The following is a 115343-nucleotide window of genomic DNA, read 5'->3' on the forward strand; positions in this document are numbered from 1 at the left end:
GCAAAACAATCACCTGCAAACCTCTTTCACCGCTGGTAACGCCATGCGTCCCCGGCAGCGGATGCGTACTTTACGCAGGAATCGTTTTGATGGCAAGGGCTTTGACGCAGAAAACAGCCACTCGCCTGATCAATACTCAGACCGCCTTGCCGTCCGCGGGCCGAGATACCGGGCGCGCCTGCCAGCCACCACGCGAATGCGACTGTGTCTCAAGCGCCGCTTCCAGGCGCGCCTCCGGCAGCTGCATGACGCGAGCCAGCAGTGTCAGCAGGGCCACCTCTTCATCGGCCAGCGTCTGGTCGGCATGCACCACCTGGGCAAGCGCCGTGAACCAGCGCTGCTTGTCCATCGGACGCAGGTGAGCCAGCTGCGTGAGATGACGGCAGCGCAGCGCAGGGTTATCCCCATCCGGCTGCGACTGTGGGTACGCAAGCGCCAGGCCAAGTTCCGCACTGGCGTCCAGGAAGATGTCCTCGCGCAGCGTTTCATCGTCGATGAGTCCGACCATCAGCATGAGCCAATGCTGACAGGCCGGCTGGCATTGCTGCAGGGCCAGCGAGTCACTCTTGCGATCGATCCGCGGGTCCAGTGACTCCAGCAGCAACTGCCACAGACACCAGATGAACATGTCCTGCGGAGGTGTCTGCGCCTTGAGCATGCGATGCGCGCGCTCATCCGCTTCCCGCCAGCGCGGTATCAACCGGTTGAGCAAGGGGATCCACTCGACCCGCGGCAAGGTCTCGAGCTTGCGCCGCGCCTCGCGCACGCGCTTGCCATCCAGCCAGTCATGTTGACGCTCAAGCTCGGTGAGCCAGACCCCACGCCGGGTGAGCTCCGAGGGCGCGATCATCGCCACCACCAGCTGCGGGCAGAGAAAGCGTGACAGCGTCAGGTTCTCGAGTTCACCTCGGGAACGCGACAGCTCGCCCATGACGGCCGCGCCGGCGATACCCGCCATGACCCCGCCAAGCACTTCGGCCCCGATGGGCCCTTGCTGCTCGAAGGTATGCACCGGTTGCTGGCGCGCGCTCAGATATTGTCTGTCCCAACGGGGGGCCAGGCGCTTGATGCGTTCATCCAGCGGCGGATGCGAGTCGAACCAGCCCGTCAGCCATGGCGGACGCGCTTCAACGAAGAAGAGGTGGTTGTAGGTCATGGCGCGCGGATGCTGGATACGCCCCTGCCAGCCCATGCCACCGATACGCTTGAGGGCCGAGGCGATGCCATCCGGAAAGCGCGTCAGGCGCACCGCACTGGCATCGGCGAGATATTCGCGTGAGCGCGCGACCCCGCGTTGCAACAGCCTGCCGCCCAACCCGCCGAGACTGCCGAGCAACCACAGCGCCACACCGACCAGCATCAGCTGTGGCATGCCGCCTTTCCTGTCGGAACCGGAGGAGCGCGCCCGGCCCAACACGAAGCCGATGCGCCCCGCGCCCATCAGGAAGCGCCCCGCCTCGGAGAGAAACACCAGGCCGTGAACCGCACTCGCCAGACGCAGGTTGAGGCGAATATCGCCATTGGCGATATGGGCGAACTCGTGAGCGACCACGCCCTGCAGCTCGTTGCGATCCAGCTGCTCCAACGCCCCGCGACTCAGCGCGATCACCGCATCATGTGGCCGATAGCCCGCCGCGAAGGCATTGATCATCGCCTCATGCGGCAGCAGGAACAGCTGCGGCGTGGGCAGATTGGCGGCGATCGCCATCTCTTCCACGACATTCAGTGCCCGCCGCTCATTCGAGTCCTGGGTCTCGACATCCACCAGCTTGCCACCCAGGCGTGCGGCCACGACCGCACCGCCCTGCTGCAGACGCCGCAGCTCACGCGCCGCGACCAGTGCATTGCACAGGAAGATGATGCTCGCCACTGGCCAGACATATTCAAACGTCGTGGCGGCCGGACGCCCCAGGAAACTGCTGATCGCGACATGCACCACGGCGCCGGCGGCAAGAGACACCACCAGCGACATGGCCGTGAAGGCCAGCAGCAATAGCCGCGTACGACGCCGCGCACTGTCCTGCTCATGATAGAAATTCATTCGCGCTCGCCATCTACCCAGTCAGGATCACAGCGCCAGACCGCTGCGAGAGAAGCATCGGCCGGTCGACTCACGAGAAGCTGACATCAGGGGCCTGGCGAATCTTCACGCTGTCATCGAAGGCCAGCAGGCCTGCATCACTGCGATGACCGAAGGTCGGCGCGAACACCACCTGCGGGAAGCTCTGCCGATAGACGTTGTAGTCGGTGACGGCATCGTTGTAGGCCTGACGCGCGAAGGCGACGCGGTTCTCGGTGGCGGTCAGCTCTTCCATCAGGTCGCTCATGGTCTGGTCCGCCTTGAGCTCCGGATAGGCCTCGACCACCACATCCAGCTTGCCCAGACTCGCCGCCAGCCCCTGCTCGGCACCGGCCAGACTGGCCAGCTTGTCCATGCTGCCGGGATGCGCCGCGGCGGCATTCAAGGCGGCCATCGCCTTGTTGCGGGCATTGATCACTTCTTCCAGGGTGCCACGTTCATGGCTCAGATAGCCCTTGGCCGTCTCGACCAGATTGGGAATCAGGTCATAGCGCCGCTTGAGCTGTACCTCTATCTGCGCGAAGGCATTCTCGAAGCGCGCCTTGAGGCTGACCAGCTTGTTGTAGATCGAGATCACGTAGATGACGATCAGCGCGATGGCGCCCAGCAGCAGAAATGTTTTCATGATGAGTCCCTTGTGATGATGCCTTTGCAATGAAGGCCCGGCAGGCGTTGTCCCGCTCTCCGGCGAGTCTTTGCAAGCGTCCCTGTCGATCTTCCTGTGCAATCCGCTTCCAGTTTACCCATACCGGATGACGGCACCAGTCAATTGGATGACTGATTGCCAACGGGGCATCATGCGGCCGGCAACCTCACGGCACCCAATGCGCCATGAACTCGTGCACCGGCAGTGCTTCGAGTCGCTCGCGATCACCCAGCAACGCCATCAAGGTGTCGCACCGCGAAGGCGGGAAGCAGGTGGCCAGATTGGCCCGACACTTGTCCTCGAGCGGAACGAGCGACTCTTCACGCCGCCGACGATGTCCCAGCGGGTATTCCACCGTCACCTGCTCAGTGGCACTGCCATCGCAAAAGACCACCCGCAGGGCATTGGCGATCGAGCGCTTGTCGGCTTCCAGATACTCGCGGGTGAAGCGCGCCTCTTCCGTGACGACCATTCTGTCACGCAGCCGGTCGATCTCCGGGTGAGCGGCATGGAAGCCATCTTCATAGTGGTCCGCGTTCAACTCGCCGAAGATCAGCGGCACCGCGACCATGTATTGCAGGCAGTGATCGCGGTCCGCCGCATTGGCGAGCGCACCCTGCTTGGAGATGATGCGGATCGCCGATTCGTGGGTGGTGATCTCGATGCGCTCGATCTCCTCGAGCCGGTCGCGCACCTCGGGATGGAGCTGGACGGCGGCCTCGGCGGCGGTCTGGGCATGGAATTCGGCCGGGAAGGAGACCTTGAAGAGCACGTTCTCCATCACATAGCTGCCCAGGGGGCGCGCCAGTGTAAGACGTCGCTCGTCTTCGGGCTTGAGCGCGAGATCGCTATTGCCGTGACTGAAGGACACATCATTGAAGCCCCACTGCGGCGCGCTGAGAGCACCGGGGACGCCCATCTCGCCACGCAGGGCGATGTCCGCCAGCCGCACGCCGCGTGAAGTAGCGTCCCCCGCCGCCCAGCTCTTGCGCGAGCCCGCATTGGGCGCATGACGATAGGTGCGCAGGCTCTGGCCATCGACGAAGGCGTGCGACAGCGCCGACAGCAACTGCTCGCGATTCGCCCCCATCAAGCGCGCCGTCACGGCGGTGGTCGCGACCTTGACCAGCATGACATGATCGAGCCCGACGCGATTGAAGCTGTTGTCCAGCGCCAGCACACCCTGGATCTCGTGGGCCATCACCATGCTCTCCAGCACATCGCGCATCACCAGGGGCGGCTTGCCCTGTGCGACACGCTGGCGCGAGAGGTGATCCGCCACCGCCAGAATGCCGCCGAGATTGTCCGAGGGATGCCCCCACTCCGCCGCCAGCCAGGTGTCGTTGTAATCCAGCCAGCGGATGGTGCAGCCGATATCCCACGCCGCCTTGACGGGATCGAGACTGAAGGCGGTGCCGGGCACCCGCGCACCATGCGGAACCACGGTCTCGGCCACCAGCGGGCCGAGATGCTTGGTGCATTCCGGGAAGCGCAGCGCCAGGATGCCGCAGCCGAGGGTATCCATCAGACACAGGCGAGCGGTGTCCATCGCCTCCGCCGAGGGGCCTGAGCGCTCGCTCTTGCCGGCCAGGCCATCCGCATCCGTATCCGCATTCGCGATAGGGCTATCGTCGCAATAACTCAGCACATAGTCGGCGATCTGCTGCAGCTCCGGGTCATAGTCCGGGCGCTGGTTGGCGCTGGCCTGATTGGTGCTGGCCTGGTTGGTACCGACCTGAGTGGCGCTGAGACGGCTGTCGCCCGTCTGATCAGAGGATGGCGTGCTCATGTGTGACCTCCTGTCGTGGATCGTCTTTGCTCGCATGCATCTCCCGCTATACCGGCACATCCCCCGAAATACCTGAGTCCGCACCACAGACACGCGAAAGCCGGCCCTCTGCACATGCATGCCAGGCCGGCTTTCATCGGGATGCCGCAGGAGGGATATCAAGAGGGATATATTGACAGTAGACCATCGCCTGCCAATACCGGCGCTAGCGCATCATGGTCTCCGCCGGCACCCGCACCCAGCCTTCCATCAGGATACGCGCGCTGCGACTCATCACGGCTTCACTGACGGTCCACTCGCCCTCGCCTTGCTGGCCGTCACCGTCCTGGCCCGAGGGTGACTGACGATAGGCACTCGCGCCGACCCTGAGCGTGCCGGAGGGATGTCCGAAGCACACCGAGTCACGCGCGGTGCCAGTCTGCCCGGCCCCAGACTGAGCATCGGCCCCGCCAGCGGCGGCAAGATTGACCAGCGTGCCGGGCACCGCAGCCGCCGCGGCGATGGCGACGGCCGCAGTCCCCATCATGGCGTGGTGCAGCTTGCCCATCGATACGGCGCGAATCAGCACGTCGATCTCGTCGGCCTTGATCTCGCGACCACTGGAGACGACGTGATCCACCGGCGGCGCCACGAAGGCGACCTTGGGGGTGTGCTGACGTCTGGCGGCCTCGCCCAGCTCCTGGATCAGCCCCATGCGCAGTGCGCCGTGGGCGCGCAATGTCTCGAGGCGCGCGAGGGCCTCGCCGTCCGCGTTGATCGCTTCCTGCAGCTCGGTGCCCTGATAGCCGAGATCACGGGCAGCGACGAAGATGGTCGGGATGCCAGCATTGATCAGGGTCGCCTGGATCCGCCCGCCCGCGACCACCGATTCCGGCACTTCCAGCGTATCGACCACATTGCCGGTGGGGAACATGCTGCCCTCACCGGCGGCGGGGTCGCGGAAGGCGACCGCCACTTCGGCGGCCGGGAAGGTCACGCCATCGAGGGCGAAGTCGCCGGTTTCCTGGACACGACCATCGCACATCGGCACCCGCGCAATGATGGTCTTGGCGATGTTGGCCTGCCAGATACGCACCTCGGCGATGCCATCACGCGGCAGGCGCTCGGCCGGCACCAGGCCCTTCTCGATGGCGAAGGGCCCGACCGCCGCCGAGAGATTGCCGCAGTTGCCGCTCCAATCGACGAAGGGCGAGTCGATGGAGACCTGACCGAACAGATAGTCGACGTCGTGGTCTGGCTGTTCGCTGCGACTGATGATCACCGTCTTGCTGGTGCTGGAGGTCGCGCCCCCCATGCCGTCGATCTGCTTGGCGTAGGGGTCGGGGCTGCCGATCACGCGCAGCAGCAGGGCATCACGCGCCGGGCCCGACACCTGCGCCGCTTCCGGCAGCTCATCACGCAGGAAGAACACGCCCTTGCTGGTGCCGCCACGCAGATAGGTGGCGGGAATCCTGAGCTGTGCCTGCTGACTCATGCCAATACCTCCGCCGCCGTCTCGCCCGGCGCCTGCGAGCTCAAGAAGTCTTCGGCGAAGCGCTGCAGCACGCCGCCCGCCGAGTAGATGGAGACTTCCTCACGGGTATCGAGACGGCAGGTGACCGGCACGCGCTCGAGCTGGCCTGCCTTGTCGCCGGCGGTGCGCTCGATCACCAGCGTGAGCTCTGCCCCCGGCGCCGGCTCGCCCTCGACGGCGTAGATCTCGCTGCCATCCAGCGCCAGCGTCTTGCGCGTGGTACCGGCGGCGAACTGCAGCGGCATCACGCCCATGCCGACCAGATTGGTGCGGTGGATACGCTCGAAACCTTCCGCGACGATGGCCTCGACGCCCGCCAGCCGCACGCCCTTGGCCGCCCAGTCACGCGACGAGCCCTGGCCGTAATCCGCGCCCGCGATGATGATCAACGGCTGCTTGCGCTGCATGTAGGCCTCGATGGCCTCCCACATGCGCACCACCTTGCCTTCCGGCTCCAGGCGCGTGAGCGAGCCCTGCTTGACCTCGCGCTTGCCGTCCGCCCCTCCCACCACGGCCATCTCGTTGATCAGCTTGGGGTTGGCGAAGGTGGCCCGCTGCGCGGTGAGGTGATCGCCGCGGTGAGTGGCGTAGGAATTGAAGTCCTCCTCCGGCAGGCCCATCGCGGCCAGATACTCGCCCGCCGCACTGCTGGCCATGATGGCATTGGAGGGCGACAGGTGATCGGTGGTGATGTTGTCCCCCAGCACCGCCAGTGCCCGCATGCCCTTGAGCGTCGGTGCGCTGGCCAGACCGCCTTCCCAGTACGGCGGACGACGGATGTAGGTGCTCATCTCGCGCCAGTCGTAGAGCGGGCTGGTCGTGTCGTCGCGATCCTGACGGGCCTCGAACATCGGGATGTAGACCAGACGGAAGTGGTCCGGCTTGACGCTGGAGCCGACGATGGCGTCGATCTCCTCGTCACTCGGCCACAGGTCCTTGAGCATGATCGGCGAGCCATCCGGCGCATGCCCGAGAACATCCTTCTCGATGTCGAAGCGGATGGTGCCGGCGATGGCGTAGGCGACCACCAGCGGCGGCGAGGCCAGGAAGGCCTGCTTGGCGTAGGGGTGGATACGGCCATCGAAGTTGCGGTTGCCGGACAGCACCGCGGTGGAATAGAGATCACGCTCGACGATCTCCTGCTGGATCGCCGGGTCCAGCGCACCGCTCATGCCATTGCAGGTGGTGCAGGCGAAGCCGACGATACCGAAGCCGAGCTGCTCGAGTTCCGGCAGCAGTTCCGCCTCTTCCAGATATAGCTGCACGGCCTTGGAGCCCGGCGCCAGCGAGGTCTTGACCCACGGCTTGCGCGTCAGCCCCAGCGCATTGGCGCGTCTGGCCAGCAGGCCGGCGGCGATGACGTTGCGCGGATTCGAGGTGTTGGTGCAGCTGGTGATGGCGGCGATGATCACCGCGCCATCCGGCATCAGGTCGCGTCCGTCCTCGTCCTGCTCATGCTCGATCACCCCGGAGATGCCGCGTGCGGCCAGTTCACTGGTCGGCACGCGACTGTGAGGGTTGGAGGGGCCCGCCAGGGTGCGCACCACCGAGGACAGGTCGAAGGTCAGCTCGCGCTCATATTCCACCGCGCCTTCGATATGGCCGCTCTCGTCGGCCCACAGGCCGGTCTCACGCGCGTAGCGCTCGACCAGCGCGATGTTCTCCGGCTCACGGCCGGTCAGCGTCAGGTAGTCCAGCGTCTGCTGGTCGATGTAGAACATCGCCGCCGTGGCGCCGTACTCCGGCGTCATGTTGGAGATGGTGGCGCGATCGCCCAGGGTCAGGCTGGCCGCGCCTTCGCCGAAGAATTCCAGATAGGAGGAGACGACCTTCTCGGCGCGCAGGAATTCGGTCAGCGCCAGCACGATGTCGGTGGCGGTGATGCCCGGCTGCGGACGCCCGGTGAGGCGCACGCCGATGATGTCCGGCAGACGCATGTAGGAGGCACGCCCCAGCATCACGCTCTCGGCCTCCAGCCCGCCGACGCCGACGGCGATCACGCCCAGCGCATCGACATGCGGCGTGTGACTGTCGGTGCCCACCAGGGTATCCGGGAAGGCGACCTGATGGCCCTTCTCATCGGCGCGCGACTCGATCACCGGCGACATCCGCTCCAGATTGATCTGGTGCATGATGCCGTTGCCCGGCGGAATCACGTCGATGTTCTCGAAGGCCTGACGCGTCCAGTCGATGAAGTGGAAGCGGTCCTCGTTGCGACGCTCCTCGATGGCGCGGTTCTTGGCGAAGGCGTCCTTGTCGAAGCCGGCGTGCTCCACCGCCAGTGAGTGATCGACGATCAACTGGGTCGGCACCACCGGATTGACCTTGGCCGGGTCTCCGCCGCGCTCGGCGATGGCATCGCGCAGGCCGGCCAGGTCGACCAGCGCGGTCTGACCGAGGATGTCATGGCACACGACGCGCGCGGGATACCAGGGGAAATCGAGATCACGCCGACGCTCGATCAATTGCACGAGGCTGTCACGCAGTTGATCCGGCGGGCAGCGACGCACCAGGTTCTCGGCCAGTACGCGTGAGGTATAGGGCAGACCGGCGTAGGCGCCGGGGGTGATGTCTTCCACGGCGGCACGCGCATCGAAGTAGTCGACCGGGGTACCCGGTGACGCCGTGCCAGGCAGGGGTTTGCGATACTCGGTATTCATGGGCATCCGGACTCATCAGGCGGTCAAGAAAACGATCGGCCAGCACGCTGACTGGCCGAGGCAAGGGTCAGTCGCGCTGCTCGATGGGCAGCCAGTCGCAGTGCTCCGGGCCGGTGTAATCGGCGCTCGGGCGGATGATGCGATTGTTGGCGCGTTGCTCGAAGACATGCGCCGCCCAGCCGGTCAGGCGTGAACAGACGAAGATCGGCGTGAACAACTTGGTGGGAATGCCCATGAAGTGATAGGCACTGGCGTGGAAGAAGTCGGCATTGCAGAACAGCTTCTTCTCGCGCCACATCACGGCTTCGACACGCTCGGAGACGGCGTAGAGCTGAGTATCGCCCACATCCTCGGACAGCTTGCGTGACCACTCCTTGATGATGGCGTTGCGCGGGTCACGTTCACGGTAGATGGCGTGGCCGAAGCCCATGATCTTCTCGCGGCGCTCCAGCATGCCGAGAATCTCGCGCTCGGCTTCCTCCGGTGAGCGCCAGTGCTCGATCATCGCCATCGCCGCCTCGTTGGCACCGCCATGCAGCGGTCCGCGCAGCGAGCCGATGGCCCCGGTCACGCAGGAGTGCAGATCGGAGAGCGTCGAGGCGCAGACACGCGCGGTGAAGGTCGAGGCATTGAACTCATGCTCGGCATAGAGGATCAGCGAGGTATTCATCACCGCGGCATGCAGCTCGCTGGGGGCCTCGCCGTGCAACAGGTGCAGGAAGTGCGCGCCGATGGAGTCGTCATCGGTCTCGGTGTCGATGCGCACGCCATCATGGCTGAAGCGATACCAGTAATTGATGATCGACGGGAACACGGCCAGCATGCGGTCGGCCTGGTCGGACTGCTCATCGAAGCTCTCTTCGGTTTCCAGATTGCCGAGCATCGAGCAGCCGGTGCGCATCACGTCCATCGGATGGGCGCTGGCCGGAATCTGCTCCAGCACCACCTTCAGGGCATCCGGCAGACCACGCAGGCCCTTGAGGCGCGCGATGTAGGTATCCAGCTCCGAACGATTGGGCAGCTTGCCCTTGAGCAGCAGATAGGCGACTTCTTCAAAGCTTGCGTGGGCGGCGAGATCCTCCAGATCGTAGCCGCGATAGCGCAGGCCGGAGCCGGTCTGGCCGACGGTGCACAGGGCGGTCTCGCCGGCACTCTGGCCGCGCAGGCCGCTGGAGGCACTAGGGCTCGGGGTAGCGGTGGTATCTGACATGGCGCGATCTCCTTGGCAGTGACGTCATTGAGTTGTTCTTTTTCTTGTAGGGCATAAAGCGTCAAGCCCCTCGCCGGCCAGGCGTCTGCCAGCGAGGGAGAAACGGTCGGGCCGGAAGTGCCGGCCCGTGAAGCCAGTGGCCTCCTGATGCGAGACATGGCGTCCGTCTCGAGCGTCTGGCATCAATCCTTGCGGCTTTCGGCCTCGAACAGGGTGTCCAGCTTCTGCTCGAAGGTGTGGTAATCGAGGAAGTCGTAGAGCTCCATGCGGGTCTGCATGTCGTCGACCACGTCCTTCTGGTCACCCTTGTCGTGGATGTTCTGGTAGACCTTGAGGGCGGCGGCGTTCATGGCGCGGAAGGCGGACAGCGGATAGAGCACCATCCGGCAGCCGACATCGCCCAGCTCGCGCTGATTGAACAGCGGCGTGGCGCCGAATTCGGTGATGTTGGCCAGAATCGGCGCGTCGACGCCCTCGCAGAAGGCGCGGTAGTCCTCGAGGGTATGCACCGCCTCGGCGAAGATGGCGTCCGCTCCGGCCTCGACACAGGCATTGGCACGCGCCACGGCGGCCTCGAGCCCTTCCTTCTGGAAGGCATCGGTACGCGCGATCAGATAGAAGTCGTCATCACGGCGGGCATCGGCGGCCGCCTTGATGCGGTCGACCATCTCCTGACTGGAGACGATGGCCTTGTTGGGGCGATGTCCGCAGCGTTTCTGGGCGACCTGGTCTTCCAGATGCACGGCCGCCACACCGGCGCGCTCCATCTCCTGGATGGTGCGCGCGATGTTGAAGGCGCCGCCCCAGCCGGTGTCGATGTCCACCAGCAGCGGAAGCTCGCTGGCGGCGGTGATGCGACGCGCATCTTCCAGCACGTCATTCATGCTGGTCATGCCCAGGTCAGGCAGGCCGTAGGAGGCGTTGGCCACGCCGCCACCGGACAGGTAGATCGCCTGATGCCCGACGCGCTCGGCCATGATGGCGGTATAGGCATTGATGGTGCCGACGATGGGCAGCGGACGATTGGCTTCCAGCGCCGCGCGGAAGCGGGCGCCGGGGCTTGGCAAGGCGGTGGAACTCAGATGGCGTGACATGACATCTCCCGGGCTGGGCCCATGACGGGGTTGGAATTGTTGGTGGCGATCCGGTCGCAAGCGGTGTGGCAGTTCACTCCTCGCCCTGCTCTTCCTTGAGCGTGGCGGCATAGCGGCGGGCGACGTTCTCCCGCGAGGCGCTGACGTGGCGCCGCATCAGCAGCTCCGCCAGCTCCTCGTCGCCGGCCTCGATGGCATCGACGATACGGTGGTGCTCGACGAAGGCCTTCTGCGGACGCGAGCCACTGGCGCTGAACTGGGTGCGATACATGCGCACCAGGTAGTAGAGGTCGTCGCAGAGAATCGTCATCAGCATGTGGTTATGGCTGCCGAGGACGATCTGATAGTGGAAGTCGAGATCGCCTTCCTTCTGGAAGTAGGCGGTGCCGGTCTTGAGGTCCGACTGCTGCTCGTGGGTCTTGAGCACGCTGCGCAGCCGCGTGACCTCCTCCTGCGTCATGTGCCGCGCCGCCAGACGCGCGGCCATGCTCTCCAGCGCCTCACGTACGTCGAACAGCTCCAGCAGCTCGGTCATCGAGAGCTTGACCACCCGCGCGCCGACGTGGGGCACGCGCTCGATCAAGCGATGGACCTCGAGACGACGCATCGCCTCACGCAGCGGGCCGCGCGAGATGCCATAGGCCTGCGCCAGCCCCGGCTCGGTGATCTTGCTGCCCGGTGCCAGCTCGCCGCGCACGATGGCGTCCTGCAGCTGGTGGAAGACGCGCTCGGCCAGGGTGCGCACCTCAGGCGCCGGAGCACTGGCGGAGGCGGTGTGGCCTGCCTGCTCGGCAGTGGCGCCGCGCGCGAGGCTTCGAGCGGTGGTGGCATTGTGAAAGGCATCGGTGGTCATGGCGGTCAGGCAATCCGGCTGGACAAGGGGCTGAGACAGGACAATGGCGATGAGGGACTTTCAGCACCATTGTCGACAATCATTCAATGACTGCCAGACTAGCCAGCGAGCCTGAGTGGGTCAAGATGCAATCCGCCAAATCCTCTACACCTTTGGCGTAAGAGAGCTGGCATGCGCTGGATAAACGGCTGCCAGAACAAGGACGAATCGCCTGAGACGCCGCCATGCCGCCCTTCCCGCGTCGCCAGGCCAGAGGCACTCCAGCCGGTAACGGCCGAGACGAAAGACGCCCCGCCAGCACAGGCTGACGGGGCGTCTTGAGTCTCAATGCCAGACCGCTCATCGGCCAGCTTGTCGACAATCACGTGTTTTATACGAAGCTGAGCTCCGCGCCGATGCGGCGGGGTTTCTGGAAAGGCAGCGAGTGATCGGTGCCGGGAATTTCCAGCGACTGCCAGCCCGCATGACGCTCGGCCAGCAGGCTGTGATAGTCGCGCAGGGTCTGCGGGCTCTTGCCGCCGACCAGGCTGCGCACCTCGCTGCCTGAGGCCAGCACGTCGGCCAGCAGTGCCTCACGGTCGATCTCGCGCACGGCATGCGTGACACAGTCCAGCGCATTGGCGAAGCCCAGATGGCGATGCGCCAGTCGCGCCACCATCATGCGCTCGGCGCGCGGGTTGCGCGTACGATGCGGCGAGATGAGGTCGAGGAAGGCGGTGATGCCCGCCTCGGGGCTCGAGGCTTCGCGCATGGCGCGCGCCGCCTCGGCGTAGCCGTCACGCACCTTGAGCATGGTGGCGTGGCATTCGCGCTCCAGCAGCGCCGGCTCCAGCAGACTGATGTCGCCGACCTTCACCTCCGGGCGCTCGGCGCGCAGACGCTGGACGAGACGCATGGCGACCAGCCCGCCGAAGCTGTAGCCGATCAGGTCGAAATGCGTGATGCGCTGCGTCTCGATCAACGCCATCACATCCTCGACCACCTGCTCGAGAGTGAAAGGAGGCTCGCCACCCTGCGGCGCCAGCGTCTGCCCCATGCCACGCAGGTCCGGGATGATCAGCTCATCATGGGCCGTGAGATGCCCGACCAGCGGTGCCCAGGTCAGCGTGCCGGCCACACCCGCGCCGTGCAGCATCAGCAGTCGACGCCCGCCCTGGGCGTCATGCCGCTTGAGACGCTGCCAGAAGATGTTCTGATCGGGACGTGACAGCAGATGTTGGCCATGTTCGAACTCGGGATGCATGCAGGGCTCCGGTGGGGTGCCAGGGGCTGGGCAAGAGACTGGGCAAGAAGGCTGGGCGAACGTCAGCACGTGCGTCAGGGCAGTCATCGATGACGGCGCAGGGCGTTCAGAGGCAGGCACCTTAATCAGCGCACGGGAGAACGGCAAGCCGACAAGGCCAGTCCCTCACCGGAATCCGCACGCATGGGCGGACAAAACGCCGTTGGATGCCTAGAATGCCCTGTCCGCCAACGGAAGCTGTCATGACCATCTCGCTCGAAATCAACGCCCTGCCCTACGCCCTCGCCGCCGAGGATGAAGCCTCCACGCTGTCGCGCTTCGCACGCCTGCGTTCACGTCCCGATGCCGTGCTGCTCGACAGCGGCCAGCCGTCGCTGGCCGGCGGTCGCTTCGACATCATCAGCAGCGACCCGCTGGCCGTACTGGAGCAAGGCCCGCACGGCGGCACGCTCACTGGCCCGCTGCCGGAGACGATGCGTGACCTGAGCCAGTTCAGTGAAGCGCTGGAGCGCCTCGCCCGCCTGCCGGTGATCGAGGCCCAGCGCCAGCTGCTGACCCTGCTGCCGCAGACGCTGGCAGGCGAAGAGCTCGCCCGGCACGACCTGAGCGCCGAGGACCTGCCGTTCATCGCCGGCCTGCTGGGCTACTGGAGCTACGACTTCGGGCGCGCGCTGGAAGACCTGCCCGCCACGACCGAGGACGATATCGCGCTGCCCTGGGCGCGTCTGGGTCTCTATGACTGGGCATTGATCAGTGACCATCAGCGCCAGCAGAGCTGGCTGATCGCCTCGCCCCAACGGCGCAGGCAGGTGCTTGAGTGGCTGGAGCAACCGGCGCCGCGCAGCGCCGACTTCGCCCTCGACACCCCCTTCGCGCCACTGCTGGACCGCGCGGGCTACGGCGAACGCTTCCGTCAGGTGATGGAGTATCTGCATGCCGGTGACTGCTATCAGATCAACCTGACCCAGCGCTTCTCCGCCGACTGCAGTGGCGACAGCTGGGATGCCTACCTGCGCCTGCGTCAGGCCACGCCGACACCCTACGCCGGCTATCTGAGCTGGCAGGACGCCCAGGGCGAGGAGATGGCGATCGTCTCCGTCTCGCCGGAGCGCTTCGTCGAGGTCAATCATCGCGCGGTCGAGACCAAGCCGATCAAGGGCACCCGCGCACGTGGCGCGACGCCGGAAGAGGACGCCCAGCTGGCCGCCGAGCTGCTGGAAAGCCCCAAGGACCGCGCCGAGAACGTGATGATCGTCGACCTGCTGCGCAATGACCTGGGCCGCGTCTCCGCGCCCGGCAGCGTCAAGGTGCCCTCACTGTGCGCCTTGGAGAGCTACGCCAACGTGCACCATTCCGTCAGCACCATCACCAGCACCCTGGATGAAGGACGCGATGCGCTGGACCTGCTCGGCGCCGCCTTCCCCGGCGGCTCCATCACCGGCGCGCCCAAGATCCGTGCCATGCAGATCATCGAGGAGCTGGAGCCGGTGCGCCGCAGCGCCTATTGCGGCAGCCTCGGCTATCTGGATATCCGCGGCCACATGGATACCTCCATCGCGATCCGCACGGCGGTGATCGCCGAGGGCCAGGTGCATCTGTGGGGTGGCGGCGGTCTGGTCGCCGACTCCGAGGAAGAGGCCGAATACCGCGAGAGCCTGGCCAAGATCCAGCGCCTGATGGAAGCGCTTGGCTGACAGGCGGTGTTATAAGGCGTCATGAGCGCCATAACTCGATGGCATATAACGTTCGAACGAATTCGTATTGGGGAAGCAGTGCCTGCCTTTGATAGGGTAGGCGCATTCCTGCACGTCTCCTTGAGCGCTACCCGCCTCTGCTGATGGTCTTTCCTGGCCATTGATCAGCCCTGCGCCCCGCTCCATCGGACGTGCCCTCGTTCTGGAGACTCCTCATGTCCGATACCTTCGATCTCGCCCGCATCAATGCCGAATTCGGCAACGACCCGAAAGCCCTGACCCGCTGGGCTCTGTCGCTGGACAAGCACGCCATCTGCACCACGAATTTCCGTCCCTTCGAGGCGGTGATCCTGCATATGGTGACGCGCTTCCGCCCTGACATCCCGATCGTGTGGATGGACAACGGCTACAACACCGATGCCACCTATCGCTTCGCCGATGAGGTGACGCGCAAGCTGAACCTGAACCGCATCATCTATCTGCCGCAGCGCACGCGTGCCCACCGTGAAGCCGTCGATGGCCTCACGCCGCATATCGATGACCCGCGCCACGAAGCCTTCACCCGTGAAGTGAAGCTCGAACCCTTCGAGCGTGCGCTGCGCGAACTGAACCCCGAGATGTGGTTCACCGCCGTGCGCGCCAGTGACACCGCCTTCCGTGCCGGCATGCAGCCGGTCTCGCTGAACGGCGATGGCCTGATCAAGGTCGCCCCGGTGCTCAACTGGTCATCCAAGCAGATGCACGAGTATCTGGTCGCCCACGACCTGCCCAACGAGTTCGACTACGTCGACCCGACCAAGGCGGAAGACAACCGCGAGTGTGGCCTGCACCTGGCACACTGAGCCTTGTGGTTGATGCTGTGTGCTCGCACCGCCCAGCCAGCAAAAAGCCCGCCTCTCAGGAGGCGGGCTTTTTCATCTGCGCTGTGGCAGATCAGGCGAGCGGCACTCAGTTCACCGGGACTGTCCACCGACACTCAGTCCACTGGGACTCAGCGCACCGGCAGCTCGATGTCGTGGAAGATCTCGTGCTCGTGGCGCGGGCCGGCGGCCAGTGCCGCTTCGACACGCTCGCGCGTCAGGTGCGGCGCGAAGCGCTCGACGAATTCGAACATGTAGCTGCGCATGAAGGTGCCGCGACGGATGCCGATCTTGGTCGTGGAGCTCTCGAACAGATGCGTGGCGTCCAGCGCGACCAGGTCCTCGTCGGCCACCTCGTCCACCGCCATGTGCGCGACGATGCCGATGCCCATGCCGAGACGCACATAGGTCTTGATGACATCGGCGTCCGAGGCGGTCAGCACCACGTTGGGCGCCAGGCCGTGGGACTTGAAGGCATCGTCCAGCTGGCTGCGCCCGGTGAAGCCGTAGGTATAGGTGACCAGCGCATAACTGGCCAGCGACTCGAGGGTCAGTTCCTCGCCATTGGCCAGCGGATGATCCTTGGGCACCAGCACGCAGCGATTCCAGCGATAGCACGGCAGCAGGATGAGGTCGTTGAACAGCTCCAGCGACTCGGTGCAGATGGCGAAGTCGGCCTGACCTTCACTGACCATGTTGGCGATCTGCTTCGGCGTGCCCTGCTGCATGTGCAGCGCGACATCCGGGTACTTGCGCGTGAAATCGGCGATCACCGGCGGCAAGGCATAACGCGCCTGGGTGTGCGTGGTGGCGATCGACAGGCTGCCGCGACGGTCGTCACTGTGCTCCTGGGCGACGTGCTTGATGTTCTCCACCGTGCGCAGCACCTGGCTTGCCAGCTCGACGATGGACTCGCCGGCCGGGGTCACCCGCGTCAGGTGTTTGCCACTGCGCGCGAAGATTTCGACGCCAAGCTCATCTTCCAACAGGCGAATCTGCTTGGAAATGCCCGGCTGGGAGGTATACAGACTTTGCGCGGTGGCGGACACGTTCAGGTTGTGGCGGGTGACTTCCCAGATATAACGCAACTGCTGGAGTTTCATGCGGCTTCACTCTCCTGAGAAGCACCATCGACGCGACGCGGCGTGACAGTGGCCCGGACATGGCCGGTCACCTTGCTAAGATGATCGGGCGATAAAATCATGAATAATGATTCCTTTCGGGAATATACGCTCAAGAGTAGATTGGCGACAGTAACCTGACAAGGGGGTAGGTAGGGATGGAAGTCACACAACTGCTGCTATACGTGCTGGCAGGCGCCGGAGTGGGTTTCGCGGTCGGTGTCACTGGCGTGGGCGGCGGCTCGCTGATGACGCCCCTATTGTTGATGTTCGGCTTCCCGCCGCACATCGCCGTGGGCACCGACCTGCTCTATGCCTCCATTACCAAGGCAGGCGGCGCCTTCGCGCACCATCGCCAGGGCCATGTGGACTGGACCATCGCCCGACGCCTGGCCATCGGCTCGCTGCCGGCGGCGCTGTTGACGATTGCGGTCCTGCATACCTTCTTCACTGACCCCACCGCCTACGCGGGCCTGATCAAGGGCATGCTGGGCGTGATGTTGATCCTCACCGCCGGCGTGTTGCTGTTCAAGAAGCGCCTGCTGGGGCTGATCAGCCCGGAAAGCTTCATCGTACGCCACGCGGCACCGCTGACCGTGCTGTCAGGCATCGTGCTCGGCGTGTGCGTCACCCTGTCCTCCGTGGGTGCCGGCGCCTTCGGTGCTGCCGTGCTGATCATGCTGTTCCCGCTGTTGAGCACCGCGCGCATCGTCGGCACCGATATCGCTCACGCGGTCCCGCTGACCCTGGTCGCGGGGCTGGGCCACCTGTGGTTGGGCAACGTCGACTTCCTGTTGCTCGGCGCATTGCTGGTCGGCTCACTGCCCGCCATCAGCCTGGGCGCACGCCTGACACGCCACATGCCCAGCGGCCTGCTGCAGGGCCTGCTGACGACACTGCTGCTGGGGCTGGGCATCCGTTACGCCTTCTTCTGAGCTCTCCTTGCTGCGGGATCCTTCGCACAGGCAATACCAAAGTCGGGGCGGGCAATCCACATTGCCTGCCCCGTTGCTATTCCCTCAAACCAATAAAACAGCTATAAAAACACTAGCGATCATAACCCCGTGCTATTGAGCCGATGGACAATGCCCATTTGTCAGTGATGCAAAGTGGCGCTACCATCGGACGCAGCCTGCATGTCCGGCAATGCCGCAGACAGCGAAACGAATCCCCTGGAGAAACAAGATGTCCAATCACGTCGATGTCACCGGCGCCAACTTCGAACAGGAAGTTCTCAACGCTGAAGCCCCGGTCCTGCTGAAGTTCTGGGCCCCGTGGTGTGGTCCGTGCAAGATGATGGCGCCGGTCGTCGAAGAAGTCGCCAACGAGAAAGGCGAAGGCCTGAAGATCGTCAACGTCAATGTCGATGACGCGCCGGAAATCGCTGCCGAGCAAGGCGTGCGTGGCGTGCCGACCGTGATCCTGTTCAAGTCCGGCGCCAAGGTCGCCTCTCTGGTCGGTGCCCAGTCCAAGGGTCAGCTGAGCCAGTTCATCGAGCAGAACCTCTGAGTCGACTTGCTGACAGGTGACTGCCCCGCCAGCCACCGCGCACTGATTCGATAACCAAAGGCCCCGTCACGCACAGCGTGACGGGGCCTTTGGCATTCAGGCAGCAGGTCATCCACGCAGAGCTGGCTCGCGGGTCATTCCTCCGCCATGCGTCGACGACGGCGAATCCGGCGCACGGAGGGGCCCAGCAGACGCGCCGCCCAGCGCGTGCCCGGGTGCGAGTCGAAGGCGATCTTGAGCGTCATGGTGATCGGCACCGACAACAGCATGCCCACCGGCCCGAACACCCAGCCCCACACCACCAGCGACAGGAAGGCGGCCAGCGTCGACAGCCCCAGGGTGCGCCCCATCACGCGCGGCTCGATCAAGTTGCCGAGAATGAAGTTGATCGCCAGATAACAGCCGCCCAGCATCAGCGCCTTGACCGCGCCACCCTCCGGCATCACCAGCGTCAGCAACACCGCAGGCACCGCGGCCAGCGCCGAGCCGATGTTGGGAATGTAGTTGAGGCAGAAGGCCAGCGTGGCCCACAGGAAGGCGAACTCCACATCGAGCACCAGACAGCTGATCGCGACCAGCCCCCCGGTCACGAGGCTGATCAAGGTCTTGACCGCCAGATAGCGGCGCAGCGTCAGCGAGAACAGCGTGAAGCGGCGCAGACTGACATGCGGGCTGTGCAGCGTGCTGACCAGCTTGTCGCGCAGTGACAATGCCTCATAGAGCAGGAAGGTGGCCGTCAGCACGATGATGACGCTTGAGGACAGAAGCCCCCCAAGTCCGGTCAGCAGGTTCGGCACCCACTGGGTCAATGAGGCCGGATCGACCAGCTCGCTGAAACGGGCCGGCGCGATGGATACGCCGCTGTCCGCCAGCCATTCCAGCATGCTCTGATACTGTTCGCGCAGGCTCTCCTCAAGCTTGGGCATCTCATCGCTGAACAGGGTGAAGCGCGAGACCAGCAGCGCCGTCAGCGACGAGAACAGCACACAGACCGTCAGGATGACGATCGGCACCCCGAAGCGTTGCCCGATGCCGTGACGGGCCAGCCAGCGCACCGGCGCATCGCAGACCGCAGCGACGAACACCGCCAGCAGCAGCGGCACCACCAGGTCCGCCGCCAGCTTGAGGCCGCCGATGATGATGACCACTGCGGCCATGCCGACCAGCAAGGGGTGAATCTCCAGCGCGCGGCGCACGTTGGGCGCGTGACGAGAACGTCCGGAGCGTTCGAGCGCCTCCTGCTGACGCTCGTCGCGTGGTACCTGCATGCGTGTCACGGCCTCCTCGATGGAAGTGCCCTCACTGACACTGCGTGGCTCGCCAACGCTATCGTCAGGCGCTTGCGCATCGGCCATCTGCGCCTCGGGCGGCACTTCCTCGTGTCGCGATCTTTCCTCAGGCGTATCGTTCGGGTGCATCCTGCGCCACCTATCCTGTCAGTGCTTGCCATCAGTACTTGCCATCAGTACTTGCGCGTCGCTGCCCCGCGGCTTCCTCGGGACAGCCTTCGATGCGCCTATCTTGGGCGCATGCCTGTCACAAGCCAAGACTGAAACGGGATTGATTGCTCGTGTCGGGGAGAATCCGCGCCTCCCTCAAGACGCACAAAAAAATGGGGAGACCGAAGTCTCCCCAAGGGTACCGAGTCAGAGCGCACTGACTGGAGGCATAAGACACGACTGTTGCCGATACATCGAACTGCTGAGTCTTGAAACTGCTGTCATGCTTGAAACTGCTGTCAGGCTTGAAACCGTCATCAGATCTCGAAGCCGCTGCCGAAGCCTTCCACCGTCGGCGCCATCAGCGTCTCGCCACCGGCGCGAATCATCGCGGCATGGCCTTGCGTACGCGGCAGGATGCGCTGGAAGTAGAAGCGCGCGGTATCCAGCTTGGCCTGATAGAAGGCAGCGTCCCCTTCGCCGGCCGCCAGCGCGGCCCTGGCCGTCTCACCTGCCCGCGCCCACAGGTAGCCCAGCGTGACGTAGCCGGCATACATCAGGTAGTCGACACTGGCCGCGCCGACCGCTTCGCGGTCCTGCATCGCGCCCATGCCCACCGCCATGGTCAGCTCGCCCCATTCGCGGTTGAGCTCGGCGAGCGGATTGGCAAACTCGCTGCCTTCGCTGGCCTGACAGAACTTGTGGATCTCCTTGGTGAAGACCTTGAGCGATTCGCCTTGGCTCATCAGGATCTTGCGGCCCAGCAGGTCCAGCGCCTGGATACCGGTGGTGCCTTCATAGAGCAGGGTGATGCGTGCATCGCGCACGAACTGCTCCATGCCCCATTCCTGAATGAAGCCGTGGCCGCCATAGACCTGCACGCCGTGATTGGTCGCCTCGAAGCCGGTCTCGGTCAGGAAGGCCTTGACGATGGGCGTCAGCAGGCCGAGCAAGGTATCGGCACGTGCCTTGTCTTCGCTGTCCGGAGCGTTCTCGACGATGTCATTGAACTGGGCGGCGTACATCACCAGCATGCGCCCGCCCTCGGCGATGGCCTTCTGGGTCAGCAGCATGCGGCGCACATCCGGATGCACGATGATCGGGTCGGCTGCCTTCTCCGGCGCCTTGGCACCGGACAGGGCACGCATCTGCAGACGGTCACGCGAATAGCTCAGCGCATTCTGGAAGCTGGCCTCGGCCAGCGCCACGCCCTGGATCCCCACGCCGAGACGCGCGGCATTCATCATGGTGAACATGCAGGCCAGCCCCTTGTGCGGCGGACCGACCAGATAGCCTGTAGCGGAATCGAAGTTCATCACGCAGGTCGCGTTGCCGTGAATGCCCATCTTGTGCTCGATGGAGCCACAGCTGACGCCGTTGCGCTCACCGGCCTCGCCATTGGCGTCGGGCAGGAACTTGGGCACCACGAACAGCGAGATGCCACGCGAGCCTTCCGGAGCATCCGGCAGCTTGGCCAGCACCAGGTGCACGATGTTCTCGGACAGATCGTGCTCACCGGCCGAGATGAAGATCTTGGTGCCGCTGATGCGGTAGCCCTTGCTGCCATCGCTGTCATCCAGCGGCACGGCGCGGGTCTTGATCAGCCCCAGGTCCGTGCCGCAATGCGGTTCGGTCAGGCACATGGTGCCGGTCCAGCTACCTTCGACCAGCTTGGTCAGATAGGTCTGCTTGAGCACCTCGCTGCCGTGATGCTCGAGTGCATTCATCGCGCCATGCGACAGACCCGGATACATGCCCCACGACAGGTTGGCGGAGGCGACCATTTCCGAGAGCACCATCGCCAGTGACGGCGGCAGGCCCTGACCGCCATGTTCCGGTGAGGCAGCCAGACTCGGCCAGCCGCCCTCGACATACTGCTGGTAGGCAGCCTTGAAACCGCTCGGCGCCTTGACCTCGCCGCCCTCGAAGGTACAGCCCTCGCGGTCGCCCGACTGGTTCAGCGGCGTCAGCACCTCGTGCGCGAAGCGTGCGCCCTCCTCAAGGATGGCGGTCACGATATCGTCGCTGGCCTCATCGCCACCCGGCAGGCTGGCATAGTGCGCGGGATAGTCGAGCAGCTCATTCATCACGAAGCGGATGTCGCGCAACGGCGCCTGATAATCCGGCATGCTTTACTCCTTGAGCCGTCGCGACGCGGCGGCGCTGACCTGAACAACGACAGGTGGCGACAGGACGCTTGTCAGGCGGCGCAGCACTCACTCGGGCAATGAAGAAGCGAGTCGCTGGCGGCGAACAGGTCTGACGCAACACTATCAAACATGTGTTTGAAATTAACGCCTCCTTCGCCATACCGTCAAGCGGTCGTTTGATTTCTGGCCTGCGACATTGGTGGCAAGCCCTGTCTCATCAGTGGCAAGCCCTGCCTCCAGGCCGCGCCGCGCGCACGGCAGGCACAAAAAGACACACACTAAAAACAGACACAAAAAAGCCCGACCGCAGCCGCGGTCGAGCAATATCTCCCCCAGAGATAACCTGTCCTGCAAGATTCCTTGTGTACCGTGCTCTCTCCCCAGAGCCGATCCAGAGCGCCGATCCAGAGAGCCCGATCCAGACGATAAAGGTCTTACCCGCCAGCCTCAGGCCATGCGAATGCTGCCATCGAGGCGGATCACTTCCCCGTTGAGCATGCTGTTGGTGATGATGTGCTCGGCCAGACGCGCGAACTCATCGGGCTTGCCCAGACGCTTGGGAAACGGCACCGCCTCGCACAGCGCTTCGCGAGCCGGCTCCGGAATGCCGGCCATCATCGGTGTCTCGAACACGCCGGGCGCGATCGCCATCACGCGAATGCCATGGCGTGCCAGCTCACGCGCCATCGGCAGCGTCATGCCGGCGACCCCGGCCTTGGAGGCGCTATAGGCACACTGCCCTACCTGGCCGTCGAAGGCCGCGACCGAGGCAGTGTTGAGAATGATGCCCCGCTCGCCGTCCTCGCCCTCGGCAGCATTGCGCGCCATGCGTGCCGCCGTCAGGCGCGCCACGTTGAAGGTGCCGCTCAGGTTGATCGCCAGCGTCTTCTCGAAGCCCTCGAGCGGAGCAGGCTCGCCGTCACGATCCACCAGCTTGGCGACGCTCACCACGCCGGCGCAGTGGATCACCCCGTGGATGGCACCGAAGGTCTGCTCCGCGACATCCAGCGCAGCCTCGACACTGGCGCTGTCGGTGATGTCGCAATGACAGAAGCGTGCCGCCTCCCCAAGCGAATCGGCCTGTTCACGTGCGGCCTCGGCAAGGTCCGCCAGCACCACCTGGCCGCCGGCCGCGACGATACGTGAGGCCGTGGCGGCCCCGAGGCCGGATGCTGCGCCGGTGATCAGAAAGCAGTGGTCGGCGATCTTCATGAAACGAGTCTCCCGAAAGGTGATGGCAGGAAAGGTGATGACAGACCTGTGGTGACAGGCGCGTGGTAACAGGCGCGTGGTAACAGACAAGCCCCGTCGGATAGCCGGCCATGCCAAAGCCACGTGTATGGCTCGGTGTTCAGCTCTCGCGCGCCTGTGCTCGCAGCAGGAAACGCTGGATCTTGCCCGACGGCGTCTTGGGCAGGCTGTCGACGAAGTCGATCTCGCGGGGATAGCTGTGCGCCGAGAGTCGCTGACGCACGCTGGCGCGAATTTCCTCCGCCAGCTCGTCACTGCCGACATGGCCATCGCGCAGCACCACATAGGCCTTGATGATCTCGCCACGCAGCGCATCCGGCTTGCCGACCGCCGCCGATTCCGCCACCGCCGGATGCACCAGCACAGCGTTCTCGACATCCGCCGGGCCGACGCGATAGCCCGCGGTGGTGATGATGTCGTCATCACGCCCGGCAAAGGTGAAGCGGCCATCGGGCTCTGCCACCACCACGTCTCCAGTCAGGTAATAGCCCTCGACGCAGGGCTGTTTCTCCTGCCAGGTGTAGCCGGCGAAGAAGTGTGCGGGCGAGCGGGCGATATCCACCGCCAGCACACCCGGCTCGCCCGGCGGCAGCTCACGATACTCGGCGTCGAGCACGGTCAGTCGATAGCCGGGCAGCGGGAAGCCGACACTGCCGACCACGACCTCATGGGCCAGCGCGTGATGATTGCAGCAGGTCATGCCGGTCTCGGTCTGGCCGTAATGGTCCATCACCGCACAGCCCAGCTCCCGCGCGACCCAGCCCACCACCTCGGTGTTGAGGGGCTCGCCGGCCGAGCTTGCGACCCGCAGGTTCAAGCGCTCGAAGGCGCCTTCACCGAGCCCGGAGGCCTTGAGCATGCGATAGGCCGTGGGCGCGGCCGCGAAGTTGTCGATGCGATGACGTTCCATGAACGCCAGCCCGCCTTCTGCACTGAACGGCGCCTGCATGAAGTAGGTGGTGGCACCCAGCAACAGCGGGCCGGTGATGGCGTAGTAGAGGCCGTAGGCCCAGCCGGGGTCGGCCATGTTCCAGAAGCGCTCGCCGGGGCGCAGGTCCACCGCCAGGCGTTGATAGAGCCAGAAGGCAGGCAGCGCATTCAGCGCCACCGCCACGCCCTTGGGCTTGCCGACCGTGCCGGAGGTGAACATCTGCAGGAAGGGCGCCTCCGCCGGAAGCCACACCGGCGGCTCGGTCAGTGGCTCGCTCTGCATCAATGTCTGCCAGTCGAGATCGCCCGCCTCCAGCGCATCTCCCTCACCGCGCACGCAGATGATCACGGGATGGCGGGCAAGCTCAGTGAACTTGCTGCGCTGGCTCGTCTCGGTGATCACGATCTGCGTCTCGGCGCGCGACAGGCGATAGTCGAGCGCATCGGTGCCGAAGGCGGTGAACAGCGGCTGATAGACGGCGCCCAGCCGCCAGGTCGCGGCCAGCGCGATCATCAGCTCCGGCGTGCGCGACAGCATGCAGGCGACCCGCTGCCCCGCCATCACGCCCTGTGCCTTCAGAGCAGCCGCCATCCGCGCGCTCTGCTCATCGAGCTGTGCGTAACTCAGCTCACGCACCCGGCCTTGTTCGTCTTCGTGGACCAGCGCGATACGTTCGCCCTGCCCGGCACGCAGATGACGCCCGACACACGCCTCATAGGCATTGCCGAGCTCGCCTTCGCCGTCGGTGTCGAGCGGCGTGGTGAACAGTTCATCGCGCAGTGCCTGGATATCGAAGGCGGCCAGATAATCGCTCAGCGTCTGGCTGGCGGCGGGTTGCATGGCGTGTGAATTCGCAGATGCAGCAGAGGCGGCGCGTGACGTGCGGTTTGTTGTTGTATCGCTTGGCGTCATGGCGTGACTGGCTCCTGAGTGGTGCTCCGGGGCGATGTGAGATGACTGGGCGTCAGCCATCTACAGTTAACGTAAACGTCAAGTTAGCGACAAGCCTGTCGGGCGGCAAGCATTGTGACGCTCGACTGGCCAAAAGTTGCAGACGGCGTGTAACGCACGCTGCGTAGCAGAGGCCGTGTAACGGACGCCGTGCAGCAGACACTCGCTCAGGGCAGACGACACAGGCTGTCGACCAGCGCCTCGGCCAGCTCATCGGGGGAGCGCTCTCCCTCAGGGCGATACCAGCGTACCGTCCAGTTGAGCGCACCGAGCATGAACTGGCGCAGCAGCGCGGCATCGCCCTTGAGCAGCCCTGCGGCCACGGCGGAGGCGATGGCGTCACGCCAGAGGTCCTCGTAGTCATCGCGCAGCTGGACGAGATGCTCGCGCGCCGGACCTTCCAGCCGCCGCCACTCATAGAGCGCGACCACATGGGCATTGCGATCAGTGAGCAGCGTGTCCAGATGTGCACGCGCCAGGGCCAGCAGTCGCTCACGCGCCTGTTGCTGCGATGCCGCCGAGGCGGTCACTTCGCTTGCCTGGTACGGCTCGCAGCGCGCCAGATGCTCACGGGCGATGGCCAGCGCACTGAACATGCCCTCTTCGATCACGGCGCACAGAATTTCCTGCTTGTCGGCGAAGTGGTGGAAGAGACTGCCGGACTTGATGCCCATTTCCTGGGCCAGCATGCGGACGGTGGTGCGATCGAAACCCTCCTCGACGAACAGGCGGGCAGCGATACGGACCAGCTCCTTGCGACGGGGTGAGGCGGTGGCTACATTCATCGTATAACTAGCGCTTGCTTGGTTTATGGGATTGAATGGATCAAAGCATAGCCACGCAGTGATCACAACGCCGACTGCACGACTCGATCTTCCAATAACAAGACACAGGAGACCGTCATGACGACCGCTTCCCGCTCTACGCCAAGCCCCGCCGCCAGCGCCGATGACATCGTGATTCTCGCCGGTGCCCGCACGCCGATGGGGGGCCTCAAGGGCTCACTCTCGACGCTGAGCGCACCACAGCTCGCCGCCGTGGCCATCAAGGCGGCCATCGAACGCGCAGGCCTCACGCCTGCCGATGTCGACGAAGGCATCTTCGGCTGCGTGCTGCCCGCCGGCGTCAAGCAGGGCCCGGCGCGGCAGGCCATGCGTCAAGCCGGCGTGCCGGACAGCATCGGCGCCACCACCATCAACAAGCTGTGCGGTTCCGGCATGAAGGCCACCATGCTGGCGCATGACCTGATTCGCGCAGGCACCAACCGCATCATGCTGGCCGGCGGGATGGAATCGATGTCCAACGCCCCGCACCTGCTCACCCAGGCGCGTGGCGGCTATCGCCTCGGCCATGGCGAGCTGAAGGACCACATGTTCTTCGATGGGCTGGAAGATGCCGAGACCGGCAAGCTGATGGGCGTGTTCGCCCAGGAAGTGGCCGATGCCCGCGGCTATGATCGCCAGCGCATGGACGACTTCGCCATCGAATCGCTCAGGCGCGCCATGACGGCGACTGAGTCGGGGGATATCGCACCGGAAATCGCCGCCGTCACGGTCAAGAGCCGCAAGGGCGAGAGCGTGGTCGAGCAGGACGAGCAGCCCTTCCAGGCCAATCTCGACAAGATTCCCACCCTGCGCCCGGCCTTCGCCAAGGACGGCACCATCACCGCCGCCAACGCCAGCTCCATCTCCGACGGCGCCTCGGCGCTGGTGCTGACGCGCCGTGATGAAGCCGAACGACGCGGGCTGGCCGTCAAGGCGCGTATCCTCGGTCACAGCACCCACTCCCAGCACCCCAGCGAATTCACGCTGGCGCCCATCGGGGCCATCGACACGCTGATGAAGCGCCTGGAGTGGACCACAGAAGACGTCGACCTGTTCGAGATCAACGAGGCCTTCGCGGTGGTCACCCTGCTGGCGATGGACGCCCACGACATCCCGCATGACAAGGTCAATGTCTTCGGCGGCGCCTGCGCCCAGGGGCACCCGGTGGGCTCCACCGGCTCGCGCATCATCGTCACCCTGATCAACGCGCTGGAACGCCGCGGCAAGAAGCGCGGCATCGCGGCGCTGTGCATCGGTGGCGGTGAAGCCACCGCGATCGCCGTCGAACTGGAAGACTGATCCGCCAGCAGACACTGAGCCAACCTGATGCTTGAAACGACACGAGGCCCGGATCATTGATCCGGGCCTCGTGTCGTCGTGCGGCCTGCGATGCTCTCAGGCAGCGATCAGGGGCTCAGCCTTTCGAGCCCTGACGCTGGCGCCGCTTAGCCATAGCGACCGGTGATGTAGTCCTCGGCCTTCTTGGTATTCGGGTTGGAGAACATGGTCTTGGTGTCGTTGTACTCCACCAGCTCACCCATGTGGAAGAAGGCGGTGTAATCGGCGACACGTGCCGCCTGCTGCATGTTGTGCGTCACGGTGACGATGGAGAACTGGGTCTTCAGCTTGTCCATCAGGTCTTCGATTGTCGCGGTGGAGATCGGGTCGAGTGCCGAGGTCGGCTCATCCATCAGGATGACGTCCGGCTTGACCGCGATGGCACGCGCGATGCACAGACGCTGCTGCTGACCACCGGACAGCGAGGTGCCCGGCTGGTCGAGAATATCCTTCACTTCTTCCCACAGACCCGCATCACGCAGCGCGCTCTCGACCAGATCATCCTTGTCGGCGCGACGGCTGACCAGGTCGTGCATGGTCGGCGCGTAGGCGATGTTGTCGTAGATGGACTTGGGGAACGGGTTCGGCTTCTGGAACACCATGCCGACGCGACGACGCAATGCCACTTCATCCATGTTGCGCGCGTTGACGTCACGGCCATCCATCTCGACCAGACCTTCGATGCGCACGCTGCGGATCAGGTCATTCATGCGGTTCAGGCAGCGCAGGAAGGTCGACTTGCCACAGCCGGACGGGCCGATCAGGGCGGTGACGTTCTTCTGGAAGACATCGATGTTGATGTTCTTCAACGCCTTCTTCTCGCCGTACCACAGGTTGAGGTCTTCCACGCGAATGGCCAGCTCGTGGTTGGCATCTTCGTTGATGACGACCGGGCTACCGGGACGAGTGGCGGCGGCAGGCTTGGCGGGAGTGGCGACGGTGCTGTTCATGTCTCGTATTCCTTGATGAGTCGTGGGCCAGGGCTAAGGGTGGAAGGCGACCGGCCAATCGGCGGGCCGCCTCGCAGCTGCCTACCAGCGACGCTCGAATTTCTTGCGCAGCATCACGGCTGCGGCATTGAGTAGGATCAGCACTGACAGCAGCACCAGGATGCCCGCCGCAGTACGTTCAACATAGGCCTGCTCCGGCTCGCCCGCCCAAGTGAATATCTGGGCCGGCAGCACGGTGGCAGCCTGGGTGATGGCGGTCGGCGCATCCGGAATGAAGGCCACCATGCCGACGATGATCAACGGCGCGGTCTCGCCCATCGCCTGTGCCAGGCCGATGATGGAACCGGTCAGGATTCCCGGCAGTGACAGCGGCAGCACGTGATCACGCACCACCTGCCAGCGGGAGCAGCCGACGCCGAAGGCGGCCTGACGAATGGTGTCCGGTACGCTGCGCAGCGCCGAGCGCGTGGTGATGATGATCACCGGCAAGGTCATCAGACCCAGCGTCAGACCACCGACCAGCGGGGAGGAACGCGGCATGCCGAAGAAGTTGATGAAGATCGCCAGACCCAGCAGACCGAACAGGATCGACGGCACCGCCGCCAGGTTGTTGATGTTGATCTCGATGGCCTGGGTGAAGCGGTTGTCCGGAGCGAACTCCTCCAGATAGACCGCCGTCAGCACGCCGACCGGGAAGGCGAAGGCCAGCGTGACCAGCAGCGTCAGGATCGTGCCCATCGCGGCCGACCAGATACCGGCGTATTCCGGCAACTTCGAATCACCGGTGGTGAAGAAGTTGATGTTGAACTTGAGCTCGGCCGTACCGTTCTCGAGCATGCGGTCCAGCACGGCGGTCTGCTTGGGCTTCAGGTGTGACTTGTGGCCCTTGAGGTACTGATCGACCTGGTCATCGGCGATCACCCAGCGGTCGATCGTCTGTCCCATCAGGCTGGCGTCAGCGGCCATGTCACGCGGCAGCTGGCGCAGCCAGCCGCGGCTGACCAGATCACGCACGTCTTCTTCCACCGCTGCCAGCGGGATTTCCTGCGACTGCTCGCTGTAGGTGACCGGCACGTGCAGTTCTGCCTGCTGGAAGGCCGGGTAGCCGCGCATGACCATGTCGCCGATGAAGACCACCAGGAAGGTGGCGGCCAGGGCGAGTGCGCCCATGGACATGAATTTCAGGCGCTTGGTGCGGCGATGACGGCCCTTCAGCTGGGCCGAGATATCGTCGAATGAATGGCTCATGTCTAGTCTCGGCCTCAGAGGTTGTTGGCGCTGTACTTCTCACGGAAGCGGCGGATCAGGACCACCGAGACCATGTTCAGCAGCAGAGTGACAACGAACAGCACCAGACCCAGCGCGAAGGCCGACAGTGTCTCGGCACTCGCGAATTCCTGGTCGCCGGTCAACGCGGCAACGATGCGCACCGTGACGGTGGTCATGTCTTCCAGCGGGTTGGCGGTCAGGTTCGGACGCATGCCCGCCGCCATCACCACGATCATCGTCTCGCCGAGGGCGCGTGACATGGCCAGCAGAGACGCGGAGATGATGCCCGGCAGAGCCGCCGGCAGGATGACGTTGCGGATGGTCTCGCCGTGGGTCATGCCCAGCGCCAGAGAGCCCTGACGCATGGTGTCCGGCACGGAGGTGATGACGTCATCGGACAGTGAGGAGATGAACGGAATGATCATGATGCCCATGACCAGCCCCGGCGCCAGCGCGTTGTTGTAGGACGCCTCGATGCCCAGCGGCGAGAAGATGTCGACGATCAGCGGCGCGACGGTGATGGCGGCGAAGAAGCCGTAGACCACGGTCGGGATACCGGCGAGCACTTCCAGCACCGGCTTGGCGACGGTACGCACGCTCTCGGGGGCGAACTCCGCCATGTAGACCGCGGCGAGCAGACCGATGGGAATGGCCACCAGCATCGCGATCAGGGTGATCATGAAGGTACCGGCGAACAGCGGTACGGCACCGAAGTTGGCGGTGCTCTCGACACCTTCACCACGGCCAGCGGCCATCTGGAAGCTGTTGCCCGGATCCCAGGTGGTGCCGGTGATGAAGGTCCAGAAGCTTTCCATCTGGAAGAAGCGGATGGCCTCGAAGATGATCGAGACCAGAATGCCGAACGTCGTGACGATGGAGATCATCGCCGCGCCGATCAACACATAACGAATGAGGGTCTCGATGGCATTGCGCGCATGGAAATCAGGCTTCACCAGGGCGAGGCCGATGACCAGGCCGACGGCTGCGACGACCAGACTGGCGATCAGCAGCTGCATGCCTTCGATATCGATATCTGCGGTGGCAATCGCAACGACGGCTGCCAGACCGACCAGCAGAGCAGGCCCTGCGCTGGAGATTGCCGTGAACCAGCCGTACTGATCCGGCTGGGCGTACATTTCAGCACCGCTGGCACGCACACGCTGTGCCTTGCTGCGGCCGCTGAAGAAGGCCACCAGGCCAGCCAGCGCCACGATGCCTATGAAGAAGAGAAAGATCTGCTGAGTCTGCATCTTTCGGGTCCCGGAGTCGCGTTGTTCACAGGGGGAAGGCTTCATGCCTTGCGAAACCCTGCGACCAGTCAAGCAAACGGGCCGGCTGCCAAGGGCAACCGGCCGCGTCAGAGGGTCAGCTGCATTGCTTACTTCTGGAGATCGGCCAGAGTCAGCTTGGTGCGCTCAGCGACCTGCTCGCGAAGCATGGCGCGCTCTTCCTTCGGCAGCGGGATCAGACCGATGCCCTTCAGGTAGCCCAGCTCACCGATCATCTTCTCGCTCATGAACAGGTCGTTGTAGGCCTGCTGAGCCGGCACGTCATCCTTGTGCTGGTTCTTCACGTAGTAGAACAGGGAGCGGGAGACCGGGTACTCGCCAGAGGAGATGGCATCGGCTTCCGGCTGCACGCCATCGATGGAAGCACCGACGACCTTGTCAGCATTCTCTTCGAGGAAGGAGTAGCCGAAGATACCGAAGGCTTCGGTGTTCTCGACCAGCTTCTGGATGATCAGGTTGTCATTCTCGCCGGCAGCGATGTAGTGACCGTCCTGACGGATGTTGGTGTAACCCTCACCGCCGTAGCCTTCCATCTCTTCGGTGGAGACTTCCATCACCAGCTCTTCGAAGGCGTCACGAGTACCGGAAGTGGAAGGCGGCCCGTAGACGGTGATCTTGCGGTCCGGCAGGGAGGAGTCGATCTCGGACCACTTGGTGTAGGGGTTGTCGACCAGCTTGCCGTCGACCGGCACCTGAGCGGCGACCGCCAGGGTGATCTGCTCACGGGTCAAGTCGATGCTGCCATCGCGGACAGACTGGGCGAAGGCGATACCGTCGAAGCCGATCATGGCTTCGGTGATATCGGTCACGCCGTTCTCTTCACAGCGCTCGAATTCAGACGTCTTCATGCGACGAGAGGCGTTGGTGATGTCCGGAGTGCTGTCACCGACACCTTCACAGAACAGCTTCATGCCGCCGCCGGAACCGGTGGATTCGATGACCGGAGTCGGGAAATCGCTGGTGGCACCCAGCTCTTCAGCGACGTAGCTGGAGAACGGATAGACCGTGGAAGAACCCACGATGCGCAGCTGTTCACGGGCTTCTGCAGCACCAACTGATGCAGCGATGACAGCCACTGCGAGACCGGACTTGAGGAACGCCTTCATGCCTGAAACTCCTTGCGATAGGAATGAGCCAGTGAGGTGGCTTCTTGTCTACAGGGAGTACCTTGCCAAGCATTCATGACAACTGTGTGACAGTCGCCGGCTCAAGCCTTTCTCAGTCGGGCGGCGTCTCATGGCGCGCCAGGGCGCGGCGCCCTGCCAGCACCCGCAGCAGAATATTGCTGACCAGCGCCGTGCCCAGCATGCCGAGAATCATCGGCCACAGGCTGTCCATCGCCAGACCTGCGATCAGCATGCCGATCACGGCGCCACTGGCAAACTGCATGCTGCCGATCAGCGCATTGGCCGTGGCACTGATGCGCGGGAAATACTCCAACGCCGAGGAGATCGCGTTGGGCGCCACCATGCCGTTGGCCCCGACGAACACCATCAGCAGCGGCGCGATGACGTAGAGCAGGTCCAGCCCCAGTGCCAGCGCCGATACCAGCAGGATGGCGGCAGACAGCTGGATACCGATGCCGATGCGCAACAGACGCGGCGGCGACAGGCGTGACAGCAGGCGCACGTTGAGACGGTTGGCGGTGAACATGAACAGGATGTTGGCGCCGAACAGCACCGGGTACCAGGCCGCCGTCACTCCGAAATGCTGCATATAGACGTAGGGCGACGCGGTGATGAAGGCGAACATGCCACCGAAGCCCATCGCCTGCGTCAGCGCATAGCCCATCGCCGGCCCGTGGCGCAGCACGCTGGCATAGTCACGCGCGACCTGCAGGAGACTGGCCGGCGGCTCGTCCGCCTCGCGCTTGCGTCGGGTCTCGGGCAAGCGCAGCGGCAGCACTATCAACAGGAAGGCGGCATAGGCGGCCAGGAAGGCGAAGATCAGCCACCAGCCCGCCATGCCCAGCAGCAGACTGCCGATGGCAGGCGCGATCAAGGGCGCCAGCATCATGATCACCGCGACGGTGGACAGCACCTTGGCCGCCTCGCGGCCACTGAAGCAATCGCGCACGATCGCCGAGGAATTGACCACCGAGGCACCGCCGCCCAGCGCCTGCAGGAAGCGCAGCGCATAGAGCCCCTCGAGACTCTCGACCTGGGTGATGGCCAGACTCGCCAGCAGGAAGACGAAGATGCCTGACAGCAGGACCGGCTTGCGCCCGATACGGTCTGACAGCGGGCCGAAGATCAACTGCCCCAGCGAGAAGCCGAGCAGGAAGACCGACAGCGACAGCTCCGTATGGTGCACCGTGGTCGCCAGGTCTTCTGCCATGGCCGGCAGTGCCGGCAGATAGGCATCGATGGCCAATGGAGCCAGGGCCGTATTGGCCGCGACCAGCAAGGCCAACTGACGGGTTTGACGCTTGTCCACATCCCCTCCTGCAATCGTTTGTCGATGGTATGTCCACGTGCCGAAAACGCCACGTCCTTGCCGTCAGATGACGACAGTGGGCGCGCCGCCGCACAATTGATACAGTTGACCTACACAGGTGACGAATGTCACATCACGCTGATGAAATCCCCGCGGATCATCCACTTGGGGCGACCGGCCCGAGATGTCTTCACAGCCGGCAGTCGTGGGTGCACACTCGGTGGCAGCGCTCGCTCCGGCGGCCCCCTGCCCTTCACCTCTTGCCTTATTCATGAGGGCCACTCACCCCTTCGGGTGGCTCACGCTCAGTACAGGAAACTCTTGCATGGCACAGGACAAGCTCTCCCAACTCAAGGAAATGACCACCGTCGTCGCCGACACCGGTGACCTCGAGGCCATTCGTCGCTTCGCGCCCACTGATGCTACCACCAACCCGTCACTGATCCTGCAGGCCGCTCAGGACCCGTCACGTCGCGAGCGCCTGACCGAAGTCGCGCGCAAGGCCACCGACATCGATGATGCCGTCGATGCCGTGGCCGTGGATATCGGTACCGAGATCGCCGGCCTGGTGCCGGGTTATGTCTCCACCGAGGTCAGCGCCCGTCTGTCCTTCGATGCCGACGAGACCATCCGTCGCGCGCATCGCATCATCGAGCGCTACGCCGCCAATGGCGTCGGTCAGGAACGCATCCTGATCAAGACCGCCTCCACCTGGGAAGGCATTCGCGCCGCCGAGAAGCTCGAGCGCGAAGGCATCCGCACCAACCTGACGCTGCTGTTCAGCTTCGCCCAGGCCCAGGCCTGTGCCGATGCCGGCGTGACGCTGATCTCGCCCTTCGTCGGTCGTATCCTCGACTGGCACAAGGCCAATCAGCCGGACGCCGACTTCAGCGGCGACAACGACCCGGGCGTGAAGTCCGTCAAGGCCATCTACGAGCACTACAAGGGTCACGGCTACAAGACCATCGTGATGGGCGCCAGCTTCCGCAACACCGGCGAGATCGAAGCGCTGGCCGGCTGTGACCGCCTGACCATCTCACCGGCACTGCTGGGTGAGCTGGCCGAGAGCACCGGCCCGCTGGAACGTCGCCTGCTGGCCGCCGATGCCGAGCAGAACGTGCCGGAAGTGCTGACCGAGTCCAACTTCCGCTGGGACATGAACGAAGATGCCATGGCCACCGAGAAGATGGGCGAAGGTATCCGCAAGTTCATGGCCGATCAGCGCAAGCTCGAGACTCTGCTGGCCGAACTGCGCAGCCACTGAGCCAACGGAGCATAGCGCCGATGATGAGCTCTTGTTAAGCAAGAGCTCATTGAATGGCCAAGGCAACAAAAAGCGCCTGCCGTGTTTCACGGCAGGCGCTTTTTTTGTGCTTTCAGAAACGTGCTGTCTGGATCGTGCTTTCAGCAGCGTGCTGTCAGGCTCAACGTCCCAGCGCGCGCCTTCAGTGCGGCTGGCGATGCTCCTCACTTTCCAGCAGCTCGATCAGCGGCTGGAACTCCAGGCGGTTGTGGCCGTTCAGGCACATCAACAGCCGGTGAGCCTCGAGAATACGTCCGCGCAGCTCCTGTTCCTGCTGGGGCGAGGCATCGGCGTCATCCTGAGACTCGTTCAGCGCTGGCGCGTTGCAGCAGGAAGCCCCGTCCAGATCGGCCTGGTCCGCCTCCGGCAGGCTGCCGGCGTCCACGACACTGGCCACCTCGTCGAACCCCATCACCTTGAGCATGGTCAGCACGTCGGGATGGGCAGCCACCACCTGCGCCGGCATCACCAGCCGGTCGCGGACCGCCAGCGCCAGCTTGGCCAGAAAGCCCAGTGCGGTGGAATCGACATTGGTCGCTTCGCGCAGATCGATGATCACGCTTTCCAGTCCCTCAACCGCAGCCACGCGCTGTACCTGCTGATCCAGCGTGGCACACAGCGTCAGGCGTACATCACCGGATAGCTTGAGCACGAACAGGCCGTCTTCGAACACGGCCTGGATACGTCCTTCATCCATCATGGAATCCTGTCAGCGTCATCAAGGTAAGGTCATCCGGCAGCTCGCCATCCAGCGCCAGTCCACGACGCAATCCTTGCACATCTTCACTGCTCAGAATCCGTTGATGCAGTGCTCGAGTCCTGTCCTCCAGCGCCTCGCCCGGCAGGCATTCCAGTACACCATCACTGGCCAGCCACAGACGGAAGCGCTCAGGAAGCGCCACACGATACGCTGGATAGCGGGTGTCTGGGAAGAGCCCCACCGGCCGACCGCTGCCTTCCAGCTCACGCAGTTCGCCGTCAGGCGTGACCAGTACCGGCATCGGCAGCTGGGCGCCCAGGGTGTAATGCAGCGTGCGCGTGTCACGGTCCATCACACCACACATCACCGTGGCATGCTTGCCGATACCACTGTCGATCAGTTCACGGTTGAGCAGTGCCAGCCACTCGGGGCCGAAGGTTTCCGGCGTATGTTCCTCCCAGTGGCGGATAGCGCGTGCGAACAACAGCTTCAGCAACACGGTCACGAAGGCCGACGAGGCGCCATGCCCGGAGACATCCGCAAAGTAGAACAGGCTGAAGCGTTCGTCGATCGCCTGATACTCGAGGAAGTCACCCGACAGATACAGCGACGGCGACAGGCAGTACTCATAACTGACGCCATTGATGTGCTGCCCGCTCTGGGGCAGCAGACGCTGTTGGATCTGGCCACCGGCCTGCTGGTCCTGACGCAGCAGCGCCAGATGCGTCTCCAGGTGCTCGTTGAGCTCCTCGAGGCGCGCACGTGCCTTGGCGTGCTCATGGGCCAGCTGGTGATGCTCCGCCGCCCGCTTGAGCAGACTGCGCAATACCGAGCCATGCTCGCGCGGCGAGATGAGGTAATCGACCAGCCCGGCCTCCACCGCCGGCAGCAGGCATTCATCGCCACGGCTCTCGGCCACCACCACCGTCGGCAGGCGCTCGGCCAGACGCGCCCACTCATGACTGGAAACGGCCTCGACATGCGCGACCACCACCGCCACTCCACTGGGCAGTGTCGCGATGCCATCACAGGCCGCCACCGCGCAGCGTTCATCCGTCAACAGGTTCGCCAGCGCATCACGCCGCGAGCCGGGAAGATCAATCAGACCGATCAACAGACGCTTGCCTTGCTCATCCGCCATGCCAACCCCTCATTCCCGTCCTTACTGCCATCCACTCGCAGTCTTGATGCTGCTTGCCCTCGCGACCGGCACCACTGACCATTCACGGTACCGGTCGCCTGCTGCGGGTGACGCGTTACTGGCTGTCGTCTTGCGGTGCGAAGGCACCGTCGAGATCGGCATCATCGAAGCTGTCGCTGGCGAAGGGATCATCGCCCAGCTTGCCATCGTTGATCTCGAAGTTGCGGCGCTGCAGGTAGGCATCACGAATGAAGCTGTAGCGATCGCCCTGGATCAGCTTCTCCTGCTCGAGCAGACCGGCACGGGTATCGACCAGATCCAGCGCCTTCAGGCCGTAACGCACCTTGTCGTCTTCGACGTAGTTGATGGGATCAGCGAAGTAATCCACCGGCATGCCCGCGGTATCACGCACGGTACTCGGACCGAACAGCGGCAGCACGAGATACGGCCCCTGCCCTGCACCCCAGACGGCAAGCGTCTGACCGAAGTCTTCCTCGTCCACTGTCCAGCCAAGCTCGCTGGCCGGGTCGAACAGGCCGCCGATACCGACGGTGGAGTTGAGCAGCAGGCGGCCGGTGGAGACACCGGCATTGGCCCACTTCCACTGCAGCACCGAGTTGAACATGGTGCTGACCTCTCCCAGATTGGAGAAGAAGTTGCCCACGCCATCCTGTACCAGCTCCGGCGTCACATAGTCATAGCCCTGCGCGACCGGCTTGAGGGCATAGCGATCCAGGGTGTCATTGAAGGTATAGACGTTACGGTTGAAGCCCTCCCAGGGGTCCTGAGGGTTCGGCTCGCTGTCTCCGGTACTGGCGCAACCCGCCAGCAGGGACATGGCCAGCAGTGCCGGCAGGGAAGTCTTGATCGTGTGCATCTCGTCACCTGTAAGTCTATTGGATTCCTGCAGCGGTCCTTGCCACATCCCTGGCTGTCAGGTCCGGTCTTCTTTATACGTTCCGCGCCCGCCAAGAGCCAGCACAGGCCACGTGGATTCGCGCAATGTCCTGCTTCAACCGCAGCGTTTCAGCAGCACGCTGCCGGCACTGTAGCCTGCCCCGAAAGAACACAATACCCCCAGGCTCCCCGGCGCCAGATCAGCGTGATGGAGGTGGAAGGCGATCACCGAGCCCGCGGAGCTGGTATTGGCGTAGCGATCGAGAATGATCGGCGCTTCCTCGCTCGACGGGTCACGCCCGAGCACGCGCCGCGCGATCATGTCGTTCATGTGGCGGTTGGCCTGGTGCAGCCACATGCGATCAAGATCACCGCCATCTGCCTCGATCTCGCCCAGATGGGTGGTGATCAGCTCGGCCACCATCGGGCAGACCTCGCGGAAGACGCGCCGCCCTTCCTGGATGAACAGCTTGTCATCGGCCTTTACACGATGGCTTGCGCTGTCGAGTGTCATCGCGGATGCCACGTCGTCCTCAAGCACTGCCGTGCGATTGAGGAAGCCGAAATTGTTGCGTATCGCATTGGAGAAGCGCGTCACCAGGCGCGTGCCGAGCACCTCGAAGCCATCGGTGCGCGTGGCGACATCCGCCGCTTCCAGCACCACGGCCGTGCAAGCATCCCCGAAGATGAAGTGGCTGTCACGGTCGCGGAAGTTGAGATGCGCACTGCAGATCTCCGGATTGACCATCAGCACGCGCCTGGCACTGCCGCTGCGAATCGCGTTGGCGGCGGTCTCGATGCCGAAGGTGGCGGAGCTGCACGCCACGTTCATGTCGAAGGCATAGCCACCGGCCTCGAGCGCGGCCTGCAGTTCCACCGCCACCGCCGGATAGGGGCGCTCGAGGTTGGAACAGGCCACGATGACCAGATCCAGGTCCGCGGCGTTGACGCCCGCCGCCGCCAGCGCTTCACGCGCGGCCGCCACGCCCATCTCGCACTGCACCGAGGGCTGGTCATTGGCGCGCGCAGGCAGACGTGGGCGCATGCGCTCCGGGTCGAGAATGCCCTCGGCATCCAGCACGTAGCGGCTGTGGATACCCGAGGCCTTGACGATGAATTCGGCGCTGGACTCGGTGCGCGCCTCTCGCTCACCACGTGCGATGCCGTCGGCATTGGCGGCATTGTCCGCCGCCACCCAGGCATTGAAGGACGCCACCAATGCCTCGTTGCTGATGGCATTGGGCGGCGTATAGAGCCCGCTGCCGGTGATCAGTACGCGATGATTGCCGCTGGCGCTCATGGACTGGCCGGCGTTGGCGTGTTGCGTATCGGCAGCGTGATCATTGTCATTGTTTGGCATGCATCCACTCCTGACAGTGCTATCCCGCGGGATATCACCAGAATTGAGCGGGGCACGACCCGGCGCCGCGTCGTCATGCCCCATGTTCAGTGTACGCTGTCTCGGCGATTCCAGACGCACGAGTCAGCACTTGTCGGGCGATCACAGTGAATGCTTAAACAGCAATTCCTGTCTGCAGCTTGGGCCATCCCGCCGCGGCACGCCTCCACGTACCGGTCACGCAAGCCCCTGATGCCACGCGCAGCGCCCTGGAATGGCCCCCGACAAGGCAGAGCTTCAGCCCAGGCAGAGATTCAAGAGCTCAGCCTCAGGACATCAGCGGCGCGCCATCAGCTCCTGCCAGCGTTTCTCGAGGCGCTTGGCGGAGACGGTCTCCAGGGTGCCGAGCTGCTGGGCAAACAGCGAGACGCGCAGTTCCTGCAGCCACCAGCCGAACTCTTCCAGCTCCGCATCCGGCAGCCCCTGCTCGCGCGCCTTGCTCAGGCGGGCATCAAGGCGGGATTCGAAGCCCTTGACCTCCTCCATGTCACGCTGGTCGCGCATGCGCTCACGCGGCGCCTTGTCGAGACGGATCAGCATCGCCTCCACATAGCGCGGCAGCTGATGCAGCCATTCACCGGAGGCCTGGATGAAGCCCGGCGTGATCAGGCGCGCCTGCTGGGCCTTGAGATCAGCCACCACCAGCGCCATCGAGAAGTCGATCTTGCCCTTGAGCCGCTTGGAAAGCTCCAGATGCTGCTTGAGCGCGGCCTCCAGCGGCTTGAGCAGCGCCTCGGCGTGCGGCACCAGCTCGGCCCGCTTGTCATCGAGACGCGCCTGCAGCTCGCTGCGCGAACGCGGCAGCGGCTCGACGGCCATCACCTGCTCGAAGACGCTGTAGATAAAGTCATCCGCCAGCTGGCGACGCGTGCCGACCTTGGCGAACAGCAGCGCACAGCGCTCCAGCGCCTTGAGGTCACGGTCCAGATAGCGCACCTGGTCCGGCAGGCGTGCCATCGCCAGGCGCGTGATGCCATCACGGTGCGCGGCGGCGGCCTTGGCCGGATGATCGAACAGCTCCACGCTAAGATTCTGCTCGACCTGAGCCGTCGCGCTGGCAGGCGTATGGCTGGACGGCGCGCTGTTCTTGCCGGTCTTGCGCGCCAGCTTGCGCTGCTTGGCACTCACGCCGTTGTCGGCAGGCGCCGCCGCCTTCACCACCAGCGCCGGGTAGGCCTCGACGCGAATGCCCGCCTGGGTGGTGCTGTGCGAGGTAGCGATCGGCGTCTCCGGCAGATCTTCCAGCACTTCGCTATCGGTTTCACGACTGCGGTTGGCCATCGCCCGCGCGGCGGCCGCGGCCGAGTCCTTGAAGCGCGTTTCCAGCGCCTCGAGGTCCCGCCCTTCGCCCAGCACCTTGCCGTCCTGATCGACGATACGCAGGTTCATCTTCAGGTGCGGTTCCAGCGTTTCGGGCGCCCAGGCATCCTGCGGCAGACGCAGGCCAGTCTTGACGCGCATGAACTCGGCCAGCGCATCGGTCAGCGGCACGTCGTCCGGGGTCAGCGCCTCAAGTGCGGCATCGACCCAGTTGGGAATCGGCACCACCTGCTTGCGGTACTGCTTGGGCAGCGACTTCATCAGCGCGATGGCCTTGTCACGCAACAGCCCCGGCACCAGCCATTCGATGCGATAGCGCGGCAGCTGCGAGAGCATCGCCGCCGGTACGATCATCGTCACGCCGTCATCCACCGCACCGGGCGCGAAGTGATAGCTCAGCGGGTAGGCGACGCTGTTGTGATGCAGCTGTTCGGGGTAGCGCGCGACGGTGACTTCCTCGGCGTCGCGCGCCATCAGGTCGTCGAGATTCAGATGCAGGACATCGGGGTTGTCGCGCTCGGCCTCCTTGCGCCACTTGTCGAAGCTGCGCCCGTTGTAGATGCCTTCCGGAATCCGCTCGGCATAGAAGGCGAACAGCGTCTCTTCGTCGACGAGGATGTCCCGCTTGCGCGCGCGGTCCTCAAGCTCACCGACCTCATCCATCAGGCCGCGATTGTGGGCGAAGAACGGCGCACGGGTCTGGAATTCGCCCTCGACCAGCGCACGGCGAATGAACAGCTCGCGGGATTCTTCCGGCGCCAGCGGGCCGTAATGCACCTTGCGCGCGGTGACGATGGGCAGCCCGAACAGGGTCACCTGCTCACTGGCGACCACCTGGGCACGCTTCATCTCCCAGTGCGGTTCGCTGTAGCTGCGCTTGACCAGATGCTCGGCCAGCGGCTCGACCCACTCGGGCTTGATCGCCGCGACCTGACGCGCGTAGAGCTTGGTGGTCTCGACCATCTCGGCCGCCATCACCCACTTGGGCGACTTCTTGGCCACACCGGAGCCCGGGTGGACGAAGAAGCGTCGGTTGCGCGCGCCGAGATACTCGCGGTTTTCCTGCTTGAGGCCAAGATTGGAGAGCAGCCCGGTCAACAGCGCGCGATGCAGTGATTCGTGATCGATGGCCACCGACGGGCGGCGGCCCTGTCCCGGTGAGGCCAGTACCCGCGCGGTGACCTCGGCCTGCGCCTCGGCGTCGCGCTCGTGCTGGGCGCTGGTCATCTCCAGCCCCAGGTCGCGCGTCAGCTGCTTGAGCTGACGGAAGGTGTCATGCCACTCGCGCAGGCGCAGATAGTTGAGGAAACGCGCCTTGCACCAGCGGCGCAGCGGGTTGGCACCCAGCGCATCCCGCGCCAGTTCAAAGCCTTCCCACAGATTCAGCCAGCTGACGAAGTCGGAGTTGTCATCATCCCACTCGTGGTGGATCTGATCAGCCTGCTGACGCTTGTCGGCAGGACGCTCGCGCGGGTCCTGGATCGACAGCGCGCTGACGATGATCAGCACTTCACGCAGGCAGCCGCGCGAGGCGCCCTCAAGCACCATGCGCGCCAGACGCGGGTCGATGGGCAGACGCGCCAGGGTGCGGCCATCACGGCTCAGGCGGTTGTGTTCATCCACCGCGCCCAGTTCGCGCAGCAGGCGGAAGCCATCGGTGACGAAGCGCGAATCCGGCGCATCGACGAAGGGAAACTTCTCGATGTCGCCCAGCTTGAGCGACAGCATCGACAGGATCACCGAGGCCAGGTTGGTGCGCTGGATTTCCGGCTCGGTGTATTCCGGGCGCGCGAGGAAGTCCTCCTCGCTGTAGAGGCGGATGCACAGGCCTTCGGCGATACGCCCGCAGCGGCCCTTGCGCTGGTTGGCACTGGCCTGGCTGATCGGCTCCACCGGCAGACGCTGGATCTTGGAGCGATAGCTGTAGCGGCTGATGCGCACCAGGCCCGGGTCGATCACGTAGCGGATGCCCGGCACGGTCAGCGAGGTCTCGGCGACATTGGTGGCCAGCACGATGCGGCGACCACGATGCGGCTGGAAGACGCGGTTCTGCTCTTCGTTGGAGAGGCGCGCGTACAGCGGCAGCACCTCGGTATCACGCAGCTGGGCGCGACGCAGGGTGTCCGCGGTGGCGCGGATCTCGCGCTCGCCGGGCAGGAAGATCAGCACGTCACGCGGGCCCCGCAACCAGCCCTTCTCGCGCTCGATCACCGACAGCTCTTCCACCGCGCGCAGGATGCCTTCCTGCAGGCTGAGGTCTTCCTCATCCTCGGCATCGCGCACCAGCGGCAGGTACTGGGTCTCGACCGGGAAGTTGCGCCCGCTGACCGAGACGATGGGCGCCGGCGTGCCATCCTGGGCCGCGAAGTGCTGACTGAAGCGCTCCACGTCGATGGTCGCCGAGGTGATGATGATCTTGAGGTCCGGGCGGCGCGCGGTGAGACGCTTGAGATAACCCAGCAGGAAGTCGATGTTCAGACTGCGCTCGTGGGCCTCATCGATGATGATCGCCTCGTAGCGGCTCAGGTCCGGATCATGCTGGGTTTCCGCCAGGAGGATACCGTCGGTCATCAGCTTGATCAGCGTCGACGGGCCGGTGGTGTCGTTGAAGCGCACCTGATACCCGACCGTCTCGCCGAGTGTCGTCTCGAGCTCCTCGGCCAGACGCGCCGCCACCGAGCGCGCCGCCAGACGGCGTGGCTGGGTGTGGCCGATCAGGCCATTGCGCCCCAGCCCCATCTCCAGGCACAGCTTGGGCAGCTGGGTGGTCTTGCCCGAGCCGGTCTCGCCGGCGACCACCACGATCTGATGCTCGGCAAGCGCGGCGAGGATGTCTTCGCGACGCTCCACCACCGGCAGTTCCGGCGGATAGTTGAGCGCGGCGGGTGTCTGCCAGCGTGCCAGTGCCGTCTCGCGCGCATCGCGCTGGGCGATGCTCGCCTCCAGGCGGCTCTCGATGTCGTTGATGGCACGATCGACCGGCTTGCCTTCCTTGAGACGCCGCCGCAGGCCAGCCAGGCGCTTGCCCAGCTCGCGCTGATCACGGCTCAGGGCGCGTTCAAGGCGAGCCGCGAGGGCTTCAAGACGCGCATGTTCGGACGGTGCGGTAGCGGTGTCGCTCAAGGACTGCCTCTTCTCAACCAGCGACCACACGCCACGCGCGCAGCCGGAAACTCTCGGGAATTCAGCCTCACGCTCGCCTGCACGGGGCAGCAAGCCATGACACCTGAATGACAAAACGGCCCGTCAACATGTGACGGGCCGTCCATTGTAGCCCTGCGCGTAGCCGCGCCCAACCTTGGCTGCGCTTGTCCCCTGCCACGCCGCCGGCTCAGCGCTGCCCTCAGTGCTCGCGTAGCGGCGTATTGCCACCGCTCTCTTCGCTGTCGCGCAGCTCACGACGCAGCACCTTGCCGACGTTGGTCTTGGGCAGTTCATCGCGGAATTCGACGAAGCGCGGCACCTTGTAGCCGGTCAGCTGCTCCTTGCACCAGCTGCGCAGGCTGTCGCGATCCAGATCCGGGTTGCTTGAGACCACGAACAGCTTGATCGCCTCGCCGCTCTGCTCGTCCGGCACGCCCACTGCCGCCGCCTCGACGATATCCGGATGGCCGCTGACCACGTCCTCGATCTCGTTGGGGAACACATTGAAGCCGGAGACGATGATCATGTCCTTCTTGCGATCGACGATGCGCACGAAGTCATCTTGCTGGATGACCGCGATATCGCCGGTGCGGATGAAGCCCTCGTCATCCATCGCCTCACGCGTGGCGTCGTCACGCTGCCAGTAGCCCTTCATCACCTGGGGGCCGCGCACGCACAGCTCGCCCGGCGCATCTCGCCCCAGCGTCACGCCATCGGCGTCCACCACCTTGAGCTCGGTGCCCGGCACCGGCTTGCCGATGGTGCCCAGCTGCAGCTCGCGCGGCGGATTGAAGCTGACGATGGGCGAGGTCTCGGTCATGCCGTAGCCCTCGGCGATCGGGCAGCCGGTGACGGTTTCCCAGCGCTCGGCCGCGCTGCGCGTCAGCGCCATGCCGCCAGAGATGGTCAGTTTGAGACTCGAGAAGTCCAGCGCCTTGAAGTCATCACGCTGACATAGCGCCGAGAACAGCGTGTTGAGGCCGACGAAGGCGGTGAACGGTGTCCTGGCCAGCGTCTTGATGAAGCCATCGATATCGCGCGGATTGGTGATCAGCACGCTGTGGTTGCCGCTCTCCATGCTGTAGAGGCAATTCACCGTGAAGGTATAGATGTGATAGACCGGCAGCGGCGCGATCAGCACCTCCTGACCTTCATTGAGCACATCACTGATCACGCCGCGCGCCTGCAGCATGTTGGCGACCAGATTGCGGTGGGTCAGCATGGTGCCCTTGGCGACCCCGGTGGTGCCGCCGGTGTACTGCAGCGCGGCGATGTCCTCGGGCTGGCGCGTAACACGCGTGTGTGAGAGCCCCGCCCCGCGCTTGAGCACGTCACGCAGGCCGTGAGCCTCGGGCAGGTGGTACTTCGGCACCATCTTCTTGACGTAGCGCACCGCCAGATTGATCAGTGGACGCTTGGGGAAGTCATGCAGGTCACCGATCTCGGTGATGATGACCTCCTCGATGTCGGTGCGCTTGAGCACCTTCTCGAGCTTGTCCGCCATGTTGGCCAGAATCACGATGGCGCGGGCGCCGGAGTCATGGAACTGGTGCTGCATCTCGCGCTCGGTGTAGAGCGGGTTGGTGTTGACCACCACCAGACCGGCGCGCAGCGCGCCGAATACCGCCACCGGGAACTGCAGCAGATTCGGCAGCTGGATGGCGATGCGGTCACCGGGTTCAAGGCCGGTCTCGTGTTCCAGCCAGGCGGCGAAATTGCGCGACAGGCGGTCCACATCGGCGTAGCTGAGCGTCTTGTCCATGCAGCTGAAGGCCGGACGCTCGGCATAGTTGGCGCAGCTGGCCTCGAAGACCTCGAGAATCGAGGGGTAATCCTCGAGACCGGACAACGGCTCACCGCTGACGATCAGGTTGGCGTCCCCGGTCACGGGGCCAGCGTGATCAGACGCCTTGTCGGCTTCCGGGTCTGCCGAGGCGTTGGCAGGATTGGCATCATGCATGGCTTGGGCTCCATGACTGCATTCGTCTGCTGGATCGTGGCCGGGCGCGGAGTCTTTCACTGGCAGCCACAGGCGAGAATTCAGCACTTGTTGTTATCAGGGCGTCACGCCCACATGTGAACAATGACATGAATGACGGCGTGATGGGGAAAAGGACGGCGCGACAACGCGCGCGCAGGTGCCGGCAATACACCGGCGACAGCCCGGCAAGAACCTCCAGGGCCGCCGCGCTTCACCTTAACCAGTCACGCCAATGATGTAAAACGACCGATTGAAACCATCGTTCACATCCGAAAAAGTCTCGTTAAATCAGACCACTACTCTTGTACGACCTTGGTCAGAGACTAGCCGCGACTGCCAACCTTGCCATGTCGTTATGCGCTTCAGGCCTTTGAGTCGCGCTCGGCTAGCCCTTAACCTTATGCTCATACAGTCGCGACAGCCGCTGCTGAGCGTCATCACTTCACTCAAGCAGCGGGCATGCTCGCTGTCTAGCCGCCAGATACCCAGAGGACCTCGCATGGCCAAGATCTATCAGGACAACTCACAAGCCATCGGCAATACGCCGCTGGTCAAGATCAACCGCCTCAGCAGCCATCCACGCCTGTACGCCAAGGTGGAAGCCCGCAACCCGGCGTTCTCGGTCAAGTGCCGTATCGGTGCCAGCATGGTGTGGGACGCCGAGGAACGCGGCGTGCTCAAGCCGGGCATGGAAATCATCGAGCCGACCTCCGGCAATACCGGTATCGCGCTGGCCTTCGTCGGCGCGGCGCGTGGCTACCCCGTCACCCTGACCATGCCCTCCTCCATGAGCATGGAGCGCCGCAAGGTGCTGAAATCCCTCGGCGCCAACCTGGTGCTGACCGACCCGGCCAAGGGCATGCAGGGCGCCATCGACAAGGCCTGCGAGCTGCAGAAGGCCGAGCCGGAACGCTACTTCCTGCCGCAGCAGTTCTCCAACCCGGCCAACCCGCGCATCCACGAAGAGACCACCGGTCCGGAGCTGTGGGACGCGCTGGATGGCGAGATGGACGTGCTGGTGGCGGGCGTCGGTACCGGCGGCACCATCAGCGGCATCGCCCGCTACTTCAAGACGGTGCGCGGCCAGTCACTCGAAGCCGTGGCGGTGGAGCCGGCGGAATCCGCCATCATCACCCAGCGCATGCAGGGCGAGTCGATCACGCCGGCCCCGCACAAGATCCAGGGCATCGGTGCCAACTTCATTCCCGACAACCTGGACCTGGCGCTGATCGACCGCGTCGAGCCCGTCGCTAGTGAAGACGCCATGGCCATGGCGCGTCGCATCATGCAGGAAGAAGGCATCATGTGCGGCATCTCCTGCGGTGCGGCGATGACCGCGGCGCTGCGTCTGGCGGAAGACCCCGCCTACGCCGACAAGTCCATCGTCGTCATCCTGCCGGACAGCGGCGAGCGCTACCTGTCCTCGCCGATGTTCGCCGGCATGTTCGACGACGTCGAAGGCTGAGCCTCATGCGTTGACCAGGCAAAAGCCGCAAACACGAAGGGCCGCAATCGCGGCCCTTCGTGTATCTGGCATTCAAGCTCTTTCTGCGTCGCTCAGCGTCAGCGACTCAGCCAAACGTCAGCGACTCAGCCAAACGTCAGCAGCTCAAGTCAGAAGCCAGCCAATCCGGCTTGCGGCGCGCGGTGGCGGTACGATCGACCGCCCCGTTCTCGGCCTGCTCCTGCTCTGACTCTTCCTGGCTCAGCGGCAGCTCACCGCCAAGACTGGCGACCAGCTCGCCTTCGCGGAACACCACCAGCTGACCCGGCAGCAGGCGCTGCCATTGCTCGTTGTCAGTGAGCGGATCGGTGGCGATCACCGAGACCACATCGGCATCGGTGGTGTGCTGCTGGAAGTCGACGCTCATCTCGAAGTCGGTGAGGCTCGCCTGCCCGAAGGGCGCACGGCGCGTGATGTGCGCCAGCTTGGTGGAGCAGTAGGCGTAGAGATGCACGCCGTCGGAGAGCAGCAGATTGAAGACGCCAAGCCCGCGCAGACGCTCGCACTGGGCGTGCAGATGCCGCCACAGGTCTTCGCACCGCGCCGGCGGATTCGGGAAGGCGCGCCGGATCTCGCCGAGCAGGAAGCAGGCGGCGTGCTCGCTGTCCGTACTGCCCACCGGGCGATAGTACGGCAGGGGCAGTGCCTGCCAGTCCGCCAGCTGACCATTGTGGGCATAGCACCACTGCCGGCCCCACAGCTCGCGCGTGAACGGGTGGGTATTGGCCAGCGTCACCTGGCCGACATTGGCCTGACGGATATGGCTGATGACCATCTGCGACTTGATCGGATAGTCGAGAATCATGCGCGCGATGGGTGAATCCACCGACGGATGCGGGTCACGGAATTCGCGATAACCGCCCTCTTCGTAGAAGGCGATTCCCCAACCATCGCGGTGCGGACCAGTACCCCCGCCTCGCTGCAGAAAACCGGCGAAGCTGAAGCAGATATCGGTCGGCACATTGGCACTCATGCCGAGCAGTTCACACATGGGGTTCCTCCCGCTGAGTCGGCTTGCGCGTCATGCGACGCACCAACATGATCACTACCAGCAGGCCGATCACACCGGCCACGGCGTAAGCGATCATGCGGCTTTGCGGTGATTCTGCCTCACGCTGGGCAAAGTCCGAAGCTCCTTCGAACCACTGACTGATCAACGCAGGCACCTTGTCGATGGGCAGGCGGCCCTTCATCAGCAGATCATTGAGGTCTTCCTTCTCCTCTACCGCCTGATCCAGGCCCTGAATCTCACCGAAGGACTCGCCCTCGATGGGCGAGCGGTCCAGATTGGCGGCACGCCGCGCCGCATTCTCGTTGAGGGTATAGGGCGCGAGATCGATCACCCGTGAGCTCCCGCCCAGTGCAATGCGCGCACTGATCTGCACATCGGCACTGACATCACGCTCCAGCAGCGGCAGTTCGATACGCCAGCGACTCTCGCCCGCCTCCGTCACGCTCAACGGCTCGCCCTGCAGCGTCGCGTCCAGCTGGGTGTTGGCGGTGTTGAGCAGCGGATGGCGCGCGCTGACCTCCAGCGCGCTCGGCGGCGTCGCATTCTGCGCATTGCCACCGATCGGCTCGACCAGCAGCGGGTCGACCACGCTGGTGCGCTGGCTCAACTGACGTGCAAAGGGCGCGCCATCGCGCTGGCCCTCGATGGTCAGCGTCAGGCGAGCGCCACCCGGTTGCTGCGGCGGCGGCATGTTGACGCTGAACTGCGCGCCGTCACGCTCGAGGCCGCGCTGCTGGGCGCTGGTCACGGCTGCCGTTTCAGCTGACATGCCACCCTCCTCTTCCGGCACCAGACGCGCATTGCCGTCCAGCGTCGCCAGGAAATCCTGCTCAGCGACATCACGTGCGCCGTCGACCAGCGAGGCCGCGAGGGAATAGCCAAAGCCGCGATACAGCGTGGCCGGTAGCGGGCGCGACACCAGCGCCAGGTCTGACACCACGGTGATGCGGCTGTCGACGCCCACCTGCCCTTCGATACGCCACTGTCCGGCCTCGGGGTCGGTCACGGTGATCAGGTCATAGCGCGGCTGATGTTCCCAGCGCACGCCCTCGGGCAACGACGCCTTGTCGGCCAGCGAGTAGCGCTGACCATCCGGCGCAATCAATACCGGCGCGCTGTCATCGGGACCATGGAAGACCAGCGCCGTGAATTCCTCGACGCTGCCATCGATGGTGAAGTGCTTGTCCTCGAGCGGCACCAGCTCGCCGGGCACGATACGGTCGAGCGCCCCGAGGAAGGCACGCAGCAGGTCTTCCGGGGTCTCGGCGACCGTCGCCAGCCCGCCGGTGCCATCGGCAACCTGCTGCAGCAGGTCGATATCGGCATTGCGCGACAGCGCGACGGTATGCACCGTGATGTTGTGCGCCGCCAGCTGTGGCGTCAGCTCATCGGTGATGCGCTGACGCGAGGCGCTGTCCGAGGCGGCCTTCTCGCTGCTCGGCTCGCGCAGGTCGACCATGCCATCGGAGAGCAGAATGACCTGACGCGGCCCCTGGCCATCGATGCTCGCATCGGCGCCTTCGGCGGCGGCACGCAGGCCCGCCTCGAGGTCGGTGTACTGCTCGTAATCGTCCAGCCGCCCTTCCAGCCCGCGGGCCGCCTGTTTCCAGCCCGCATCGACCGCGCCCAGTGCCAGCAAGGGCTGGACCTGCTCACCGAAGCCCCACAGCCCCGCACGCGAGCGCTCCGGCAGCAAGGTGACCAACAGGTCCAGCGCACTGGCGCGCAGATTGGTCGGGTCGTTGTGCTTCATGCTGCCGGAGACATCGATCGCCATGCGCAGGTCAGGCGCAATGTCGCGTGCCGAGCCACTGCTTGCATTCACGTCACTCGCGACATCCCGGGCCACGAACGGCATCTGCTCAGCCTGTTCGCTTGACGACTCATCTACCGGCTCACTCACCGACTCACTCATCGGCTCACTTGCCGAAGCGTTGTCCGCTGACGATGCCTGCTCGGCGAAGGCCGAGGGCGACGCGAGGCTGATGCCCGCCAGCATCAGGGCAGCCAGCCAGCGCGCCCCTGCACCCTTCGCTAGAGGGCCGGATGAAGAGCCGGACGCAAGCCCTGGTGAACGGACTGGCTGAAGAGACGAAGTGACAGCTACATCACGGGGCATGACAGATCCTTAGTCCACGCTCGGACAATGCTCGGCTGGCGCTGATCGAACGACGCTCGATCAGAGCGACGGTTCCTGACGGTCACGGCCTGCGCGGGTACGCGCCGACGCACGAGCCGGGGTGCCACGTTTCTCGCTACGCAAGCTGGCGCCAGCGGCGTGGCCCTCGCGCACTTCCTCATCTTCCTGCTCGTGGGCATGAGGCTCGCGGCGCTGCTGGGCGGCGCGACGACGCTGTTCACGCCCGCGACCCAGCCACCAGATCAACAGGCCCAGCACCACGCCGGCCCCGATGCCCAGTACCAGCATGCCGAAGGCCGAGGCCATGCCACCACCATCCTTCTGCACCACGCTGACGGCAAAGGCCACGATGGCCGGTGCAAGGCCGGTGTAGGCATCTTCCGCGACGCTGGCCGTGACGTGAAAACTGGTCGGCACGGCGATCATGCCGGCGATACCGCCGACCAGGATCCAGCGCAGAAAACGCGGCAGTATTCGCACCGCCATATAGCCGGTAAACAGCACTACCGCTGCCAGGCCAAAATAGATCAGCCACATCTGCGGCAGCGAATCGGAAATCATCATGCCCTTCACTCCTGTCATAACATCCTGTCGAGACTGACATTCTGAGAGGCGCCTCTCCTGTGCAGAAGCAGCCAGCCCCTCAGTTCAGCCATCGAGTCATCCCATCATCGGGGCCACACGTTGCGTGGCACCAGAGGCTGCGCATTCATCTCTCACGGCGGCGATGCCTCCCATGAGGCAAGGGCTTGCGCACGCTGTGGGACAGGCTCAATGTTACACTCCATGCCCGCCCGACACACTCGAGCACCCCACTTTCAAGAGGTAGCCATGCCCGATAGCCCCGTCCAGCGCCATTATCGTGCCGATGACCCCGAATGGCACTGGCTTGAAGAACGCGACACGCCAGAGGTCACCACCTTTCTCACGGCGGCCAACGCCGAGAGTGATCGCTGGTTCGCCCCGCTCGCGCCGCTGAGCGACGCCCTCTATCACGGCCATCTTGCGCGCCGCGAACTGGCCGTCTCAAGCCTGGCCGAGGCACTGGATCACTACGTCTATTGGAGCGAGACCGCCGCTGATGCCGACTATCCGGTCTGGTGGCGCCATGCGATCAGCGCCGACCCCGCCGATACCCGCCAGCACGAATGCCTGCTGGACCTGCAGAGCCTGTCGCGCCATCACGATTTCGTCGAGCTGGGCGATATGGCCATCTCCCCGGATGAACAGCAACTGGCATGGACTCTGGACACCAGCGGCGACGAGGTGTTCAGCCTGCGTCTTGCAACACTGAACGCGACGAATGGCGACTCACGCAACGCCGGCCACGATGACGAGTGTCTGCTGGAGGATATCGGGCCGGATCTGGTGTGGGCCGAGGACGGCCAGCACCTGCTGTTCACGCGCTATGACAGCACCCAGCGCCCCTTCGAGATCTGGTGTCTGAATGTGGCGAGCCGCGCCGAGACGCTGCTCTATCGCGAGGAAGACAGCGAATTCTGGGTCGGCATGGGCAAGACCCGCTCACGCGCCTGGCTGATTCTGGAAACCGCCTCCAAGGACACCAGCGAGACCTGGTTGCTCAAGGCCGACACCCCGCTGGGTGAGATGCGCCTGGTGCGCGCCCGCGAGACCGGGGTCGAGTACGGCGTCGATCACCGCCCCGGCCACTTCTATGTGCTGCACAACAGGCAAGCGCCGCACTTCCAGCTCGATATCGCCTCCGAGCATGCGCCCGGTGACTGGCAGCCGCTGATCGCCACCCGCGATGAGGTGACGCTGGAAGGCGTCGAGGCCTTCAGCTGGGGGCTGATGGTCGATGAACGCGATCACCGTCAGGCCCAGGCCTGGCTGCGCGTGATCGAATTCGAGGGCACGGCACCGACACAATCGATCTGCCGCGACGAGCGCCTGGCGATGCCGGAGCAACCGCTGAGCCAGGGGCTAGGCGACTGTCCGCATTTCGACGCTCGCCGCCTGCGCATCCGCGAGGAAAGCTTCACCACGCCGCCGAGCTGGATCGAGCTGGACCTCGACACGGGGGAGCGCCGCCTGCTCAAGCGTCAGACCGTGCATGGCGATCTCGCGCCCGAGCAGCTGATCAGCCGCCGCCTGTGGGCAACCTCCGACGATGGTGAGCAGGTACCGGTCTCGGTGGTCATGCGGCGCGATCTGTGTGATGACGCAGGCCATCCCCACGCCCAGCTGCCGGTATTGCTCTACGGCTATGGCGCCTACGGCGAGACGCTGGACCCCTGGTTCTCGATCGCCCGTCTGGAACTGCTTACGCGCGGCGTCGCCTTCGCGGTCGCCCACGTGCGTGGCGGCGGAGACCGTGGCGAGCCCTGGTATCTGGCCGGCAAGCTGGAGCACAAGGAAAACAGCTTCAACGACTTCCTCGCCGCGCGGGATGCGTTGGTCGAGCAAGGCGTCGGGGCCGCGGATCGCATTGCCGCCTACGGTGCCAGCGCCGGTGGTCTGCTGGTCGGCGCCAGCCTCAACAAGCGTCCCGAGGCCTTCTGCGCCGCGGTGCTCGATGTGCCCTTCGTCGATGTGCTGCGCACCATGGAAAATCCGGAGCTGCCGCTGACCACGGCGGAATACACCGAGTGGGGCAACCCGCACGAGAACGAGGCTCGACGTCGCATCCGCGCCTATTCGCCGCTGGACAACCTGAGTGCCGCGCCCTATCCGCCGCTGTTCCTGCAGGGCAGCTGGCATGACACCCGCGTGCCCTACTGGGAGCCGGCCAAGCTGTATGCGCGTCTGCGCCAGATGGACTGCACGCCGCATCCTGTCCTGCTGCGCACCGACATGAGCTCCGGCCACGGCGGTGCCTCGGGTCGCTTCAAGGCGTGGCGGGACAATGCGCGTCAGGACGCCTTCCTGCTGTGGGCGCTGGGCGTGTGCGAGAAAGCCGACGGCAATGAGGCCACGCGCGACGACTGAGGTGCCTGTGCTTGCGTGTCTTTCGCACAGCGCTGTGACTGTCGGATAGCACCCTGACAGCCGCATACGACAAGGCCCCCGCCGGTTACCCGGCGGGGGCCTTGATGTTTTCGTCAGTTCAAGGGAGCACTACTGACCTGACGAAGGGTGCAGCATGACTGACTCAGCGCGGATCGAGCTTGGCCAGCTTGGTGGCGATACGATCACCATAATCGGCATCCGCCTGACGGAAGTGCGCGATCATCTTGTCCTGGACCACGTGGCTGACGCCTACCATGGTGCCGGCGATGACGTCGGTGATGCGCGTCTTCTGGCCTTCATCGAACAGACGGTAGAGGTTGCCGGCCTGGCTGTAGTTATCCTCATCGCTGTTGTCGTGATAGCCCATCCAGGCGTTCTGCTCCAGCGGCATCGCCGGCTCGGCGACGGTGGCGTCCGGCACCGGGGCGCCCTGCTCGGCACGCTCGTTGGGGTAGAAGTTGGTGCGTGAGTACTGGCCACCTTCCTTCGTTTCTCCCGGTACGCCCTGACCGACCTGGCCGCCCAGCGGGCCGCCACCGTGACCGGTGACCGGGCACATGCCCGCCATCACGCCATCACGCTGGTAGTGGTTGACCGGGCAGACCGGACGGTTGACCGGCAGCTGCTCGGCGTTGGCACCGACACGGTAGCGGTGTGCATCGGCGTAGGCCCACAGACGAGCCTGCAGCACGCGGTCCGGCGAGGCGCCGATACCCGGCACGAAGTTGGACGGCGAGAAGACGGACTGCTCGACTTCCGCGAAGTAGTTCTCCGGGTTGCGGTTGAGCTCCATCTTGCCGACTTCCATCAGCGGGAAGTCACCGTGCGGCCATACCTTGGTCAGATCGAACGGGTTGATGTGGTAGTCACGTGCCTGGGCTTCGGTCATCACCTGCAGGTTGACGGTCCAGCTCGGACGCTCGCCACGCTCGAGGCGGGTGAACATGTCGTGCTGGTGGAAGTCCGGAGCGACTTGCGCCGCTTGATCGTCGGTCAGCGTCTCGTGGCCCTGGTCGGTCTTGAAGTGCCACTTGACCCAGACGCGCTCACCCTTGTCGTTCCACAGGCTCAGCGTGTGCGAGCTGTAGCCGTTCATGGTGGTCAGCGACTTCGGGATACCGCGGTCGGACATCAGGATGGTGACCTGATGCAGCGCCTGCGGATGGTTGGCCCAGAATTCCCAACGATTCTGCCAGTCGACCATGTTGGTGCGCGGGTCTTTCTTCTGGGTGTGGATGAAGTCAGGGAACTTGGACGGCTCGCGGATGAAGAACACCGGCGTGTTGTTGCCGACCATGTCCCAGTTGCCATCCTCGGTGTAGAACTTCAAGGAGAAGCCGCGCACGTCGCGAGTGTTGTCGCCGCTGTCCTGGCCACCGGCCACGGTGGAGAAACGCGCCAGCAACGGGGTCTGCTTGCCGACACCCTGCAGGAAGCGGGCGATGGTCAGGTCAGACAGGTCACGGGTCAGGGTGAAGGTGCCGTAGGCGGCGACGCCACGGGCGTGGACGACACGCTCCGGAATGCGCTCACGGTTGAAGTGCGCCAGCTTCTCGAACAGACGCCAGTTGTCGAAGGTCAGTGAACCATTCGGGCCCGCTGTCTGGCTGATGTCATCGTGAGGCACCGGGGCGCCGTTACCTGTGGTATAGCGTGGAGTCTGGGACATGTAGACGTTCTCCTGTCAGGTAGAAAAAAGCGCTATCAAACTCGACTGGCAAGGCCAGATGTTGCTGATGTCACATTTTCATGCGCTGCTTGATGTGAAAGCCTGCAGCCCATTGTCGAATCGGGTCGGGGCCGATGCCTGCCCGGCATGTGCTGGCTTGTGGCCCCTTGATGCCTGCTTACCTTACGCACCTGGTGCTTCTAGCGATAATCAATTACCAGCATGCCTTCGATAATCAGCCCCTATCACTGAGCCTATCAGCCACCCTCAGCGGCGTGAACCGCAGGACGGCCCTCGACCCGGCGGCATCACCAACCCTGTTTTCACCTTTCTTCGCCACCCCATCTTCACGTCCGGAAATGACCGCATCATGACCATGAAAAAGCCCCCTGACCTTGGCAGGTCAGGGGGCTTGGTGAGTTACATCATACCTTGCGGGGCGTCAGCGCCTCATGCCGGCATCTGGTTGGCACGCGCATCACGCGACCATACTCGGTGAGCCATCAGGGCATCACGCAGCGGCAGGCTGGCGGCGAGCACATCATCCACCAGGATGACGCCCTCCTCGACCGGCACGCGGGCGGCGGCCAGCAGCTCCTTGCCTTCGCAGATCGCCACGATGGGCTTCAGGTGCTTGTAGGCTTCCTGGACATAATAGAGTCCCAGGCCCGAGCCGCTCAGCGCCTCGACGCTGCCCACGCCGCCAGCGACGACGACGGCATCCACCGTCACGGACGGCAAGCCATTGAGCATCGCATCCGGCGACAGCATGGTGCCGTCTCCGGCCTTGATCGGCGCCATGCTCGGGGCGATCAACAGCCCTTCGGCACCCTCGGCGGCCAGCTGCTCCTTGATCGAGCGAACATCTTCCATGGCGACGCCATCGGCAGCCAGGATCGCGACCTTGCGGGTGGCGATGGAGTCCGGCAGGCGCGCCATCAGGCTCAGCGCCGGGTCGCTGTCGACCTGGCTGGTGCCCAGTTCACCGTCCGGCGCGGGCTTGCTGGTCGGTGTCTCGATGCCGTGATTCTCACCGACGCGACGTGCCAGCTCCAGATCGATGTTGGGCAGGATCTCGGTGATCACCCGCTCACGGATCCACGGACGCTCGACCTTGGAAAGCTCGAAGGTGTAGGCCGCGATGATGTGCTCCTTCTCCACGTCAGTCTGGCTGTTCCAGAACAGGGTGGCCTGGGAATAGTGATCCCCGAAGGAGGCGCTGCGCGCACGTACCTTGTGCGCCTCGATGCGCTCATGATACGGCTCGAAACCGCCATGGGCGTCCTGGGACGGCGGTGTCTCGGCCGGCCAGCCACCATCGATGGAGTTCGGCTCGTAGGACGCCTGCCCCGTGTTGATGGTCTGACGATGCTGAGCATCGCGCTGGTTGTTGTGGAACGGGCACACCGGCTGGTTGATGGGAATCTCGTGGAAGTTCGGCCCACCAAGACGCAGCATCTGGGTATCCAGGTAGGAGAACAGACGCCCCTGCAGCAGCGGGTCATTGGAGAAGTCGATCCCCGGCACGATATTGGCCGGATTGAAGGCGACCTGCTCGGTCTCGGCGAAGTAGTTGTCCGGGTTACGGTCCAGCACCATCTTGCCGATCGGCACCACCGGTACCAGCGATTCCGGGATCAGCTTGGTCGGGTCGAGAATGTCGAAGTCGAAGCTGTGCTCGTCCTTCTCCTCGACCACCTGGATGCCCAGTTCCCACTCCAGCGGCGCGCCGCTCTTGATGTCATCCCACATCATGCGGCGGTTGAAGTCCGGGTCACGCCCCCACAGCTTCTGGGCTTCATCCCAGATCAGCGAGCAGGTACCGGCCACCGGCTTCCAGTGGAACTTGACGAAGCGCGACACGCCTTCACGGTCGATCAGACGGAAGGTATGCACACCGAAGCCTTCCATGTTGCGGTAATGGCGCGGGAAGGCGCGGTCCGACATGGTCCACAGCACGGTGTGAGTGGTTTCCGGCATCAGTGACACGAAGTCCCAGAAGGTATCGTGGGCTGACTGGCCCTGGGGGATCTCGTTGTGCGGCTCCGGCTTCACGGCGTGCACGAAGTCAGGAAACTTCATCGCGTCCTGGATGAAGAACACCGGGATGTCATTGCCGACCAGGTCCCAGTTGCCGTCATCGGTGTAGAACTTGGTCGCGAAGCCACGCACGTCACGTACCGTGTCGTTGGAGCCACGCGAGCCCTGCACGGTCGAGAAGCGCACGAACACCGGCGTCTTCTTGGACGGGTCGCTGAACACGCCGGCCTTGGAATACCTGGCGGCATTGTCGTAGGCCTGAAAATACCCGTGCGCGGCCGCGCCACGCGCGTGAACGATACGCTCAGGGATACGTTCATTGTCGAAGTGGTTCATCTTCTCGCGGAAGATGAAGTCTTCCATCAGGGTCGGACCGCGTTCCCCCGCCTTCAGCGAGTTGTGGTTGTCCGCGATGCGCAGCCCCTGATTGGTGCGCAGGTCATGCCCTTCGGCGTCGGCGCGATAGGTCTCCAGCGCCTCGTCCTTGGCATGGCCGTCACCGGCATTGGGCTTGGTGTCATGCGGCCCATTGCGGTTGGGATGGGTATAGGGGTTCTCTCCCTCTGCCGAGCGATTCTGGCCCTCGTGATAGGGGCACTTCGCGCTGTCGGCATTCGACTGGGAAGAAGGTGCTGAATCGTGCTCATTGCTCGCCATGCTCAAACGCTCCTGTTTTCGCTAGATCCGCAACGCGCCACTAGTGTGGCGCTGAAGGATGATTCGGCCTTGCCGCCTCTTGCCGGCGTACTACTTTTCCAGGTACTGCTTGTCAAAGCACTTGTGATCAAAGCACTTCTCGAACAAGGCACCTCTCGGCGCCGTGACAGTTCACCGGGCAGTCAGGTGCCCCGGGTGACAAGAGGCGTTGCTGCGGCGGGTGTCTCCATCGAATCCATCCAGACACCCGCAAGGGACTTCACTTGCTGTTGACGACTGCACTTGCTGCTTGCTACTTGCGCTTGCTGCTTACACTTGCTGCTTGCGCTTGCTGACAACCGCCTGACGGGGCTCGACACCGCGCCGTCAGGCCTTGGACTTGACCTTCGAGACGATCCACAGCAACACCACCGCCCCCACGACCGAGACGACCAGCGAGCCGATGATGCCGGTGGAGGCCAGCCCCAGCAGCTTGAAGATGACGCTGCCCAGCAAGCCGCCGACGACACCGACGACGATGTTGCCAAGAATGCCGAAGCTGCCGCCGCGCATGATGTTGCCTGCGATCCAGCCGGCCAGACCACCGATGATCAACCCAAGAATGATACCCATCTGCTGTCTCCTTCCTTGCTGATGTACAGGCGCTTGGCGCCGCTGGACAAGTCTTGGAGACGACGTCACACAATTAAAAGGGGGCGATCTTTCATTTGTCAGAATGAGGAGCCGGGCTGGCCCAGGAAGGCGATCTCTTCCGGCGTGGACTCGCGACCGAGAATCGCATTGCGATGCGGGTAGCGGCCGAATCTACGCACGATGTCCGCATGCAGATGCTCGTAACGCAAGGTGTGCTCGAGACCGGGGCGTGCGAACAATTGTTCGGCGTGTTCATGGATGCGCAACGATTCGCTGTGCATCCACGGCATGATCGCGAAGGGCTGCCAGGCCAGCGGAAGGCGGTCCAGGTCGCCCAGCGCGACGGCCTGCTGGGAGAGCGCGAGTGCCAGATTGTCACCACTGAAGGCGCGCGGGGTATCACGATGGATATTGCGCGCGAACTGGTCCAGCAGCAGGATTTCCGCCAGCCGCCCACCGATACTCGCCCGCCACTCCCACAGCTCACAGGCAAGTGCCTGCTCGAGCCGCGCGGCGAATCGCTCACGCAGCTGGCCATCGAGGGCATCGCTCTTGCGAAACCAGTCCTTGGGCGTCAGCTGAGTGAACCAGTAATCGAGCACCTGCCGTGCCTGGGGATGGCTGTCCGCAATCAGCCTGGCGGCATCAGATTGCGGGGATTCCGAGGGGCTTGAGGGGGGCATCGAAGGTGTCCTTGGGTGGAGTCGGAAAGAAAGCCGCGCGACAGGCCTGGCTGAGTGCGACATCTTTCAATGCGAGTGCCGGGCCTGAGCGGCGCGGCGCGGGGCGATCATGGTTCTGACACCGGATCTTCATCTTGAGCGTGGAAAGTAGCCTCTCCCATCAGCGCTGTCAGCCTTTGCGGCATGCCCCGCGCTGGCTGGTGCCCTGATGTCACTTGTGTTGCCACTCTCTGTCCCAACCTGACGCCAGACCGTTACAAGGAAGCCCGTCATGTCCCGCCGTCTGTCTGATCTGCTGTCTTTGCGCTCCTCTCGCAAGTCCCACGCCGCTCAAACCGCCCCCACATCCCCCGCTTCACCAAGTGCTGCGCCAGTCACCCCCGCCGGCGCCCCGTCACGGATGGACCGCCGCCAGCTGCTGGGGCGTGGCCTGCAAGGTGCCGGGCTGCTGGCAACCACAGGCCTGCTCGGCGCTCCCGCGATCGTGATGGCCGAAGGACGGCGCCCACGCATGCCCTCTGGCGTGATGAGCGGCGACGTGACCGCCAGCCGCGCCATGCTGTGGAGCCAGAGCGACAAGCCGGCACGCATGCTGATCGAACTGGCCGACAATCCCGAGATGCGCGGCGCCTTCCAGATGCGTGGCCCGGTGGCCCTGCCGGCGGACGGCCTGACCAGCAAGCTCGACCTGACCCGCATCGGCACTCGCGCCAACGCCAGCGGCGAGGTCTTCTACCGGGTGCGCTACGCGGCGCTGGATGACCACCGCGCCATCAGCGAGGCCACCGCCGGTCGCCTGGTGTTGCCGCCGAGCGCCCAGACACCGCGTGCGCTGCGTTTCGTGTGGTCGGGTGACACCGTCGGTCAGGGTTGGGGCATCAACCCGGACTTCGGTGGCCTGCGCCTCTACGAGACCATGCGTCAGGTCAAGCCGGACTTCTTCCTGCACTCCGGCGATACCATCTACGCCGATGGCCCGCTCGAGGAGAGCGTCACCCAGCACGACGGCAGCCTGTGGCGCAATATCGTCACGCCCGCCAAGTCCAAGGTGGCAGAAACGCTGGGCGAGTATCGTGGCCAGTACGCCTACAACCTGATGGACGAGAACCTGCGTCGCTTCAATGCCGAAGTGCCGATGTTCGCCCAGTGGGACGACCACGAGACCACCAACAACTGGTACCCGGGCGAGATTCTCGAGGATGATCGCTACACCGAGAAGAATCTCGACGTGCTGTCCGCCAATGCGCGTCGCGCCTTCCTCGAGAACATGCCGCTGCGCACCGGCCCAGCCGCGCCGGAGCGCATCCACCGCAACTTCAGCTTCGGGCCGGGGCTCGAGATGTTCATGCTCGACATGCGCAGCTTCCGCGGCGCCAATTCCGCCAACCGCCAGACGGGACGAGGGCCACAGACCGACTTCCTGGGTCGCGATCAGCTGGCATGGCTCAAGCAGTCGCTCAAGGCCAGCACGGCTACCTGGAAGGTCATCGCCTCCGACATGCCGATCGGGCTGCTGGTGCGTGACGGCGACAATTTCGAGAACGGCGCCAACGGCGATGGCGAGGCACTGGGACGCGAGCAGGAGATTGCCGAACTGCTCAAGTTCGTGCGCGATCACGACATCCAGAATCTGGTCTGGCTGACCGCCGACGTGCACTACACCGCCGCGCACCACTACTCGCCCGAGCGCGCCGTCTTCAAGGACTTCACGCCGTTCTGGGAATTCGTCAGCGGCCCGATCCACGCCGGCACCTTCGGTCCCGGTGAGCTGGACAACACCTTCGGGCCGAAACTCGAATTCGTGAAGGCACCGCCTGAGGGGCGGGCCAACATGTCGCCCAGCGAGGGTTTCCAGTTCTTCGGCCAGGTGGATCTCGACCCCGAGAGCGAAGCGCTGACCGTGACGCTGAAGGACATCCACGGCGCCTCGCTCTACCAGCAGGTACTGACCCCCGCCGCCACCAGCGTCTGACAGCGGTGTCTGTTTCTGCCACTCGCTGCTGGAACTCGCTTCTGATGTCGGCATGTGGCACTCGCTGCTGACTATCGGCTTCTGATACCGACTTCTGGCAACGACAACGCCCCGCCTCCTGCTGTCGATCGACACGCAAGAGGCGGGGCGTTCTGCTCATGGCGACAGCTCGACAGCCGCTGGCGGGCTATGTCTGCACGAATCAGACAATTGCAGAAAAATGTCAGACAAATTGTCAATGGTGAGGGTCCGGCATTTCTTTGACACTGATCGGCACGCTAGATGTCGGTCGCTGACAGCGTGTCTCGTGGTACCGCGCGCCAACGGTGAGGCATGTTCTGCAGACGATGGGCAGCTGAGCAAGCAGGCCTCCGAGCCCTGTTGTTCAACAAGGATAATGCCATGAACGCCCTCACCCTGAGCTCCTTCGTGTTCTTCACGGGGCTGGTCGCCGTGATCACCTGGTGGCTGACCCGTCGTGACGACCATCAACATTCCACCGGCTATTTCCTCGCCGGGCGCAGTCTGACCTTCCCGATCATCGCAGGCTCCCTGCTGATGACCAATCTGTCCACCGAGCAGATGGTGGGCCTCAACGGCGCCGCCTTCACCGACGGCCTTTCCGTGATGGCCTGGGAAGTGGTGGCCGTGGTCTCGCTGGTCGCGATGGCCATGTTCTTCCTGCCACGCTTCCTCAAGAGCGGTATCACCACCCTGCCGGAACTGCTGGCACTGCGCTTCGATCGCACCACCCAGCTGCTGGCCAACCTGATCTTCATGCTGGCCTACGCCATCATCCTGCTGCCCAGCATTCTCTACTCCGGCGCCCTCGGCCTGATGGGCGTGCTCGACCTGCGCGCCCTGACCGGCATCGACTCGCAGATGGTGCTGCTGACCGGCACCGTGATCGCCGTCGGTATCGCCGGTGCCATCTATGCCCTCTTCGGTGGCCTGCGCTCCATCGCCATCTCCGACACCTTGAACGGCATCGGCCTGCTGATCGGCGGCATGATCATCGTCTACTACGGGCTGGACCGTGTCGGTGACGGCAATGGCATTCTCGCCGGCTGGGAGACGCTCAAGGAGACCCACCCAGAGAAGCTCAATTCGCTGGGCGGCGATGACCAGTCAGTGCCGGTCTCGACCCTGTTCACCGGGGTGCTGCTGCTCAACATGTTCTACTGGTGTACCAACCAGCAGATCATCCAGCGCACCTTCGCCGCCAAGACCCTCGCCGAAGGCCAGAAAGGCGTGCTGCTGACCGGTGCCCTCAAGCTGCTGGGGCCGCTGTATCTGGTGCTGCCGGGCATCATCGCCTTCCAGCTCTACGCCGGTGACGGCATCAAGGCCGACGCCGCCTATGGCCGGCTGGTCTTCGATGTGCTGCCCGCGCCGCTGACCGGCTTCTTCGCCGCGGCGATGGTCGGCGCGATCCTGTCGTCCTTCAACTCGGCGCTCAACTCCACCGCCACCCTGTTCAGCCTCGATGTCTACAAGGCACGCCTCAAGCCGCAAGCCAGCGATGAAGAGGTGGTCAAGGCCTCCAAGTGGGCCGGCTGGATCATGGCCGCCGCCGCGATGGCCATCGCGCCGCTGCTGGCGACCCAGGAAAGCCTGTTCGTCTACGTGCAGAAGGTGAACTCCATCTACTACATCCCGCTGCTGGCGGTGATCGTGGTGGGACTGATGTCCAAGCGCGTGCCGGCCATCGCCGCCAACCTGGCGCTGGTGCTCGGCTGCGCGGTCATCGGCCTGTTCTACTTCGTGCCGACGCTTTCCGAGCTGGTCGATCGGGTGCACAACTTCCACTTCATCGCCATCGTGCTGGTGCTGTTGATCGCCATGATGCTGGTGATCGGCAAGCTGTCACCGCGCGCCGAACCCTGGATCCAGCAGGACGTCGGTGCCATCGACATGACCCCCTGGGCCGGCACGCGTATCGCCAGCATCATTCTGCTGGTACTGGTGATGGCCATCTATCTGGCCTTCGCCGGCTGATCGCCCCATTCGCCCAGCGCGATCGCATACCACATGTCATCGACATGAGCGTATGACATGAGCACGCCAGCGCCCCGTCATCTTCACCGATGGCGGGGCGCTGGCGTCTCTGATCGAGCATGAAGGATGACCCGCAATGCACGGTGAAAGCCATGACATGTGTCTTTTTACGACACTGCGATCAATGCCTGATACCAGAGACTGAGAAGCAATGACCGCCTGTTCATCCTCAACGCTCAATCGACGCCAGCTGCGCCTCAAAACCAACGTATGTTCTACAAATGGCGGATAGCGAGAAATCGGGAGATACCTACACTATCGCCAGTCTTGCCGTGAATGTTACCGGTGAGTCTCTTCACGGACGATGACACAGCTTGCTGTGTGCATTGCATCGCCACGGCTGGATCGGCGTCGAATCGCCACCCGGGTCACCTGCCCACTGCCTCATGATTCGCCGCCGCACGCCTAAAGGAATCCTCCCCCATGCATGCCCTGACACTTGTTTCTTTCGTGTTCTTTACCGGCCTGGTCGCTGTCTTGACCTGGTGGTGGACACACCGCGATGACACCTCGCATTCCACCGGCTATTTCCTCGCCGGACGCAGCCTGACCTTCCCGCTGATCGCGGGTTCCCTGTTGATGACCAACCTCTCCACCGAACAGATGGTCGGCCTGAATGGCGCCGCCTTCACCGATGGTCTGTCGGTGATGGCCTGGGAAGTCATGGCGGTACTGGCCATGGTGGTGATGGCGATGTTCTTCCTGCCACGCTTCCTCAAGAGTGGCATCACCACCCTGCCCGAGCTGCTGGCCCTGCGCTATGGCCGCAGCACCGAGCTGATCACCAACCTGATCTTCCTGTTCGCCTACGCGGTGATCCTGCTGCCGATCATCCTCTACTCCGGTGCCATCGGCCTGCAGGGCATGCTGGATCTGCCCTCGCTGACCGGCATCAGCTCGCCCAATGCGCTGCTATGGATGACCATCTGGGTGGTCGGCATCATCGGTGCCATCTATGCCCTGTTCGGCGGCATGCGCTCCATCGCCATCTCCGACACCTTGAACGGCGTGGGCCTGTTGATCGGCGGCATGCTGATCGTCTATTTCGGCCTCGATGCCGTCAGTGATGGCCAGGGCGTGATGGCCGGCTGGGACACGCTGACCGCCGCCAATCCGGAGAAATTCAACTCCATGGGCGGTGAAGACCAGTCGGTGCCCTTCTCGACCCTGTTCACCGGCGTGATGATCATCAACTTCTTCTACTGGTGTACCAACCAGCAGATCATCCAGCGCACCTTCGCCGCCAAGACCCTCGCCGAGGGCCAGAAAGGCGTGCTGCTGACCGGTGCCCTCAAGCTGCTGGGACCGCTGTATCTGGTGATTCCCGGCATCATCGCCTATCACCTCTACGCCTCTTCCGGCGTCAAGGCCGACAGCGCCTACGGCCAGTTGGTCTTCGATGTGCTGCCCGCACCGCTGACCGGCTTCTTCGCCGCGGCGATGGTCGGTGCGATCCTGTCGTCCTTCAACTCGGCGCTGAACGCCACCACCACGCTGTTCTCCACCGGCATCTACAAGGCGCATCTGCGTCGTGATGCCAGCGACGAGGAAGTGGTCAAGGTCTCCAAGGGCTTCGGCTGGGTGCTGGCGATCGCCTCCATGACCCTCGCGCCACTGCTGGCCGGTCAGGAGAGCCTGTTCGGTTACCTGCAGAAGATGAATGCCATTTACTTCATCCCGATTTTCGCCGTGGTGCTGATGGGGCTGCTGACGCGTCGCGTGCCGACCATCGCCGCCAACCTGGCACTGCTGATCGGTTGCAGCGTGATCGGGGTGGTCTACTTCGTGCCGGCCTTCTCCGGCGTGCTCGACGTGATCCACGAGTTCCACTTCGTCGGCCTGGTGTTCGTGCTGCTGATCGCGATGATGCTGATCATCGGCAAGCTGGCGCCGCGTGACGAGCCGTGGATCCAGCAGGATGTCGGCGCCATCGACATGACGCCCTGGAAAGGCGCCAAGGTCTGCGCGCTGCTGCTGGTCGTGCTGGTGATCGCCATCTATCTGGCCTTCATCTGACGCCTGAAAGTCGCCCCTTGGGAACGACAAATCGTCATCAATTGAGCATCACGCCCCGCGTTGCCCTCTCGGACACGCGGGGCGTGTGCATTTCAGGCATGCTGGTCTGCATGTTCCCTGAAGAGGTCGCCCATGCCCTGCTTACCCCATCACCAGCTCAAAGGGCTTTTCTTTTCCACGCTGAGGGCTCCTTTCTCCTCTTCGCTGAGGGCTCCGTTCTCTTCCCCGCTGAGGGCTTCTTTCTTTTCCTCGCTCAGGGCGCCTTGGGCGCTCAAGGCGCTGGGCATCGCTCTGCTGCTGTCCAGTTTGGCCACCGCCAGCCCGAGCCAGGCCACCGAGCGCTGGCAGCGGGCCGATGTGCTGACGGACAGCTTCATGGAAGTGGCGCTCAAGCGTGAATACCAACCCGGCAGCAGCGCCTCACTGGTGCGCTGGCAGGCACCTATCAAGGTGCGGGTCGACTCGCAGCTGGGCAATTCGCGCATGCAGCGCCAGATGAGCGAGGTCCAGTTTCGTCATCTGGCCGCCATCACCGGCCAGCCGCTGAGTTTCGTGTCCTCCGCCAAAGAGGCCAACCTGCGCATCGCCTTCATCGCCCGGGACCACATGACGCGCGAGGCCACCGCCTACGTCGGCAAGCAGCAGGCCGCCACCCCGGGCATGCGCAAGGCATTGCGTGAAGGTGTGTGCCTGACGCTGTTCAAGACCGGGCCGGATCACGCCATCGCCAGCGGCCTGATCCTGATTCCCGCGGACTATGCCCGCCAGAAGGCGCGCCTGGTGGACTGCGTCGTCGAGGAGAGCGCCCAGCTGATGGGGCTGCCCAATGATTCAGACAGGGTCTTCCCCTCCGTCTTCAGTGACGTCACGGTGGATACCTGGCTGAGCCCGCTGGATTACGTGCTGCTCAAGATGCTGTATGCCCCGAAACTTTCCCCCGGCATGTCAGCCGCACAAGTCCGCGCTGCGCTGCCTGCGGTCATCCAGCGTCTTGCCGAGCAGGGCGAGCTGTCACATGCCATCCGCCGTGTGCGTCAGGGCAGCCTGCGGGAATGGGCGGGAGACTAGGCTTGCCGTGAGCGCAATCCCGGGCACGGAGTTGGAACGCCTGAGCGGAGCACAGGCATAATCAGGTCAGGCGCGCCGGGCGCCGACATCCGACGGAGCTGCGCCTTCATGCCACTCTCTTCTCCCGCTGCCGACCGGGCACGCCTGCCGCTGGCCGTCACGCTGCTGTCGCTGTGTCAGGCCTTGCTGGTCAGCGGCAACATCCTGCTGATCGCAGTCTCGCCTCTGATCGGTGCCCAGCTGGCCTCGAGCAGCTGGTCGACCGCGCCGGTCGCCACCCAGTGGCTGGGCCTGATGTGCGCCACCATTCCCGCCTCGCTGATCACCGCCCGTCTCGGGCGGCGGCGCGGCTTCGTGCTCGGCAATCTGTGCGGGCTGGCTGGCGCGGGGCTGGCCGTGCTGGCGCTGCATCTGCAGCATTTCGGGCTGTTCCTGCTTGCCACCTGGCTGGTGGGCATCGGCATCGGCTTCGGCCAGCTGTATCGCTTCGCCGCGATGGAGGCTGCCCCGGAGGAGCAGCGTGAGCGCGCCATCGGGCTGGTGATGGGCGGTGGCGTGCTGGCGGCCTTCTTCGGGCCCTGGCTTGCACGCACCAGTCATGCATTGGCCGACACGCCCTTCCTGGGCAGCTTCATCGGGCTGGGGGCGCTCTATCTGCTGGCGCTGTTGCTGCTGGCCTTCATCCGCCTGCCCCGTGACGGCAACGCCCAGTCAGCCGACGATGATGCAGTGGCACCTGCACGCCCATTGGGCGTGATACTGCGTCAACCGACCTTCCTGCTGGCCGTGCTCAGCGCGATGGTCGGCTATGGGGTGATGAATCTGGCGATGACGGCCACATCGCTGGCCATGGCCCATGCCGGACACGGCTTCGATCACGTCGCCACCACCATTCAATGGCACGTGGTCGCCATGTTCCTGCCGTCCTTCTTCACCGGGCGGCTGGTCGCCCGCTTCGGGGCGGGCACCATGATCGTGACCGGCTGCGGCTTTCTGCTGGCAAGCCTTGCCACCGCACAGCTGCTGGCCGCCGACTACCTGACGGGAACCCAGGGGTTCTTCCTCGGTCTCATCCTGCTCGGCATCGGCTGGAACTTCACCTTCCTGCCCGCCACCACGCTGCTGACCCACTGCCATCGCCCCAACGAGAAGGCCCGCACCCAGGCCGCCAACGAGTTCCTCGTCTTCACCACCGGGGCGGTGACGGCGCTGCTGGCCGGCCCTCTGGTCAGTACGCTGGGCTGGGCGCTGCTCAACCTGCTGCTGATCCCCGCCTGCCTGCTGCCCATCGCCCTGCTGGCGTGGCGTCAGCTTGCCTTGCGCGCCGATCGCCCGCAGATAGAGGGATGATGGCGAGCCGTGCGGCGCACGCTGACAAGTCCCGGCCATCACCGACACTCAGCTCATCGACATTGAGCCACCGCCCCCTCGGCTCATCATCAGCTGCCAGGACGCCATCACGTCGCGCCGCCGCCTCGCCCCCACTGACAGGGAATGCCTGATGTTCAACACCATGACCCGCAACGCCCGCCAGCTTGCCCGCGATGTGGGCCGCGAAGCACATGACCTGCTGGAGCGCGGTCTCGACCGCCAGCTGCGGCTCGCCGTCACGGGCCTGTCCGGCGCCGGCAAGACCGCCTTTCTCGTCTCGCTGATCGAGCAGCTGCGTCATGCCGGACTCGGCGCGCGCCTGGAACTGCTGCCTGCTGCACGCGACGGCCGCCTGCTCGGCGCGGAACGCGTCAGCCAGCCGGACCTCTCCATCCCGCGCTTTCCACTGGAAGCCGGCTTGCGCTCGCTGTCCGGCCAGCATTCGCCGCATGGCCCCGAATGGCCGACGCCGACCCGCAGCATCAGCGAGCTGCGTCTCAAGATCGGCTTTCGCCCCACCTCGCGCGCCGCGCGCATGCTCGACAGCCAGCGCGCCACCCTGACGCTGGACCTGATCGACTACCCCGGCGAATGGCTGCTGGACCTGCCGATGCTGGAGCAGGACTTCAGCGGCTGGAGCAGCGAGTGCGAGACCCAACTGGCCGACGGGCGTGGCGACTGGGCGCATGACTGGATGAAAGCCATCGAGGGCCTGACACCGGACAGTGAGGTGGATGAAGACCGCCTCGCCGAGATCGCGAGCCTCTATACCGACTATCTGCACGCCGCGCGCCGCAAGGGTGGCTTCGTCGACCTGACACCGGGCCGTTTCCTGCTGCCCGGCGAGCTGGACGAGGCGCCGGTGCTGCAGTTCTTCCCGCTGCCAGGGCTCGGTGACTGGACACCCGACGCGCTGGCCGCCCTGCCGGAAGCCAGCCTGTATCGCACCCTCGCACGCCGCTTCGATCACTATCGCCGCCGCGTGGTACGCCCCTTCTATCACGACCACTTCCGGCGCTTTGACCGCCAGATCGTACTGATCGACGTGCTGGGCGCGCTGAATGCCGGCCCGGCACCCTTCCGCGACCTGAGCCGTGCGCTGGACAAGCTGTTCGACAGCTTCGCCTACGGCCGTCGTCATCTGCTGGCGCGCCTGATGGACCGCCGCATCGACCGCCTGGCCATCGCCGCCACCAAGGCCGACCACGTCACGCCGGAGCAGCATGGCGCGATGCGCGACCTGCTCGAACAGCTGCTGGCGGACCCGCTCAAGCGCCTGCGCTATCGCGATGTGCCGCTCAAGGCCTTCACCATCGCCGCCATCCGCGCCAGCGAGGCGCGCGAGGTGGTCGAGAATGGGCAGCGTCATCCGGCGCTGGCGGGACAACTGCTCGCTGAGCACGAGGGAGCGAGCGACTCTGACACGCAAGGCGCCGGCCGCGAGTCCGTGCTGCTGTTTCCGGGCGAGGTGCCCTCACGGCTGCCCGACCCGAATTTCTGGGCCGAAAGCCGCTTCGACTTCCCCCACTTCGCGCCGCCGAAGATCGATGGCAATGCGCCACCTCACATTCGCATGGACGCCGTGCTCGACTGGCTGCTGGGAGACCACCTGAAATGACCACCGAATCCCGCCATCCGCGCCCGGGCAAACGCTTCACGAGCCCCGATTCTGCCGATTCGGCGCAGGCCGATGCCGCCTCGACCACCTATGCCGAGCGCACCACCGAGAGCGCGTCAGAGAGCGCGGCAGAGACCCTGCGCGGCGCGCGTCACTTCTCGCAGGAGATGGAAAGCCAGCCCCTGGCGGCGGCCGAGCCGGAACCCACCACGCCGGGACTGGATGCGACGCTGAGCGCCCGGCCACGTCACCGCGGCCTCAAATGGCTGCTGCTCGGCACCCTGACCCTCGGGGGTGTCGAAGCCGGTCATGCGCTCTATCAGGCGGCCATGGGCGGCGACCTGATCGCCGGCGCCTGGGGCCTGCTGGGCCTTGGCGCCATCGGACTCGGCGCCCGCGCGCTGGGCAAGGAGCTCTTCAGGCTGCGTCACCTGCGCAAGCACGTCGCGCTGCGCGCCGAGCTGGAAGAACATCAGCAGGATGACTTTGGTCAGGAGAGCTTTGGTCAAAGGGGTTTTGGCCAGAAAAGCTTTGGCCAGCGCGGTGATGCACCGTCCACGCCTGACGAGGACTCGGGCAAGGCAGGCGGCAAAGCCGACAGCCAGCAGGAAGACCTGCTCGAACAGCTGCGCCGTCAGATGAAGCTCGGCGATGATGATGCCGGCGTGCGCGCATGGCGCGCCGCCTGTGAAGCGCATCACTCCCCGTCGGAGCGCCGCGAGCTGTTCGCCTTCCACGTGCTGGGGCCGCGGGACCGTGAGGCGCGGCGTCTGATCTCGCGCATGAGTGGCGAGACGGCGGTGATGGTGGCGGTCTCGCCGCTGACCTGGGTCGACATGAGTCTGGTGGCCTGGCGCGGGCTGCGCATGATGGAGCGCCTGTCGCGCCTCTACGGGCTGGAGCTGGGCTATGCCAGCCGCCTGCGACTGTTCAAGGAGGTGCTGGCCTCGATGGCCTTCGCCGGTGCCAGCGAACTGGCCGCCGAGGCCAGCATGGACCTGCTGTCGATGAATCTGGCCGGCCGCCTCTCCACCAAGGCCGGTCAGGGGCTGGGCAGTGGCCTGATGAACGCACGTCTCGGCCTGCGAGCCATGCGCCTGCTGCGCCCCATCCCCTTCCATGCCGAGGAGGTGCCGCGCATCGGTGAGCTGCGCGCGGAGCTGTTTTCGCGCATGCGCAAGGCCGACAAGGGCGAGGACGACGCAGCCTGAGCAGGCCGCGACCTCCCCTGCCACTGCCTTGAAAACAAGACGCGCGCCTCTGATAGCTGGCCATTCGGGCCTTCAGGGCGCGCGTCTTTCGTGAGTCATCTCACTTTCGATGGCCTCAGCCTTCGCTGGCGATGCCGGCCTCCAGCCACTTCATCACGCGCAGTGCCTCATGAGGCGAGGTCGGATTGCCGCCCTGGCCGCGAATGCAGTCGCGCAGCCCCGCATACCAGGCCGGATAGTCGCCATCGCGGCCCTGATGGGTGCCGCCCACCAGCACCTGCTCGCCTTCGGCGCCGTCCGGGTCGGCCTCCAGCACAGTCAGCATTCCGGGACGCGCATCCCGCCCCCACTGGCGCGCCTGGCGCTCCTGCGGGTCACGCGAGGGCCAGTCACCAGCCTTGAGGCAATCCTCCTGAGGGTCGAGCCCGAACACCACATAGCTGCCACGGGTACCGTGCGCGGCGAAGCGTGCCGTCGGCGCCGCCGTCAGTGCACTGGCGTGCAGCTCCACCACCAGACCGGGGTGCCTTGGATGGTGGGCGTAATCGAGCACGGCGTGGAAGAAATCATCGGTCACCGCGCCTTCGCGCTGGGCGCGACGCGTGAGCTGGATGGCACGTGGTTCGCCGAACAGGCACAGCGCCTGATCCAGCAGGTGCGGGCCGAGGTCATACCACAAGCCGCTGCCGGGCAGTGCCTGCTCACGCCAGCGGTTCGGCACCGTCGGGCGGAAGCGGTCGAAGTGAGATTCCAGATGCGCGATGCGCCCCAGCGTGCCGTCGTTGATCAATTCCGCCAGCGTCAGGAAGTCGGCATCGAAGCGCCGATTGTGAAATACCGCCAGCACCCGGCCGGCCTGCTCGGCCTGGCGGGCCAGGGCCTCGCCTTCTTCAAGCGTCACCGTGAAGGGCTTGTCGACGACCACATGCTTGCCTGCCGCCAGCGCCGCAGAGGCCAGCGGGGCGTGAGTCTCGTTGGGCGTCGCGATGATGATCAGGTCGATGTCGTCGCGCGCAAGCAAGGCCTCCGGGGTGGCCTCCACCTCCAGTTGCGGACGCTCGGCCCTGACGACCTCGGGCCGCGAGGTGGACAGCGCCACCAGCGCCAGCCCGTCCGTGGCCTCGATCAAGGGCGCATGGAAGGTGCGCACCGCCATGCCATAACCGATCAGCCCGACCCGGATCGCGCTCTCGGAGGGGAAGGCGGCGCCGTGCCATGCGGCGGTGTCGCTGTGATCATCAGTGGCGGGGTGGGCTATGCGGCTCATCGGGCATCCTTGTCGTTGGCGCAATCTTGAGGGAGTCGTGCCTGGCAGCGCCATCCTAGCAAGGCTCCCGTGCCACAGACAGAGATGACAGCCACCTTTAATGCTTGTCCATCGCAGACTTCATCCCGCGAGCGAGTCGCCGCGTAATGCTCGCCATCGAACAGCAGTCCCCTTGAAGTCTCAAGGCTCAGCCCGCAGACCTTGCTGTACCAGGAGAGGCGTGGCAGTGAGTGGCAATATCACTCGCCAGCCGCCTCGCCATTTGATTCGCGAAGGAGCAGACAGCATGCGCAAGACGCTCATCATCGGTGCCAACGGCAAGATCGGTCGTCAACTCTGCGAGAAGGCTCAGGCCGCCGGCGAACCCGTCGTGGCGATGATCCGCTCGACCGAGCAGCAGAGCTGGTTCCATGAACGCAGCATCCCGACGGTTCTGGGCGACCTGGAAGGCGAGATGCGCCAGGCCTTCTATGGCTGCGATCAGGCGGTGTTCGTCGCGGGCTCCGGCCCGAATACCGGCCCGGACAAGACATTGACCATCGACCTGCATGGTGCGATGCGCACCGCTGAGCTGGCTGCCGAATTCGGGCTGTCGCGCGTGATCCAGGTCAGCTCGATCCGCTCCGAGACGCCGCTGGCCGGCCCAGCGGCGATGCGCCCCTACTTCGCGGCCAAGAAGGCCGCTGACCTGTGCCTCGCCGAGAGCGGCCTGCGTCATGTCATCGTCAAGCCCGGCCGTCTCACCAACGAGAGCGGCAGCGGCAAGCTGACCCAGAACGCCGATGACTCCGACGAGATGCAGGTCTCGCGCGCCAATGTCGCCGAGTTCCTGCTTGGCTTGATCAAGGCCCGCGAGATCGGCGGCCGTCATCGCAAGGCGCCCATCTTCACCCTGTTCGACGGTGATACGCCGGTTTCGGGTCTGCTGAACGCCACGACGACCGCCGACTGAGTGCGCGCCCGAGCCTGTGGCAAAGTGCACCGGCAGGCCGCTTTCGCCAGGCTCGCCCACGCTTGACCTGCCACTCATCCACGCCTGCGCGCAACCCGCGCGGGCGTTGGGCCATCTGGTAGCTTTCCCCCCATGCTCCATGTCCGTATAGTGAGCCACTGACCCCGCCAACAGAACTTCCGAAATGCTGCAGAACAATTCGCTGCTGGCGCAGCTGAAAGATCAAATCCGCCAGGAAATTCCCCGTGTCACGGGGGTGATCAAAGGCACCGACAAGGGCTTCGGCTTCCTCGAATGCGAGGACGGCGAGTCTTACTTCGTGCCGCCACCCGCCATGAAGCAGGTACTGCACGGCGATACCGTCGAAGCGACCGTCAAGGTGGAAGGTGAGAAGAAGTCCGTACAGCCGGAAGTGCTGATTGAGACGGGTGTCGATCGCTTCGTCGCTCGTGTCGGCAAGCGTGATGGCCGCCTGAACGTGATGCCTGACCACCCCTCCATCAACACGCGCATGAAAGCGCGCGTGAAGCGTGGCATCAATGAGGAAGCCCTCAATGATGGCGACTGGGTCGTGGCACGTCTGCTGCGTCACCCGATGCGCAAGGACGACCGCAGCTTCTTCGCCCAGATCGAGGAAGTCATCGCCACCGTGGACAACCCGCGTGTGCCGTGGCGCGTCACCCTGGCGCGTCACGCGCTGGAACAGGCCTCTCCGGAGGGCGGCACTGACTGGCCGCTGCTCGAGGAAGGCCTGACTCGCGAAGACATGACCCACGTGCCCTTCTTCACCATCGATGGTGAGAAGACCCGTGACATGGATGACGCCCTGCACATCGTCGAGCGCCCGGAAGGCGGCTGGACCCTGAGCATCGCCATCGCGGACCCGACCGCCTACGTGCCGGAAGGCAGCCGTGTCGACGAAGAGGCGCGCACGCGCTCCTTCACCGTCTACCTGCCGAGCCAGAACGTCACCATGCTGCCGGAAATCCTGGCCGACGACCTGTGCTCGCTGAAGGAAGGTGAAGACCGTCCGACGCTGATGTGCATCGTCGACATCGATACCGATGGCGTGATCGGCGAGCCGAAGTTCTTCGCGGCCACCATGCGCTCCCACCACCGCCTGACCTACGACAACGTCTCCGACTGGATCGAAGGCCAGGAAGGCAGCTGGAAGCCGGAAACCGAAGAGCTGGCCGAAGGTCTGCGTCAGCTGGAAGCCTTCACCCAGGCGCGTATCGCCTGGCGTGCACGCAATTCCCAGATCTTCCGCGAGCGTCCGGACTTCGAGTTCGAGCTGGATGAGGAAGGCAACGTGCTCAACGTACGTGCCGACCACCGCCGCATCAGCAATCGCATGATCGAAGAATCCATGATCACCGCGAACCTGAGCTGCGCACGTCTGCTCTCCAAGCACATCGGTCACGGTATCTTCAACGTGCACCAGGGCTTCGCACCGGAGAAGTACGACGACACCATCGAGTTCCTGGCTGGTCAGAACATCACCGCCACGCCGGAACAGCTGGGCAGCCTGGAAGGCTACCGCCTGATCCGTCAGGAGCTGGACAGCCGCGAAGACACCTGGCTGGACGTGCGCATGCGTCGCTTCCAGGGTTACACCGTGATGTCCGCTCAGCCGGGACCGCACTTCGGCCTGGGGCTGGAAGCCTACGCGACCTGGACCTCGCCGATCCGCAAGTACGGCGACATGGTCAACCACCGCTTGATCAAGCGCGTGATTCTCGGCCAGGACGTGCCGGCGGAAGCCACCGAGCAGCTGACCGAGCACCTCAGCGAACGTCGTCGTCTCAACCGCATGGCCGAGCGCGATGTGAAGGACTGGCTCTACGTGCGCTACCTGACCAAGGCCGCCGAAGAACAGCAGGTCTTCACTGGCGAGATCATCGACATCCGTCGTGGCGGCATGCGTGTGCGTCTGGAAGAGAATGGCGCCAGCGTCTTCATTCCGGCACCGCTGATCCACAGCGATCGCAAGAAGGTCGCGATCGATGACAAGGAAGGCCGCGTGCGCATCGAAGACGAGCTGCGTTACTCACTGGGCGACATCATCAAGGTCTCCTTGACCGAAGCCCGTGAAGAGCGTCGTTCACTGGTAGGTCGTCCGGCCGAATAAGCCGCGACCCACCACTGCCGTATGTAACTGCCTTGTCATCACGGGCAATTGCCACGGCCATCTACGCCCCGGAGTGCTCTGCGCCCGGGGCGTTTTTCGTTCTTGTGCATTGCGTATACGGTGCGTGTACCAAGCGTGAGAAATTGTAATTTTGTGAAACAGAAGCTCACGCTATACTCCTCACATCGACACACGACATCTGCTTTCACTGCTGCAGCGTTACTGGATTGACCAAGCGCGAATGACTGAAGCCTGTCCCTGATGAAGTTCGTCCATGCGAGGACCCGGAAATGAAAACTCATCGCTCCACTGCAGCGACTTCACTGCGTCACCTGGCCGAGCATGCCGCCATCGTTCGTCACCCGGCCATGAGCTATGCCCGTGTCGACGCCGGAGCAGACAGCAGCTCAGGCAGAAGCTCGGATGGCAGCTCCACCTCTCCGGAGCGCCAGCGTGAGATTCAACGTGAAGCGATGGAACATGTCGCGATGCTGCTGGAACGTGATCGTCGCCGCACCCGCAACCGTCTGCTGCTGGCCGCCGGCCTGCTGCTGAGCCTTGTACTGCTCGCCAGCCAGCGCCCAGCCGAGCCGGAAGCCGCCTTCTCGCAGGAGCTTGGCCAGGCAATGCCCAGCGCCCTGCACCTGTCCCAGCATGGACTGGCGTGATGACGCCCGATCTCCCTCCATCAGGACAGATAACGATGCCAGGACCCCATGCAACACCAGGCACGGATGCCAGACATGACTGAGTCGATCCACTGCTAGACCCTGCAATGCCCGCTCCGGCGACCCTCCCCCCTGTCGCCCCCTGTATTCCTGTAGTGCACGCACTTGCCCTGTCCGGTGGCTCCGGACAGGGTCTTTTTTTGCCAGTCGTATGGCTTCTCTTGCGCAGCGCCAGGCAGAGGCCAGCTGACGCGCTCCCTGCTGGAGCACGCCAGCATGGCAAAACGTCTTTCTTCCCCCCTCGCAGTAAACCTGATGCCAGGAGCCTGATGCCAAGAGCTTGATGACAAATGTCCGAGAGCGGGAGCGCATCGCACCAACATTGTTCCCTGTTGTCACACAGACCAGTCATCTCCTGATGTAACGTCATTGCCAGCCGCAGTGTGGAACATCGCGTGGCGAGGCGTCTCGTCACGCGCGACACCGCATGTCATGCCTCGTGCCCTTGGTTTCACGTCGGGTTCCCCCCATGACTTGACCAGAGGCTCGTTCGTCATTGCCACTGGCTTGCTGGAATCTGCGTGCTCGATTGCGTCTTTCTCAAGCACCCGGGAGCACCCTGAAGCACGACAAGGCAGCCATGGCGGGCAGTGACGTCGGGATTCATCTTCATCGCGCACGACCGGTAAAGCGGTCTTGAGGAGTCCGTGTGCATATCGCTGACATGACCATGTTCCATGCCCCCTCCAGTGGCGGGGTCAGAACCTACCTGGAAGCCAAGCGACGACGTCTGCGGAAGCGGCCCGATGTTCGTCACAGCCTGCTGGTCCCCGGCGAGACCACCAGTGTCAGTGATGACCTCTACAGCGTGCCGGCTCCGCCCATTCCCTTCGGCAACGGCTATCGCTTCCCCCTGCGCCGGGGCGGCTGGGTCAGCACGCTGCTGGCACTGCAGCCGGATGTCATCGAGGCCGGCGACCCCTACGTCACGGCGTGGGCGGCACTCGATGCCGGTCGCAAGCTCGATGTCCCGGTGCTGGGCTTCTATCACTCGGACCTGCCACGCCTGATCACCAATCGCCTGGGCGAGTGGTCAGGGGCCAACGTCGATCGCTACGTCAAACGCCTCTATCGCCATTTCGATCGCGTGCTGGCCCCCAGCCAGGTGATGGCCGACCGGCTCGACCGGCTCGGCGTCGACAATGTCCATATCCAGCCACTGGGAGTCGATCTTTCCACCTTCCACCCTGACTGCCGCGATGAGAGCCTGCGCCGCGAGCTTGGCCTGGAAGACCACGTGCGCCTGCTGGCCTTCGCCGGCCGCGGGTCACGCGAGAAGAATCTGGATGAGCTGCTGGAGGCCGCTCGCCTGCTCGGCCCCGACTACCATCTGCTGTTGATCGGCTCGGGCATGCCGCGGCATCTGCCCGACAATGTCAGCGTGACCGGGCATTTCTGCAGCAGCACCGAAGTGGCGCGTCTGGTGGCCTCGGTGGATGTGCTGCTGCATGCCGGCACCCAGGAAACCTTCGGTCTGGTGGTACTGGAAGCCATGGCCTGCGGCACACCGGTGGTGGCGGCACGCGCCGGCGCACTGGCCGAGAATGTGCCACTGGGCTGCGGTCAGCTCTGCAACCCGCACTCGCCGCATGCCATGGCGCGTGCCGTGCAGGAAGTCTTCGCCAATGACCCCGCCGCACTGGGTCGCCAGGCGCGGCGGCATGTCGAGAAACACCATGCCTGGGACCGTGTCGTGGATGGTCTGCTCGGGCATTATCACGCGGTCACCGGGACTCGCATGCAACCGGTACTCGAGGAGGTGACCCATGGCTGAATCGCCGGCTGCCAAGCAGCACTTTCTGTTGGTCCTGCATGATGTCGCGCCCGAGACCTGGACCGACTACCGGGACTTCGTCGCCGAGGTGGATGCCCTCTGCCAGGCGCGCCTGAACCACCCCTGCCCGATCACCTGGCTGGTGGTGCCTGACTTCCATCATCGCAGCGCCCTGGAAGACGCTCCGGAATTCATCGCCCTGCTGGACTCTCGCCGCCAACAGGGGGACGAGCTTGCCCTGCATGGCTTCCATCACTGCGATGACGCGCCAGCCCCCCGCACCCCGCGCGATTACCTGATGCGCCGCGTACTGACCTGGGAGGGCGAGTTCTACCCCCTCGATGAGGCCGAAGCCAAACGACGCCTGCTGGAAGGCGCTGCACTCTTCAAGCGTCTCGGCTGGCCACTGGACGGCTTCGTGGCCCCTGCCTGGCTGATGAGTGACGGCACTCGCAAGGCGCTGAAGTCCCTCGACTTCCGCTACACCAGCGACCCCCAACATCTCTATCGACTGCCTGACTTCACGGTCATCGATGCGCCCGGACTCGTGTGGAGCGCACGCTCGGCGCCACGCCGCCTGATGTCGCAGTGGGTGACGCAGCGCAAGCTGAGCCGCGAGCAACAGGCGCCGGTGTTGCGTCTGGGCCTGCATCCGGTCGACATGCGCCATGCACGCTCGCGCCAGTATTGGCTGACGCTGGTCGAGCGCCTGCTCGATGAAGGGCGCCAGCCGATGACCAAGATCGGCTGGCTGACGCAGCAGGGGCTGCTCAGCCCCGCCACGTCTGACACGGCGCAACTGAACTCGCACCAGGCGGCCCACAGTGCTGCCTGATACCCACCTACCGGATGAGTCCCGTCGTATGGGCCTTGTGACAACCCGCTGCGGGAATCTGCCATGAATCGTGCCCTCTGGTTACTGGGTGCTGGCCTTGTGATGGTCATCGCGATACCGCTGGTGTTGGGTGGCAGCGGACTGGGTGGCCAGCTGCGCCAGTTCCCCCTCGACACCTTCCTGTTGATGCTGGGCATGATCGTGATGTGCTGGAACCTGAACGCCGGCCGGCTGCGTCTGCTGCTGGCTGGGCGTGGCGGTCATCTGGGGCAACGGCGCGCCGTCGGCATGGTGATGGCGACCGAATTCGCCATCAGCGCCACCCCCGGCGGCAGTGGCGGCCCGCTTACCCTGATGGGACTGCTGTCACGTCAGGGGGTGCGCCCGGCGCAGGCCACGGCGGTATTCGCGGTCGATCAGATCACCGACATGCTGTTCTTCCTCTCGGCGCTGGCCAGCATCGGGCTCTACGCCCTCTCGCATACCATCGACCTGCGCCTGGGGTGGATGCTGGCCGTGCCGGCGCTGTTGCTGATCATCGGCTTTGGCCTGCTGGCCGCGCTGGGCAAGCATCATCGGCGCCTGCTCAAGACCAGCGGACGCCTGCTGCGCTGGCTCAAGGTACGCCATCGCTCACGCGTCAAGCTGGCTCGCGGCCTGATCCACTTCCGCCATGCGTTGGTCGAGACGCTCGCCCTGCCGCGCCTGACGCTGAGTCTGATCTTCCTGCTCTGCTGTGCCCATTGGCTGCTGCGCTATTCGATCCTCTATCTGGCCGTGTCCGGCCTGGGACAGGACATTGACTGGAGCTGGACCTTCATCGTGCAGATGCTCTCTCTGGCAGCGGGCCAGCTGACGCTGCTGCCCGGCGGTGCCGGAGGCGCGGAGCTGTCCTCCACTGCCCTGCTCAGTCCGATGATCGGCGCCGCCAGTGCCGCGGCGGCCGTGGTGATCTGGCGAGCGGTGACCTTCTATTTCTACCTGATCGCCGGCGCCCCGGTGTTCTTCGTGATGGCGGGACGCAGCATGCTGGGAAGCTTGCTCAAGCGTCGCTCGGCGACCACATGACGGGGCGAGCGAGCATCGCTGCAGACATCATCATGAAAAACACTTGATCATCGCCATATGAATAAGACTTTGTTATGTTGGCAGGCGGCTTTATTGAACGGCCATACAATAACCACAGCTCAAGGTGATCTCACATGCCGCATCCTTCCCAGCGTCACCCGACTTCCGCCCGCATTCGCCGCCCACTGGCCATGATGGGCGTGGTCGGCTCGCTGCTGGCCACCTCGACCTCAGCGGCACTCGCTGATGACAGGCCCCTGCGCAGCATCGACCCCGGCCATGGCACCGACAAGGTCGTGGTCGCCCACCGGGGAGCCTCGGGCTACCTGCCGGAGCACACCCTGGCGGCCAAGGCGATGGCCTACGCCCAGGGCGCCGACTTCCTCGAGCAGGATGTGGTGATGAGCAAGGATGACCAGCTGGTGGTACTGCACGACCGCTTCCTGGACCGCGTGACCAATGTCGCCGAGGTCTTCCCCGAGCGTGCGCGTGATGATGGCCGCTACTACGCCATCGACTTCACGCTGGATGAGCTGCGCAAGCTGTCGTTCAGCGAGGGCTTCACCGTCAAGGATGGCGAGCAGGTCGCCGACTACCCTGAGCGCTTTCCGCTGGGCAAGTCGCACTTCGGCCTGCACACCCTGAGTGAAGAGATCGAGATGATTCAGGGCCTGAATCACTCCACCGGACGTGATGTCGGCCTGTATGTGGAGATCAAGGCGCCCTGGTTCCACCAGTCGGAAGGCAAGCAGGTCTCGCGAGCCGTGCTCGAGACCCTCAAGCACTACGGCTACGTCGCGCACGATGACAATGCCGTCGTGCAGGTCTTCGATCCCAATGGCCTCAAGCGCATCCACGACACGCTGCAGCCCGAAATGAAGATGGACCTGCGTCTGGTGCAGCTGATGGGCGAGACCAGCTGGGACATGACCTTCCAGCCGGATGCGGCTGGCAAGCTTGAGCCCTACGACTATGACTGGATGTATCAGGAGGGCGGCATGCAGCGCATCGCCACCTACGCCGATGGCATCGGGCCGTGGAAGCCGATGGTGATCGAGGACAGCTCGACCCGGGACGACATCAAGGTCACACCAATGGTCGAGGAAGCCCATGCGCAGGGCCTGATCGTGATGCCCTACACCTTCCGCCTCGATGAAGGCCGCATCCCGGACTGGGCCAGCGATTACGACGACATGCTGCGCGCCTTCTTCGTCGACGCCAAGGTCGATGGCGTCTTCACTGACTACCCGGACCGCGCCGTACAGTGGCTGAAGCAGCACGGTGAGGCTCTGTAAGAGCTCTACGAGCAGCCCTGCAAGCTCCCCTATAACACAAGTCAATCCCTGGCAGGGGAACATCAAAAAGCCGGACTCCGTGAGGAGTCCGGCTTTCTCGTCCTGCTTGTTTCTCGTCCTGGCTGATCGTCAGCGCTCGCTGTCAGTTCACGATATCAGCATCGACACGTGATGAGCGCTGCCTTCATTGACCCGCCGCTTCGGCGGCCAGCCCCTTGAGCAGCCCCGCGATCTTGTCCAGCGGCAGCTTGCAGTCGCCCAGATCATGACGATTGGCCATGTACTGCGGGTCATTCCACTCGATCACGCTGCCGCCCTCCACGGCGCGAATCAGCATCTTCTGCGGCAGGTCCAGGGCGGCCGCCCCGTTGCACTGCATCAACAGGGTGCCCACCTTGGGATTGCCGAAGATGACGGTATGCGTCGCGGGCAGCTCCATGCCGACCTTCTCGGCACCCGCCTCATGATCGATGACGCTGAACAGCGTCAGCCCCTTGGCCTTGAGCGCCGTCTCGAGACGCGCCTGGACGCTGGCGACATCATCACGACTGGTCACCGACTCGATGCCCTTGGCAGGCACCTGCATGCTCGCTGAAGCTTCAGGGGCGGAGGCTGCCGCCGCGCCGGAATCTGCACTGGCAGACAGCGGCATGCCAGCAGCCAACGGCAGGGACAGCAGCGCCAGCAGGCGCGCAGAACGCGTAAGGGCGGGGAATGACTTGAGCATGGAACATCCTTATCAGTGAGTCGTGTTGCGCCGTGGGGCATCTGCACGTGTCGCTTGGTCAGGTGCCAATGAACAGTCATCAGATTAGCAACTGCTTGATATGAACGCACCTGCCCCGCCTGCATCAGCCGAAACACCTCTCCCCTCGCCTACGCCAACGGCCGCAGGTAGACCCGCCGGCATGCACTAGAGAGAGACTGGTGAGGGGTAGAAACGAAAAAAGGGCAGGCCCTGTGGGCCTGCCCTTTCGGTGACATGCGATCCGCTTGACGCCGATCGCTGTCAGGAGATCAATGGCTTACCAGCCAGTGACTTCCTTGATGGCATCGCCGATCTGCGCGAGTGAACGCACAGTCTTGACGCCAGCTGCTTCCAGAGCCGCGAACTTCTCGTCGGCAGTACCCTTGCCGCCGGAGATGATGGCGCCTGCATGGCCCATGCGCTTGCCCGGAGGCGCAGTCACACCAGCGATGTAGGAGACGACCGGCTTGGTGACGTTCGCCTTGATGTAGGCAGCAGCTTCTTCTTCAGCAGAACCGCCGATCTCGCCGATCATGACGATGGCTTCGGTCTTCGGGTCCTTCTCGAACATCTCGAGGATGTCGATGAAGTTGGAACCCGGGATCGGATCGCCGCCGATGCCGACACAGCTGGACTGACCGAAACCGTGGTCAGTGGTCTGCTTGACGGCTTCGTAGGTCAGGGTGCCGGAACGAGACACGATACCGACCTTGCCCGGCTGGTGGATGTGACCCGGCATGATACCGATCTTGCACTCACCCGGAGTGATGACACCCGGGCAGTTCGGACCGATGACGCGCGCGCCCAGCTCGTCGCACTTGACCTTGACTTCCAGCATGTCGAGAGTCGGCACGCCTTCGGTGATGCAGACGATCAGCTTGATGCCTGCATTGGCCGCTTCAAGGATGGAATCCTTGCAGAACGGTGCCGGCACGTAGATGACGGACGCTTCAGCGCCAGTCTCGGCAACGGCTTCGGCGACGGTGTTGAACACCGGCAGGCCCAGGTGAGTCTGACCACCCTTGCCCGGCGTCACGCCACCGACCATCTTGGTGCCGTAGGCGATGGCTTGTTCAGAGTGGAAGGTACCCTGGCCGCCAGTGAAGCCCTGGCAGATCACCTTGGTGTTCTTGTCGATCAAAATGCTCATTACTTGCCCTCCGCAGCTTTGACAACCTGCTGCGCCGCGTCAGTCAGGCTGGTAGCAGCGATGATGTTCAGACCGCTTTCGGCCAGCTTCTTGGCGCCGAGTTCAGCGTTGTTACCTTCCAGACGCACCACGACCGGCACGTTGACACCGACCTGCTCGACGGCACCGATGATGCCTTCGGCGATCATGTCACAACGCACGATGCCGCCGAAGATGTTCACCAGAACAGCTTTGACGTTGTCGTCGGACAGGATGATCTTGAATGCTTCTGCAACGCGTTCCTTGGTAGCACCGCCACCCACGTCGAGGAAGTTGGCCGGCTTGCCGCCAGACAGGTTGACGATGTCCATGGTGCCCATCGCCAGGCCTGCGCCGTTGACCATGCAGCCGATGTTGCCGTCGAGGGCAACGTAGTTCAGTTCGAACTTGGCAGCATGCGCTTCACGCTCGTCTTCCTGAGACGGATCGTGCATCGCCTGCAGGTCCGGGTGACGGTAGACGGCGTTGGCGTCGATGTTGATCTTGCCGTCGAGGCAGTGGAGGTTGCCTTCGTCGGTGATGACCAGCGGGTTGATTTCCAGCAGCGCGAAATCCTTGTCGGCGAACATCTTCGCCAGACCCAGGAAGATCTTGGTGAACTGCTTGATCTGGGTCGGGTTCAGACCCAGCTTGAAGGCCAGTTCACGCGCCTGGTACGGCTGTGCGCCGACCAGCGGATCGATCTCGGCTTTCAGGATCTTTTCCGGCGTCTCTTCAGCAACCTTCTCGATTTCCACGCCGCCTTCGGTGGAAGCCATGAAGACGATGCGACGAGTGGTGCGGTCAACGACGGCGCCCAGGTACAGCTCTTCGGCGATGTCGGTGCAGTTCTCGACGAGAATCTTGGTGACCGGCTGACCGTTTTCGTCAGTCTGGTAGGTCACCAGGTTCTTGCCCAGCCACTGGGTCGCGAAGTCGGAAGCGGCTTGTGCGCTGTCGACCAGCTTGACGCCGCCAGCCTTGCCGCGGCCACCTGCGTGGACCTGTGCCTTGACGACCCACTTGTCGCCGCCAATCTTCTTGCACGCTTCAGCAGCGTCTTCCGGGGTGTCAACGGCAAAGCCCTTGGACACCGGCAGGCCATAGTCGGCAAAAAGTTGTTTTGCCTGATATTCGTGAAGGTTCATCGTGTCATGCCATTGGTTGCATTAGACTCGAACGGCAGTCGCAAGATGCCACTGCCACCGTTCGCCCCGGCCTGGCCGGGGCGACGCGCCTCTTGTTCGGAAGGACGCTTACTTGCGCTTCTTGCGGTTTGCGATGTGAATCGCATGCCCGTCAACGGCCAGCGCGGCTTCGTGCACGGCTTCCGACAGTGTCGGGTGAGCCGTGCAGATCAGTGCGAGGTCTTCGGCGCTTGCGCCGAACTCGAGGGCAGTCACACCCTGTGCGATCAGCTCACCGGCATGCTGGCCGATGATGTGAACGCCCAGGACGCGATCAGTCTCAGCGTCGGCAATGATCTTGGCCAGACCTTCAGTGGCATTGTTGGCCATGGCACGACCGCTTGCCGCGAACGGGAAGCTGCCGGTCTTGACTTCGATGCCTTCGGACTTGGCTTGCTGCTCGGTCTTGCCGACCCACGCCACTTCCGGGAAGGTGTAGATGATGCTCGGGATGGCGTCGTAGTTCATCTCGGCCTTGTGGCCGGCGATGATGTCGGCAACCATCACGCCCTCTTCAGAGGCCTTGTGCGCCAGCATCGGGCCACGCACCACGTCGCCGATGGCGTAGACGCCCGGCACGCTGGTCGCGCACTGGTCGTCGACGTGGATGAAGCCACGCTCGTCCAGATTGATGCCGACATCGCTGTCGAGCAGGCTCTGGGTGTACGGACGACGGCCGACCGCGACGATGATCTTGTCGAAGGTCTGTTCCTGTTCGCCGTTGGCGTCGGTGTACTTGACGACGACTTCACTGTCCTTGATGTCGGAACCGGTCACACGGGCGCCGAGCTTGATGTCCAGACCCTGCTTCTTGAGCAGCTTCTGGGCTTCCTTGGCGACGGCCGCATCGACCATCGGCAGGAAGCTGTCGACCGCTTCCAGCACGGTGACTTCAGAACCGCAACGGCTCCACACGCTACCGAGCTCGAGACCGATGACACCGGCACCGATGACACCCAGACGCTTCGGCGCTTCGTCGAACTCGAGCGCGCCGGTGGAATCGACGATCAGACCTTCGGTCAGCGGCGTGGGCGGAATCTCGACCGGCACGGAACCGGACGCGATGACGATGTTCTCGGCTTCGTAGGTCGCCTTGCCACCGTCGTGATCGGTCACTTCGACCTGCTTGTTCGGCAGCACCTTGCCGGTACCTTCCAGCGCGGTGACACCGTTGGCCTTGAACAGACCGGAGATACCGCCGGTCAGGTTCTTCACGATCTGCGCCTTGCGCTCGATCATCTTGGCCACGTCGATCTCGACGCCGTCGGCCTTGATGCCCAGTTCGGCGAATTCATCACGCGCTTCGACGTACTTGTGCGAGGTTTCCAGCAATGCCTTGGACGGAATGCAGCCGACGTTCAGGCAGGTACCGCCGTGAACGACCTTGCCTTCCTTGTTGACCCACTTCTCGACGCAGGCGGTCTTCAGACCCAGCTGAGCAGCGCGGATAGCGGCAACATAGCCACCAGGGCCAGCGCCAATGACGATCACATCAAATTTATCGGCCATGTCTCTTCCTGTTGGTGCAGTTCGATTCGGGTTGGCAACCCGGCGAGTGTCAGTGCCACCCGCCGGGGCCGCTCACGCCCTCGAGATCCTCAAGGACGTGAGACATTGCGGTCTCAGACGTCGAGCAGGAAACGAGCCGGATCTTCCAGCAGGTCCTTGATGGCGACGAGGAACTGGACTGCATCCTTGCCATCGATCATGCGGTGATCGTAGGACAGTGCCAGATACATCATCGGACGGATGACGACCTGACCGTTCACGGCCATCGGACGCTCCTGGATCTTGTGCATGCCCAGGATGGCGGTCTGCGGCGGATTCAGGATCGGGGTGGACATCAGGGAACCGAAGATGCCGCCGTTGGTGATCGTGAAGGTACCGCCCTGCATCTCATCGATGCCCAGCTTGCCGGCGCGGGCACGCTGACCGAAGTCCACGATGGTCTTTTCGACATCGGCGAGCTTCATGGTGTCGGTATCACGCAGCACCGGCACGACCAGACCGCGGTCGGAAGACACGGCAACACCGATGTCCTGGTAACCGTGGTAGACGATGTCGGTGCCGTCGATGGAGGCATTGACGTCCGGGAAGCGCTTGAGCGCTTCGGTGGCCGCCTTGACGAAGAAGCCCATGAAGCCGAGCTTGGTGTCGTGCACCTTCTGGAAGGTGTCCTTGTACTGCTTGCGCAGTTCCATCACCGCGCTCATGTCCACTTCGTTGTAAGTGGTGAGCATGGCGGCGGTCTGCTGGGCATTGACCAGACGCTTGGCGATGGTCTGACGCATGCGGCTCATCGGCACGCGCTTCTCGGGACGCTCGCCCTCGAAGGTCGGTGCAGATTTCGGCGCGGCCTTGGCATCGGACTTGGAAGCGCCGGACTTGGCAGCCGGCTTGGCAGCGGACTTGGCCGCAGTGCCTTCCTTGACGGCCTTGGCCACGTCTTCCTTCAGCACGCGACCGCCCTTGCCGGTACCGACCAGCTTGCTGACGTCCAGATCGTGCTCGGCCACCATCTTGCGTGCTGCCGGGGCGAGGATCTTGTCGCCGACCTTCTCGTCCTGACCTTCGTCAGAGCCGGACTTGTCGTCGCTTGCCTCAGCGGCCGGCGCGGCGCCACCGGAAGCACCAGCACTGAACAGTGCCAGCACGGCTTCGGTCTCGCAGGTATCGCCTTCCTCGACCTTGATCTCGCTCAGGGCGCCGTCGGCCGGAGCCACGACTTCCAGCACGACCTTGTCGGTCTCGATCTCGACGATCAGCTCGTCGCGCTCGCAGGCTTCACCGACCTTCTTGTGCCAGGTGGCGACGGTGCCTTCGGCAACGGATTCCGGGAAGCTCGGCGCCTTGACTTCCAGCGTCTTGCCTTCGCCACCGGCGGCCGGCTTGCTCTCGGCCTTGGCGTCGTCCTTGCTCTCTTCAGCGGCGGAGTCGTCCTTGGCGTCAGAAGACGCAGCGGCGTCTGCGTCACCGATGGAGCCCAGCACTTGCTCGGACTCGCAGGTGTCGCCTTCCTGAACCTTGATCTCGCCCAGGGTGCCGTCCTGCGGTGCGACGACTTCCAGCACGACCTTGTCGGTCTCGATCTCGACGATCAGCTCGTCACGCTCGACGCTGTCGCCGGGCTGCTTGTGCCAGGTCGCCACAGTGCCTTCGGCGACGGATTCCGGAAAAGACGGCGCTTTGATATCGATAGCCATTGGAGTTCCTTAACTCAATTCTCTCTCGGTGCCCTTGCGGGTCGCGAGCCTTTACTTGTTGAAGGCGTCGTCGACCAGCTGGCGCTGCTGCTCGTTATGAACGGACATGTAGCCCGCGGCAGGTGCCGCAGAGGCCGGGCGTCCGGCGAAGTCCAGGCTCATGCCAAGCCCCTGACGGTGCTGCTCAGCGACCTGACGCATATGGTGCTGACTCTGATACCAGGCACCCTGGTTGAGCGGCTCTTCCTGGCACCACATCACCTGCTCGAGATTCTCGTAGTCGGCGATGGCGGCCTGGAGCTCTTCCTTCGGGAAGGGATAGAGCTGCTCGACACGGATGATGGCAACATCTTCACGGCCCTGCTCGGCGCGATAGGCGGCCAGGTCATAGTAGACCTTGCCCGCACACAGCACGACGCGCTTGACCTTGGAAGCTTCCAGGTTGCCCTTGTCGGACAGCACCATCTCGAAGCGGCCATCGGCCAGCTCGTCGAGGGTGGAAGTCGCTTCCTTGTGACGCAGCAGAGACTTGGGTGACAGCACGACCAGCGGCTTGCGCAGCGAGCGGATGACCTGACGACGCAGCAGATGATAGATCTGCGCCGGCGTGGTCGGCATGCATACCTGCATGTTGTGCTCGGCACACAGCTGGAGGTAACGCTCGAGGCGTGCGGAGCTGTGCTCCGGGCCCTGACCCTCGTAGCCGTGCGGCAGCAGCATGGTCAGACCACACAGGCGGCCCCACTTGCTCTCGCCGGAGGAGATGAACTGGTCCATCACCACCTGGGCGCCGTTGGCGAAGTCACCGAACTGGGCTTCCCACACGACCAATGCCTTGGGCATGGTGGTGGCATAGCCATATTCAAAGGCCAGCACCGCTTCCTCGGAGAGGTAGGAGTCATGGATGGTGAAGGTCGCCTGACCATCCTTGATGTGCTGCAGCGGCACGTAGGTGTCGCCATCCTTCTGGTTGTGCACCACCGCATGACGGTGGGAGAAGGTACCGCGACCCACATCCTGACCGGTGATACGCACCGGATGGTCGGCATCGACCAGGGTGGCGTAGGCCAGTGTCTCGGCGAAGCCCCAGTTCAGCGGCATGCCACCGGCGGCCATCTTGCGACGGTCTTCGTAGATCTTGTTGACCTGACGCTGGACCGAGATGCCGTCCGGCACTTCGCACATCTTGTTGGCGAGGGCCTGCAGCTGCTTCATGTCCATCGAGGTATCGGCGACGCCGGTCCACTCGTGGCCCAGGTACGGCGTCCAATCGACGAACAGACCGGTGTTGGGCTGCTTCACCAGCGCATTGGCAACGTGGTTGCCGGCATCCAGGTCGGCACGGTACTGATCGACCAGGTGCTTGGTCTCTTCCGCGCTGAGCACGCCTTCCTCGACCAGACGGTCCGCATACTTCTCGCGGGCAGTCTTCTGGGACTTGATCTTGGCGTACATCAGCGGCTGGGTACCGGACGGCTCGTCGGCTTCGTTGTGACCGCGCTTGCGGTAACACACGAGGTCGAGCACGACGTCACGCTTGAACTGCTGGCGGTAGTCGATGGCGACCTGAGCGGCGTGCAGCACGGCGTCCGGATCATCTCCATTGACGTGGATGATCGGCGCCTGAACCATCTTGGCGATGTCGGTGCAGTATTCGGTCGAGCGAGCGTCATCGGCACGCGAGGTGGTGAAGCCCACCTGGTTGTTGATGACGACATGCACGGTACCGCCCGTCTTGTAGGCACGGGTCTGCGACATCTGGAAGGTTTCCATGACCACGCCCTGACCGGCGAATGCCGCGTCACCGTGGATGGAGATCGGCAGTACGCTGTCGCCTTCGCTGTCTTCGCGACGGTCCTGACGGGCACGCACGGAGCCTTCCACCACCGGAGAGACGATTTCCAGGTGCGACGGGTTGAACGCCAGCGCCAGGTGGACTTCGCCGCCCGGGGTCATGACATTCGAGCTGAAGCCCTGGTGGTACTTCACGTCGCCGGAACCCTTGGCAATCTGCTTCTTGCCATCGAATTCCTCGATCAGCTCTGACGGGCTCTTGCCCAGCAGGTTGACCAGCAGGTTGAGACGGCCACGGTGGGCCATGCCGATCACGACTTCCTTGGTACCGTACTTGCCGCTGCGCTGGATCAGCTCATCCATCATCGGAATGAAGGATTCGCCGCCTTCCAGACCAAAGCGCTTGGTGCCCGGGTACTTGCTGGCGAGATAGCTCTCGAGGCCTTCGGCGGCGGTCAGACGTTCCAGCACGTGATGACGGACATCGCGTGAGAAGTTCGGCTTGGAACGTACGGACTCGAAACGCTGCTGCAGCCAGCGCTTCTCTTCCGTGTTGACGATGTGCATGAACTCGGCGCCGATGCTGCGGCAGTAGGTCTGCTCGAGCGCGGCGTGGATTTCCTTGAGCGGTGCAACATCCTTGCCGAGGAACAGCGAGCCGGTCTGGAACTCGACGTCCATGTCAGCGGCGGACAGCTGATGGAAGGACAGTTCGAGGTCCGGTACCGGTGCCGGCTTGCGCAGACCGAGGGGATCGATATCCGCCTTCTGGTGGCCACGGAAGCGGTAGGCGTTGATCAGCTGGAGAACACGAACCTGCTTCTTGTTCTCGCTGCTTTCGCCCGCAGAGACAGCCACCGGGCGGCGACTGTTGCGACCCATCTCGTAGAACTGATCACGGATCGGCGCTAGCGGAACATCCTGGGAGGGGCTGCCGTCATGACGCGGCAGAGTATCAAAGTAGTTGCGCCACTCGTCGGGAACCTCATTCGGGTCGACAAGATAACGCTCGTAGAGATCTTCTACGTAGTGGACATTCCCCCCGCTCATATGGGAAGTGCGCCACATCAACTCCATTGTGCCTTCTTGCATCTCTCGGTCACCCTGACTGATGGGGTGGGGTAGGCGCCTGACAAGCGCTGTCGGCGTCACTCGATTATGCCCTGTATGGCGAAACCATGGAGGCCTTCACCATCTGAGTCTTCTTTTATCGTCAAAAGCCGGTGCACAAGGCACCGGCTTCAGCAAGCTGTGCGCTGCGACAAGGTGTGACACCCTGCCGCAGCTGACGTGCATCATAGCAAGCTAAGGCGCGGCTTTTAAGTGGCGTTTGCCAGCAAAAGCTCACGAATCTTGCCGATGGCACGTGTCGGGTTCAGACCCTTGGGGCAAACCGCGACACAATTCATGATTCCGCGACAACGGAATACGGCAAACGGGTCGTCCAGCTCGCTCAAACGCTCCTTGGTGGCGGTGTCACGCGAGTCCGCCAGGAAGCGATAGGCCTGCAGCAGACCGCTCGGACCGACGAACTTGTCCGGGTTCCACCAGAAGGACGGGCAGGCAGTCGAGCAGCAGGCACACAGGATGCACTCGTAGAGACCGTCGAGCTTGTCACGGTCTTCCGGCGACTGCAGACGCTCGATGGCCGGCGCCGGCGTGTCGTTGAGCAGGTACGGCTGGATGCGCTCGTACTGCTTGTAGAAGATGCTCATGTCGACGACCAGGTCACGCACGACCGGCAGGCCCGGCAGCGGACGCAGCACCAGCTTGTTGTCCTTGACGACTTCGGACAGCGCGGTGACACAGGTCAGGCCGTTCTTGCCGTTCATGTTCATGCCGTCCGAACCGCAGACGCCTTCACGGCAGCTGCGACGATAGGCCAGCGAGCTGTCCTGTTCCTTGAGCATTTCCATCACGTTCAACACCATCAGGTCACGACCCTGGGTGTCGACCTGAAACTCCTGCATGTACGGCGCAGTATCGGTTTCAGGGTTGTAGCGGTATATGGATACCTGAAGCATGGTTTCCCCTCCGGGCAAACGGGTCAGGTGCGTGCGGTGACCTGCACGCACCTCGATCACGGCGAACTCAAGCGAGAGTGAACTCGAGCGAGTGCGAACTTGGTCTGAAGCAAGGCGCGGCGTCCCGAACGGGTCGCGACGCGCGCCTTGGGTTCAGACTCAGTAGGTACGAATCTTCGGCTCGAAACGCTCGACGGTCTTCGGCGCGAAGTTCACATCACGCTTGCCGACACGCTTCTCGTTCGGGAAGAACAGAGAATGCTTGAGCCAGTTCTCGTCATCACGATCCGGGAAGTCGTAACGGGAGTGAGCACCACGGCTTTCCTTGCGGGTCAGGGCCGCAATGGCAGTGGCTTCCGCCACTTCCATCAGGTTGTCCAGCTCGAGAGCTTCGATACGCGCGGTATTGAAGACCTGAGACTTGTCGGACAGACCCGCCTTGGCGATACGCTCACGTAGATCGGACAGCTGCTTGACGCCCTCTTCCATCTTGTCTTCCTGACGGAAGACACCGAAGGAGTTCTGCATGATCTGCTGCAGTTCGCGCTTGAGTTCCGGCACGGACTCGCCGCTTTCGGACTCGTTCCAGCGGTTCAGGCGCACCAGGGCAGCATCGATGTCGCTCTGCGTCGGCTCGAGGTACTCGACACCTTCGTTGAGCGCGCTTTCGATGTACTTGCCCGCGGCGCGGCCGAAGACGACCAGATCCAGCAGCGAGTTGCCGCCCAGACGGTTGGCACCGTGAACGGACACACAGGCCACTTCACCCACGGCATAGAGGCCGTTGACGATGCGGTCGCTGCCGTCTTCGTTCTGTGCGATGGCCTGACCGTGCACGTTGGTGGCGATGCCGCCCATCATGTAGTGGCAGGTCGGCACGACCGGGATCGGCGCGTTGGTCGGATCGACGTGCGCGAAGGTCTTGGACAGCTCGGAGATACCCGGCAGGCGCTTGTTCAGCACTTCCTCGCCCAGGTGATCCAGCTTCAGGAAGACGTGGTCGCCATTCTCGCCACAGCCACGGCCTTCGAGGATTTCCAGCACCATGGAGCGCGCGACGACATCACGGCCCGCGAGGTCCTTGGCGTTCGGCGCATAACGCTCCATGAAGCGCTCGCCGTCCTTGTTGACCAGGTAGCCACCTTCACCGCGGCAACCTTCGGTGACCAGCACGCCCGCACCGTGAATCCCGGTCGGGTGGAACTGCCACATTTCCATGTCCTGGACAGGCAGGCCGGCACGCAGTGCCATGCCGATACCGTCGCCGGTGTTGATCAGGGCATTGGTGGTGGAGGCGTAGATACGGCCCGCACCGCCAGTGGCCAGAACGGTGGCCTTGGACTTCACGACCACGGTCTCGCCGGTCTCGATGCACAGGGCAATCACGCCGACGATATCGCCGTTGGCATTCTTGACCAGATCGATGGCGTACCACTCGTCGAGGAAGACGGTGCCGTTCTTCAGGTTGGCCTGATACAGAGTGTGCAGCAGGGCGTGACCGGTACGGTCAGCCGCGGCGCAGGTACGAGCCGCCTGGCCGCCCTTGCCGAAGTCCTTGGACTGGCCACCGAACGGACGCTGATAGATGCGGCCGTTGTCGAAACGGGAGAACGGCAGACCCATGTGCTCAAGCTCGAAGACCGCTTTCGGGCCTTCGGTACACATATATTCCGCAGCGTCCTGATCAGCGATGTAATCGCCACCCTTGACGGTGTCATACATGTGCCAGCGCCAATCATCATTCGGATCAGCAGAAGCGATGGCACAGGTGATACCGCCCTGGGCAGAGACAGTATGCGAGCGGGTCGGGAAGACCTTGGACAGCACGGCGGTCTTCTTGCCGGACTGGGACAGTTCGAGACCGGCACGCAGGCCAGCGCCGCCGCCGCCGATGATGATCGCGTCGAATGTCAGGCTACGCATGGTGGACATGTATCAGGCTCCCCACAGGACTTGAACGCCCCAGACCAAGAAGATGAACAACGCAAGGATGACGAAGACCTGGAAACCGAAACGCAGTGCGGTCGGCTTCATGTAATCGGTCGCCACGGTCCACAGACCGATCCAGGCGTGTGCGGCAATCGAGATGAATGCCATCAGAGAGAAGATGCGCATCGCCGTGTTCTCGAACAGACCACTCCAGGTGGTGTAGTCGAGGTTCGGATGGAGCAGCAGGTAGCCGACCATGAACACGGAATAGACTGCCAGAATCACGGCAGAAACACGCTGCAGCACCCAGTCGGACAGACCGCTGCGGCTGAAATTGGTGATGTTGTTTACCATACCCAGACTCCCGCCAGGACCACGAGAACAGCACTGATCACGACAGTGACCTGCGCCTTGCGATTAGCACTTTCCAGTTCGACACCAATATCCATGTCCATCAGCAGGTGCTTGATGCCAGCCACGAAGTGGAAACCGAGGGCAGACAGCAGGCCCCAGGCCACGATCTTGGCCAGGAAGTTGGTCGCCAGGGTGTCGCGCACTGCCTCGAACCCTTCCGGGGAGGACAGCGAGGCATCGAGTGCCCACAGCGCAAATACCAGGCCCACGAACAGAATCACGCCGGTAATACGGTGGGTGATTGAAGTCAGCGCAGGGAGAGGGAACTTTATCGTCGTCAGATCGAGATTTACGGGTCGTTTGCTATTCACGGCTCTTACACACTCTCTTGGCCCAACACGGACGCAAGCCCGCAGGGGCGGTGGTTTGAGGAAGGGTCTCGGGCGCAGGCCATCCACGGTACCGAGCCGAATTTCCCGCCAGTCGCGCGACGGTGGATTATAGGGGTTGGCCATTGGCATGACAAATGGCATGACGTCGCAGGGCCGCAACCACGGATTGCACAAAATGCAGTGAACAGGACGCGACCTGACGCCACGGGATACGTAAACGTCGGGGAACTGACGCACAGCAGCATGGCGCGCGTCTCTACGCCGTGTGGCGAATTGACAATCTTTCGCGGGCTTCTATAGTGGGCGGGATTGATGCAAGCCCGGCATGGCAAGCAAGTCAAAGAGTTACGCGAATAATGAGGAGGTCGGCATGACTGACAAGAAAGCGACATTGACAGTAGACGGTATCGACAAGAGCATCGAGTTCCCGGTCTATTCCGGCACGCTCGGCCAGGACGTCATCGACGTTCGCGGCCTGACCGCCGAAGGCATGTTCACCTACGACCCGGGCTTCGTCTCCACTGCCGCCTGCGAATCATCCATCACCTTCATCGATGGCCAGAAAGGCGTGCTGCTGCATCGCGGCTACCCCATCGACCAGCTGGCCAAGAGCTCCAACTACATCGAGCTGTGCTACCTGCTGCTGTTCGGAGAGCTGCCGAGCGACGAGGAATACGACAAGTTCGCCCAGCTGATCAGCAACCACACCATGGTGCATGAGCAGATCGTCAACTTCTTCAAGGGCTTCCGTCGCGACGCCCACCCGATGGCGATCCTGTGCGGCGTGGTCGGTGGCCTGGCCGCCTTCTATCACGACAACCTGAACATCACCAACGAGAAGGAACGCTACGTCAGCGCCGTGCGCCTGATCGCCAAGATGCCGACCCTGGCGGCCATGTGCCACAAGTACAACATCGGTCAGCCGTTCATGTACCCGCGCAATGACCTCTCCTACGGCGAGAACTTCCTGTACATGATGTTCGGCAACCCGTGCGAGGAGTACAAGATCAACCCGGTGTTCGCCAAGGCGATGGACACCATCTTCATGCTGCACGCCGACCACGAGCAGAACGCCTCGACCTCTACCGTGCGTCTGGCCGGCTCCACCGGTGCCAACCCGTTCGCCTGCATCAGCGCCGGTATCGCGGCACTGTGGGGCCCGGCACACGGCGGCGCCAACGAAGCCGTGCTGGCCATGCTCGACGAGATCGGTGAAGAGTCCGAGGAGAACATCCAGCGCTTCATCGACAAGGCCAAGGACAAGGAAGACCCGTTCAAGCTGATGGGCTTCGGTCACCGCGTCTATCGCAACTTCGATCCGCGCGCCAAGGTCATGAAAGAGACCTGCGACGAAGTGCTGGAGCAGCTGGGCATGGCGGACGACCCGCAGCTCAAGATCGCCAAGCGTCTGGAGCAGATCGCGCTGGAAGACGAGTACTTCATCGAGCGCAAGCTGTACCCGAATGTCGACTTCTATTCCGGCATCATCCTCAAGGCGATCGGCATCCCGACCAACATGTTCACGGTCATCTTCGCCATGTCGCGCACCATCGGCTGGATCTCCCACTGGAACGAGATGATCGCCGGCGGCCACCGCATCGGCCGTCCGCGTCAGCTCTACACCGGCCACCCGCAGCGCGACTATCCGGCCAAGTAACCCAGCACCAATCAACTCAGTACCAGGCAACCCGGCAACATCGGGTCATTCGCCTGCAGGACAGACCGCCTCTTCGGAGGCGGTTTTTTTTGGCTGTCGCCTCTCATGCGCGCAACCCCTGCCTGACAGCAAGCCATAAAGCCGCCCCATCCCCGCCCCGGACGTGCTAGCGTGCTGATATACCGGCCTCTTCACGTCCTGTGCGCGCCGGCACGCCATGCGCCCCACCGCGAGCGGCGCAACCTCATTCCTGATTGATGGCAAGGAGCCCCCAGCATGTCAGACACACACACAACGCCACGTACCGCCGCCTTCATCGGACTCGGTGTCATGGGTCACCCCATGGCCGGCCATCTGAAACGCGCAGGCCTTGAGGTGCGGGTCTACAACCGCACACGTGCACGCGCCGAGCAGTGGAGCGAGGAGTACGGCGGCAGCCATCACGCCACCCCGCGAGAAGCCGCCGAGGGCGCCGATATCGTGCTGATGTGCGTTGGCAATGATGATGACGTGCGCAGCGTCACCTACAGCGACGACGGTGTGCTGGCCGGCATGGCGAGCGGCAGCCTGCTGGTGGACCACACCACCGCCAGCGCCAACCTGGCACGCGAGCTGGCCGCCGCCGCAGCCGAGGCCGGCATCGGCTTCGTCGACGCACCGGTCTCCGGCGGCCAGCAAGGCGCCGTGAATGGCGTGCTGACCATCATGTGTGGCGGCAGCGAGGCGGATTACGCGCGTGCCGAGCCGGTGCTGACGCACTACGGTCGCATGGTGAAGCGCATCGGCGAGACCGGTGCCGGCCAGACCACCAAGATGGTCAATCAGATCTGCATTGCCGGGCTGGTGCAGGCGCTTTCCGAGGGCCTGCACTTCGCCGAGCAGGCCGGGCTGGATCGCGAGGCGGTGATCGAGGTGATCTCCAAGGGTGCCGCCGGCTCCTGGCAGATGGAAAACCGTCACGCCACCATGATCAAGGACGAGTACGATCACGGCTTTGCCGTCGACTGGATGCGCAAGGACCTCGACATCTGCCTGGCGGAAGCACGCCGCATCGATGCCAGCCTGCCGGTGACCGCGCTGGTCGATCAGTTCTATGCCGACGTGCAGGCCATGGGCGGCAATCGCTGGGACACCTCCTCGCTGCTCAAGCGCCTCTCCAGATGAAGCGGGACTGAATACATGCGAGCGAGCTGAATCGCACCACACGGCCTCGCACTGAAAACGCCTCATTCCAACGCCATATGGACGCGGGAATGAGGCGTTTTCTCTTGCCGCAGCGCAACATCCCAGACAGCAGCGGCGCTCGGCAGGTTTTTCCACACTATCTGTGGATAACCTCGTTGATAACCCCTAGACAAGCGCGGCGAACCAGCATGACAGCGGGCTTACCAACAGATTGCACAAAATTTAACCAGCGCATAAACCATTGATATAAAAGAAATTTTTGGTAACACGACGTAAGCGCCAGCCGCAGGGGCCGCACTTTGGGAAGAGATGCAGGGGGAGATGTGACAGCGCGCGAACAGTGGACAAGACACGGGGTCTGTCAAGGGCGACTTGGGGATAACATGCTTTTCTGCCGACACACAGGCTGTGCATAAGCCAGAATCAGGGACAAAAAAAACACACCCCGCAAGGTGTGCTTTTTTGTTGACTTCACGAGACCTGAAAGGTGACTCGAGATGTCTGAAGAGTGGCGTCCCATAGGGGGTTCGAACCCCTGTTACCGCCGTGAAAGGGCGGTGTCCTGGACCACTAGACGAATGGGACGCAGTCGCTTGAGAAACTTGGTGGAGCCTAGCGGGATCGAACCGCTGACCTCAACACTGCCAGTGTTGCGCTCTCCCAGCTGAGCTAAGGCCCCGTCTCTCAAGAACGAGGCGTATCTTACTGATAACCCTCGGGGTCGTCAACTTCTTTTTCACACAATTCTCATCGTGATGCTGATCAGCACTGAAAGCGCTGTTCAGCGCCCTGCTGCAAGACATGGCCCCCATGACGACATACGTCACGGGGGCCATCATCTGCACATCGCAGACACCCTTGCAGATCGCGATATTCTTACAGGTCGCGATATTCCTTCTCGAAGCGCTTGGCGGCCTTCTTGGAGACGCCACCCAGCACGGCCACGGCGTGACGCAGACGCGCGCGCGTCATGTCGGAGCCCAGAATGACCATCGCGTCCATCACCGAGGTGGAGGTCGCCGAGCCGGTCACCGCCACGAATACCGGTGCCAGGAAGTCCTTCATCTTGAGCCCGAAGTGCTCGGAGAGCAGCTTCACTTCCGCCAGCAGATGCTCCTTGTCCCAGCGGCTCACGGCTTCAAGCTTCCAGGTCAGGAACTGCATCTGACGCACCAGGTCTTCGCCTTCCAGCTTCGCCTTGGCGAAGTCGTCCGGCGTGATGGCCGGCAGACCGGAGAAGAAGTGGCCGGCCAGCGGAATCGCCTCGGACAGCGTCTCGATACGCGGCTTCACTTCCGGCAGGATCTGCTTGACGTAGGACTCGTTGAAGGCCCACTGACGCAGTTCGCTCAGCAGCTCGTCCTCGGACAGATCGCGGATGTAGAGACCGTTCAGCCAGCTGAGCTTCTCGACATCGAATACCGGGCCACCCAGTGAGACACGCTGGATATCGAAGTGCTCCTGCATCTCGCTCAGGGTGAACTTCTCGCGCTCGTCCGGCATGGACCAGCCGAGACGGCCGAGATAGTTGATCACCGCCGCCGGCAGGTAACCCATGCGACGGTAGTAGAGGATCGACGTCGGGTTCTTGCGCTTGGACAGCTTGGTCTTGTCCGGGTTGCGCAGCAGCGGCATGTGGCACAGTTCCGGCATCTGCCAGCCGAAGTATTCATACAGCAGCTGATGCTTGGGCGCCGAGTTGATCCACTCCTCGCCACGCAGCACGTGGGTGATCTCCATCAGGTGATCATCCACCACGTTGGCCAGGTGGTAGGTCGGCATGCCGTCGGACTTGAGCAGGATCTGCGCATCGACCTGGGCCCACTCGACCTCGATCTCGCCGCGCAGCATGTCCTTGACCACACAGGTGCCGCTTTCCGGCACGTTCATGCGGATGACGAAGGGCGCGCCCGCCGCTTCACGACGTGCCACTTCTTCTGCCGGCAGCGCGAGATCGGACGGCTTGAGCGCCATGTGCAGACCTTCGGCCTTGCGCGACTCGCGCAGCTCGTCCAGCTCTTCACTGGTGCGATAGCACTTGAAGGCATGGCCGGCATCGATCAGCTGCTGGCAGTGTCTGGCGTAGATGTCGCCACGCTCACTCTGACGGTACGGGCCGTGCGGACCGCCGACATCCGGGCCTTCGGCCCATTCGATGCCCAGCCAGCGCAGCGAGTCGAGGATCATCTGCTCGGATTCGCCGGTGGAACGCGTCTGATCGGTATCCTCGATACGCAGAATGAACTCGCCACCGTGCTGACGAGCGAAGCACTGGTTGAACAGGGCGATGTAGGCGGTGCCGACGTGGGGATCACCAGTCGGCGACGGTGCGATGCGCGTACGAACGGTCATGTGGAGTCCAGTAGTTCGAGAAGAGAGGGCAACAAGCGTCTCGGCAATGACTGACTGCCGGGCCGTGAAATCACGCTGCTGTCTCAGCAGCAAGTGCTGGGGCATATTATACGCAAGGTGAAGATGTGCGACAGTGCGTCGCCGTGTACCAACGCTCTCTCGGCGGTAAGCTTGCGCCAGATGCGTCATTCTCTGCCTTGAGACGTGACGCCAGCGCCTCCCTGCAACTATCTCTGCCACCACCGGCAGGAGCATGAATGCCCCGAACTGCCGCTGCACCCGATGTTTCACCCTCCCCCACCGATGCCACTGCATCGGCAGAATTCGTGCCACGCCGCTGGCTGGAGACACTGGCACGTGCCGGTGGCCGCTGGCCCCAGCTCGCCATCCTGTGCGCCCTGCTCTCGACGCTGGCGCTGCTCGCCCAGGCCTGGGCCATCGCCCGTCTGGCCCAGGGCGTGGCGATCGACCGCGAAGGCCTGGCGACACTGTGGCCGGCCATCGCGGTGCTCGCCGCCAGTCTCTCGCTGCGCGGCGCGCTCACTGGCCTGCGTGGCTATGCCGGCACCCGCGCCAGTCAACAGATCCGCCGTCGCCTGCGCGAGCGCCTGCTGCAGCGCTTCGCCGAACTCGGCCCGCTGTGGGTGCGTCGCCAGCATCGCGCCAGTCTCGCCAACCGCGTCTGGGACCAGGTCGAATCACTGCACGGCTACTACGCCGACTTCCGCCCGCAGACACGCCTCGCGGGGCTGATTCCGCTGATGCTGCTGTGCGTGGTGTTTCCGCTCAACTGGGCGGCCGGCCTGATTCTGGCCACCACCGCACCACTGGTGCCGATCTTCATGATTCTGGTCGGCATCGCGGCGCGCAAGCGCTCGCAGGAGCAGTTCCGGGAGATGGACCGCATGGGCCGCCACTTCATGGACCTGCTCACCGGCCTCAAGACCCTGAAGCTGTTCGGCAGCGCCAGACGCGGCCCCCAGGTCGAGGCGGTCAGCCATGCCTTTCGCAAGCGCACCATGCGCGTGCTGCGCCTGGCCTTCCTGTCCTCCACGGTGCTGGAATTCTTCACCGCGGTGTCCATCGCGCTGCTGGCGGTCTATCTCGGCTTCCATTTCCTCGGCCATCTGCAATTCGGCACCTGGGGCGACTCACCGCTGACCCTGCAGACCGCGCTCTTCATTCTGGTGCTGGCGCCCGAGTTCTATCAGCCGCTGCGCGAGTTGGGCGTGCATTATCACGCCAAGGCCGAGGCCGAGGCTGCCGCCAGTGACCTCGCCCCCATCGTCGGCAGCGCCCCCTTCACGCAAGAGGCCGAGGCTGGCGCACAGACGCACAACGCCATCAGCGACCTGCCCGCGGTGCGCCCTCAGACCCGCAAGCTGCACTCGCTGATGCTGGAAGAGGTCTGTGTGCGCTATCCCAATCAGTGGAACCGCCAGACCAGCACACTGACTCCGCCGGCACTCGGCCCGCTGACCCTGCGGATCACCCAGGGCGAGCGTGTCGCGCTGACCGGTGCCTCCGGTTCCGGCAAGTCGACGCTGCTCAATCTGCTGCTCGGCTTCGTCGCGGCCAGCGACGGCCTGCTGTATCTCAACGGCCATCCGCTGAGCCACGGCCTGCCGCCGGGCATGGCGACCTGGGTCGGTCAGGAGACGGTGGTCCTGTCCGGCACGCTGGCCGACAACCTGCGTCTGGCCAGGCCTCAGGCCAGCGACGCACAGCTCGAAGCGGCGCTGGACAATGCCGACCTGCTTGACTGGTACCAGCACCTGCCGCGCGGGCTCGAGACGCGCCTTGGCGAGGGCGGTCAGGCGCTGTCCGGCGGCCAGGCACGCCGCCTGTCACTGGCCCGCGCCTTCTTGCATGACGCGCCGCTGGTGCTGCTGGATGAACCCACCGCCAGCCTGGACGCCGACAGCGAAGCGCGCGTGATCGCCGCGCTCAAGCGTCTCGGCGAGGGCCGCACCCTGCTGCTGCTGACCCACCGACCAGAGCTGCTGACGCTATGCCAGCGCCTGATTCACCTCGATGATGGCCAGCTGGTGCAGGACCGCCCGCTCCCCCTCCCGACGCCGCGAGGTGACGCATGAGCCGCGTCATCCGCAAGCCCGCGCCTGATAAGCCCGCGGCTGTCACGTCTGCGTCTGGTACATCGTCTGGTACGTCTGCGTCTGACACGCCCGCGGCCGTCACAGCCAGTGAGCCAGCACTGGGCGAGTCGCACGCCGAACAGCGCCCGCATCTGCGTGAACTGACGCCCTATCTGGCCTTGATGCGCGAGCATCGCGGCTGGCTGGGCATCGGCGCGCTACTGGCGCTGATCACCCTGCTGGCCGCCACCGGTCTGCTGGCGCTGTCGGGCTGGTTCCTCTCCGCGACTGCCGTGGCCGGCTTGAGCGTCGCCGCCACCCAGGCCTTCAACTTCTTCACCCCGGCGGCAGGCGTGCGCGGTCTGGCGCTGGCGCGCACCGCCGGGCGCTATGGCGAGCGCGTCACTACCCACGAAGGCACGCTGCGTCTGCTGGCGAGCCTGCGACGCCGCCTGTTCGAGGCCATCGAGCCGCTCTCCCCCGCCGCCCTGCAACATGCCGGCCAGGGAGAGTTGATGACCCGCCTGGGCGCGGATGTCGATGCCCTCGACAGCCTCTACGTGCGCGTATTGATTCCCTCGCTGGTGGCGGTCTGCGCCATCCTCGCCGCCGGCACGCTGATCGGCATCTTCGCGCCGACACTGGCGCTGGTGGCGGTGATCGGACTGGTGCTGACCGGCGGACTGGTGCCGTGGCTGGCCTGGTGGCGTGGCAGCCGTGACGCCATGCGGCATCAGTCCTCGGCCAGCCGCCTGCGCGCGCGCCTGCTGGAGCGCCTGCAGGGGCTGGGCGAGCTGGTGATCTATGGTCGCTGGAATGAAGAGCTTGAGCGCCTGGCCGAGCAACAGGCCGAGCGGGACCGCATCGAGCGCGCCCAGGCACGCCGTCAGGCACTGGCCAGCTGGCTGAGCCACAGTCTGCTGGGGCTGACGCTGGCTGGGGTGGCGCTACTCGGCGTCATGCAGATGGCGCCATATGCGAACACCGACATGACGACGCATTCTGGCGAGCTGCTCGATGGTCGCCTGCTGGCGCTGTTCCTGCTGGCCGTGCTCGGCGCCTTCGAGGCACTGGCGCCACTGCCGCTGGCCTGGCAGGGGCTCGGTCGCTGTCTGTCGGCGGCCGCGCGCCTCAACAGCGTGCAGGCCAATACGCCGGCGGCTCAGTTCCCCAGTGACTCCGAGGCTGCCACGCCGGTGGGTCACGCCTTGGAGATCGAGCAGTTGAGCGTCACCCACGGCGACACGCCGGTGCTCACAGAGCTTTCCCTGACGCTGGCTGCCGGCGAGCATCTGGCACTGCTCGGCCCGTCCGGCAGTGGCAAGAGCACCCTGCTGGACGTGCTCAGTCGCTTCCATCTCCCCAGCGCCGGACGCATCACGCTGGGCGGCGTGGCGCTGGACTCGCTCGATGAGGCCACGCTGCGCGCAAGCTTCGCGGTCTGCCCGCAGGACACGCATCTGTTCTGTGCCAGCTACGCCGACAACCTGCGCCTGGCCGCTCCCGAGGCCAGCGATGAGACACTGACGCGCATGCTGGAAAGCCTTGGCCTCGGTGACTGGCTGGCCCGCCAGCCACAGGGACTGGCCGGCTTCCCGGATGAAGGGGGGCGCTCGTTGTCCGGTGGCCAGCTGCGCCGCTTCGGTGTGGCGCGTGCGCTGCTGTCACCCGCGCCGATCGTGCTGCTCGATGAGCCCTGCGAAGGACTGGACCGCACCAGCGCCGCGCAGGTGATGAGCGCGATTCTCACCGCCTGCGAGGGCCGCAGCCTGATCATGATCACCCACCGGCCGCTGGGGCTGGAGCGCTTTGCGCGCCTGGCGCTGCTGGAAGCGGGCCGCCTGCAGGAAGACGCCACCCCGACCACGCTCAGCAGCGATTCCCGTCTCGCCAGGCTGATGGAGCGCACTGCCTGACGACAGTCACATTCGGCACTAAAGAGGGAGACATGCATGGCAGACCGCAGACTGGAAGATCAGCCATTGGCGGCGGATACCTTCGCGCGCCTGCCACAGGGCTTCTGCGCACTGGTCACCGGTGCCAGCGGCGGGATCGGGCGGGCGCTGATCGCTGAGCTGCTCGCCCACCCCCACTGTGGAAAAGTGCTGGCGGTGAGTCGCGATGTCTCATGCCTTCCGGCGCATCCCGAGCTCGAGACGCTGGAGGCCGACCTGACCACCGAGCAAGGCACCGCGCGCCTCGAGGAGTGGCTGGCACAGCAACTGGATAGCGAGGGCGAGACGGGGCAGCCACCGGCGCTGATACTCAACGCGCTGGGCCTGCTGCATGACGAGCGCGAGCAGCTATGGCCGGAGAAGCGTCTGGAGGATTTGAGTCTGGCGGCCCTGATGCGCCTGCACCAGGTCAACGCCTTCGCCCCGGCCCTACTGCTGGGAATGCTGGCGCCACGCCTGCGTCGACGCACGCCGGTGATCTTCGCCTCGCTGTCGGCGCGGGTCGGCTCGATCTCCGACAACCGCAGCGGCGGCTGGTATGCCTATCGCGCCAGCAAGGCCAGCCACAACATGCTGCTCAAGACCGCCGCCATCGAGATCGCGCGCCGCAATCCCGAGGCGCTGCTGGTCGCGCTGCATCCCGGCACCACTGACACCGGCCTGTCGACGCCCTTCCAGGCCCGCGTGCCCGAGGGCAAACTGTTCACCACGGGCTTTGTGGCGCGCCGTCTGTTGCGCGTCGCCTCTGAACTCCCGCCCACCGCCAGCGGCGGCTTCTACGACTGGGCCGGTCAGGCCATCGAGTGGTAACCCTCTCTGTAGAGGCAGCGTCAGAGCTGCAGATGCTCCTGGAACCACTCGGTGATGAAGTCGAGATAGGCGCGGGTCTTGTCGGGCAGGTACTTGCGTGAGCGGAACAGCACCACCATCGAGCCATGCTCATTCCAGTAGGGCTGCAGCAGCGGCACCAGTTCACCACTTTCCACTGCCGCGCGGGCCGAGAAGGTCGGCAGGTAGGCGAGACCGAAGCCGGCCTTGGCCGCCTCCACCACGCCGAGCAGATTGTTGATCACCAGCCGCGACTCCGGCTCCACATCGAAGGGCTGGCCATTGAGCGTGAAGCGCCAATGCGCCCCCAGGTCGTAATTGCCGTAGAAGATGGTATCGAAGGCGCGGATGTCCTGCGGCTGCACCGGCGGTGCATTGACGCGCGCCAGATAGTCCGGCGCCGCATACAGGCCATAGACCACCTTGCACAGTGGGCGCGAGACCATCGAGGAATCCGGCAGCGGCCCCATGCGAATCGCCAGATCCACCGACTCATCGATGGGCTCGAAGCGCTGATCCTCGAGCAGAATCTCGACGCTGACATCCGGGTAGCGACGCATGAAGGCGGTGGTCGGCGCGGCCAGATACATGAAGCCGAACGACACCTGCGCCGACACCTTGAGCTGGCCCATCGGCTGCGAGGTGACGGACTGCACGCGAGCCTCGGCGGATTCCAGCTCCTCGCGGATGCGCAGGCCGTGCTCGTAGTAGATGCGCCCCGCCTCGGTGAGATGCAGCTTGCGGGTCGAGCGATTGATCAGACTGACGCCCAGCTGCTCTTCCAGTGCCGCCACCCGCTTGGACGCCAGCGACTTGGAAATCCCCAGTCGCCGTGCCGCCGCCGTGAAACTGGCCGCGCGCACGACTTCGACGAATACGCGCAATGCATCAAGTGTCGCCATGTGTCTCCCTCACCCTCGCTGTGCAGCCGCCATGGCCCTCTGAATACGGCCAGACACCCCATCACTCCTTCAGGTTTCCAATATGGAAACCCTAGTTTTCGATTGTACGCGCTTATTCTCCAAAGCGTGGCACCCTATACTGTGCGCCACGAACATGCGGGAGCAGGCGCGTCGCGGCATCGGCCGCCTGCTCCCGGACTAGACCGACGACGGCCGGGCCTGCGTGGCGCAGCCCGACCGTCCAGGTTCGCGCTCAGGTAGTTGCACTGCTCATCCCACCGATTCCCGGTGACTGGTCTGCATGGCGACGCCCCCACGCGCGGTTTCGCTGTCGGCCCATCCCGGGCCTCGGTGGCGATCTTCAGTGTTGTAATGCAAGTTTCTTGTGCGCCTGGCCGTCTCACGACGCCAGGCGCTTTTTTTATGCCTGTCTTCAGTGACTTACAGCCACTTCTTCCACTTGAAGAACAGATAGGTCGAGAGCGCCGATACGCCCATCAGGCATAGCGCGAAGGGATAGCCCCAGTCCTCGTCCAGCTCCGGCATCCAGTGGAAGTTCATGCCGTAGATGCTGGCGATCAAGGTCGGCGGCATGAAGACTACTGCCGCGACCGAGAAGATCTTGATGATGCGGCTCTGGTCGAGGTTGGTGAAACCGATCGAGGCATCGAGCAGGAAGTTGACCTTGTCGAAGATGAAGGTGGTGTGCGGATTGAGCGAGTCAATATCGCGCAGCATGTCGCGAATCTCCTGACGTCGCGACTTCTGGCGTGGCGCCGAAGGCAGGTGGCGCGTCAGCTGACGCAGCAGGCGCTGACTGTCCAGCAGCGACTGGCGCACCTTGTCGTTGTAGCGCTCCTGCAGCAGGATGCCATGCAGGGTGTCTTCCAGCGCCTCGGGGTGCACCGCCTGCTTGCCCAGCGCCTCCAGTGCCCGGTAGATATCCTCGATCTCATCGGCCAGGTAATCGACCTTCATCGCCAGCAGCGCCAACAGCACCTCCCAGCCATCCTCCGGACTCAGTCGCTGACGACGCAGGTGATTGCGGAACAGCCTCAGCAGGCCGATATCCTCGTGGCGCATGCTGATCAGCTGGCGCCCATGCAGATGGAAGGCGACGTTGGCCGTCTGTGGCTCGCGCCCCTTGCGATGCGGAAACAGCGAGACGACGTGGATGCCATCGCCTTCCAGATAGAAGCGCGACGACGACTCGATCTCCTCCAGCTCCTCGACATCAGGCAGCTCCACCGTGAACTGTTCGCTCACCCAGCGCTTTTCCTGCTCATCCGGCTCGCAGAGATCGATCCACAGCACATCACTTCGCACCAGAATCGGCGGTGCCAGCTCGTCATCGGCCAGCAAGCCGGCATGCAGGGCAGCCGCCTCTTCAGCGCTATCCGCCAGGCGCGGCGGCGCATCGGGCTGGCCGGGCTGCGGGGCGGGCAACACGATATGTTCGCCGCGCAGGCGGCCATCATCGTGCAGTCGATAGAGTGTGATCATGATGACTTCCTCGAAAAGCCCCGCGGGTCGCGCCTGCGCACTGACTGACGGCGATGGCTGACCACTATGGCCAACCGGCTGAAAAGGCAGCGAAACCCGGGCGCCTTGGCGGCGTGGGAATAGGATGTCGTCATTCTAAACGAGATGACTCGCCAGCGGAGGCCGAGCGATGGGGCGTTATCAAGCACGAGGGCGTGAGCGCGAGGTCGCGTGCGAGAGATCGCCCGCAGGAGTGATTGAGCGAGTGATCGTGCGAGAGAGCGAGCGAGTGAGGGAGATAGTGCGCCAGAGCAGCGCCTGACGGCCAGACACGAAAAAAGGCGACCCGTGAGAGTCGCCCTAAGACCGTGACTAGCTTGATGAGGAGAAACCCGAACAGGGGCCTGACTCCGCTGTTCTGGCTACCGCATTCCATGGCGGGAAGCGATGAATCCAGATTATGCTCTCCGGCAGACGCCGTCAATACTAATGAGAAATATTTTCATTAACATTGAGTCAGCGTTTATCTCACGCGCCGCTGGCCTCCCCTCACCGGCTGACGTATCATGGCGCCAGAATATCAAGGTCGTGACTGGCCTGATGAGACGCTTGCCAGGGACCTGACATCCAAATCTGGTGAGCACGAAGCACCGCTCGACTCGCAAGCCTTCCTCCCTGTCATTGGCAGACGGAAAGCGAATGAATCGAGAAGCGCTTCCGGACGCCTCCCTCGTGCAAGCGAAGGAGGCGTCTTTTTTTGCGCATAAAAAAGCGGCCCACCCCGTAGGATGAGCCGCTGGCAAGGACCGTAAAACTGTCTGATGAGAAGCCTCCCGGCCAGGGGCCTGACTCCGCTGGCCGGGACACCGCTACCCATGGCGGGGAAGCGATGACCCCAGAATATGACCCGCGGGCTCAGACGTCAACACTAATGAGAAATATTTTCATTAGCATTGGAGCGTCAGGCACTTGCCGTTCCCTCTCGCCTCAGCTTCAGCCCTGTTTGTGCCACTCGAACTTCTTGAACGGCTCGTCGATCGGCGTCTCGGCCAGGTGATTGGTGTAGTTGCTCATCACCTTCTGGGACAGGCCCAGAATCACTTCCAGCACATTGCGCTTGGTGTAACCGGCATCGAGGAAGGTCTGCACGGTGGCGTCATCGACGAAGCCACGCTCACGCACCACGGCCAGCGTGAAGGTGCGCAGGGCTTCCAGACGCTCGGTCGGCAGCGGCGTCTCGTTGCGCAGCGCCTCGATGATGGCGTCATCGACCTTCATCGACTTGGCGATACCGGTATGCGCCGGCACACAGTAGTGGCAGTTGTGCTCGACGTTGATGGTCTGCCACACGACGGTGGTCTCTTCATCATCGAAGCTGCTGTCGAGGAACAGCTGGTGCAGCACCTGGTAGCCTTCCAGCAGGCCCGGGGCTTCGGCCATCACGGCGTGCAGGCCCGGCACCATGCCGAAGGCTTCGACGGACTTGCCGAGCAGCGGCTTGCTTTCCTGCGGGGCATTGTCGGCGGTATAGAGTGTGAAATCAGTCATGAGAACTCCTTCGGAATGATGAGCGAGATGCGCGGAGTCTTAAGGGCGGGCTGCCAGTCAGTGGCATGAAGCCTTGAGCAGCGCCCCTGGGGATGCAGGGCAAGATATGAGCAAACGCTCAAAATAACGCCTGACCACCCGCTGCACTGCGTTGTCGGGGAACACACTAGCTGGATTTGAGCGATCATTCAAGTTAAACTTGAGTACTCACTCAATACCTTGCTCCTTGCAGACCGCCCGCTTCGCCATGCCGCGCGAAGACAGGCGTCACTCGCGAGCCCCATCGTCAGGACAGCCATGCCACGCGCGACCTTGCACAACCGCCAGGATTCCCTCGAACGGGCGCTCAATCTCTTCTGGCAGAAGGGCTTTCATGCCACTTCGCTGAAGGATATCGAGCACGCGCTCGACATGCGTCCCGGCAGCATCTACGCCACCTTCGGCAGCAAGGATGGTCTCTTCCAGGAAGCGCTGGACTGCTACTCCGCACGCAGCCTGCGCGAGATGGAAAGCCTGATGGCCAGCCACGACTCGCCATTGACCGCCCTCGCCACCTATATCCGCAAGCTCGGCGGGCTGCGCGACTGCGAGGTGCCGTCCCGCGCCTGCATGCTGGCCAAGAGCCTGCTGGAACTCGGCGAGCGCGAACAGGCCGCCCGCGACAAGGTCGAGACGCTGCTCGCCAACATGGAAGCCCGCTTCCGCCAGGCCTTCGCAGACGCCCGCGACGCCGGTGAACTCATCGACCCCGAGCGCCCCGCGCACCAGCCGGAACGCCTCGGCCGCCGCCTGCAGGCCGAAGTCATGGGCCTGCGCGCCTACGCCCAACGTGAAGGCGAAAGCGAAGCCGTCCGCCAGCTCGCCGAAGACATCGCCCAGGATATCGAGGCGCTGAAGGTCAACAACACGCATTGAGCCATGAGCGGCGCATTGGCTCGCGGCTCCCTCTGACTCGGCGCTTCGCCTCACAAGCTGCTAGAATCACCGCCCGCTTGTCTCGACAGCGCCTGCACCTGATGCTCCGATCCCTGCTCCCATACCAGCCGATATGACTGCCATGCCGATGACACCGATTGACCGCACCTTTTCCGTTGCGCCGATGATGGAATGGACGACCCGTGACTACCGCGCCTTCGCGCGCGTGTTGAGCCGTCGTACGCTGCTGTACACGGAGATGGTGACCACCGGGGCATTGCTGTTCAATCCGGACCGCGAGCGCTTCCTGGGTCACGACGAGACGGAGCATCCGCTGGCGTTGCAGCTGGGTGGCAGCGACCCGCAGGCGCTGGCCGAGTGTGCGGCGATCGCCGAGAGCTGGGGCTATGACGAGGTGAACCTGAATGTCGGCTGCCCGAGCGACCGTGTGCAGAACAACATGATCGGTGCCTGTCTGATGGGCCATCCGGAGCTGGTGGCCAAGTGCGTGGCGGCGATGCAGGCGCAGGTGAAGATTCCGGTGACGGTGAAGTGCCGCATCGGGATCGATGATCAGGATGAGGACGCCGATCTCGAGCGCTTCATCACCACCGTGGCCGATGCCGGCTGCGACACCTTCAGCGTGCATGCGCGCAAGGCATGGCTGCAGGGCCTGTCGCCGAAGGAGAACCGCGATGTGCCGCCGCTGAACTACGGTCGCGTGCACCGCCTCAAGCAGGCGCACCCGTCCTTGCATATCGGTATCAATGGCGGCCTGAAGCTGATGGATGAGCTGCACGAGCAGCTGGAGCACGTCGACAGCGTGATGGTCGGCCGTGAGGCGTACCACAACCCCTGGTTGCTGGCGACGGTGGACAGCGAGCTGTACGGCGAGGCCGAGAATCCGCACACCAGCCGCCACGATGCGCTGCGTGCCTTCCGCCCCTACATCGAGAAGCGTCTCGCCGAGGGCGTGCGCCTCAACCACATCAGCCGCCATCTGCTGGGGCTGTTCCAGGGTCAGCCGGGTGGCCGTCAGTTCCGCCGTCATGTCTCCGAGAACGCCCACAAGCCGGGCGCGGGCATCGAGGTCATCGATGACGCCATGGCGCGCGTGCCGGAGCACCGCCCCGAGGCACAGGTCGAACAGGCCTGATCGAGCTGGCCTGCTCGCGCCGCTTCTGCTCTCTCTTCATGCCCCAATCTTCTGCCTTCTCTCTTGAGAGCAGCGCTTTCAAGAGACAGTCCCCCGACACCCGGCCCTCGCGCCGGGTGTCGTCGTCTCGGCAGTCAGCAAAGTGACGACACTGCACTGGCAGGCGTGACACCTGACGCAACCCTGCGTCGCCATCTAAGCTAATAACCCCTTAAATACCAATAACATGCATGACTTTCGTTTGATTGTCTGACAAAGCTATCTCACGCAGAATGGCTGACCATACGGACAACAACAGGTCTCGACATCGTCACGCCATGCTCGCGTGATGTCAGCCACACAACTGCTCCGTCATCGGCGATTCCTCCACAGTCCTCCTCTGCAGACCTGTGGGCCGGTCCATGCAGTCCCGTCATCCGGGCTGCGCTGCTTCTGCTGACACTTCCTTCGAGGTTCCATGTCCACACACTCCCCTACCGGAGCCAACAGCCGTGAGCTGTTCGGGCATCCGGCCGGACTCTATCTGCTGTTCTCCACGGAACTGTGGGAACGCTTCTCCTACTACGCCATGCGTGCCCTGCTGGTGCTCTATCTCACCGATGCCGTCACCAGTGGCGGTCTGGGCTGGAATCAGGGCGACGCCCTGCAGCTGTACGGCATCTTCACGGGCCTGGTGTACATCACGCCGATGTTCGGCGGAGCGCTGGCCGACAACTGGCTAGGTGCCCGCCGTGCGATCCTGATCGGGGGCCTGATCATGGCGGCCGGGCAATTCGTGCTCGCCGTGCCGCCGGCCATGAGCGGCCTCGACCCCGAGGTGCTGCTGTATATCGGTCTCGGCCTGCTGATCGTCGGCAACGGCCTGTTCAAGCCCAACATCTCCACGATGGTCGGCGACCTCTATCAACAGGGCGATCACCGCCGCGATGGCGCCTTCACCATCTTCTACATGGGCATCAACATCGGTGCGCTGCTGTCGGGCATCGTCGCGGGCTCCATGGCCGAAGGCTATGGCTGGAACGCCGGCTTCCTGGTGGCCGGTGTCGGCATGCTGCTGGCGGTCGCCATCCAGCTCATCTTCGCGCCGCGCCATCTGGGTGACCTGGGGGTCGAACCCAGCGCCCGCCGTGAGGCACGCCTGAGCAAGAGCAACAACCGCAAGACACCGCTGAGCCGCGAAGAGCGTGACCGCATCAAGGTCATCATGGTGCTGGGCCTGTTCACCATTCTGTTCTGGGCCGGTTTCGAGCAGGGCGGCGGCCTGATGGCGCTGTATGCGCAGGACTACACCGACCGCATGCTGATGGGCTTTGAAGTGCCGGCGGCCTGGTTCCAGTCGCTCAATCCGCTGTTCATCATCCTGCTCTCGCCGCTGCTGGCGGGTCTGTGGACACGCATGGACAACCGCGAGCCCAGCTCGCCGGTCAAGTTCGCCTTCGGCCTGATCGCCCTCGGCATCGGCTTCGTGTGCATGATCGGCGCGGTGCTGGAGCAGAAAGCCGCAGGCAGCGCCTCGATGATGTGGCTGGTCGGCGCCTTCTTCTTCCACACTCTCGGCGAGCTGTGCCTGTCGCCGGTGGGGCTGTCGATGGTCACCAAGCTGTCACCGGTGCGCATGGGCGCGCTGATGATGGGTGCCTGGTTCGCCTTCGTGGCGCTGGCCAACTACCTGGCCGGGATGATCGGCTCGCTGGTCGGCGAAGCCGGAGCCATGAGCGTGTTCGGCGGCATCGCCATCACCGGCGTGCTCGGCGGCCTGCTGTTGCTGGTGTTCGCCGGCAAGCTGGTGGACTGGATGCACGGCGCGGAAGCGCGTCATGACGGCCCGCTCGAGACCCAGACCAGCCACGGCTGAGTGCTCTGTATCTGTGACTATCGCTGTCGACCAGACGACAGACTGCTGCAACGCAAACGCCCCGCTCATTGAGCGGGGCGTTTGCGTTATCACTGCCAGCAACAGGGCCGTAAAGGAGCATGATGCGCCTAGATGGAGTCCGGCTCGAACAGCTGCTGGAAGTTGTCGACGGCGCTCTCGGCATCGTCGATCGCATGGAAGCGCGCCACGTGATAGAGCGCCTCGCCCTCGTTGGCCAGCGGCAGATTGGCCATGCCGATGATGATGCCATCCGCGGGTGACAGCACCTCGCTTTCGCTGTTGCCGAAGGGGTCGGCGACGATGCCCAGCACCTGATGCTTCTCGACGCGGTCCCCCAGGCCCACGCGGCTCTGGACGATGCCATCGATGGAGGCACGCGCCCAGCTGGAGCCGTTGGACATCTCCACCGCGCGCGAGCTGGGCTTGCGGTCGCGGTCCTTGGCCAGCATGCCGATGGAGCGCATCACGCGCTTCACGCCGCTGACCCCCGGGCGAATCGCCCACTCATCGAAGCGCAGCGCCTCGCCGGCCTCATAGGTGATGACCGGTACGCCGCGCTCGCTGGCATAGGCACGCAGACTGCCCTCGCGCAGCTCGGCATTCAGCAGCACCGGCGCGCCGAAGGCGTCCGCCATCTGACGCGTGGCATCACTGCCGGTCATGGTGGCGCGGATCTGCGGCAGGTTGGTGCGATGAATCGCGCCGGTGTGCAGGTCGATGATATGGGTGGCCTGATCGGCGATCTGCTCACGGAACAGCGCCGCCACCCGCGAGCCCAGCGAGCCGCTCTCGCTGCCCGGGAAGCAGCGGTTGAGGTCACGGCGGTCCGGCAGGTAGCGCGTGTGCTGCACGAAACCGAACACGTTGACGATGGGCACCGCGATCAGGGTGCCGCGCAGCCGCGAAAGGCTGGAACTCTTGAGCAGCCGCCGCACGATCTCGACGCCGTTGATCTCGTCACCGTGGATGGCACCGCACACCAGCAGCACCGGGCCGGGCTGGCGGCCATGCACCACCTCGACGGGGATGTGCAGCGGCGCATGGGTGTAGAGCTTGGCGACAGGCACATCGACCTGGGCCCGCGTTCCCGGCGCGATGCGGGTACCGCTGATTTCAAATGGAGCGCGTGACATCGCCACCTCAGAGATTGTTCGACCAACGAGCGGCAGGCACTGCGACATGCCCGCCAGATCAGGCTACTCGCCCAGTGTCTCGAAAGAAAACACTGTGCGACATGCGCCTTTTAGCGCATTGGTGCGCCAAGGGAAAGACTTCATTGCAGCGTGTCGGGATGAAGCGCGGGCAGAATTGTTCAACAATGGGCCTTCACGACTCACCTTGCCCGCCCTCTCGACATGAGATGCCCGTGACCGATTCTCTCGACGCCCTGCTGACACTGCCCGATTACTCTGCGCTGGCCTGGAGCGCGATCATCTTCTCGACCTACCTGACCGGCATCTCCAAGGGCGGCTTCGCCGGTGGCTTCGGCTCGCTCTCGGTGCCGCTGATGGCGCTGGCCATCGGGCCACTGGAAGCCGCCGGCATCCTGCTGCCGCTGTTGCTGGTGATGGACTTCCTGAGCTCCCGCGCCTGGTGGGGCAAGCAGCTGTGGTCGGAGGTGCGCATCATCCTGCCCAGCGCCGCCATCGGCATCGCGGTGGGCGTGGTGCTGTTCGATGAGCTGGACGAGAACATGATTCGCGGCCTGCTGGGCGTCATTTCGCTGCTGTTCGCCGCCTATATGCTGTTCAAACCGACAGCCAGGAAACCGCTGCCCCGCTGGCTGGCCATTCCTGCCGGGGCCACCGCCGGTTTCACCAGTTTCTTCGCCCACGCCGGCGCCCCGCCCTACAACCTGTACATGATTCCGCGCCAGCACCCCAAGGAGACCTTCATCGCCACCACGGTGATCATCTTCGCTGGCATGAACCTGATGAAACTGGGCCCCTACGTGGCGCTGGGCGAGATCAACCTCACCAGCCTCTCCACCTCACTGCTGCTGGTGCCGGTGGCCTGGGCGGGCGTCAGAAGCGGCCTATGGCTGCAATCCCGTGTCAACGAGAAGCTGTTCTTCCGCCTGATCATCATCGCGATGGCGCTGGTGGGTGTGCAGCTGATCTACAAGGCCTGGGGCTGAGAACCGCAAGGCTCATCACGCCCTGGCGACCACTGCCGCCAGCCATTGAAAACTCCCGCCACGGCCCTTGAGACCGAGCGCTGGAAGACCCCTTGAGAACGATCGAGACAACGCCATGACACACCACATCAGCTACTACCATGCCCATCTCTACTACACCGATGAGCAGAGCCTGGCCGCCGCTCGCGAACTGGCGGCCCAGGCCGAGCAGCGCTTCACGCTGCGCGTCGGGCGCTTCCACCAGCAGCCGGTCGGCCCGCACCCGCTGTGGAGCTGTCAGCTGTCCTTCCTGCCTGAGGAATTCGGGCGCATCATCCCGTGGCTGGCACTCAACCGCGGCTCGCTGGACATCTTCGTGCACGCCGGCACCGGCGATGACCTCTTCGATCACACCCAGGGCGTGATGTGGCTGGGCAACTCGCATACGCTGAATCTCGCTGCCTTCGCCAGCGAGTGAGGCCGCGGCAAGCATTGAGGCCAGGGCTATGGTTGACGCCCACCGCGGGTCTGACACGCTATCATCGCCTGACACCACTGACTCAAGGATGCCCCCATGACGCGACTGCGCCGCCTTTCCCCTCGTGCTGCCCTGCTGGGTGTGATGGCCTCAGGCCTGCTGCTGGCCGGCTGTGATGACAACGAGGTCGGGGATGTCTCGCTGGGCCTGTTCACCACCAAGGACATCAAGATCGAGAGCCTGATCGACCCCAAGGTGCCGGGCGTGACCTGTCACCTGAGCAACATCGAGGCGGACCTCGACTTCTCCGATCCCTCCGACATGAGCATCGCCTGCCGCCAGACCGGCCCGATCACGGCGGAGATGATCGCCGACATCGATACCTCCAAGAGTGGCGAGGAGGTCTATCGCAAGTCCAAGAGCGTGCTGCTCAAAAGCCTCAAGATTCGTCGCATTCTGGATCGCGACTCCCAGAGCCTGCTCTATATCGCCTACAGCACCAAGGAAACCAGCGGCAGCTTCAAGCATGCGCTGAGCAGCGTGCCGCTGTGGGGCAGCGACGCTTGGCAGGCCCCGGCAGCGCAGTGAGTCGCCTCGGCGCCTGAATAAAGCCCCGATCGATCAAGCGCTGACTCATAAAGCCCTGCTTCATACAGTTTTGACTCATCAAGCCATGGCTCATCAAGCGAAAGCTCCACCATCATCCCTTGAAGTTGGGGGATGTCGCTCCAAGGTCTTGTGCAACGGCTAGCCAGCCGGATTTTCATTCGCATGACGCAAAGGAGTGACACACGATGTCGAGCCCGGAGCACAAGCAGAAGATCTGGAAGCTGATCAAGGATGTGAAGGTCGGCATGTTGGTGACGCAAGGCGATGGCATGCCCCACGCCCGCCCGATGCATCTGGTGCAGGATGACTACGACGGCACCCTGTGGTTCTTCACCCGCGCCAGCGCCGAGAAGGTGTTTGAGGCCAAGAAGGACAGCGAGGTCTGCCTGAGCTTTTCCGATCAGGATGATGGCGTCTACGTGTCGCTGAGCGGTCATGCCAATCTGCACCGCGATCAGGGCCTGATCGACAAGTTCTGGAATCCGTTCGTGGCCGCCTGGTTCCCGGAAGGCAAGGATGACCCCGACGTCACCCTGCTGGAGATCTCGGTGCAATCTGGTGAGCACTGGAAGGCCAAGGAGAGCAAGGCCTATCAGCTCTACGAGGTGGCGCGCGCCAACCTCGACAAGGACCACACCCCGGACATGGGCGAGAACGAGAAATTCGGCACGGTGTAAGCGAGCCCCCTGAACGCTTCGCATCCTTCGAACTCACCGCTGCCCCCTCGTGACGCTTCACGCACACGGCCATGCCAGACACGACAACGCCAGCCCTCGGGCTGGCGTTGTCGTGTCTGGCAGCCTGCCGTTTCCAGCAGGCCTGTCATCGGTGGTGAGGATTCAGACCAGCGAACGCCTCAGGCCTTCATGTCGAGCACGATGCGCCCCTCGATCTTGCCGTCGATCATGCGTCCGAAGATGTCGTTGATGTCCTCGAGCTTGCCGGTCTGCACGGTGGCGGCGACCTTGCCTTCCGCGGCGAAGTCCAGCGCCTCCTGCAGGTCCTGGCGCGTGCCGACGATGGAGCCACGCACCGTGATGCCATTGAGCACGGTGGAGAAGATCGGCAGCGGGAAGTCGCCCGGCGGCAGGCCGTTGAGCACCAGGGTGCCGCCACGGCGCAGCATGTTCTGGGCCTGATCGAAGGCCTTGGGCGATACCGCCGTCACCAGCGCGCCATGCGCGCCGCCGATCTCGCGCTTGATGACGCTCGCCGGGTCTTCCTTCATGGCATTGACGGTCACGGTCGCGCCCAGACGGCGGGCCAGTTCCAGCTTGGCATCATCCACATCCACCGCCGCCACGTTCAGGCCCATGGCACGCGCATACTGCACCGCCATGTGCCCCAGCCCGCCGATGCCCGAGATCACCACCCACTGACCGGGGCGGGTGTCAGTCATCTTGAGCCCCTTGTAGACCGTGACCCCGGCGCACAGCACCGGCGCGATCTCCACGAAGCCCACGCTGTCCGGCAGGCGGCCGACGTAGCCTGCGTCCGCCAGCGTGAACTGGGCAAAGCCGCCATTCACCGAATAGCCGGTATTCTGCTGGCTCTCGCACAGCGTCTCCCAGCCGCCCAGGCAATGCTCGCAGTGACCACAGGCCGAGTAGAGCCAGGGCACCCCGACACGGTCGCCTTCCTTGACGTGGGTGACGCCCTCGCCCACCGCGGCGATGGTACCGACGCCCTCATGGCCGGGAATGAACGGTGGATTGGGTTTCACCGGCCAGTC

General features: G+C 64.0%; 85 protein-coding genes and 2 tRNA genes (1 of these 87 running past the window's edge). 34 read left to right on the forward strand and 53 right to left on the reverse strand.

Features of this window, described 5'->3' with window-relative positions; all coding sequences use genetic code 11:
- Window positions 1-136 precede the first annotated feature (136 nt).
- The 9 genes from QD280_RS12240 to QD280_RS12280 all read right to left on the reverse strand — a co-directional run bounded on the left by QD280_RS12240 (window position 137) and on the right by QD280_RS12280 (window position 13088).
- Window positions 137-2041, reverse strand: coding sequence for a M48 family metallopeptidase (locus QD280_RS12240; RefSeq protein WP_279839434.1), 1905 nt, complete (start codon window positions 2039-2041; stop codon window positions 137-139).
- A 70-nt stretch (window positions 2042-2111) separates the two neighbouring features.
- Window positions 2112-2705: a LemA family protein gene (locus QD280_RS12245; RefSeq protein ID WP_054555402.1), complete on the reverse strand. Its 594-nt coding sequence runs from the start codon at window positions 2703-2705 to the stop codon at window positions 2112-2114.
- 187 nt (window positions 2706-2892) lie between these two features.
- The gene (locus QD280_RS12250; protein ID WP_279839435.1) at window positions 2893-4515 is read right to left on the reverse strand and encodes a bifunctional 2-methylcitrate dehydratase/aconitate hydratase; all 1623 of its coding nucleotides are present in this window, start codon (window positions 4513-4515) and stop codon (window positions 2893-2895) included.
- A gap of 205 nt (window positions 4516-4720) precedes the next feature.
- Window positions 4721-5989, reverse strand: a complete 1269-nt coding sequence (prpF, locus tag QD280_RS12255; protein ID WP_279839437.1) for a 2-methylaconitate cis-trans isomerase PrpF — start codon at window positions 5987-5989, stop codon at window positions 4721-4723.
- Window positions 5986-8688 carry a Fe/S-dependent 2-methylisocitrate dehydratase AcnD gene (gene acnD, locus QD280_RS12260; RefSeq protein ID WP_279839555.1) on the reverse strand — a complete coding sequence of 901 codons (2703 nt, stop codon included), beginning with the start codon at window positions 8686-8688 and terminating at the stop codon, window positions 5986-5988. The genes prpF and acnD overlap by 4 nt, the downstream gene beginning before the upstream one ends.
- Window positions 8689-8755: 67 nt before the next feature.
- Window positions 8756-9898: a 2-methylcitrate synthase gene (gene prpC, locus QD280_RS12265; protein ID WP_131431313.1), complete on the reverse strand. Its 1143-nt coding sequence runs from the start codon at window positions 9896-9898 to the stop codon at window positions 8756-8758.
- A gap of 182 nt (window positions 9899-10080) precedes the next feature.
- Entirely contained in the window at window positions 10081-10992 is a 912-nt protein-coding gene (prpB, locus tag QD280_RS12270; protein ID WP_043333964.1) for a methylisocitrate lyase, read from the reverse strand.
- A 73-nt stretch (window positions 10993-11065) separates the two neighbouring features.
- Window positions 11066-11845: a GntR family transcriptional regulator gene (locus tag QD280_RS12275; protein WP_107335487.1), complete on the reverse strand. Its 780-nt coding sequence runs from the start codon at window positions 11843-11845 to the stop codon at window positions 11066-11068.
- A gap of 370 nt (window positions 11846-12215) precedes the next feature.
- Window positions 12216-13088 (reverse strand): alpha/beta hydrolase, encoded by an 873-nt coding sequence (locus QD280_RS12280; protein WP_192838531.1) that lies wholly within the window; start codon window positions 13086-13088, stop codon window positions 12216-12218.
- A gap of 242 nt (window positions 13089-13330) precedes the next feature.
- Here QD280_RS12280 and pabB point away from each other — a divergent pair, with 242 nt between their 5' ends.
- Complete coding sequence (gene pabB / locus QD280_RS12285; RefSeq protein WP_279839441.1) at window positions 13331-14782, forward strand: aminodeoxychorismate synthase component I; 1452 nt, start codon at window positions 13331-13333, stop codon at window positions 14780-14782.
- 215 nt (window positions 14783-14997) lie between these two features.
- Window positions 14998-15624 (forward strand): phosphoadenosine phosphosulfate reductase family protein, encoded by a 627-nt coding sequence (locus QD280_RS12290; RefSeq protein WP_279839442.1) that lies wholly within the window; start codon window positions 14998-15000, stop codon window positions 15622-15624.
- A gap of 149 nt (window positions 15625-15773) precedes the next feature.
- Here QD280_RS12290 and cysB read toward each other — a convergent pair whose 3' ends face one another.
- On the reverse strand, window positions 15774-16745 hold the full coding sequence (cysB, locus tag QD280_RS12295; RefSeq protein WP_043333969.1) for an HTH-type transcriptional regulator CysB: 972 nt from the start codon (window positions 16743-16745) through the stop codon (window positions 15774-15776).
- 176 nt (window positions 16746-16921) lie between these two features.
- Between cysB and QD280_RS12300 the strand changes: the two genes are divergently transcribed.
- Both QD280_RS12300 and trxA read left to right on the forward strand, forming a co-directional pair.
- Window positions 16922-17698 carry a sulfite exporter TauE/SafE family protein gene (locus QD280_RS12300; RefSeq protein WP_043333970.1) on the forward strand — a complete coding sequence of 259 codons (777 nt, stop codon included), beginning with the start codon at window positions 16922-16924 and terminating at the stop codon, window positions 17696-17698.
- A 250-nt stretch (window positions 17699-17948) separates the two neighbouring features.
- Window positions 17949-18272 (forward strand): thioredoxin, encoded by a 324-nt coding sequence (gene trxA, locus QD280_RS12305; RefSeq protein WP_043333971.1) that lies wholly within the window; start codon window positions 17949-17951, stop codon window positions 18270-18272.
- A 134-nt stretch (window positions 18273-18406) separates the two neighbouring features.
- Here trxA and QD280_RS12310 read toward each other — a convergent pair whose 3' ends face one another.
- The 5 genes from QD280_RS12310 to QD280_RS12330 all read right to left on the reverse strand — a co-directional run bounded on the left by QD280_RS12310 (window position 18407) and on the right by QD280_RS12330 (window position 25779).
- A complete protein-coding gene (locus tag QD280_RS12310; protein WP_279839443.1) occupies window positions 18407-19690 on the reverse strand; it encodes an AI-2E family transporter in 1284 nt (427 codons plus the stop codon).
- 338 nt (window positions 19691-20028) lie between these two features.
- On the reverse strand, window positions 20029-21840 hold the full coding sequence (locus QD280_RS12315) for an acyl-CoA dehydrogenase C-terminal domain-containing protein (RefSeq protein WP_279839444.1): 1812 nt from the start codon (window positions 21838-21840) through the stop codon (window positions 20029-20031).
- Window positions 21841-22308: 468 nt separating this feature from the next.
- Window positions 22309-23073: an SDR family NAD(P)-dependent oxidoreductase gene (locus QD280_RS12320; protein WP_043333973.1), complete on the reverse strand. Its 765-nt coding sequence runs from the start codon at window positions 23071-23073 to the stop codon at window positions 22309-22311.
- Between the two features lie 139 nt (window positions 23074-23212).
- The gene (locus tag QD280_RS12325; protein WP_279839445.1) at window positions 23213-24883 is read right to left on the reverse strand and encodes an AMP-binding protein; all 1671 of its coding nucleotides are present in this window, start codon (window positions 24881-24883) and stop codon (window positions 23213-23215) included.
- A 278-nt stretch (window positions 24884-25161) separates the two neighbouring features.
- A complete protein-coding gene (locus tag QD280_RS12330; RefSeq protein WP_043333975.1) occupies window positions 25162-25779 on the reverse strand; it encodes a TetR/AcrR family transcriptional regulator in 618 nt (205 codons plus the stop codon).
- A 117-nt stretch (window positions 25780-25896) separates the two neighbouring features.
- Here QD280_RS12330 and QD280_RS12335 point away from each other — a divergent pair, with 117 nt between their 5' ends.
- The gene (locus tag QD280_RS12335) at window positions 25897-27117 is read left to right on the forward strand and encodes an acetyl-CoA C-acyltransferase (protein ID WP_279839447.1); all 1221 of its coding nucleotides are present in this window, start codon (window positions 25897-25899) and stop codon (window positions 27115-27117) included.
- Window positions 27118-27263: 146 nt separating this feature from the next.
- Here QD280_RS12335 and pstB read toward each other — a convergent pair whose 3' ends face one another.
- From pstB to QD280_RS12360, 5 genes are all read right to left on the reverse strand, one after another.
- Entirely contained in the window at window positions 27264-28106 is an 843-nt protein-coding gene (gene pstB / locus QD280_RS12340; protein ID WP_084589459.1) for a phosphate ABC transporter ATP-binding protein PstB, read from the reverse strand.
- Window positions 28107-28187: 81 nt separating this feature from the next.
- Window positions 28188-29354 (reverse strand): phosphate ABC transporter permease PstA, encoded by a 1167-nt coding sequence (gene pstA, locus QD280_RS12345; RefSeq protein WP_279839449.1) that lies wholly within the window; start codon window positions 29352-29354, stop codon window positions 28188-28190.
- Between the two features lie 14 nt (window positions 29355-29368).
- The gene (gene pstC / locus QD280_RS12350; RefSeq protein ID WP_043333977.1) at window positions 29369-30625 is read right to left on the reverse strand and encodes a phosphate ABC transporter permease subunit PstC; all 1257 of its coding nucleotides are present in this window, start codon (window positions 30623-30625) and stop codon (window positions 29369-29371) included.
- 128 nt (window positions 30626-30753) lie between these two features.
- A complete protein-coding gene (locus tag QD280_RS12355) occupies window positions 30754-31770 on the reverse strand; it encodes a PstS family phosphate ABC transporter substrate-binding protein (protein ID WP_279839450.1) in 1017 nt (338 codons plus the stop codon).
- Window positions 31771-31882: 112 nt separating this feature from the next.
- A complete protein-coding gene (locus QD280_RS12360; RefSeq protein ID WP_279834530.1) occupies window positions 31883-33100 on the reverse strand; it encodes a Bcr/CflA family multidrug efflux MFS transporter in 1218 nt (405 codons plus the stop codon).
- Window positions 33101-33425: 325 nt separating this feature from the next.
- Between QD280_RS12360 and tal the strand changes: the two genes are divergently transcribed.
- A complete protein-coding gene (tal, locus tag QD280_RS12365; RefSeq protein WP_043333980.1) occupies window positions 33426-34364 on the forward strand; it encodes a transaldolase in 939 nt (312 codons plus the stop codon).
- A 181-nt stretch (window positions 34365-34545) separates the two neighbouring features.
- Here tal and QD280_RS12370 read toward each other — a convergent pair whose 3' ends face one another.
- From QD280_RS12370 to QD280_RS12395, 6 genes are all read right to left on the reverse strand, one after another.
- Window positions 34546-35100, reverse strand: a complete 555-nt coding sequence (locus tag QD280_RS12370; protein WP_043333981.1) for an STAS domain-containing protein — start codon at window positions 35098-35100, stop codon at window positions 34546-34548.
- The gene (locus tag QD280_RS12375) at window positions 35093-36244 is read right to left on the reverse strand and encodes a PP2C family protein-serine/threonine phosphatase (RefSeq protein ID WP_043333982.1); all 1152 of its coding nucleotides are present in this window, start codon (window positions 36242-36244) and stop codon (window positions 35093-35095) included. The genes QD280_RS12370 and QD280_RS12375 overlap by 8 nt, the downstream gene beginning before the upstream one ends.
- A gap of 115 nt (window positions 36245-36359) precedes the next feature.
- Window positions 36360-37121, reverse strand: coding sequence for a VacJ family lipoprotein (locus tag QD280_RS12380; protein WP_279839451.1), 762 nt, complete (start codon window positions 37119-37121; stop codon window positions 36360-36362).
- A 135-nt stretch (window positions 37122-37256) separates the two neighbouring features.
- Entirely contained in the window at window positions 37257-38441 is a 1185-nt protein-coding gene (locus tag QD280_RS12385; protein ID WP_192838707.1) for a beta-ketoacyl-ACP synthase III, read from the reverse strand.
- A 375-nt stretch (window positions 38442-38816) separates the two neighbouring features.
- On the reverse strand, window positions 38817-42983 hold the full coding sequence (gene hrpA, locus QD280_RS12390; RefSeq protein WP_279839452.1) for an ATP-dependent RNA helicase HrpA: 4167 nt from the start codon (window positions 42981-42983) through the stop codon (window positions 38817-38819).
- A gap of 220 nt (window positions 42984-43203) precedes the next feature.
- On the reverse strand, window positions 43204-44964 hold the full coding sequence (locus tag QD280_RS12395; protein WP_279839453.1) for an AMP-binding protein: 1761 nt from the start codon (window positions 44962-44964) through the stop codon (window positions 43204-43206).
- Between the two features lie 520 nt (window positions 44965-45484).
- Here QD280_RS12395 and cysK point away from each other — a divergent pair.
- Window positions 45485-46450, forward strand: coding sequence for a cysteine synthase A (gene cysK / locus QD280_RS12400; protein ID WP_043333985.1), 966 nt, complete (start codon window positions 45485-45487; stop codon window positions 46448-46450).
- A 136-nt stretch (window positions 46451-46586) separates the two neighbouring features.
- Here cysK and QD280_RS12405 read toward each other — a convergent pair whose 3' ends face one another.
- The 3 genes from QD280_RS12405 to QD280_RS12415 are packed head-to-tail and all read right to left on the reverse strand — an operon-like array spanning window position 46587 to window position 50205.
- Window positions 46587-47480: a class II glutamine amidotransferase gene (locus QD280_RS12405; RefSeq protein ID WP_192838544.1), complete on the reverse strand. Its 894-nt coding sequence runs from the start codon at window positions 47478-47480 to the stop codon at window positions 46587-46589.
- On the reverse strand, window positions 47473-49620 hold the full coding sequence (locus tag QD280_RS12410) for a VWA domain-containing protein (RefSeq protein WP_279839454.1): 2148 nt from the start codon (window positions 49618-49620) through the stop codon (window positions 47473-47475). The genes QD280_RS12405 and QD280_RS12410 overlap by 8 nt, the downstream gene beginning before the upstream one ends.
- A 60-nt stretch (window positions 49621-49680) precedes the next feature.
- Window positions 49681-50205, reverse strand: a complete 525-nt coding sequence (locus QD280_RS12415) for a hypothetical protein (RefSeq protein ID WP_279834515.1) — start codon at window positions 50203-50205, stop codon at window positions 49681-49683.
- Window positions 50206-50472: 267 nt separating this feature from the next.
- Here QD280_RS12415 and QD280_RS12420 point away from each other — a divergent pair, with 267 nt between their 5' ends.
- The gene (locus tag QD280_RS12420) at window positions 50473-52590 is read left to right on the forward strand and encodes a prolyl oligopeptidase family serine peptidase (RefSeq protein WP_279839455.1); all 2118 of its coding nucleotides are present in this window, start codon (window positions 50473-50475) and stop codon (window positions 52588-52590) included.
- A 163-nt stretch (window positions 52591-52753) separates the two neighbouring features.
- On the opposite strand, the gene QD280_RS12425 is transcribed toward QD280_RS12420, so the two are convergent.
- From QD280_RS12425 to QD280_RS12440, 4 genes are all read right to left on the reverse strand, one after another.
- The gene (locus QD280_RS12425) at window positions 52754-54280 is read right to left on the reverse strand and encodes a catalase (protein ID WP_043333987.1); all 1527 of its coding nucleotides are present in this window, start codon (window positions 54278-54280) and stop codon (window positions 52754-52756) included.
- 450 nt (window positions 54281-54730) lie between these two features.
- On the reverse strand, window positions 54731-56977 hold the full coding sequence (katE, locus tag QD280_RS12430) for a catalase HPII (protein ID WP_131431298.1): 2247 nt from the start codon (window positions 56975-56977) through the stop codon (window positions 54731-54733).
- Window positions 56978-57343: 366 nt separating this feature from the next.
- Window positions 57344-57589 (reverse strand): GlsB/YeaQ/YmgE family stress response membrane protein, encoded by a 246-nt coding sequence (locus tag QD280_RS12435; protein ID WP_043333988.1) that lies wholly within the window; start codon window positions 57587-57589, stop codon window positions 57344-57346.
- 98 nt (window positions 57590-57687) lie between these two features.
- Entirely contained in the window at window positions 57688-58293 is a 606-nt protein-coding gene (locus QD280_RS12440; protein WP_279839459.1) for a DUF924 domain-containing protein, read from the reverse strand.
- A 271-nt stretch (window positions 58294-58564) separates the two neighbouring features.
- On the opposite strand from QD280_RS12440, the gene QD280_RS12445 reads away from it, so the two are divergent.
- The 3 genes from QD280_RS12445 to QD280_RS12455 all read left to right on the forward strand — a co-directional run bounded on the left by QD280_RS12445 (window position 58565) and on the right by QD280_RS12455 (window position 64339).
- The gene (locus QD280_RS12445; RefSeq protein ID WP_279839461.1) at window positions 58565-60265 is read left to right on the forward strand and encodes an alkaline phosphatase D family protein; all 1701 of its coding nucleotides are present in this window, start codon (window positions 58565-58567) and stop codon (window positions 60263-60265) included.
- Window positions 60266-60667: 402 nt separating this feature from the next.
- Window positions 60668-62263: a solute:sodium symporter family transporter gene (locus QD280_RS12450; RefSeq protein ID WP_054555382.1), complete on the forward strand. Its 1596-nt coding sequence runs from the start codon at window positions 60668-60670 to the stop codon at window positions 62261-62263.
- A 483-nt stretch (window positions 62264-62746) separates the two neighbouring features.
- Window positions 62747-64339 carry a solute:sodium symporter family transporter gene (locus QD280_RS12455; RefSeq protein ID WP_279839462.1) on the forward strand — a complete coding sequence of 531 codons (1593 nt, stop codon included), beginning with the start codon at window positions 62747-62749 and terminating at the stop codon, window positions 64337-64339.
- 149 nt (window positions 64340-64488) lie between these two features.
- Here QD280_RS12455 and QD280_RS12460 read toward each other — a convergent pair whose 3' ends face one another.
- Window positions 64489-64716, reverse strand: coding sequence for a hypothetical protein (locus QD280_RS12460; RefSeq protein ID WP_279839463.1), 228 nt, complete (start codon window positions 64714-64716; stop codon window positions 64489-64491).
- Here QD280_RS12460 and QD280_RS12465 point away from each other — a divergent pair.
- The 4 genes from QD280_RS12465 (at window position 64715) to QD280_RS12480 (ending at window position 69607) form a co-directional block, all read left to right on the forward strand.
- Window positions 64715-65407, forward strand: a complete 693-nt coding sequence (locus tag QD280_RS12465; RefSeq protein WP_279839464.1) for a DUF2927 domain-containing protein — start codon at window positions 64715-64717, stop codon at window positions 65405-65407. The genes QD280_RS12460 and QD280_RS12465 overlap by 2 nt on opposite strands.
- Before the next feature lie 144 nt (window positions 65408-65551).
- Window positions 65552-66757 (forward strand): MFS transporter, encoded by a 1206-nt coding sequence (locus QD280_RS12470; protein WP_279839556.1) that lies wholly within the window; start codon window positions 65552-65554, stop codon window positions 66755-66757.
- 151 nt (window positions 66758-66908) lie between these two features.
- Window positions 66909-68396: a YcjX family protein gene (locus QD280_RS12475; RefSeq protein WP_279839465.1), complete on the forward strand. Its 1488-nt coding sequence runs from the start codon at window positions 66909-66911 to the stop codon at window positions 68394-68396.
- Complete coding sequence (locus QD280_RS12480) at window positions 68393-69607, forward strand: TIGR01620 family protein (protein WP_279839466.1); 1215 nt, start codon at window positions 68393-68395, stop codon at window positions 69605-69607. Before QD280_RS12475 ends, QD280_RS12480 begins: the two co-directional genes overlap by 4 nt.
- 115 nt (window positions 69608-69722) lie before the next feature.
- Here QD280_RS12480 and QD280_RS12485 read toward each other — a convergent pair whose 3' ends face one another.
- Window positions 69723-70874 (reverse strand): oxidoreductase, encoded by a 1152-nt coding sequence (locus QD280_RS12485; RefSeq protein ID WP_279839467.1) that lies wholly within the window; start codon window positions 70872-70874, stop codon window positions 69723-69725.
- A 286-nt stretch (window positions 70875-71160) separates the two neighbouring features.
- On the opposite strand from QD280_RS12485, the gene QD280_RS12490 reads away from it, so the two are divergent.
- The 7 genes from QD280_RS12490 to glpQ all read left to right on the forward strand — a co-directional run bounded on the left by QD280_RS12490 (window position 71161) and on the right by glpQ (window position 79657).
- A complete protein-coding gene (locus tag QD280_RS12490; RefSeq protein ID WP_225347531.1) occupies window positions 71161-71826 on the forward strand; it encodes an NAD(P)-binding oxidoreductase in 666 nt (221 codons plus the stop codon).
- 184 nt (window positions 71827-72010) lie between these two features.
- A complete protein-coding gene (locus QD280_RS12495; RefSeq protein WP_279839468.1) occupies window positions 72011-73957 on the forward strand; it encodes an exoribonuclease II in 1947 nt (648 codons plus the stop codon).
- A 290-nt stretch (window positions 73958-74247) separates the two neighbouring features.
- Window positions 74248-74625 carry a hypothetical protein gene (locus QD280_RS12500; RefSeq protein WP_279839470.1) on the forward strand — a complete coding sequence of 126 codons (378 nt, stop codon included), beginning with the start codon at window positions 74248-74250 and terminating at the stop codon, window positions 74623-74625.
- Between the two features lie 709 nt (window positions 74626-75334).
- Window positions 75335-76459 (forward strand): glycosyltransferase family 1 protein, encoded by a 1125-nt coding sequence (locus tag QD280_RS12505; RefSeq protein WP_279839472.1) that lies wholly within the window; start codon window positions 75335-75337, stop codon window positions 76457-76459.
- Complete coding sequence (locus tag QD280_RS12510; protein WP_279839474.1) at window positions 76452-77294, forward strand: polysaccharide deacetylase family protein; 843 nt, start codon at window positions 76452-76454, stop codon at window positions 77292-77294. The genes QD280_RS12505 and QD280_RS12510 overlap by 8 nt, the downstream gene beginning before the upstream one ends.
- A gap of 63 nt (window positions 77295-77357) precedes the next feature.
- Window positions 77358-78362 (forward strand): lysylphosphatidylglycerol synthase transmembrane domain-containing protein, encoded by a 1005-nt coding sequence (locus QD280_RS12515; RefSeq protein WP_043333997.1) that lies wholly within the window; start codon window positions 77358-77360, stop codon window positions 78360-78362.
- Window positions 78363-78496: 134 nt separating this feature from the next.
- Complete coding sequence (glpQ, locus tag QD280_RS12520) at window positions 78497-79657, forward strand: glycerophosphodiester phosphodiesterase (RefSeq protein ID WP_279839477.1); 1161 nt, start codon at window positions 78497-78499, stop codon at window positions 79655-79657.
- Window positions 79658-79841: 184 nt separating this feature from the next.
- Here glpQ and QD280_RS12525 read toward each other — a convergent pair whose 3' ends face one another.
- The 10 genes from QD280_RS12525 to sdhC form a co-directional block, all read right to left on the reverse strand.
- On the reverse strand, window positions 79842-80384 hold the full coding sequence (locus tag QD280_RS12525; RefSeq protein WP_107335512.1) for a DUF302 domain-containing protein: 543 nt from the start codon (window positions 80382-80384) through the stop codon (window positions 79842-79844).
- A gap of 298 nt (window positions 80385-80682) precedes the next feature.
- Window positions 80683-81555 (reverse strand): succinate--CoA ligase subunit alpha, encoded by an 873-nt coding sequence (gene sucD / locus QD280_RS12530; RefSeq protein ID WP_043333998.1) that lies wholly within the window; start codon window positions 81553-81555, stop codon window positions 80683-80685.
- Window positions 81555-82721 carry an ADP-forming succinate--CoA ligase subunit beta gene (gene sucC / locus QD280_RS12535; protein WP_043333999.1) on the reverse strand — a complete coding sequence of 389 codons (1167 nt, stop codon included), beginning with the start codon at window positions 82719-82721 and terminating at the stop codon, window positions 81555-81557. Before sucC ends, sucD begins: the two co-directional genes overlap by 1 nt.
- Before the next feature lie 108 nt (window positions 82722-82829).
- Window positions 82830-84269 (reverse strand): dihydrolipoyl dehydrogenase, encoded by a 1440-nt coding sequence (lpdA, locus tag QD280_RS12540; RefSeq protein ID WP_043334000.1) that lies wholly within the window; start codon window positions 84267-84269, stop codon window positions 82830-82832.
- 113 nt (window positions 84270-84382) lie between these two features.
- Complete coding sequence (gene odhB / locus QD280_RS12545) at window positions 84383-85963, reverse strand: 2-oxoglutarate dehydrogenase complex dihydrolipoyllysine-residue succinyltransferase (RefSeq protein ID WP_153635094.1); 1581 nt, start codon at window positions 85961-85963, stop codon at window positions 84383-84385.
- A gap of 51 nt (window positions 85964-86014) precedes the next feature.
- Complete coding sequence (locus QD280_RS12550) at window positions 86015-88849, reverse strand: 2-oxoglutarate dehydrogenase E1 component (protein WP_054555372.1); 2835 nt, start codon at window positions 88847-88849, stop codon at window positions 86015-86017.
- 227 nt (window positions 88850-89076) lie between these two features.
- Window positions 89077-89781, reverse strand: a complete 705-nt coding sequence (locus QD280_RS12555) for a succinate dehydrogenase iron-sulfur subunit (RefSeq protein ID WP_043333105.1) — start codon at window positions 89779-89781, stop codon at window positions 89077-89079.
- A gap of 159 nt (window positions 89782-89940) precedes the next feature.
- Window positions 89941-91713 carry a succinate dehydrogenase flavoprotein subunit gene (gene sdhA, locus QD280_RS12560; protein ID WP_043333106.1) on the reverse strand — a complete coding sequence of 591 codons (1773 nt, stop codon included), beginning with the start codon at window positions 91711-91713 and terminating at the stop codon, window positions 89941-89943.
- 3 nt (window positions 91714-91716) lie between these two features.
- Complete coding sequence (gene sdhD, locus QD280_RS12565) at window positions 91717-92064, reverse strand: succinate dehydrogenase, hydrophobic membrane anchor protein (protein ID WP_043333107.1); 348 nt, start codon at window positions 92062-92064, stop codon at window positions 91717-91719.
- Window positions 92058-92435 (reverse strand): succinate dehydrogenase, cytochrome b556 subunit, encoded by a 378-nt coding sequence (gene sdhC / locus QD280_RS12570; RefSeq protein ID WP_043333108.1) that lies wholly within the window; start codon window positions 92433-92435, stop codon window positions 92058-92060. Before sdhC ends, sdhD begins: the two co-directional genes overlap by 7 nt.
- Window positions 92436-92826: 391 nt before the next feature.
- On the opposite strand from sdhC, the gene gltA reads away from it, so the two are divergent.
- Window positions 92827-94113, forward strand: a complete 1287-nt coding sequence (gene gltA, locus QD280_RS12575) for a citrate synthase (protein WP_043333109.1) — start codon at window positions 92827-92829, stop codon at window positions 94111-94113.
- Window positions 94114-94389: 276 nt separating this feature from the next.
- Complete coding sequence (locus QD280_RS12580) at window positions 94390-95277, forward strand: NAD(P)-dependent oxidoreductase (protein ID WP_279839479.1); 888 nt, start codon at window positions 94390-94392, stop codon at window positions 95275-95277.
- Between the two features lie 530 nt (window positions 95278-95807).
- Here the strand turns inward: QD280_RS12580 and QD280_RS12585 are convergent.
- From QD280_RS12585 to gltX, 3 genes are all read right to left on the reverse strand, one after another.
- A tRNA-Glu gene (locus tag QD280_RS12585) sits at window positions 95808-95883 on the reverse strand.
- Between the two features lie 18 nt (window positions 95884-95901).
- Window positions 95902-95977: transfer RNA gene (locus QD280_RS12590), tRNA-Ala, on the reverse strand.
- Window positions 95978-96174: 197 nt separating this feature from the next.
- Window positions 96175-97650, reverse strand: coding sequence for a glutamate--tRNA ligase (gltX, locus tag QD280_RS12595; protein WP_043333111.1), 1476 nt, complete (start codon window positions 97648-97650; stop codon window positions 96175-96177).
- A 257-nt stretch (window positions 97651-97907) separates the two neighbouring features.
- Between gltX and cydD the strand changes: the two genes are divergently transcribed.
- The 3 genes from cydD to QD280_RS12610 are packed head-to-tail and all read left to right on the forward strand — an operon-like array spanning window position 97908 to window position 102511.
- Window positions 97908-99746: a thiol reductant ABC exporter subunit CydD gene (gene cydD, locus QD280_RS12600; protein ID WP_279839481.1), complete on the forward strand. Its 1839-nt coding sequence runs from the start codon at window positions 97908-97910 to the stop codon at window positions 99744-99746.
- Window positions 99743-101662 carry a thiol reductant ABC exporter subunit CydC gene (cydC, locus tag QD280_RS12605; protein WP_279839483.1) on the forward strand — a complete coding sequence of 640 codons (1920 nt, stop codon included), beginning with the start codon at window positions 99743-99745 and terminating at the stop codon, window positions 101660-101662. Before cydD ends, cydC begins: the two co-directional genes overlap by 4 nt.
- Before the next feature lie 36 nt (window positions 101663-101698).
- Entirely contained in the window at window positions 101699-102511 is an 813-nt protein-coding gene (locus tag QD280_RS12610) for an SDR family NAD(P)-dependent oxidoreductase (protein ID WP_279839485.1), read from the forward strand.
- A gap of 20 nt (window positions 102512-102531) precedes the next feature.
- On the opposite strand, the gene QD280_RS12615 is transcribed toward QD280_RS12610, so the two are convergent.
- The 3 genes from QD280_RS12615 to QD280_RS12625 form a co-directional block, all read right to left on the reverse strand.
- Complete coding sequence (locus tag QD280_RS12615; RefSeq protein WP_043333112.1) at window positions 102532-103431, reverse strand: LysR family transcriptional regulator; 900 nt, start codon at window positions 103429-103431, stop codon at window positions 102532-102534.
- A 441-nt stretch (window positions 103432-103872) separates the two neighbouring features.
- A complete protein-coding gene (corA, locus tag QD280_RS12620; RefSeq protein WP_279839487.1) occupies window positions 103873-104934 on the reverse strand; it encodes a magnesium/cobalt transporter CorA in 1062 nt (353 codons plus the stop codon).
- A 972-nt stretch (window positions 104935-105906) separates the two neighbouring features.
- Window positions 105907-106461, reverse strand: coding sequence for a carboxymuconolactone decarboxylase family protein (locus tag QD280_RS12625; RefSeq protein ID WP_213113502.1), 555 nt, complete (start codon window positions 106459-106461; stop codon window positions 105907-105909).
- Window positions 106462-106758: 297 nt separating this feature from the next.
- Here QD280_RS12625 and QD280_RS12630 point away from each other — a divergent pair, with 297 nt between their 5' ends.
- From QD280_RS12630 to QD280_RS12640, 3 genes are all read left to right on the forward strand, one after another.
- Window positions 106759-107376, forward strand: a complete 618-nt coding sequence (locus QD280_RS12630) for a TetR/AcrR family transcriptional regulator (RefSeq protein ID WP_043333114.1) — start codon at window positions 106759-106761, stop codon at window positions 107374-107376.
- Between the two features lie 148 nt (window positions 107377-107524).
- Entirely contained in the window at window positions 107525-108532 is a 1008-nt protein-coding gene (dusA, locus tag QD280_RS12635; protein WP_052384479.1) for a tRNA dihydrouridine(20/20a) synthase DusA, read from the forward strand.
- A gap of 457 nt (window positions 108533-108989) precedes the next feature.
- Window positions 108990-110387 carry a peptide MFS transporter gene (locus QD280_RS12640; RefSeq protein WP_279839490.1) on the forward strand — a complete coding sequence of 466 codons (1398 nt, stop codon included), beginning with the start codon at window positions 108990-108992 and terminating at the stop codon, window positions 110385-110387.
- A gap of 128 nt (window positions 110388-110515) precedes the next feature.
- Here the strand turns inward: QD280_RS12640 and QD280_RS12645 are convergent, their stop codons facing one another.
- A complete protein-coding gene (locus tag QD280_RS12645; protein ID WP_215823831.1) occupies window positions 110516-111541 on the reverse strand; it encodes a succinylglutamate desuccinylase/aspartoacylase family protein in 1026 nt (341 codons plus the stop codon).
- A 233-nt stretch (window positions 111542-111774) separates the two neighbouring features.
- Between QD280_RS12645 and QD280_RS12650 the strand changes: the two genes are divergently transcribed.
- The 4 genes from QD280_RS12650 to QD280_RS12665 all read left to right on the forward strand — a co-directional run bounded on the left by QD280_RS12650 (window position 111775) and on the right by QD280_RS12665 (window position 114288).
- On the forward strand, window positions 111775-112545 hold the full coding sequence (locus QD280_RS12650) for a sulfite exporter TauE/SafE family protein (protein ID WP_234368262.1): 771 nt from the start codon (window positions 111775-111777) through the stop codon (window positions 112543-112545).
- A 115-nt stretch (window positions 112546-112660) separates the two neighbouring features.
- Entirely contained in the window at window positions 112661-113002 is a 342-nt protein-coding gene (locus QD280_RS12655) for a DOPA 4,5-dioxygenase family protein (RefSeq protein WP_043333117.1), read from the forward strand.
- Window positions 113003-113098: 96 nt separating this feature from the next.
- Window positions 113099-113590 carry a CreA family protein gene (locus QD280_RS12660; RefSeq protein ID WP_107335524.1) on the forward strand — a complete coding sequence of 164 codons (492 nt, stop codon included), beginning with the start codon at window positions 113099-113101 and terminating at the stop codon, window positions 113588-113590.
- Between the two features lie 206 nt (window positions 113591-113796).
- Window positions 113797-114288: a pyridoxamine 5'-phosphate oxidase family protein gene (locus QD280_RS12665; RefSeq protein WP_054555360.1), complete on the forward strand. Its 492-nt coding sequence runs from the start codon at window positions 113797-113799 to the stop codon at window positions 114286-114288.
- 179 nt (window positions 114289-114467) lie between these two features.
- On the opposite strand, the gene adhP is transcribed toward QD280_RS12665, so the two are convergent.
- Window positions 114468-115343: the 3' portion of an alcohol dehydrogenase AdhP gene (adhP, locus tag QD280_RS12670; protein ID WP_279839492.1), read on the reverse strand. 153 nt of this gene lie beyond the right edge of the window; 876 of the gene's 1029 nt are visible here — the last part of the coding sequence; its start codon lies beyond the right edge, outside the window; the stop codon is at window positions 114468-114470.

The organism is Cobetia sp. 1AS1 (assembly GCF_029846435.1).
Taxonomy (GTDB): Bacteria; Pseudomonadota; Gammaproteobacteria; order Pseudomonadales; family Halomonadaceae; genus Cobetia; species Cobetia amphilecti.

Excerpts from the sequence above, each read along its gene's own strand:
- QD280_RS12240 (WP_279839434.1), bottom strand. The coding sequence starts at position 2,041 with ATGAATTTCTATCATGAGCAGGACAGTGCGCGGCGTCGTACGCGGCTA.
- QD280_RS12245 (WP_054555402.1), bottom strand. The coding sequence starts at position 2,705 with ATGAAAACATTTCTGCTGCTGGGCGCCATCGCGCTGATCGTCATCTAC.
- QD280_RS12250 (WP_279839435.1), bottom strand. The coding sequence starts at position 4,515 with ATGAGCACGCCATCCTCTGATCAGACGGGCGACAGCCGTCTCAGCGCC.
- prpF (WP_279839437.1), bottom strand. The coding sequence starts at position 5,989 with ATGAGTCAGCAGGCACAGCTCAGGATTCCCGCCACCTATCTGCGTGGC.
- acnD (WP_279839555.1), bottom strand. The coding sequence starts at position 8,688 with ATGAATACCGAGTATCGCAAACCCCTGCCTGGCACGGCGTCACCGGGT.
- prpC (WP_131431313.1), bottom strand. The coding sequence starts at position 9,898 with ATGTCAGATACCACCGCTACCCCGAGCCCTAGTGCCTCCAGCGGCCTG.
- prpB (WP_043333964.1), bottom strand. The coding sequence starts at position 10,992 with ATGTCACGCCATCTGAGTTCCACCGCCTTGCCAAGCCCCGGCGCCCGC.
- QD280_RS12275 (WP_107335487.1), bottom strand. The coding sequence starts at position 11,845 with ATGACCACCGATGCCTTTCACAATGCCACCACCGCTCGAAGCCTCGCG.
- QD280_RS12280 (WP_192838531.1), bottom strand. The coding sequence starts at position 13,088 with ATGCATCCCGAGTTCGAACATGGCCAACATCTGCTGTCACGTCCCGAT.
- pabB (WP_279839441.1), top strand. The coding sequence starts at position 13,331 with ATGACCATCTCGCTCGAAATCAACGCCCTGCCCTACGCCCTCGCCGCC.
- QD280_RS12290 (WP_279839442.1), top strand. The coding sequence starts at position 14,998 with ATGTCCGATACCTTCGATCTCGCCCGCATCAATGCCGAATTCGGCAAC.
- cysB (WP_043333969.1), bottom strand. The coding sequence starts at position 16,745 with ATGAAACTCCAGCAGTTGCGTTATATCTGGGAAGTCACCCGCCACAAC.
- QD280_RS12300 (WP_043333970.1), top strand. The coding sequence starts at position 16,922 with ATGGAAGTCACACAACTGCTGCTATACGTGCTGGCAGGCGCCGGAGTG.
- trxA (WP_043333971.1), top strand. The coding sequence starts at position 17,949 with ATGTCCAATCACGTCGATGTCACCGGCGCCAACTTCGAACAGGAAGTT.
- QD280_RS12310 (WP_279839443.1), bottom strand. The coding sequence starts at position 19,690 with ATGCACCCGAACGATACGCCTGAGGAAAGATCGCGACACGAGGAAGTG.
- QD280_RS12315 (WP_279839444.1), bottom strand. The coding sequence starts at position 21,840 with ATGCCGGATTATCAGGCGCCGTTGCGCGACATCCGCTTCGTGATGAAT.
- QD280_RS12320 (WP_043333973.1), bottom strand. The coding sequence starts at position 23,073 with ATGAAGATCGCCGACCACTGCTTTCTGATCACCGGCGCAGCATCCGGC.
- QD280_RS12325 (WP_279839445.1), bottom strand. The coding sequence starts at position 24,883 with ATGCAACCCGCCGCCAGCCAGACGCTGAGCGATTATCTGGCCGCCTTC.
- QD280_RS12330 (WP_043333975.1), bottom strand. The coding sequence starts at position 25,779 with ATGAATGTAGCCACCGCCTCACCCCGTCGCAAGGAGCTGGTCCGTATC.
- QD280_RS12335 (WP_279839447.1), top strand. The coding sequence starts at position 25,897 with ATGACGACCGCTTCCCGCTCTACGCCAAGCCCCGCCGCCAGCGCCGAT.
- pstB (WP_084589459.1), bottom strand. The coding sequence starts at position 28,106 with ATGAACAGCACCGTCGCCACTCCCGCCAAGCCTGCCGCCGCCACTCGT.
- pstA (WP_279839449.1), bottom strand. The coding sequence starts at position 29,354 with ATGAGCCATTCATTCGACGATATCTCGGCCCAGCTGAAGGGCCGTCAT.
- pstC (WP_043333977.1), bottom strand. The coding sequence starts at position 30,625 with ATGCAGACTCAGCAGATCTTTCTCTTCTTCATAGGCATCGTGGCGCTG.
- QD280_RS12355 (WP_279839450.1), bottom strand. The coding sequence starts at position 31,770 with ATGAAGGCGTTCCTCAAGTCCGGTCTCGCAGTGGCTGTCATCGCTGCA.
- tal (WP_043333980.1), top strand. The coding sequence starts at position 33,426 with ATGGCACAGGACAAGCTCTCCCAACTCAAGGAAATGACCACCGTCGTC.
- QD280_RS12370 (WP_043333981.1), bottom strand. The coding sequence starts at position 35,100 with ATGGATGAAGGACGTATCCAGGCCGTGTTCGAAGACGGCCTGTTCGTG.
- QD280_RS12375 (WP_043333982.1), bottom strand. The coding sequence starts at position 36,244 with ATGGCGGATGAGCAAGGCAAGCGTCTGTTGATCGGTCTGATTGATCTT.
- QD280_RS12380 (WP_279839451.1), bottom strand. The coding sequence starts at position 37,121 with ATGCACACGATCAAGACTTCCCTGCCGGCACTGCTGGCCATGTCCCTG.
- QD280_RS12385 (WP_192838707.1), bottom strand. The coding sequence starts at position 38,441 with ATGAGCGCCAGCGGCAATCATCGCGTACTGATCACCGGCAGCGGGCTC.
- QD280_RS12395 (WP_279839453.1), bottom strand. The coding sequence starts at position 44,964 with ATGCATGATGCCAATCCTGCCAACGCCTCGGCAGACCCGGAAGCCGAC.
- cysK (WP_043333985.1), top strand. The coding sequence starts at position 45,485 with ATGGCCAAGATCTATCAGGACAACTCACAAGCCATCGGCAATACGCCG.
- QD280_RS12405 (WP_192838544.1), bottom strand. The coding sequence starts at position 47,480 with ATGTGTGAACTGCTCGGCATGAGTGCCAATGTGCCGACCGATATCTGC.
- QD280_RS12410 (WP_279839454.1), bottom strand. The coding sequence starts at position 49,620 with ATGCCCCGTGATGTAGCTGTCACTTCGTCTCTTCAGCCAGTCCGTTCA.
- QD280_RS12415 (WP_279834515.1), bottom strand. The coding sequence starts at position 50,205 with ATGATGATTTCCGATTCGCTGCCGCAGATGTGGCTGATCTATTTTGGC.
- QD280_RS12420 (WP_279839455.1), top strand. The coding sequence starts at position 50,473 with ATGCCCGATAGCCCCGTCCAGCGCCATTATCGTGCCGATGACCCCGAA.
- QD280_RS12425 (WP_043333987.1), bottom strand. The coding sequence starts at position 54,280 with ATGTCCCAGACTCCACGCTATACCACAGGTAACGGCGCCCCGGTGCCT.
- katE (WP_131431298.1), bottom strand. The coding sequence starts at position 56,977 with ATGGCGAGCAATGAGCACGATTCAGCACCTTCTTCCCAGTCGAATGCC.
- QD280_RS12435 (WP_043333988.1), bottom strand. The coding sequence starts at position 57,589 with ATGGGTATCATTCTTGGGTTGATCATCGGTGGTCTGGCCGGCTGGATC.
- QD280_RS12440 (WP_279839459.1), bottom strand. The coding sequence starts at position 58,293 with ATGCCCCCCTCAAGCCCCTCGGAATCCCCGCAATCTGATGCCGCCAGG.
- QD280_RS12445 (WP_279839461.1), top strand. The coding sequence starts at position 58,565 with ATGTCCCGCCGTCTGTCTGATCTGCTGTCTTTGCGCTCCTCTCGCAAG.
- QD280_RS12450 (WP_054555382.1), top strand. The coding sequence starts at position 60,668 with ATGAACGCCCTCACCCTGAGCTCCTTCGTGTTCTTCACGGGGCTGGTC.
- QD280_RS12455 (WP_279839462.1), top strand. The coding sequence starts at position 62,747 with ATGCATGCCCTGACACTTGTTTCTTTCGTGTTCTTTACCGGCCTGGTC.
- QD280_RS12465 (WP_279839464.1), top strand. The coding sequence starts at position 64,715 with ATGGAAGTGGCGCTCAAGCGTGAATACCAACCCGGCAGCAGCGCCTCA.
- QD280_RS12460 (WP_279839463.1), bottom strand. The coding sequence starts at position 64,716 with ATGAAGCTGTCCGTCAGCACATCGGCCCGCTGCCAGCGCTCGGTGGCC.
- QD280_RS12475 (WP_279839465.1), top strand. The coding sequence starts at position 66,909 with ATGTTCAACACCATGACCCGCAACGCCCGCCAGCTTGCCCGCGATGTG.
- QD280_RS12480 (WP_279839466.1), top strand. The coding sequence starts at position 68,393 with ATGACCACCGAATCCCGCCATCCGCGCCCGGGCAAACGCTTCACGAGC.
- QD280_RS12485 (WP_279839467.1), bottom strand. The coding sequence starts at position 70,874 with ATGAGCCGCATAGCCCACCCCGCCACTGATGATCACAGCGACACCGCC.
- QD280_RS12490 (WP_225347531.1), top strand. The coding sequence starts at position 71,161 with ATGCGCAAGACGCTCATCATCGGTGCCAACGGCAAGATCGGTCGTCAA.
- QD280_RS12495 (WP_279839468.1), top strand. The coding sequence starts at position 72,011 with ATGCTGCAGAACAATTCGCTGCTGGCGCAGCTGAAAGATCAAATCCGC.
- QD280_RS12500 (WP_279839470.1), top strand. The coding sequence starts at position 74,248 with ATGAAAACTCATCGCTCCACTGCAGCGACTTCACTGCGTCACCTGGCC.
- QD280_RS12510 (WP_279839474.1), top strand. The coding sequence starts at position 76,452 with ATGGCTGAATCGCCGGCTGCCAAGCAGCACTTTCTGTTGGTCCTGCAT.
- QD280_RS12515 (WP_043333997.1), top strand. The coding sequence starts at position 77,358 with ATGAATCGTGCCCTCTGGTTACTGGGTGCTGGCCTTGTGATGGTCATC.
- glpQ (WP_279839477.1), top strand. The coding sequence starts at position 78,497 with ATGCCGCATCCTTCCCAGCGTCACCCGACTTCCGCCCGCATTCGCCGC.
- QD280_RS12525 (WP_107335512.1), bottom strand. The coding sequence starts at position 80,384 with ATGCTCAAGTCATTCCCCGCCCTTACGCGTTCTGCGCGCCTGCTGGCG.
- sucD (WP_043333998.1), bottom strand. The coding sequence starts at position 81,555 with ATGAGCATTTTGATCGACAAGAACACCAAGGTGATCTGCCAGGGCTTC.
- sucC (WP_043333999.1), bottom strand. The coding sequence starts at position 82,721 with ATGAACCTTCACGAATATCAGGCAAAACAACTTTTTGCCGACTATGGC.
- lpdA (WP_043334000.1), bottom strand. The coding sequence starts at position 84,269 with ATGGCCGATAAATTTGATGTGATCGTCATTGGCGCTGGCCCTGGTGGC.
- odhB (WP_153635094.1), bottom strand. The coding sequence starts at position 85,963 with ATGGCTATCGATATCAAAGCGCCGTCTTTTCCGGAATCCGTCGCCGAA.
- QD280_RS12550 (WP_054555372.1), bottom strand. The coding sequence starts at position 88,849 with ATGCAAGAAGGCACAATGGAGTTGATGTGGCGCACTTCCCATATGAGC.
- QD280_RS12555 (WP_043333105.1), bottom strand. The coding sequence starts at position 89,781 with ATGCTTCAGGTATCCATATACCGCTACAACCCTGAAACCGATACTGCG.
- sdhA (WP_043333106.1), bottom strand. The coding sequence starts at position 91,713 with ATGTCCACCATGCGTAGCCTGACATTCGACGCGATCATCATCGGCGGC.
- sdhD (WP_043333107.1), bottom strand. The coding sequence starts at position 92,064 with ATGGTAAACAACATCACCAATTTCAGCCGCAGCGGTCTGTCCGACTGG.
- gltA (WP_043333109.1), top strand. The coding sequence starts at position 92,827 with ATGACTGACAAGAAAGCGACATTGACAGTAGACGGTATCGACAAGAGC.
- QD280_RS12580 (WP_279839479.1), top strand. The coding sequence starts at position 94,390 with ATGTCAGACACACACACAACGCCACGTACCGCCGCCTTCATCGGACTC.
- gltX (WP_043333111.1), bottom strand. The coding sequence starts at position 97,650 with ATGACCGTTCGTACGCGCATCGCACCGTCGCCGACTGGTGATCCCCAC.
- cydD (WP_279839481.1), top strand. The coding sequence starts at position 97,908 with ATGCCCCGAACTGCCGCTGCACCCGATGTTTCACCCTCCCCCACCGAT.
- cydC (WP_279839483.1), top strand. The coding sequence starts at position 99,743 with ATGAGCCGCGTCATCCGCAAGCCCGCGCCTGATAAGCCCGCGGCTGTC.
- QD280_RS12610 (WP_279839485.1), top strand. The coding sequence starts at position 101,699 with ATGGCAGACCGCAGACTGGAAGATCAGCCATTGGCGGCGGATACCTTC.
- QD280_RS12615 (WP_043333112.1), bottom strand. The coding sequence starts at position 103,431 with ATGGCGACACTTGATGCATTGCGCGTATTCGTCGAAGTCGTGCGCGCG.
- corA (WP_279839487.1), bottom strand. The coding sequence starts at position 104,934 with ATGATCACACTCTATCGACTGCACGATGATGGCCGCCTGCGCGGCGAA.
- QD280_RS12625 (WP_213113502.1), bottom strand. The coding sequence starts at position 106,461 with ATGACTGATTTCACACTCTATACCGCCGACAATGCCCCGCAGGAAAGC.
- QD280_RS12630 (WP_043333114.1), top strand. The coding sequence starts at position 106,759 with ATGCCACGCGCGACCTTGCACAACCGCCAGGATTCCCTCGAACGGGCG.
- dusA (WP_052384479.1), top strand. The coding sequence starts at position 107,525 with ATGACACCGATTGACCGCACCTTTTCCGTTGCGCCGATGATGGAATGG.
- QD280_RS12640 (WP_279839490.1), top strand. The coding sequence starts at position 108,990 with ATGTCCACACACTCCCCTACCGGAGCCAACAGCCGTGAGCTGTTCGGG.
- QD280_RS12645 (WP_215823831.1), bottom strand. The coding sequence starts at position 111,541 with ATGTCACGCGCTCCATTTGAAATCAGCGGTACCCGCATCGCGCCGGGA.
- QD280_RS12655 (WP_043333117.1), top strand. The coding sequence starts at position 112,661 with ATGACACACCACATCAGCTACTACCATGCCCATCTCTACTACACCGAT.
- QD280_RS12660 (WP_107335524.1), top strand. The coding sequence starts at position 113,099 with ATGACGCGACTGCGCCGCCTTTCCCCTCGTGCTGCCCTGCTGGGTGTG.
- QD280_RS12665 (WP_054555360.1), top strand. The coding sequence starts at position 113,797 with ATGTCGAGCCCGGAGCACAAGCAGAAGATCTGGAAGCTGATCAAGGAT.